This window comes from Allobosea sp. RCC_152_1 (assembly GCF_041360765.1).
GTDB classification, from domain to species: domain Bacteria; phylum Pseudomonadota; class Alphaproteobacteria; order Rhizobiales; family Beijerinckiaceae; genus Allobosea; species Allobosea spartocytisi.
Genome location: NZ_JBFUPU010000002.1, coordinates 449,128 through 563,091, shown reverse-complemented (window position 1 = coordinate 563,091; position 113,964 = coordinate 449,128). Strand labels below are relative to the sequence as shown.

At 64.4% G+C, this 113,964-nt stretch carries 104 protein-coding genes, 3 tRNA genes, 1 pseudogene and 1 riboswitch (1 of these 109 only partly in view); of the genes and pseudogenes, 54 read left to right on the top strand and 54 right to left on the bottom strand.

All coding sequences use genetic code 11. The features are described 5' to 3' along the window. The first annotated feature begins 40 nt into the window (after positions 1-40). The 6 genes and pseudogenes from AB6806_RS09050 (at position 41) to AB6806_RS09025 (ending at position 3,124) form a co-directional block, all read left to right on the top strand. Positions 41-190: a hypothetical protein gene (locus AB6806_RS09050; RefSeq protein ID WP_161783862.1), complete on the top strand. Its 150-nt coding sequence runs from the start codon at positions 41-43 to the stop codon at positions 188-190. Further along, complete coding sequence (locus tag AB6806_RS09045) at positions 187-528, top strand: hypothetical protein (RefSeq protein ID WP_370954478.1); 342 nt, start codon at positions 187-189, stop codon at positions 526-528. The genes AB6806_RS09050 and AB6806_RS09045 overlap by 4 nt, the downstream gene beginning before the upstream one ends. A 48-nt stretch (positions 529-576) precedes the next feature. Further along, positions 577-897: pseudogene (locus tag AB6806_RS09040) on the top strand (Rha family transcriptional regulator); the annotation flags it as partial. 600 nt (positions 898-1,497) lie between these two features. Then, positions 1,498-1,908 carry a hypothetical protein gene (locus AB6806_RS09035; protein ID WP_370954477.1) on the top strand — a complete coding sequence of 137 codons (411 nt, stop codon included), beginning with the start codon at positions 1,498-1,500 and terminating at the stop codon, positions 1,906-1,908. A 123-nt stretch (positions 1,909-2,031) separates the two neighbouring features. Further along, entirely contained in the window at positions 2,032-2,544 is a 513-nt protein-coding gene (gene rnhA, locus AB6806_RS09030) for a ribonuclease HI (RefSeq protein WP_370954476.1), read from the top strand. Between the two features lie 127 nt (positions 2,545-2,671). After that, positions 2,672-3,124 (top strand): hypothetical protein, encoded by a 453-nt coding sequence (locus AB6806_RS09025; protein WP_370954475.1) that lies wholly within the window; start codon positions 2,672-2,674, stop codon positions 3,122-3,124. Positions 3,125-3,558: 434 nt separating this feature from the next. Here the strand turns inward: AB6806_RS09025 and AB6806_RS09020 are convergent, their stop codons facing one another. Beyond that, positions 3,559-4,101, bottom strand: coding sequence for a hypothetical protein (locus AB6806_RS09020; protein WP_370954474.1), 543 nt, complete (start codon positions 4,099-4,101; stop codon positions 3,559-3,561). 53 nt (positions 4,102-4,154) lie between these two features. Between AB6806_RS09020 and AB6806_RS09015 the strand changes: the two genes are divergently transcribed. The 3 genes from AB6806_RS09015 (at position 4,155) to AB6806_RS09005 (ending at position 11,636) form a co-directional block, all read left to right on the top strand. Then, positions 4,155-6,533 (top strand): lysozyme family protein, encoded by a 2,379-nt coding sequence (locus AB6806_RS09015; protein ID WP_370954473.1) that lies wholly within the window; start codon positions 4,155-4,157, stop codon positions 6,531-6,533. Between the two features lie 3 nt (positions 6,534-6,536). Continuing rightward, positions 6,537-10,187, top strand: a complete 3,651-nt coding sequence (locus AB6806_RS09010; RefSeq protein WP_370954472.1) for a hypothetical protein — start codon at positions 6,537-6,539, stop codon at positions 10,185-10,187. A 180-nt stretch (positions 10,188-10,367) separates the two neighbouring features. Next, positions 10,368-11,636, top strand: coding sequence for an AAA family ATPase (locus tag AB6806_RS09005; RefSeq protein WP_370954471.1), 1,269 nt, complete (start codon positions 10,368-10,370; stop codon positions 11,634-11,636). Positions 11,637-11,734: 98 nt separating this feature from the next. On the opposite strand, the gene AB6806_RS09000 is transcribed toward AB6806_RS09005, so the two are convergent. Then, complete coding sequence (locus AB6806_RS09000; RefSeq protein WP_370954470.1) at positions 11,735-13,327, bottom strand: site-specific integrase; 1,593 nt, start codon at positions 13,325-13,327, stop codon at positions 11,735-11,737. A 78-nt stretch (positions 13,328-13,405) separates the two neighbouring features. Beyond that, positions 13,406-13,482: transfer RNA gene (locus tag AB6806_RS08995), tRNA-Pro, on the bottom strand. 160 nt (positions 13,483-13,642) lie between these two features. Between AB6806_RS08995 and AB6806_RS08990 the strand changes: the two genes are divergently transcribed. The 5 genes from AB6806_RS08990 to AB6806_RS08970 all read left to right on the top strand — a co-directional run bounded on the left by AB6806_RS08990 (position 13,643) and on the right by AB6806_RS08970 (position 15,789). After that, positions 13,643-13,717 (top strand) — tRNA-Gln (locus AB6806_RS08990). A 171-nt stretch (positions 13,718-13,888) separates the two neighbouring features. Further along, complete coding sequence (locus AB6806_RS08985) at positions 13,889-14,122, top strand: hypothetical protein (RefSeq protein ID WP_370954469.1); 234 nt, start codon at positions 13,889-13,891, stop codon at positions 14,120-14,122. A gap of 3 nt (positions 14,123-14,125) precedes the next feature. Beyond that, complete coding sequence (locus tag AB6806_RS08980) at positions 14,126-14,752, top strand: hypothetical protein (RefSeq protein WP_370954468.1); 627 nt, start codon at positions 14,126-14,128, stop codon at positions 14,750-14,752. Positions 14,753-14,787: 35 nt separating this feature from the next. Then, positions 14,788-15,273, top strand: a complete 486-nt coding sequence (locus AB6806_RS08975; RefSeq protein WP_370954467.1) for a hypothetical protein — start codon at positions 14,788-14,790, stop codon at positions 15,271-15,273. Between the two features lie 123 nt (positions 15,274-15,396). Further along, complete coding sequence (locus AB6806_RS08970; protein WP_370954466.1) at positions 15,397-15,789, top strand: hypothetical protein; 393 nt, start codon at positions 15,397-15,399, stop codon at positions 15,787-15,789. 58 nt (positions 15,790-15,847) lie between these two features. Here AB6806_RS08970 and AB6806_RS08965 read toward each other — a convergent pair whose 3' ends face one another. From AB6806_RS08965 to AB6806_RS08875, 19 genes are all read right to left on the bottom strand, one after another. Further along, complete coding sequence (locus tag AB6806_RS08965) at positions 15,848-16,537, bottom strand: DUF3102 domain-containing protein (RefSeq protein WP_370954465.1); 690 nt, start codon at positions 16,535-16,537, stop codon at positions 15,848-15,850. A gap of 290 nt (positions 16,538-16,827) precedes the next feature. Then, positions 16,828-18,333, bottom strand: coding sequence for a hypothetical protein (locus tag AB6806_RS08960; protein ID WP_370954464.1), 1,506 nt, complete (start codon positions 18,331-18,333; stop codon positions 16,828-16,830). 79 nt (positions 18,334-18,412) lie between these two features. Next, the gene (locus AB6806_RS08955; RefSeq protein ID WP_370954463.1) at positions 18,413-18,871 is read right to left on the bottom strand and encodes a hypothetical protein; all 459 of its coding nucleotides are present in this window, start codon (positions 18,869-18,871) and stop codon (positions 18,413-18,415) included. A gap of 52 nt (positions 18,872-18,923) precedes the next feature. Then, positions 18,924-21,188, bottom strand: coding sequence for a tape measure protein (locus AB6806_RS08950; RefSeq protein WP_370954655.1), 2,265 nt, complete (start codon positions 21,186-21,188; stop codon positions 18,924-18,926). A 2-nt stretch (positions 21,189-21,190) separates the two neighbouring features. Further along, entirely contained in the window at positions 21,191-22,864 is a 1,674-nt protein-coding gene (locus tag AB6806_RS08945; RefSeq protein WP_370954462.1) for a terminase large subunit, read from the bottom strand. Continuing rightward, positions 22,861-23,268, bottom strand: a complete 408-nt coding sequence (locus tag AB6806_RS08940; protein ID WP_370954461.1) for a phage terminase small subunit P27 family — start codon at positions 23,266-23,268, stop codon at positions 22,861-22,863. Before AB6806_RS08940 ends, AB6806_RS08945 begins: the two co-directional genes overlap by 4 nt. Continuing rightward, entirely contained in the window at positions 23,268-24,014 is a 747-nt protein-coding gene (locus tag AB6806_RS08935) for a tail assembly protein (protein WP_370954460.1), read from the bottom strand. Before AB6806_RS08935 ends, AB6806_RS08940 begins: the two co-directional genes overlap by 1 nt. Next, a complete protein-coding gene (locus AB6806_RS08930; protein ID WP_370954459.1) occupies positions 24,014-24,325 on the bottom strand; it encodes a phage head completion protein in 312 nt (103 codons plus the stop codon). The genes AB6806_RS08935 and AB6806_RS08930 overlap by 1 nt, the downstream gene beginning before the upstream one ends. After that, entirely contained in the window at positions 24,322-24,768 is a 447-nt protein-coding gene (locus tag AB6806_RS08925) for a DUF3168 domain-containing protein (protein WP_370954458.1), read from the bottom strand. Before AB6806_RS08925 ends, AB6806_RS08930 begins: the two co-directional genes overlap by 4 nt. After that, the gene (locus AB6806_RS08920) at positions 24,765-25,184 is read right to left on the bottom strand and encodes an HK97-gp10 family putative phage morphogenesis protein (RefSeq protein WP_370954457.1); all 420 of its coding nucleotides are present in this window, start codon (positions 25,182-25,184) and stop codon (positions 24,765-24,767) included. Before AB6806_RS08920 ends, AB6806_RS08925 begins: the two co-directional genes overlap by 4 nt. Then, entirely contained in the window at positions 25,181-25,471 is a 291-nt protein-coding gene (locus AB6806_RS08915; RefSeq protein ID WP_370954456.1) for a head-tail connector protein, read from the bottom strand. Before AB6806_RS08915 ends, AB6806_RS08920 begins: the two co-directional genes overlap by 4 nt. A gap of 88 nt (positions 25,472-25,559) precedes the next feature. After that, entirely contained in the window at positions 25,560-25,922 is a 363-nt protein-coding gene (locus tag AB6806_RS08910; RefSeq protein WP_370954455.1) for a hypothetical protein, read from the bottom strand. Further along, positions 25,919-26,062, bottom strand: coding sequence for an HNH endonuclease signature motif containing protein (locus tag AB6806_RS08905; protein WP_370954654.1), 144 nt, complete (start codon positions 26,060-26,062; stop codon positions 25,919-25,921). The genes AB6806_RS08910 and AB6806_RS08905 overlap by 4 nt, the downstream gene beginning before the upstream one ends. A gap of 197 nt (positions 26,063-26,259) precedes the next feature. Further along, on the bottom strand, positions 26,260-26,817 hold the full coding sequence (locus AB6806_RS08900) for a hypothetical protein (RefSeq protein WP_370954454.1): 558 nt from the start codon (positions 26,815-26,817) through the stop codon (positions 26,260-26,262). A gap of 6 nt (positions 26,818-26,823) precedes the next feature. Next, entirely contained in the window at positions 26,824-27,951 is a 1,128-nt protein-coding gene (locus AB6806_RS08895; RefSeq protein ID WP_370954453.1) for a phage major capsid protein, read from the bottom strand. A gap of 1 nt (position 27,952) precedes the next feature. Then, on the bottom strand, positions 27,953-28,456 hold the full coding sequence (locus AB6806_RS08890; RefSeq protein WP_370954452.1) for an HK97 family phage prohead protease: 504 nt from the start codon (positions 28,454-28,456) through the stop codon (positions 27,953-27,955). Next, the gene (locus AB6806_RS08885; RefSeq protein WP_370954451.1) at positions 28,449-28,799 is read right to left on the bottom strand and encodes a gene transfer agent family protein; all 351 of its coding nucleotides are present in this window, start codon (positions 28,797-28,799) and stop codon (positions 28,449-28,451) included. Before AB6806_RS08885 ends, AB6806_RS08890 begins: the two co-directional genes overlap by 8 nt. Continuing rightward, the gene (locus AB6806_RS08880; RefSeq protein ID WP_370954450.1) at positions 28,792-30,021 is read right to left on the bottom strand and encodes a phage portal protein; all 1,230 of its coding nucleotides are present in this window, start codon (positions 30,019-30,021) and stop codon (positions 28,792-28,794) included. The genes AB6806_RS08885 and AB6806_RS08880 overlap by 8 nt, the downstream gene beginning before the upstream one ends. Positions 30,022-30,097: 76 nt before the next feature. Beyond that, the gene (locus tag AB6806_RS08875) at positions 30,098-31,864 is read right to left on the bottom strand and encodes a DUF6538 domain-containing protein (RefSeq protein WP_370954449.1); all 1,767 of its coding nucleotides are present in this window, start codon (positions 31,862-31,864) and stop codon (positions 30,098-30,100) included. Positions 31,865-32,267: 403 nt separating this feature from the next. Between AB6806_RS08875 and AB6806_RS08870 the strand changes: the two genes are divergently transcribed. The 3 genes from AB6806_RS08870 (at position 32,268) to AB6806_RS08860 (ending at position 34,426) form a co-directional block, all read left to right on the top strand. Further along, positions 32,268-32,660 (top strand): c-type cytochrome, encoded by a 393-nt coding sequence (locus AB6806_RS08870; RefSeq protein WP_133562663.1) that lies wholly within the window; start codon positions 32,268-32,270, stop codon positions 32,658-32,660. A gap of 17 nt (positions 32,661-32,677) precedes the next feature. Beyond that, positions 32,678-33,955, top strand: coding sequence for an NAD(P)/FAD-dependent oxidoreductase (locus AB6806_RS08865; protein WP_142021581.1), 1,278 nt, complete (start codon positions 32,678-32,680; stop codon positions 33,953-33,955). Between the two features lie 75 nt (positions 33,956-34,030). Further along, entirely contained in the window at positions 34,031-34,426 is a 396-nt protein-coding gene (locus AB6806_RS08860) for a c-type cytochrome (protein WP_142021582.1), read from the top strand. A gap of 107 nt (positions 34,427-34,533) precedes the next feature. Here the strand turns inward: AB6806_RS08860 and soxA are convergent, their stop codons facing one another. The 9 genes from soxA to AB6806_RS08815 form a co-directional block, all read right to left on the bottom strand. Further along, entirely contained in the window at positions 34,534-35,292 is a 759-nt protein-coding gene (gene soxA / locus AB6806_RS08855; RefSeq protein WP_142021583.1) for a sulfur oxidation c-type cytochrome SoxA, read from the bottom strand. 8 nt (positions 35,293-35,300) lie between these two features. Continuing rightward, positions 35,301-35,621: a thiosulfate oxidation carrier complex protein SoxZ gene (locus AB6806_RS08850; protein WP_142021584.1), complete on the bottom strand. Its 321-nt coding sequence runs from the start codon at positions 35,619-35,621 to the stop codon at positions 35,301-35,303. Positions 35,622-35,624: 3 nt separating this feature from the next. Continuing rightward, positions 35,625-36,116 carry a thiosulfate oxidation carrier protein SoxY gene (locus AB6806_RS08845; protein ID WP_370954448.1) on the bottom strand — a complete coding sequence of 164 codons (492 nt, stop codon included), beginning with the start codon at positions 36,114-36,116 and terminating at the stop codon, positions 35,625-35,627. Then, the gene (soxX, locus tag AB6806_RS08840; RefSeq protein ID WP_142021586.1) at positions 36,079-36,543 is read right to left on the bottom strand and encodes a sulfur oxidation c-type cytochrome SoxX; all 465 of its coding nucleotides are present in this window, start codon (positions 36,541-36,543) and stop codon (positions 36,079-36,081) included. Before soxX ends, AB6806_RS08845 begins: the two co-directional genes overlap by 38 nt. Then, positions 36,521-38,704, bottom strand: a complete 2,184-nt coding sequence (locus tag AB6806_RS08835) for a xanthine dehydrogenase family protein molybdopterin-binding subunit (protein WP_142021587.1) — start codon at positions 38,702-38,704, stop codon at positions 36,521-36,523. Before AB6806_RS08835 ends, soxX begins: the two co-directional genes overlap by 23 nt. Positions 38,705-38,721: 17 nt before the next feature. Further along, positions 38,722-39,189 (bottom strand): (2Fe-2S)-binding protein, encoded by a 468-nt coding sequence (locus tag AB6806_RS08830; protein ID WP_113252690.1) that lies wholly within the window; start codon positions 39,187-39,189, stop codon positions 38,722-38,724. Between the two features lie 421 nt (positions 39,190-39,610). Then, a complete protein-coding gene (locus AB6806_RS08825; RefSeq protein WP_112762843.1) occupies positions 39,611-40,393 on the bottom strand; it encodes an ABC transporter ATP-binding protein in 783 nt (260 codons plus the stop codon). A 10-nt stretch (positions 40,394-40,403) separates the two neighbouring features. Continuing rightward, the gene (locus AB6806_RS08820; RefSeq protein ID WP_038359430.1) at positions 40,404-41,447 is read right to left on the bottom strand and encodes a FecCD family ABC transporter permease; all 1,044 of its coding nucleotides are present in this window, start codon (positions 41,445-41,447) and stop codon (positions 40,404-40,406) included. Then, the gene (locus AB6806_RS08815; RefSeq protein WP_370954447.1) at positions 41,444-42,481 is read right to left on the bottom strand and encodes an ABC transporter substrate-binding protein; all 1,038 of its coding nucleotides are present in this window, start codon (positions 42,479-42,481) and stop codon (positions 41,444-41,446) included. Before AB6806_RS08815 ends, AB6806_RS08820 begins: the two co-directional genes overlap by 4 nt. A 212-nt stretch (positions 42,482-42,693) precedes the next feature. Beyond that, positions 42,694-42,903, bottom strand: a riboswitch (cobalamin riboswitch). A 579-nt stretch (positions 42,904-43,482) separates the two neighbouring features. Between AB6806_RS08815 and AB6806_RS08810 the strand changes: the two genes are divergently transcribed. The 4 genes from AB6806_RS08810 to AB6806_RS08795 all read left to right on the top strand — a co-directional run bounded on the left by AB6806_RS08810 (position 43,483) and on the right by AB6806_RS08795 (position 47,911). Then, on the top strand, positions 43,483-44,199 hold the full coding sequence (locus AB6806_RS08810) for a DUF3102 domain-containing protein (RefSeq protein ID WP_370954446.1): 717 nt from the start codon (positions 43,483-43,485) through the stop codon (positions 44,197-44,199). A 129-nt stretch (positions 44,200-44,328) separates the two neighbouring features. Continuing rightward, positions 44,329-45,897 carry a Wzz/FepE/Etk N-terminal domain-containing protein gene (locus AB6806_RS08805; RefSeq protein WP_142021589.1) on the top strand — a complete coding sequence of 523 codons (1,569 nt, stop codon included), beginning with the start codon at positions 44,329-44,331 and terminating at the stop codon, positions 45,895-45,897. A gap of 17 nt (positions 45,898-45,914) precedes the next feature. Beyond that, positions 45,915-47,207, top strand: coding sequence for a polysaccharide biosynthesis/export family protein (locus AB6806_RS08800; RefSeq protein WP_038359423.1), 1,293 nt, complete (start codon positions 45,915-45,917; stop codon positions 47,205-47,207). A 161-nt stretch (positions 47,208-47,368) separates the two neighbouring features. Further along, positions 47,369-47,911 carry a sigma-70 family RNA polymerase sigma factor gene (locus AB6806_RS08795; RefSeq protein ID WP_370954445.1) on the top strand — a complete coding sequence of 181 codons (543 nt, stop codon included), beginning with the start codon at positions 47,369-47,371 and terminating at the stop codon, positions 47,909-47,911. Positions 47,912-48,131: 220 nt separating this feature from the next. Here the strand turns inward: AB6806_RS08795 and AB6806_RS08790 are convergent, their stop codons facing one another. The 7 genes from AB6806_RS08790 to AB6806_RS08760 form a co-directional block, all read right to left on the bottom strand. Next, complete coding sequence (locus AB6806_RS08790) at positions 48,132-50,066, bottom strand: HlyD family type I secretion periplasmic adaptor subunit (protein ID WP_370954444.1); 1,935 nt, start codon at positions 50,064-50,066, stop codon at positions 48,132-48,134. Positions 50,067-50,156: 90 nt separating this feature from the next. Next, positions 50,157-52,439: a type I secretion system permease/ATPase gene (locus AB6806_RS08785; RefSeq protein WP_081925178.1), complete on the bottom strand. Its 2,283-nt coding sequence runs from the start codon at positions 52,437-52,439 to the stop codon at positions 50,157-50,159. A 105-nt stretch (positions 52,440-52,544) separates the two neighbouring features. Continuing rightward, on the bottom strand, positions 52,545-55,274 hold the full coding sequence (locus tag AB6806_RS08780; RefSeq protein WP_370954443.1) for a hypothetical protein: 2,730 nt from the start codon (positions 55,272-55,274) through the stop codon (positions 52,545-52,547). Positions 55,275-55,884: 610 nt separating this feature from the next. Then, positions 55,885-56,859, bottom strand: a complete 975-nt coding sequence (locus AB6806_RS08775; protein WP_370954442.1) for a hypothetical protein — start codon at positions 56,857-56,859, stop codon at positions 55,885-55,887. Positions 56,860-56,896: 37 nt separating this feature from the next. After that, a complete protein-coding gene (locus AB6806_RS08770; RefSeq protein ID WP_133562697.1) occupies positions 56,897-58,078 on the bottom strand; it encodes a glycosyltransferase family 2 protein in 1,182 nt (393 codons plus the stop codon). Between the two features lie 5 nt (positions 58,079-58,083). Then, a complete protein-coding gene (gene wecB, locus AB6806_RS08765) occupies positions 58,084-59,409 on the bottom strand; it encodes a non-hydrolyzing UDP-N-acetylglucosamine 2-epimerase (protein WP_142021592.1) in 1,326 nt (441 codons plus the stop codon). 12 nt (positions 59,410-59,421) lie between these two features. Then, positions 59,422-60,195 carry a WecB/TagA/CpsF family glycosyltransferase gene (locus AB6806_RS08760; protein WP_185747920.1) on the bottom strand — a complete coding sequence of 258 codons (774 nt, stop codon included), beginning with the start codon at positions 60,193-60,195 and terminating at the stop codon, positions 59,422-59,424. A 534-nt stretch (positions 60,196-60,729) separates the two neighbouring features. Here AB6806_RS08760 and AB6806_RS08755 point away from each other — a divergent pair. The 21 genes from AB6806_RS08755 to AB6806_RS08655 all read left to right on the top strand — a co-directional run bounded on the left by AB6806_RS08755 (position 60,730) and on the right by AB6806_RS08655 (position 85,262). Continuing rightward, positions 60,730-62,097: an exopolysaccharide biosynthesis polyprenyl glycosylphosphotransferase gene (locus AB6806_RS08755; protein ID WP_370954441.1), complete on the top strand. Its 1,368-nt coding sequence runs from the start codon at positions 60,730-60,732 to the stop codon at positions 62,095-62,097. 18 nt (positions 62,098-62,115) lie between these two features. Then, a complete protein-coding gene (locus AB6806_RS08750) occupies positions 62,116-63,462 on the top strand; it encodes a glycosyltransferase family 4 protein (RefSeq protein ID WP_142021595.1) in 1,347 nt (448 codons plus the stop codon). Positions 63,463-63,503: 41 nt separating this feature from the next. After that, positions 63,504-64,517 (top strand): glycosyltransferase family 2 protein, encoded by a 1,014-nt coding sequence (locus tag AB6806_RS08745; RefSeq protein WP_142021596.1) that lies wholly within the window; start codon positions 63,504-63,506, stop codon positions 64,515-64,517. Next, positions 64,514-65,926 (top strand): O-antigen ligase family protein, encoded by a 1,413-nt coding sequence (locus AB6806_RS08740; RefSeq protein ID WP_142021597.1) that lies wholly within the window; start codon positions 64,514-64,516, stop codon positions 65,924-65,926. The genes AB6806_RS08745 and AB6806_RS08740 overlap by 4 nt, the downstream gene beginning before the upstream one ends. A gap of 38 nt (positions 65,927-65,964) precedes the next feature. Then, entirely contained in the window at positions 65,965-67,800 is a 1,836-nt protein-coding gene (locus AB6806_RS08735) for a Wzz/FepE/Etk N-terminal domain-containing protein (protein WP_370954440.1), read from the top strand. A 51-nt stretch (positions 67,801-67,851) separates the two neighbouring features. Next, entirely contained in the window at positions 67,852-68,706 is an 855-nt protein-coding gene (locus AB6806_RS08730; protein ID WP_051987551.1) for a glycosyltransferase family protein, read from the top strand. A gap of 2 nt (positions 68,707-68,708) precedes the next feature. Continuing rightward, the gene (locus AB6806_RS08725; protein WP_142021599.1) at positions 68,709-69,359 is read left to right on the top strand and encodes a PIG-L deacetylase family protein; all 651 of its coding nucleotides are present in this window, start codon (positions 68,709-68,711) and stop codon (positions 69,357-69,359) included. Between the two features lie 20 nt (positions 69,360-69,379). Further along, a complete protein-coding gene (locus AB6806_RS08720; protein ID WP_185747922.1) occupies positions 69,380-70,834 on the top strand; it encodes a lipopolysaccharide biosynthesis protein in 1,455 nt (484 codons plus the stop codon). A 188-nt stretch (positions 70,835-71,022) separates the two neighbouring features. Next, positions 71,023-71,592 (top strand): dTDP-4-dehydrorhamnose 3,5-epimerase, encoded by a 570-nt coding sequence (rfbC, locus tag AB6806_RS08715; RefSeq protein WP_142021601.1) that lies wholly within the window; start codon positions 71,023-71,025, stop codon positions 71,590-71,592. Between the two features lie 36 nt (positions 71,593-71,628). Further along, on the top strand, positions 71,629-72,957 hold the full coding sequence (locus tag AB6806_RS08710) for an NAD(P)H-dependent oxidoreductase (protein WP_142021602.1): 1,329 nt from the start codon (positions 71,629-71,631) through the stop codon (positions 72,955-72,957). Between the two features lie 93 nt (positions 72,958-73,050). Next, positions 73,051-74,205, top strand: a complete 1,155-nt coding sequence (gene rfbG / locus AB6806_RS08705; protein WP_142021603.1) for a CDP-glucose 4,6-dehydratase — start codon at positions 73,051-73,053, stop codon at positions 74,203-74,205. Then, positions 74,129-75,583, top strand: a complete 1,455-nt coding sequence (locus AB6806_RS08700) for a protoporphyrinogen/coproporphyrinogen oxidase (RefSeq protein WP_370954439.1) — start codon at positions 74,129-74,131, stop codon at positions 75,581-75,583. The genes rfbG and AB6806_RS08700 overlap by 77 nt, the downstream gene beginning before the upstream one ends. Continuing rightward, complete coding sequence (locus tag AB6806_RS08695) at positions 75,580-77,040, top strand: polysaccharide pyruvyl transferase family protein (protein ID WP_370954438.1); 1,461 nt, start codon at positions 75,580-75,582, stop codon at positions 77,038-77,040. The genes AB6806_RS08700 and AB6806_RS08695 overlap by 4 nt, the downstream gene beginning before the upstream one ends. Next, complete coding sequence (locus tag AB6806_RS08690; RefSeq protein WP_051987549.1) at positions 77,037-78,059, top strand: glycosyltransferase family 2 protein; 1,023 nt, start codon at positions 77,037-77,039, stop codon at positions 78,057-78,059. The genes AB6806_RS08695 and AB6806_RS08690 overlap by 4 nt, the downstream gene beginning before the upstream one ends. 595 nt (positions 78,060-78,654) lie before the next feature. Further along, positions 78,655-79,443 (top strand): LuxR C-terminal-related transcriptional regulator, encoded by a 789-nt coding sequence (locus AB6806_RS08685; protein WP_081925167.1) that lies wholly within the window; start codon positions 78,655-78,657, stop codon positions 79,441-79,443. 228 nt (positions 79,444-79,671) lie between these two features. Then, complete coding sequence (locus tag AB6806_RS08680) at positions 79,672-80,634, top strand: carbohydrate kinase family protein (protein WP_370954437.1); 963 nt, start codon at positions 79,672-79,674, stop codon at positions 80,632-80,634. Between the two features lie 135 nt (positions 80,635-80,769). Beyond that, positions 80,770-81,234: a MarR family winged helix-turn-helix transcriptional regulator gene (locus AB6806_RS08675; RefSeq protein ID WP_370954653.1), complete on the top strand. Its 465-nt coding sequence runs from the start codon at positions 80,770-80,772 to the stop codon at positions 81,232-81,234. Further along, complete coding sequence (locus AB6806_RS08670) at positions 81,227-82,480, top strand: HlyD family secretion protein (protein ID WP_370954436.1); 1,254 nt, start codon at positions 81,227-81,229, stop codon at positions 82,478-82,480. The genes AB6806_RS08675 and AB6806_RS08670 overlap by 8 nt, the downstream gene beginning before the upstream one ends. 57 nt (positions 82,481-82,537) lie before the next feature. After that, entirely contained in the window at positions 82,538-84,085 is a 1,548-nt protein-coding gene (locus AB6806_RS08665; protein WP_142021610.1) for a DHA2 family efflux MFS transporter permease subunit, read from the top strand. Positions 84,086-84,261: 176 nt separating this feature from the next. Then, on the top strand, positions 84,262-84,486 hold the full coding sequence (locus AB6806_RS08660) for a hypothetical protein (RefSeq protein WP_038359392.1): 225 nt from the start codon (positions 84,262-84,264) through the stop codon (positions 84,484-84,486). A gap of 200 nt (positions 84,487-84,686) precedes the next feature. Next, entirely contained in the window at positions 84,687-85,262 is a 576-nt protein-coding gene (locus AB6806_RS08655; protein ID WP_185747924.1) for a WecB/TagA/CpsF family glycosyltransferase, read from the top strand. A 73-nt stretch (positions 85,263-85,335) separates the two neighbouring features. On the opposite strand, the gene AB6806_RS08650 is transcribed toward AB6806_RS08655, so the two are convergent. Further along, positions 85,336-86,784, bottom strand: coding sequence for an undecaprenyl-phosphate glucose phosphotransferase (locus tag AB6806_RS08650; protein WP_051987547.1), 1,449 nt, complete (start codon positions 86,782-86,784; stop codon positions 85,336-85,338). Positions 86,785-86,992: 208 nt separating this feature from the next. Further along, the gene (locus tag AB6806_RS08645) at positions 86,993-87,367 is read right to left on the bottom strand and encodes a VanZ family protein (protein ID WP_113252669.1); all 375 of its coding nucleotides are present in this window, start codon (positions 87,365-87,367) and stop codon (positions 86,993-86,995) included. 211 nt (positions 87,368-87,578) lie between these two features. Between AB6806_RS08645 and AB6806_RS08640 the strand changes: the two genes are divergently transcribed. Continuing rightward, a complete protein-coding gene (locus tag AB6806_RS08640) occupies positions 87,579-88,328 on the top strand; it encodes an aspartate/glutamate racemase family protein (RefSeq protein WP_142021612.1) in 750 nt (249 codons plus the stop codon). Positions 88,329-88,425: 97 nt separating this feature from the next. Then, on the top strand, positions 88,426-89,820 hold the full coding sequence (locus AB6806_RS08635; protein WP_370954435.1) for a DUF2793 domain-containing protein: 1,395 nt from the start codon (positions 88,426-88,428) through the stop codon (positions 89,818-89,820). Between the two features lie 6 nt (positions 89,821-89,826). Here the strand turns inward: AB6806_RS08635 and AB6806_RS08630 are convergent, their stop codons facing one another. Both AB6806_RS08630 and AB6806_RS08625 read right to left on the bottom strand, forming a co-directional pair. Next, positions 89,827-90,744: a dihydrodipicolinate synthase family protein gene (locus AB6806_RS08630; protein WP_038359385.1), complete on the bottom strand. Its 918-nt coding sequence runs from the start codon at positions 90,742-90,744 to the stop codon at positions 89,827-89,829. Continuing rightward, positions 90,734-91,435, bottom strand: coding sequence for a GntR family transcriptional regulator (locus AB6806_RS08625; RefSeq protein WP_038359383.1), 702 nt, complete (start codon positions 91,433-91,435; stop codon positions 90,734-90,736). Before AB6806_RS08625 ends, AB6806_RS08630 begins: the two co-directional genes overlap by 11 nt. A 200-nt stretch (positions 91,436-91,635) precedes the next feature. Here AB6806_RS08625 and AB6806_RS08620 point away from each other — a divergent pair, with 200 nt between their 5' ends. Further along, a complete protein-coding gene (locus AB6806_RS08620; protein ID WP_370954434.1) occupies positions 91,636-92,607 on the top strand; it encodes a Bug family tripartite tricarboxylate transporter substrate binding protein in 972 nt (323 codons plus the stop codon). 22 nt (positions 92,608-92,629) lie between these two features. Here AB6806_RS08620 and AB6806_RS08615 read toward each other — a convergent pair whose 3' ends face one another. The 3 genes from AB6806_RS08615 to AB6806_RS08605 all read right to left on the bottom strand — a co-directional run bounded on the left by AB6806_RS08615 (position 92,630) and on the right by AB6806_RS08605 (position 97,389). Then, positions 92,630-94,057: a phosphomannomutase gene (locus AB6806_RS08615; RefSeq protein WP_370954652.1), complete on the bottom strand. Its 1,428-nt coding sequence runs from the start codon at positions 94,055-94,057 to the stop codon at positions 92,630-92,632. Between the two features lie 463 nt (positions 94,058-94,520). Beyond that, complete coding sequence (locus AB6806_RS08610) at positions 94,521-95,939, bottom strand: mannose-1-phosphate guanylyltransferase/mannose-6-phosphate isomerase (RefSeq protein WP_112762816.1); 1,419 nt, start codon at positions 95,937-95,939, stop codon at positions 94,521-94,523. Positions 95,940-96,042: 103 nt separating this feature from the next. Continuing rightward, the gene (locus AB6806_RS08605) at positions 96,043-97,389 is read right to left on the bottom strand and encodes a UDP-glucose dehydrogenase family protein (RefSeq protein ID WP_370954433.1); all 1,347 of its coding nucleotides are present in this window, start codon (positions 97,387-97,389) and stop codon (positions 96,043-96,045) included. Positions 97,390-97,533: 144 nt separating this feature from the next. On the opposite strand from AB6806_RS08605, the gene AB6806_RS08600 reads away from it, so the two are divergent. Beyond that, entirely contained in the window at positions 97,534-97,695 is a 162-nt protein-coding gene (locus AB6806_RS08600) for a hypothetical protein (protein ID WP_370954432.1), read from the top strand. Positions 97,696-97,848: 153 nt separating this feature from the next. Then, the gene (gene pgm / locus AB6806_RS08595; protein WP_370954431.1) at positions 97,849-99,498 is read left to right on the top strand and encodes a phosphoglucomutase (alpha-D-glucose-1,6-bisphosphate-dependent); all 1,650 of its coding nucleotides are present in this window, start codon (positions 97,849-97,851) and stop codon (positions 99,496-99,498) included. 110 nt (positions 99,499-99,608) lie between these two features. Here the strand turns inward: pgm and AB6806_RS08590 are convergent, their stop codons facing one another. The 3 genes from AB6806_RS08590 to AB6806_RS08580 all read right to left on the bottom strand — a co-directional run bounded on the left by AB6806_RS08590 (position 99,609) and on the right by AB6806_RS08580 (position 101,523). Beyond that, complete coding sequence (locus AB6806_RS08590; RefSeq protein WP_166652979.1) at positions 99,609-99,767, bottom strand: hypothetical protein; 159 nt, start codon at positions 99,765-99,767, stop codon at positions 99,609-99,611. 27 nt (positions 99,768-99,794) lie between these two features. Further along, entirely contained in the window at positions 99,795-100,049 is a 255-nt protein-coding gene (locus AB6806_RS08585) for a hypothetical protein (protein ID WP_038359372.1), read from the bottom strand. A 337-nt stretch (positions 100,050-100,386) separates the two neighbouring features. Beyond that, complete coding sequence (locus AB6806_RS08580) at positions 100,387-101,523, bottom strand: branched-chain amino acid ABC transporter substrate-binding protein (RefSeq protein WP_370954430.1); 1,137 nt, start codon at positions 101,521-101,523, stop codon at positions 100,387-100,389. A 292-nt stretch (positions 101,524-101,815) separates the two neighbouring features. On the opposite strand from AB6806_RS08580, the gene AB6806_RS08575 reads away from it, so the two are divergent. Genes AB6806_RS08575 through AB6806_RS08550 form a run of 6 tightly spaced genes read left to right on the top strand, consistent with a single transcriptional unit; the run spans position 101,816 to position 107,586 of the window. Continuing rightward, positions 101,816-102,733 (top strand): branched-chain amino acid ABC transporter permease, encoded by a 918-nt coding sequence (locus AB6806_RS08575; protein ID WP_370954429.1) that lies wholly within the window; start codon positions 101,816-101,818, stop codon positions 102,731-102,733. A gap of 4 nt (positions 102,734-102,737) precedes the next feature. Beyond that, positions 102,738-103,913, top strand: coding sequence for a branched-chain amino acid ABC transporter permease (locus AB6806_RS08570; protein ID WP_370954428.1), 1,176 nt, complete (start codon positions 102,738-102,740; stop codon positions 103,911-103,913). Between the two features lie 2 nt (positions 103,914-103,915). After that, a complete protein-coding gene (locus AB6806_RS08565) occupies positions 103,916-104,734 on the top strand; it encodes an ABC transporter ATP-binding protein (RefSeq protein WP_142021621.1) in 819 nt (272 codons plus the stop codon). Then, positions 104,721-105,419 carry an ABC transporter ATP-binding protein gene (locus AB6806_RS08560; RefSeq protein ID WP_038359365.1) on the top strand — a complete coding sequence of 233 codons (699 nt, stop codon included), beginning with the start codon at positions 104,721-104,723 and terminating at the stop codon, positions 105,417-105,419. The genes AB6806_RS08565 and AB6806_RS08560 overlap by 14 nt, the downstream gene beginning before the upstream one ends. A gap of 16 nt (positions 105,420-105,435) precedes the next feature. Next, complete coding sequence (gene argE, locus AB6806_RS08555) at positions 105,436-106,584, top strand: acetylornithine deacetylase (protein ID WP_142021622.1); 1,149 nt, start codon at positions 105,436-105,438, stop codon at positions 106,582-106,584. 48 nt (positions 106,585-106,632) lie between these two features. Continuing rightward, complete coding sequence (locus tag AB6806_RS08550) at positions 106,633-107,586, top strand: LysR family transcriptional regulator (RefSeq protein WP_038360209.1); 954 nt, start codon at positions 106,633-106,635, stop codon at positions 107,584-107,586. A gap of 33 nt (positions 107,587-107,619) precedes the next feature. Here AB6806_RS08550 and AB6806_RS08545 read toward each other — a convergent pair whose 3' ends face one another. From AB6806_RS08545 to mnmA, 6 genes are all read right to left on the bottom strand, one after another. Then, positions 107,620-108,294, bottom strand: a complete 675-nt coding sequence (locus AB6806_RS08545; protein ID WP_133562757.1) for a DUF1028 domain-containing protein — start codon at positions 108,292-108,294, stop codon at positions 107,620-107,622. Positions 108,295-108,298: 4 nt separating this feature from the next. Beyond that, positions 108,299-108,715: a RidA family protein gene (locus tag AB6806_RS08540; RefSeq protein WP_133562759.1), complete on the bottom strand. Its 417-nt coding sequence runs from the start codon at positions 108,713-108,715 to the stop codon at positions 108,299-108,301. 42 nt (positions 108,716-108,757) lie between these two features. Beyond that, positions 108,758-110,044: a flavin-containing monooxygenase gene (locus AB6806_RS08535; protein WP_370954427.1), complete on the bottom strand. Its 1,287-nt coding sequence runs from the start codon at positions 110,042-110,044 to the stop codon at positions 108,758-108,760. Between the two features lie 350 nt (positions 110,045-110,394). Beyond that, positions 110,395-110,471 (bottom strand) — tRNA-Met (locus AB6806_RS08530). Positions 110,472-110,576: 105 nt separating this feature from the next. Further along, positions 110,577-111,218 carry a class I SAM-dependent methyltransferase gene (locus AB6806_RS08525; RefSeq protein ID WP_370954426.1) on the bottom strand — a complete coding sequence of 214 codons (642 nt, stop codon included), beginning with the start codon at positions 111,216-111,218 and terminating at the stop codon, positions 110,577-110,579. 42 nt (positions 111,219-111,260) lie between these two features. Beyond that, positions 111,261-112,445 carry a tRNA 2-thiouridine(34) synthase MnmA gene (mnmA, locus tag AB6806_RS08520; protein ID WP_370954425.1) on the bottom strand — a complete coding sequence of 395 codons (1,185 nt, stop codon included), beginning with the start codon at positions 112,443-112,445 and terminating at the stop codon, positions 111,261-111,263. 234 nt (positions 112,446-112,679) lie between these two features. Between mnmA and AB6806_RS08515 the strand changes: the two genes are divergently transcribed. Further along, positions 112,680-113,964, top strand: partial view of a flagellar hook-length control protein FliK gene (locus tag AB6806_RS08515; RefSeq protein WP_370954424.1) — the 5' portion only. It continues 215 nt past the right edge of the window; the window shows 1,285 of its 1,500 coding nt (coding positions 1-1,285); it begins with the start codon at positions 112,680-112,682; its stop codon lies off the right edge, out of view.

Here is a 113,964-nt window from a genome sequence, read left to right as displayed (position 1 = left end):
GCGATCCACTCCGGCTTTCCTGTCTTCAGGAGAGGCTCCCATGCCCGCAATTACCTTCATCCTCGGGGTGCTCCTCGTGCTGGTCTATTCGCCGAGCCAGAAGGAAATCGTCCGCCACGCTCTGAGCTATTGCGGCGAGGACCATCCCGAGAACGGCCGCCCGAGCTACTGCCCGAAGAGCTGCCCATGACGACGCATTCCCCCAGGACGAAACCTGCCAGCGCCCTCCCGCCTCTTGCACGCCTGCTCCTAGTCCTCCAGCGGCTCAACCAAATCCACGACCGATGGGAGATGAGGTCGGCCGCTGCATTCCTGCTGGTGGCCTGCCGGGGAGAGATAGCGAAGCCCGATCTGGAGAAGGCGCTGACTATGGGAGCCGGCAGTGGCTATCGGAATATCGTGCTGATGGAGGACGCCTTGTTGGTCCGGACGCGGAAGGAGAAGGGGGTTCTTGTGGTCAGCCTGACGGAGTACGGCAGGGGCGTTGCAGTGGAGCTGGCGGCGATCATCGAAGGCTTGCGGGACTAGGGACCAACGCCCGCGCCCGTCGTCACCCTTAACTCCTCCGGCGTCCCCACGACGAACAGCCGCAACGTCGCCGAGTGGTTGGGCAAGCGGCACACCAACGTCCTCCAGTCCATCGACGGGCTGGAGTGCAGTGGCGAGTTCAATCGGCTGAACTTTCAGCCGGTCGATTACACGGACGGGCAGGGCCGCACCTACCGCTCCATCGACATGACCAAGGACGGCCTCGTGTTCCTCATCATGGGCTTCACAGGACGCAAGGCGGCGGCCTTCAAGGAAGCCTACATCGCCCGCTTCAATGAGATGGAGTCGGAGCTGCGGGCATTAGGGACCACCTTCAGTTATCCAGACCGCCAATGCCGGCCGCTATGAGCCGCTTCAGGTCGATTGGGTTGCACCTTTAGCTATTCAGGCCACGCCCTTCCCGGCCCGACAGCCGATTAGGGACCACCTACACCTACCCGAAACCGAAAACCTCGGATCGGCACCGCAGAACACGAGCCCCGGACCTCCGGAGCAGACTACCCGACACCACAGACAGGGGGGCTGTGAATGTCGTACCCCGCCAGCGATGGAAGGGGGGTAAGGGGGGAAGGTCCTGTAGGACTCCTGAAGGTTCCTGCGGGAGGGACTGAAGGTTGTTCCTGACTTCTTCCTCCTATCCTCTCTCTTGCAGTTTATCTTGCAGGTCTTCCTTCAGGTTCACCTATACCCCCCTTCAGCAGGGTCGATGAAAAGTGGAGTGACTCCACCTTTGTCTGGTCACCCCTGATCTCGATCTTCGTCTTCCTCCCTCGGATGGTCTTCCCCTTCAGGATGGTCGATGCCGAAGGGCGGAGCCCTGAGGCCCCAAAGCCCTCCCGCAGCCACCCTCAGACCCGTTCAGACAGGTCGGCCGCGCTTATTCGCGCGTGTCTCTGTTTGGATCAGTCGTCTCTCAATCTCACTGATAAGCATAGGAAACACGACCCCATGACATACGAGGCTCTCCGGCCTCCCGCGCCCACGACCGATGAACAGGACGGCTCGCCCCTCCTCCTCATCCCCCTTGCGAACTCCGACAGGTTCGCCCGCATCTCGCCTTCAGACTACCAGAAGGTCCTCTCGGCAGGCTTCTCGCCAAATTGGTATCTCAACCTCGGGTACGTCACGACCTACAGCGCCAGCTCCGGCTACGCGAAGGTCTCCCGCATCATCCTCGGGATCGCCGGCAAGGGCCACCGGGCCATCCGAGTCACCCACGACAACGGGGACCAGACGGACCTCCGCCGCAGAAACCTCGTCACGAATGAGGTGAAGGAAACCAAGCCCCGCTACGGTCGCGATGATCGCCGCCCGCAAGCACCGGCAGGAGCCGGGTGGCGAATGGGCCAGAGGCCCTAGTGAGATGACAGGCAGACCACGCACCCCACGTCAGACCATCGTTTCCCGCTACAGGTCTCCCGCGCACAGGCCCAACGCAGGGGGCTCGGCTACAGTGGTGGCCGGAACGAAGAGCGCCCGTCCATGACGGAGACGCTACAGGGCGGTGAAAGCCTGCCTCATCGGGAAATCACCACCCACTTCGACGGCAGTTGCCTCGGCAATCCCGGCCCCGGAGGCTTCGCCGCGATCCTCCTCAATGACCTGACAGGCTCCCGCAAGACTCTGAAAGGCCCCGTTCCGGACACGACGAACAATCGCGCCGAACTGACAGCCGCCATCAACGCCCTTGAGTTCATTCGACCCGGAGCCTTCGTCACGATGGTCGGGGACTCCCAATACGTCATCAAGGGCATCACCGAATGGCTGCCCGTCTGGCGTAAGCGAGGTTGGCGCGGGAAAGACAACAAGCCCGTCAGCAATCAGGACCTCTGGCTCCAACTCACCGGAGCGGCGGAGAGGGCCGCTAAGGTCGAATGGGTTTGGACCAAAGGCCACGCTGGAAACCCGTTGAACGAAGAGGCTGACCGGCTGGCGAGGGCGGAGGCAGAGAAGCTCAAGGCTCGACTGCGCCGCTCTCAGATCGTCATGCCGTAGCTCGATTACCCGCCACCATGAGGAGAGAGCCGCTCGCGGCCACCTCCCGCTTTTCCCGAAGCAGCCACCCACCCCCGCCCGGCAATCCCGCTCGGCGGGTTTTCTGCGTCCACGAAAGGACCACCTCATGATCGTTCTTGCCGCCCTAGCCAGACACCTCTCCCCGAGCGGGACAGTCCTGCCGCTCACCGACATCGAAACGACCTCGCCGGCCATGCTGTCGATGTACGCGATGATGGCCCTCCAGACAGTTCCCACGACCAACGAGACGGTAGCTCATTCGCGCGCGCTCCTCTCGCTGGTTCTCGACAAGCTGCGGCCGGAGCTGGACGGGGAGAAGTCGCCCCTAGCGTCGGACCTGAAGGGGCTTCACCTCCTGCTGGCCGAGTGTCGCAACGCCTTGGAGCCCCTGTCCGTCGCCTACAATGCCCAAAAGCCGGCGACCGATGACGCTACGCGCCTCCTCTATTGCCTCGACGCGATGACGGAACTGGCCCGGCGTAGGGCTGGCGAAGCAGCGTCGGCACTCGCTGCGTTGTTTCTGCCGTCTTCGTCAGCTTGCCCTCATCCCGAACTCTGAAGTCACTTCACTTTTCTCTCTGGCCCGCCCGGCTCCCCAGCTCACTAGGCTGCGGCGCAGCCGTTGGCGGGCTTTCTCATGCCCAGCTCACCCCCGAACGAATGACGTCCACCCCCAACATCCACCTCACATACCGCAAGACACCTTCCGCCCCCGGCAGGCCCTACAACACCCTCTTCACGGTCACCGACGCCAACGGCAGGGACCTTTGCTCCGCCCGCGCTCCCCTTTGCTCCGCCGCTCGGGTCCTCCTTCAGGAAGGCCATGCCTCCGCCTCGACCATCTTCATGACGCGCGAAGGGGAAACCTCATGGTCCCTGAAGGGAACCCTTGGCGTCGTCGCGAAGCTCACCGTCAGGGAGAATAACGCGGCCGGTCCCACGCTTGTGGCCTATGATGGGGCGAGATTAGAAAGCCTTCATGCTGCGAAGGCATCACTTCCCTAGTTTTGCCCAAACAGCCACGGTTATCTTGCAGTCTTCTGACAATCCAGCGAGCCGCAGATGGACCAGCATAGCCGCAAATGTCTTCCCTGTTGACGATGACTCATCAACGATTACGAGCGACTTAAACTCTGGCTCGTCACCAGCAGGGGTGTAAATAAACTCCTCTATCATATCATCTAGTGTAACATCCGGATCGCGTGCTTTGTATTTCCCAAGACGCTTAAACCGGGATGAGAGGTCCTTTGCCTCCGAAGCAGCCAATACCGCGTTGAGATAGGGACCCGTATCAGCCCTGCTACTCGGAGCCGACACTACGGCGTCGTAGCTAGGGGTTTCGGCCTTGAGTTGCCAGACGAGCTTTGATGGAAGAAATGGCAACATCCCTCGATAGTATTGACCATGAGAAGAGTCTTCCTTGACCCTCCCTGATCGTATTCCTTGAAGATATACTGCGCCAGGATCGCTCGCTATCTCACCAAATACTCTGCGAACGACCTCACCAGAGGTCATTGTAAAATCATCAACCGGCATGTCTCTCCCCATAGTGCATGCTCATACTGAAGCACAGGAACCCTCACGCCACCATGGCGGAACCACAGTTCACCCCAAGAGCACGCCCGGTCGATACCGTAGGCGTCCAAACGCGGCTCACCGCACTTCCTACTCCCGTTGCCCCCGTTCGGCCGCTGGCCCCCAACGCACCCGAGCTTCCGGCTCCCCCGACGAAAGGCAATGCAGACCAGCTCATCGCCTCGCTCGCCGGCTTCAGCAAATCCCTCACCGGCTTCGTGGAAACCCGTCAGGCTCAGCAGCGGAAGGACGAAGAGACCGAAGCGGAACTCACTGCCATCCGCGATAACGTGGCGACATGGTCCGATGCCGTCCGAAACGACCCGACGCTTGCCGACAAGTCCCCGTACTTCCGGCAGATGTACGAGGCGCGGGTCGCGAGGAACAAGGTCCAAGGCGCGGGCCTCAAGCTCCTCGCGGACTACCAGAAGTCAGCTATCGCCGGCAGCGAAGACCCGACCGCGATCACCAAGTTCCTGTCGGATGGACTGAAGCCGATCATCGACAGCGCCACGCACTCCGCCGAACGCGAGGCGATGCTTGACGAGGTCAACCGGGTCTCCCGGCAGTTCTATGGTTCACACGCCAAGAACGCCGTCCAGAACCTCTACTACAAGAACGCCGCCGCTTATGGTCAGGGCGTGGACGGGGCCTTCTCAGAGGCCGCCGTGAAGGGCGGGACAGCGGCGTACAAGACCGCCGATCCTGTCGCCAAGGACCTTCAGCCTCATGAAGCGGCCTTCCTCAACGCCACGGCAGGCGGGGAGAGCGCGGGCAAGTACAACATCCGCTACACCCCGGCAGGCGGCGCAACCTTCCAACTGACGGGCGCTCACCCCGGCATCTTCGAACCTGGCCCCCACGGCCCTTCATCCGCCGCAGGGCGCTATCAGTTCACGAAGACCACATGGGATAGCCTGCCTCCCGAGGCGAAGGGGGACGGCACATTCTCCCCCGAGAACCAAGACCGGGCCGCTCTCTGGCTTGGCCGCAAGGACTACCAGCGGGTCACCGGCAGGAACCTTGACGAGGACCTGAAGGCCGAGGGCATGAGCCCGCGCATCCTGAAGGCGCTCGCCCCGACATGGCAGGCGTTCAACGGGAACCAAGGCAAGCACGCCGCGACCTATCAGCAGACCCTCAACCGCTACCAGCAGGGCGGCGGCGGGGAGGCTTCAGGCGTCTTCACGGTCGCTCGCACCATCCACCGGCAGGAAGCTGAAGGTCTCGCACAGGGCATGTCTCAGTCCGACATCGACAGCCGCACGGTGGACTCTGCCATTTCGGCGGCGATGCGCTACCGGGACGCCTCCTATCTGGAGGTCCCCTTACAGAAGCGCCCGAACGGACTTGCGGGAGCGGGCGAAGTCCGCGGCATGCGGGACAAGCTCGACAAGGCCCGCAAGGACCTCCACGGGCTCCGGGTGAAAGAGGAGGATGAAGCCTATCGCCGGCAGGAGCGCGACGAGAAGCGCCGTTCCGAAAAGGCCACGCAGTTCATCTCAGAGACGCTGTTCACCGCCTTGGAGAAGGGCGAGACCATCAGCCTGTCCCCGCAGCTCCTCGGCAGGATCAACAAGGACTTCGGCAACGACACCGCCGACAAGGTCCTCAAAATCCAGAAGACCCTCTCGGATTATCAGGGGCAGGAAGACAACGGCGAGGTCATCCGCCTTGAGATGGAAGCCAATGAGAGCCGGCTTTCCGATGCCGAGCTTCATCGGGCCATTGCGACGGGGACGATCAAGAACCCCGAGACCGTCCGCAGGCTCCTGAAGACGCAACGGGAGAACCGCAGCGAGTCCTTGGTTGCCGACAGGACCGTGGTGGACATCCTTCAGGACACCGCAAAGCTCGTCGGGGACCGTGGCGAGTTCGGCGTATTCAAGAAGCCCGAGCTTGCTCAGCGGGCCGTGGACAGCCTCCGCAAGAACATCATCGCCTATGAAAAGGCGAACCCCGGCAAGCCCCGCTCGGAAGCCATCTCATGGCTGATGGAGGAGCAGCAGCGGGTTGTGAAATACTACCTCCCGAACAGCAAGTACAACACGACACCGCTTTACGACGGCTCGACGCCCGTCATGCCGACCCCGGCGAAAAGTGGAGTGACTCCAGCTCCGGCCGCCCCGTCCCCGGCAGCTCCCGCAAAGCCCACTTCCCCGTCACCCGCAACAGCCCCGCAGGCCACCCGCAGGGAACCGACAGAGGAAGTCGATTGGCGGACCACGCCTGTCTTCGAAAGCCTCGCAGCATTCGAGGCCGACAACACAAACCGTCGCAATCCGTCTTCGCACTTCGCCCGATGGGCCAAGCAGAAGGGCTTCAGCCCCGAGGACGCTGCGGCCTTCATCAGCATTCAGCGGTCGCTCCTTTCGAAGCGCCCCGGTCAGTAACCCATGGACAAGACAGCATCACTTTCGACCACAATAGAACCCGCTCCGGCTCCCGAGCGTGACGCCCAGCTTGAAGGGCTTTGGGACCAGCTCGACCAGATCGAGGCTGCCAAGCCCCAGCCGGCTACCGCAGAGCCCCCCAGCGGCCCCCTCGCGACGGCCGGCAAGTTCGCTAGGGACATCGGCGGGGGCATCCTCGAACTCCCCGGCCAAGTGAACCGGGGCGTCGCCACGGCGATCAATGAAACCTCCGGGGCCATGTACGGCCTCGTCACTCAGCCCGCCGTGAAGTGGGTGCACGAGAACCTCTTTGACATGTCGGGCATAGCGCCCGGCATTGTCAGCGGTGCAGCGAACCCGCTGGCCCTCCCGCTGGATACCGCAGTCACCCCGAAGGCCGAGACGGTCACGGGCGGGCTCGTGAAGGAGGTCTCTCAGTTTGCCTCCGGCTACTTCATGGCGGGCCGCTTCCTGAAGATCGCAGGCATGGCGGCTCCCGCCACGACCGGGGCAACCATCGCCCAGGGCGCGGGCAAGGGCGCACTCGCGGACATGTTCTCCTTCGACCCTCATGAGGAGCGCCTGTCCAACTTCATCGAGAAGAACACGGCCCTTCGCGATCCGGTCACGCAGTTCCTCGCTGCACGGCCGGAAGACAGCGAGGCCCTTGGCAGGCTGAAGAACGCCACGGAGGGGCTCGGCCTCGGCATGGTGGCAGAGGGTCTCATTCTCGGCCTGCGGTTCACCAAGGCCATCCGTGCGGGGAACCTTGAGGAAGCCCTGAAGGTCTCCGACGAGATGGAACGGGCGGGCTTCAAGCCGGAAGAGGTGGACCTATCCAAGGATCGCCTGCCGGAAGAGCCCGCCAAGCCTTCAGCCGAGAGCGTCAGACCCGCCAACGACAATCCCGTAGGGGATGGTGCGGCGAAGGTTGACGAGTCTGTACGCGCCCCGCTCGACTCCGCAGAGGTCAAGGCCAAGACAGCCGAACCCGACCCGGCCGTCTCGGCTCCCGTCAACGACAACGCCATTCCCCGCGACTTGCCCCTTAAGGTGGATGAGGCCAAGCTCCGCGAGAGCATTGAGCTGTCCATCACGGAGCAGGCTTACGGGCAGGGCCGGAACCTGTCGGGCATCCGCACGGACCTGATCGAGAACGGCGACGACCTCACCGCGATCATGTCGGCCACCCAACGCCTCTACAAGGAAGAGCTGACCAAGCTCAGGGGCGGCGATGCCCTCACCCATGCCGAAATCAGGCAGCAGGCGGATAGCCTCGCGGACATCGTCGGGACCGACTCCACGGCGTTCATGGAGCGGATCGCGACCACGGCGAAGAACATGGAGGACCTGCCCTCCACCATGCTCATGTACCGGGACGTTCTGGCGACCGCCTATCAGAAGCTCGTGGACGTGGCGAAGGTCTACCACGACCCGCTTGGCGGTGTCGGGCCTTACGCGAACCGGGCGGAGGTCACGGCTGCCTTCGTCAAGAACTACGAAATCGCCGCCAACATCCAAGGGCTCTATCGCGGTCAGCAGACGCAGATTGCGCGGGCTCTCGGGGCCATGCGGATCAACGCGAGGGCAGACCTCGGGGCGCTGAAGGACCTTGATGGCGACTTCCTGCGGACGCAAGGCGAAGACAGGCTCCGCAAGATGGCCGGGCAGATCATCACCGGGGCCGACAACGGGGCCGATGGGATCAACCTGAAGGGCGTTTCGCAGACGATCCGGGGCGGGTTCGGGCAGAACCTCGTCAACGCCCTCATCAACTTCCGCACCAACGCCATGCTCTCAGCCCCGAGCACACAGACGATCAACCTCGTCAGCTCGACCATGGCGGCGGCCCTTCGCCCTGCGGAGAAGTTCATCGCCGGGGCTCGGCTCTATCGCACGGAAGCCGGCCGGGCTCAGATGCAGGAAGCGGCCATCCAATACGGGACAATGATCGCCTCTGTTCGGGACGGCGTCTCGGCAGCGGCCAAGGCGTTCCGTCTCGGGGGGCCTGTCCTTGACGCTGGCCGGGCGCGGATCGAGGTCGCCCCTTCGCTGCCCTCGACCACGTTCAACATCAAGAACCCCGTCGTTGCCCGCGTGGCGGATGCACTCGGGACCGTGGTGAACCTGCCGGGTCGGACCATGATGTCCATGGACGAGTTCGTGAAGCAGGTCTCCTATCTCGGGGAGGTCAGGGCTTCGGCCTATCGCGAGGCATTCGAGGAAGGCTCGTGGAAGACCGGCGACTTCAGCAAGTTCGGCCAGCACGTCAGCAAGCGGGTTGACGAGAGCACCGACGAGTTGGGCCGGGCGCTCAATGCGATGGCACTTGAGAAGGCGCGCGAAAGCACCTTCACGAATGACCTGAAGGTCTCGACGTGGTTCGGCAATCCGTCGCTAGGCGAGAGCGTTCAGCGGTTCGCGGGCAACCACCCGTCCATCCGCGTCGTCATGCCCTTCATCAGGACCCCGACGAACCTCGTCAGGTTCGCTTGGGATCGCACGCCGGGGCTCAACATGGCCCGCAAGGAGTTCAATGCGGCGATCATGGGCGAGCGCGGGGCTCAGGCTCACGCCGATGCGGTCGGCAAGATGGCGATGGGCGGCTTGCTCTGGACCTCGGCTATCAGCCTCGGGATCGAAGGCAGGCTCACCGGCAGCGGCCCGGCCAACCCGCATCAGCGCAAGGCACTGGAGGCCACCGGCTGGCGTCCCTATTCCATCCGCAGCAAGAACCCAGACGGCTCGACTACCTACACCAGCTACCAGCGGCTCGACCCCTTCGCCATGTTCCTCGGCATGTCGGCGGACTACGCCGAGCTGTCGGGTCAGTGGTCAGACGAGACGGTCGCGGAGTTCGCGGGACAGGCCAGCATCGCCATCCTGAAGCAGCTCACCAGCAAGTCCTACCTGCAAGGGCTGACGGAGGCGCTGGACGCCCTGAAGGACCCGGAGAAGGACTTCGCGAAAGCCTTCCGGAACATGGCCGGGTCCTTCGTCCCGAACGCGCTGACCCGCGCCAACACCGATCCGTACATGCGGGAGGTCCGTTCCGTCCTCGACGGGCTGAAGCGGAAGACGCCCGGCTTCTCCGAAGAGCTGGACCCTGTCCGCAACATCCTCGGGGAACCCGTCACTCCTCCCCCGACGCTTGGACCGTCCTGGCTCTCACCCGTGGTCAGCGACACCCACCGGGGTAACGACCAGCCGACCACCGAAGCGTGGAAGGCAAGCCCTCGGGACGACCTGAAGGACGAGCTGGCGAGGCTCTCGCTCATCGGGGACAACGCCTTCGCGCCTCCCGGCAAGACCAAGGGCAATGTGGACCTGACGGAGTTCAAGAGCGTGGTCACCGGCAAGACGGCCTATGACCGCTATCGGGAGCTGACAGGGCTCGTGAAGCTGGAGGGCAAGACGCTTCAGGAGACCATGCAGGAGTTCATCAGGTCCCCGGAGTACCGGACGGAGCTGACGGATGGCGATGAGGAATACGGCGGGTCACGGATCAAGGTGCTGAAGAGCATCCTCGGGGCTTATCGACAGGCGGCGGAACAGCAACTTGGCGAGGAAAACCCCGAGGTCCGTGAGGCGATCATCAAGGATCGGATCAGGGCGCACCGGGCCATGGTGCCGGGCGGCGGCGACGAAGAGTGAAGTGACTTCATGTTTGGAGCCCCGGAGGGTGAATGCTCTCCGGGGTTTCGTTCAGCTCTCGAGGTCACCTGTCGCAAAGAATAGCGGGATCAATTTGCGCCCGCACTTGTGGTGGCCGACCAATCGATTAGCATTGTAGCGAGTCGTATTTCGGCGATGGTCGGGGCTTGCGGGATCTAGATGTCAGTTCGCGGATTTTCCAAAGAACGGTTTCAAGGAGTCCTCACCGATCACTTCACTCCTTCAAAGGAAATCCAAACACTTTCCCGCCTCTACGGGCGACAAAACGCTTTGCAGCGCATTGAGCGAGCCCTTGGTTCACAGGGCCGCCACATCTTCCTCTACGGTGATCGAGGCGTAGGAAAGACGAGTGTCGCAAGGACGGCAGCGGTGCTCCATAACAGCGGAGGCCATGCACCCATCTACGTCTCATGCGGCGCGGCAGGATACGCGGACGCGCTGCAAGCTATCGGCAATGCAGTCCTCGAAATCGAAAAGAGGTTTGAGCCCCCCGTATCCGGGCGCAGCGCCGGGCTAAACGCCTTTGGCTTTGGAGCAACTCTGAACTTAGGCAACGCGGGGACGCCGGGCATAGCCAAACCCGAAACGCTCAACCAAAGTCTCGACATCATCCGGTACGTCTGTAGCAAGCGGCCCGGCCGCCTTGTTATTGTTGTAGATGAAATGGAAAGACTGACAAGCAAGGACGATCGAAATAAGTTCGCCGAACTTATTAAAAACCTATCAACAATTGACGCTGACTTCCGTTTTATATTCTGCGGAATTGCGTCTGATGTTGATGAACTCCTCAATTCGCACGAGTCCGCAGGGCGCATTCTTGAAGCAATCAAGCTCGACAAGCTCCGTCACGATGAGCTTTGGAAAATCATTACATCTGCGGGGGAGGCTGTTGGGCTCCAGATAGACCGGGAAATGCTCATCCGGATTGGGCAGATCAGCGACGGATTTCCTCATTATGTTCACCTGATCGGCGAGGAATTGTTCTGGCAGTCGTTTGATGATCCCGATCCCGTTACCGCTGTTGTACGCTCTCATTATGTTGCTGCGATAAAAGGCGCTCTACTGAGAACGGAGGCCGCGCTTCGTAACGGCTACCAGAAAGCAACGCAGAAGTCGGCTAAGAACACAGTCGAATATGAGGAAGCCCTATGGGCAGTGGCCGATAGCACGGCCGACCGCCGTCAAGTACAAGACATTCACGCCAGCTCCTATCTACGCATTATGGAAGGTAGGGGCGACCGCCAATCTCTGAAGCGTGACCAATTCAATCATCGACTCCTCGCACTCTGCAAAGACAGCCATGGCCGCATCTTACTTCGCCACGGCTCGGGCTGGTTCAGCTTTCGCGAGAACATAATGAGGGGTTACGTCCGCCTGACGGCAGAAGAACAAGGTGTTGAATTAGGCAACCTCGCGGTCATTAGCTGATCGCACTCCTACACGAGGAGTTTGAGGCGGAGGACGGCCGATAGAAGGCATATTCCCGCTGCGGGTCGCCGTGTTTCAGACCTATTGGGCGCTTCAAGCTACCCTACAGGCTCCTGAAGCTCCCCGGCCGCTGGCGCAGGCTTGTCGTCTAGCCGGTATCTCGGGAACCGCTTCATTGCAGCCGCGAGCAAGCCGTTAGGATGCTCGTACTTTCTAGCGGTGCGCCCGATGGAGTGACCCGCGATGGCGTCTCTGATCCGCTCTTCAATCCCGACCCCGAGGGCTTCGGTTTTCCATGTGTGACGCCATGCGTGGTTGATCCGCACGTCCTTTGCGATCTCCGTCTCCTCGCGCAGCCACTCCGCCAGTCGGATGGACTCCAGCGCGGCGCGGCTCGTCAGGGCGTCCTTTTTCTCGCGGCGTGATGGATCGTAGAAGAGTGGCCCGCTCTCTACGGACCGCAGGAAGGTCAGGAAGCCTTCGGCTATCACATGCTCATGCACAGGAACGCGGCGATAGGTCCGGTTCTTCACGCTGCCGGCAGAAGGCGTGATGCGATAGAACCAAGTCCCGTCCTCCTCCGAAAAGTCCTCACGGCGGAGCTGCGTCGTCTCAGTGATCCGTGCTCCCGAGTACGCACATAGCCACGGACACCAGCGCCGCGCGTTCCTCCGAGCGTCGTGGATAGTAGTATCGTGGGCAGCTTTGCGGGCCGCCTTGAGTATCTTCCTGACTTCCTCAAGGGTGAAGAACGGCTCGCGATCACGGATGGGCTCGGGGGCCTTGAGGTCCACACCGGCCGCGATGTTTGTCGGGACAATCCGCCCGCCCAGCTTGGAAGAGGCCCAACCGAACAGGGAGCTAACGGCCGCAACATCGTTCTTCTGGATGATGTGCGGCTGGACCTTGTCGTTTTTCTCGCGATGGGCAGCCCACTCGTACACGTCATCGTCGGTCAGCGAACGGGCGTCTTTGTCACCCAGGAAATCCGAAAACGCTTGGAGCTTCTGCCGGTAGCCTCGCAGCGTCCTTGCTCCAAGGCGTTCCTGCTTGGCCTCCTCAAAGCGACCGAACAGGCCCATGACGGTCAACTTGGCGGCGTCTTCGGGAGCCTTCGGGGTCTCGACGATTTCCCCTGCCTGCCGGTCCGCGGACGCTTTTGCTGCTCGACGGTAGTCCTTCAGGAAGCGAAGTAAGAGCTTTCGGTACTCGGGTGAGGATTTGTCGGGGGCGAAGCCGTACGAAGCAATGAAATCGTCAATCTCGGCTTGTAGATGGGACGTGTCTCCGCGAGCGATCTGCTTCGCTGATGTGTCGTTGTCCCACTCGATGGTCTCGCCGTGACGCAGGAACTGGCGCTCACTGAGCCCATCACTGCGGAGGTCTTCGTCCTCCTGCAAGAGGTGCGCGTACCAAAGCTCGGCTAGGCGCTCAATCTCGAAATCGGAGAGAACGGACTTATCCGGCTTATTCGCCCGCTCGCGGATCGCGGAGATACGCCCTTCGACCGAAGCCAGCCATTTGCCGAAGCTCTCCCGAGCCTGTCCCTCTGTGAGATGCGCGGGCCAAGTTGGCTTGTCCTCCCGCTTGCCGAAATCCGTTCGACAATCGAGGGGGATCACTTTCCGCGCTCGCCAGTTCCCGGTCTTGGGGTCTTTCGACAGCTTCGCCATGCGCAATGCAGATGCCATGTGTACCGCCCTTTTGTACCTGAAGGGGCGGCCCAAGGCCGAAACTCGCGTAAAATCAACAATATTCGGGAAATCCAGTGGTCGGAGTGGCAGGATTTGAACCTGCGACCCCCTCGTCCCGAACGAGGTGCTCTACCAGGCTGAGCCACACTCCGATCAACTGGTGGCCGGCTTATAGCCAGCGCCGCGCCGCAGCGCAACAGCCTGTTTGCATGTTGTGTCGGAAAACCCACCGAAGCTTTTTTCGCATGATCCCGGAGAGTCCGCCAAGGCGGTTGCGCAGGGCGGCGGCGCGTTCTAGAAGGCGCGACACGTTGGGGCGTCGCCAAGTGGTAAGGCAGCGGTTTTTGGTACCGCCATTCGGAGGTTCGAATCCTCCCGCCCCAGCCAGACGCCTAAGTTGTTGAAAAACAACATCTTTCAAAATTCACCGTAACAGTCCTCCGTAGCAGTCTGTCGGAATGCGACGGCGAGTCGCGGCGCGGGTGCTCTAGGCATCTTGACTCATACCCGGTTTATGTTCCTATTTTGTTCTCATTCGTGGATGGAGGGTGAGCTGTGATGCAGAGGTCGAAGCGCTCGCTGAGCCCCGGCAAAATCGAAGAGATGCAGCGCGAGGTGAAAGATTTTGAATGGAAGGTGCGGCGATGGGCGGCTGAGGTGCCTATCGCCGGCGCGGTTTATATCGGTCTCGATCCGCTCAATCACGCGTTGGGGTTGATGACGCGTATCCTGAATGTCGAAAAGGATGGCCAGGGCTTTGAGCGGCGCTATGGTGAGGGCGGAATCGAATAGCGAATGAGCCGGACGGCCATGTCTGAATCGGTTACGCATAAGACGTTCGGCCTCAAGACGCCTCGCGACCTGCATAACAAGCTGCGATACGATATCGGGCGCCTTCGAGTTGCGACAGCATCGGATGACGTGAAGTACGCGGCATTCGATTGCGCCATCGATGCGGCTCATATGGTTGATTGGGTGCTCGCTGCGGTAAATGACGAGCGCCACCTGATTTTATCCGGGGAGAAGAGGCTCAGCTTGCAGGCGCCGAGCGGTTTTGCCGATCGGCAAGCCGACAAGCTGCCTGCCTTGAAGTTTTGCAGAGAAATCGCAAATGGTGCGAAGCATTTCACGTTGAAGCCACGCAAGAAACCGATCAACGTTACGACAAGCTCGACCGTATCAATTCGAATGACCATCGATAAAGGTACGGTAGTTGATGCCAGGCCATATGCTTACGTTGTTATAGATGGCGTGAAATACAATGTCCTGGAAATGTTCGAAGACATGTATGAGCAATGGCTCGACTTTCTGAAAGCTGAGAACCTACTTGATCAAAACGCTGCGAATGTCGTCGTGCGTAAGCGCTCGCCGGAAGAGCTAATGCACGATGACGATCGCGCAGCAGCCATCTCGACAAGCTGATTCCGCCTGTCCTAGCGTGAGGGCGTGCGTCGTCGATGGCGCTGGCCAGGGCTGGGACGATGGTGACTATAACGAGGTTGATTGCTGCCGCCTCTCTCGCGCTTATGGTGCGTAACGCAGCCGCACAGGAAGGCGCGGCGCCTTCGTCGAGCGATTATGCTCGCATGGCTGCAAAGTCATGGGCGGCGTTTGAATGTGCCGCGCTTGCCGGTGCCGCGAGTGAGAAAGCCGAGCGCTCCAGGCTGTTCAAGCTCGGATATGATCATGGCATGACGTTTCTGTATGGCCTGAGCAGCAACAAGATCACTGATAGCGACAAGGCCACATGGGTTCCATGGGGCTTTCTCAGCCGGATCGAAGCCGAGTCCCGACCAGATTTCACGCTCGGACGGGTTTGGGAAGCTGCTGCAACCGGCGCCCTGGAACCTGTCATGACAGAAGCAGGTAAGCCGACGCTACTGAGCGAATGGTCAGCTCGCGCGTCGAATTTCATGCGTCAGAAGAACTGCAAGATCCTGTAGGCGAACCATCAACTCATGGTGGCATAGCCGCCCGAGAAGCAATCATCTCGACAAGTTGATTCTGACCGTCCTAGCGTAAGGCCGTGCGCCGAGAACGGCGCTGGCTAGGGCTATGGGGCTATCATGATGAAGAGGGGATTTGTCGCTGCATCGGTGTTGTCGGTGCTCGCGGCTGGGTGCCTAACTGTACCTGAGCGGATAGCACAACAGCGACCGGCGACCGCAGGTGAAAAGGCCTCTATCGTCGCGGGTGCGCGGGACGTGATGAAAGATCCGTACTCAATCCGCGACGCCGAGATTTCGCACTTCATGCCGGCAACGTCAGGGCCGGATGGTAATATCTGCGTGCGCGCGAATGCCAAGAACGGGTTCGGCGCCTATACGGGGCGCACTAACTGGCTTATCGCGATCTCTGACGGCAAGGCCGTAAACGCCTGGGAAGGTCACGCGCATTGCGCTCTCCCGCAGATCAAGTGGCAACCATTCCCGGAGATCTATGCGCTTCAGAAGCTCTGAACGCGAAAGGTCCGCCGTTCTGGGCGGCGGACCTATTCCCAGGCCATGCGGATGTCTATCAGGCCGCCTTCAATTCTGAATCTAACTCGGCCTCCCATTTCGCGCGCTCTTTGCTCACTTCGCTCTCCATTTCGTCAAGTGTTGTCATATAATACCCAGAGAATGCTTCCTCAAACGCTCGTCTAGCGGCATCGAGTCCGATTTCCTTTAGTATTTTTATAATAGTTTGATTATCCAATAATTCACTCCTGACGCGAGTGAGCATCGCAGTCACGTCTTCTTCCAGTTTCAAGCGTACCGTTTCTTTAATATTCTCGCGCTCCTTACGCTTGAGAACCTCAACATCTTCGATTCTCGCGGGGCGCTTCGGCTTTTTTTCGCCTGCGATCCGGGCTTTGACCTCCGCGACAGTTGGCTTCTTTCCGGCATCCAGATCAGCCAGGACTTCCGACACTACTTTCTCAGGCGTACTAGGCGCGGCTAGGGTCATCGCAACAGACGGCTTCAAATCCGTAATTTTTACGGATTTCGCTGCAAGCTCCGCGAGCTTCATGAACTTGTGCGCCGACGACTCCGACCAGTTGAAGTTCTCCTTCAGCCATGGGCCAAACTCACCATGCTTCAGGATCGACTTCGCTTCGATGAGATCGTTACCGATCTTGATCCGATCAACTTTAATCCGTTCAATCCCGGCTTTGATCCGGTCACGGATGGCGTTGAGCGCCTTTTCTGAGTTGTCCTTAATCATTGTTGGGGTACTCCTTTCTCGATTGGAGCGATTCCAGCTACAGATTTTGAGATGGCTTTCACTAGGATTTTTGCAGGGCTATCGCGTCTCCGCACGAGGTGTGACCGCGATGCTTCAGTCATGAAATGCCATGGCATTTCATGACCTCGCCGATCCGGGCCGGTTGCCTGCTGGACGCGATCCGCGTACAAGACACTTATCTGAGGCTCCCTAGCGCTGGGGATGACCTTTTCCCGCCTTCGGGCGGGAGCCAAATGAAGAGCCGCCTCACAAGGGCGGCTTCTTCTTTTTCAGCGCATCTCTTCAGGCAGCTCCACGGGATGGCGCTCGACGTAGTCGCGAATGGCTGTCTCTAGGAGCTGCGTCATCGTCATGTGGCGAAGCGCGGCCTCAAGCTTCAGCCGGCGCCTGAAACTCTCAGGAACCCGGAAGCCGAGATCGACCGATCGTGCGGCGAATTTGGGTGGTGCGGGCATCAGGCGGCCTCCGAACTCGCGCGAGGTCGGTGGCGGCGAAGAATATCGAACACATCCTGCACTCGCAGGGTCAACTCGCCTGGGGCTCGCTCGTATCTGGCCGGGCCAAGCTCGGCGAAGGTGCCGCGCCCGGTCATTGCGCAAATCGGCGTGAACGCGACCCGCATCCCGGCCGGTGTTACGCCTGTGATTGTGTCGCCGAGGTATGCGACCTGAAGCAGATCGGGCCTGATCGCTGCGAAGTCGTCTAGTTCCATGATTCGCATCAGCATTCGTGTCCATTTGGTTAACGACGGCACTGTGATTGCTGATTTGCGATTCGGTGACAATAGCAATTTCGCGATGCTTCTGGGCTCTTAAATCAGTATTGATTGATAAAACGTCGCGCCTTTGCTGCCGAATTCTCCCGTACAACTCCTTTGCTCGACGCTTCAAATCCGGTGAAGCATACAAAATTGCCTTCCCCGTCGAGGCTTTCAACTCCTTTGCTTGCTTGATGCTGTAGCCAGCCCAACCGCACGTCAGAGGCTCGACCGACTGCGAAATTTTTTTTCCTTTCAACCGCGATTGGTTGGTCCGAAGGTGGATCTGATGCTGTGAGCCCCGCTTATGAGCCCATCTGCCGGCAGCATGCTTGAGAACGTCGTGCAGGGCTTGGAGATCACCGGGCCATGCGATGACGCCATGCAGGTGCTCTCGGCCGTCTCTGCTCACATCGAGGGCTAAGGTGTGGCTAGGAGCGCGTCCTACGGCTTTCTTGAGAGCTTCCGTGATTCGCTCGCGCAGATTGATGAAGACGCCGTCCTGATCCTTCCTGGCCTGCTCCAGCGCCTTGTTGCCGAAGTTGATCGTGACCGCGACGGCGTTGCCGGTGTCGAGGATGACCTGGGCGTAGGCTGCGGCTTTCTCGGCTTCGCGGGCTTTTTCCCAACTAGGCAACAGACGTTCGGCTTCCTTACGGGCTTTCTCTTCGTTGTTCGCCTGCCTGGACGCGAGCTGCTTCTGTCTGATCTCGTGGTTTGGGTAGGAGGCTCTAGCGTCTCTGATGCGGGATAGGATGAGAGAGGAGGAAAGGGGAGAGGGGGTGTTTGTAACTAAAGGAAGCGAGATCCGGTCGCGCGAGTCGATGCCCGGTAAGCGTTTGTCATGATTCAGCTTTTTGTGGATCGCGCCGCGCTTAGCGTCGGTCCAGAATTGCCGTTTCTGGAAACCAGAACAGACGCGCTCAGCCTGCCGACGACGCAGCAGGATTCTCCTTGCCCGTTCGAGTAATGTCAGTGTTTCTAATTGTATTGGTGAGTGTGATTTGCTAATATGCAAGCGCTTACTCCAATAAGCGACATCTTTGTATTCCAATGTTGATAACGACCCGGCAATCCTGCCGGGTCGTTTTTATTTTTCAGGCGTAAGATTTAATCTCGGCCGCAAGACGCTTGGCGTCGTGCACGCTCATTGTTTCACAGACACTCTCGCCTTGATCGTCGATGCCACTGATCACTACCGCAGCGCCACGTCGGCCAACACTGAGGCAACAGGGCAAATCCAAATCGAGATATCCACGCTCGCGCGGGTCGGGAGAGGCGAAAGCGAGGATGCGATCAACGACAGTCTGCGTTTCCTTTTTGGGGATGCGAACGTGTCGCTCGCCAGCGTCTTCGTCCTGAAGCGCAATGACGATCTCGGCACCGGCATGGGTCTCGACAAGTGCGACCTTCGAAATTGAGCCGCCGATCTTTTCGTATGCCTCGTTCACCAGATCGGCGAGCAAGGTGGCAAGTGGAACACGACGTTCGTCGGCAACGGCTCGCGCCCGAGCGACAACGTCGAGCTTAAGATTCACAGTCTGATAAGAAGCCATAGTAGCCTTTCATATGTTACTAACAACATAGTAACATATGAAAGTATGAAATTCAACGGCGTGCGGCTTCCCTGATGACCCCGTTGGGGCGCAGTGCTTTCGAAATCTGCTCGCCGACGAACGCTCCTAACTCCTGCTTCACGCGGCGGCCGATCAGGTCGGCATAGGCGCTGTCTTTCTTCGCATCACCCGTCGAGCCAGCCACAGACACGTTTACGGTCTGGCTGATCGAGGGAGCCGCTTGGACGGGGATATAGCGGGCATCGTCCGTCTTGTTCGCCATAGGGAGCGAAAAGTTCGGCGCCGCTCCGGAAGGCGTAACCAATCCACCGTCGGCAAAGGCCGGAACCTTGCCACTGTTGAGTGCTTCGAGCATGCCGCGATTTTTGGAGGTGGCATGGGCGTTGACGACGAATTCTCCGTTGCTGAGACGAGCCGGGATGCTGTCGCTGCGACTAGTGCCTGGGCCAGAGACGAATCCGCCGTTAGCCATGAACAGTCCGCCGATCAGACCGAAGATGCCGCCGATTCCGCCGCCTGATCCGCCCGAGCCCTTACCACCGAAAAGCGAGCCGAACGGACCAGAGCCGAGAAGTGCGCCCTGGATCGCAGCCTTGAGCAACGCCTTGCCGAGATTCTGAACGACTTCGGTCGCGTTCTTTCCTTCAACGACGACATCAACGAAGCTGTCGACGATCTCCTGCCCAACGAACTGCTGAGCCTGCTTCGCGCCTTCTAGGGCGGCTTTCAGCTCATCGACCTTTACACGGGCCGAAGCATAGCCATTCGCAGCCTGATCAATCTTGATCCGCATTTCGTCGGTGATGGCGATGCCTTCACGACGCGCAGCCTGCTCAAGCTGAAGAGCGATCCGGGAGCGCTCGACTTCCATGGTCGATTTGCCCATGGTCGCGGCTTCGTTCCGAAGCGCCTCGGTGCGGCGAGTGATCGTGTCCAGCTCACGATCAAGACGGCTCTGCTTTGCAGAACCTCCCCCGCCACCGCTACCGCCCCCGCCGCTGCCGCCCTTGTCGTCGCCCGGTACGGCGTAGTCCTTGAGGCTGACCGGCTTGATGCCTGCGCCCCCGATACCAGCCGGCCGCGCGGGCGGCATAGTCGTCGTGGTCAACCGGTTGCTGAAGTCGATTTCAGACTGGCGGAAGCCAGAGACGGCTTTGCGCGATGCTGCCTGGGCTGCTGCGTCGGCTGCGGCGCGATCCTGGGTGAGCTTGTCCCTGCCGCCTGCGTTGGCGAGCGCCATGTCATAGGCGGCGCTTTTTCGCTTCGCCAGCTCATCCTGATAGCTCAGCGCCTGTTGACGCTGCACGGCCGCATTCGCCGCAGCAAGCTCGCCGACCTTGGCGATAAGCTTCTGCACGCCGTTCACGGCGCCGGCTGCTGCGGTGCCGATGCCACCGATAGATCCCGCGAGGCTGTCGATCGCTCCAGCAAGCGCGGCGCTGGCGCCGGTCGCCTTATCGAACTCGCCGACTGCCCTCGTCAGCTCGTTGCTGAGCCGCTGCATGGCTTGCTCGCTCGTCGAGACAGAGCCGGCGAGCTGGCTTTCGAGAACGGGCGCACCTACCAGGATGGCGCGGAAGAACGCCTCGCTGGAAACCTCACCGTCTTTGACGAGCGCGGTCAGCTTGGCGACATCGCCGCCTGCTTCCTGCAAGCCCGATGCTGCGGCCTGGAGAAGTGGCCTCATGCCGTCGAGTAGCGAGTTGTATTCCTCGGCCTGGACCCTCCCGCCCGCCAATGCCTGAGCGAGCTGGAGCAGAGAACCGGACGCTTGAGAGGCAGAAGTTCCACCGGCACGCAGCGACTGCGCCACGATGTCCGTAACCTGCATGACTTCCTGCGAGGACGCCTTGAGCGTTCCCTGAGCCGCTGAGACGCGGCTATAGAGCTGCGCCAGCGCGTCGAGCGGGGCGGCGTTGCGCTGGGCGCTGGCGAAGAGCTGATCGAAGGTTGGCTGTAGATCGCCCGGTTTCACGCCCGCGACCTTCAAGCTGTTCATGATCGCCGTGTATTCGTCGGCTTTCTTCCGCAGCTCGTTGAGCGAGACGCCTGCTGCGATGGCTGCGAAGGCCGCGCCGACCTTGCCAGCGGCCAGCGAGCCCATCTTCTCCATGCTGGCAGCGACGGCGTTGCCCGAACTGGCGAAGGATCGCTCAAGGTTCTTCGCAGCGGTGCGCCCGCGACGCTCAATATTGCCGAAGTTATCGTTCGCGACACGGTTCGCGCGCTGCATGTTGCGCTCGAAATCGCGAATTCGAGCTTCGAGTGAGACAAGTAGTTGCGCGTCACCGGCCATGTTCAAGCGTATTTCTTGTAGATATCCAAAAGTTCATCGGGTTTAGAGAAGATAGATTCTATCATGTTATCGTTTACGGCGCAGCCAATAGCCATTGCGGTAGCGACCATTCCGTCGATTTTCTCTTTGGATCTCTTCTTTGAGATCTGAATAAAGCCCGTCTCCGTCGGGATGCGCTGGGCATTTTCAAAATTCCATCTCAACACTGGATGTCCACTGTGATGGAGCTTCTCACCTAGGATCGCGCGTTCCAGTTCCTGATATGGCGCGGCCATATTGAACGGTCGCTGCGGCTGAGCGACGGCCGGGAGGTCGTCAGCAAGCAGGCGCTGCATCATTCCCTGGGCAAGCGCGGGGTCAAAAGCGATCTGGCGAGCGCCATAGGTCGCGTGCAGCTCGCGAATCTTGCCCTCGACGATGTTGAGGTCGATCACGCTGCCGGGCGTGGCAGTGATCCACTTATTGTCCTTCGCCCAATGGCGATACGGGAAGCCCTTCGCGGTGCGCTTTTCGACGTTGTCTTGCGGGCAATAGAAGTGCGGTTGCACATAGTAGCGCCCGCCTTCGTCGCGCCAGATAGCCGAGATGACGGTCAGGTCGTCATTGTTCGATAGATCGACGCCAAGCCAGCACGGCAAGCCCTTCATCTTGTTGAGGTCAATCGGGGCATTGCCCTTGTCATAGACGCCCATATCGATGAACGGCGAGGTCGTTTTCGCGAGCCAAATGTTGAGACGAAGCTGCTTAAAGTCGTCCAGATCGAACGGCGAGCTTAACGCCTTCTCTTCCTCTTCTTTGAAAGTCGAGATAGGCGGATAGCCGTGCCGCATGCCGGGGTTCATCGCACGCCAAAGCTGAGGATTGCGCCAATCAGCTTCACCGTCCGCCATAAACAGAACGGGGAGAACGTTCGGCGCGACGATCTCACCTGCCGCGATTTTCTTATACCGCTCGACACGTCGATACGCGTAAGATTCGGATCCTCGCCCGGCCGTTGAAGCGATAACAAGCATTCGATCACTGGTCTTTCCTAGACCAGTTTCGAGCGCTTTCATTAGCTCATTGTCATCGGGTGGCCAGACATGGATTTCATCCGCCAGGACAAAATTCGGGGTCTTACCATGCTGCAAGCGACCGTCAGCGCTTACTGCTTGAAGTGTACTTCCTAGTTCGGAATAGATGATCTTTTTCGGGCTGTTCTGCGCGTCATAAACCCGGAATTTGCCGGCAAGGCGCTTCCCTGCCTCAATAATCCCGACGACTTCCGCAAAGCCGACGTTGGCTTGCTCTCTATCGCCTGCGGCGAAGATGCACTGCCTCTTCTTGTCGGCTTCTGGGCCGAACAAATGAAGGCAGGCGAGAGCTGCCGCGATCGTCGTCTTGCGCGCTCCTCGCGGCAGGATCAGCGGAAGCTCATTTACAATTCGCTCGCCGCGACGGTGAATGATTAGCCCGTCTTCGTCGAGAATATCTGCCTCATAACGCGGACCATAAGCCGCGAGAATAATGCGTTCGATCCACGGGTTTACCTCAAACGCGTAGCCGGGAAGGCGACTGCTCGGATGCTTCAGGCTGCGAACGAACTTGACCGCATTCGCGCCAAATCCGAACGGGTCGTCTATCGGGCTGTCGTCATAGATCCAATGCGGATACCAGGGTGGAAGATCGAGGCTCACAACCTGTTACGCGCCATCCCTAGCGGGCTGTCGTCGTCCTCTTCCTGATCCTCGCGAATGGACGGCCTGGAGCGGCTGACCGGGGTCAGACCTAGCTCAGCCGCACAAAGACGCGCGTCTGTGATGGCCGAATGCTGCACGCCATAAAGCGGATGCCTCTTGCCGTTGAGCATGAGCCCATCAACGGCGAGTTGACGCGCGCATTCACGAACTACGCCGACCGCAGCGCAATATGATTCGAGCGTTCCGAGATCGGCGTCGGTCAAGACCTTGCGCTCGACAAGGATCGGCGCGACACGCTTCCACTCGCTCTTAGCGTCCTTGCTGAGCCAGCCGGGCGCCTTCGGAACCTCGAGTACAGGGGACGATCCGGCGAGAATTGAATCGGGTTTCCGACCGCGCATCAGCTAACCGAATTGTAGACGCCGCTGAACACGGGCTGGAGTTGACCGTTGATGAGCGCCTGGTTGTGGCCAGGCACGCCCGAGCCGGAGCCTCCACGCCAGGTGCCGATGTCTTCGATGTCGATGCCGCTGCTGATCGGCTGGCCACCCGTAACCACGCGACCGTAGATCAGCGGGATCGGGTTGCCCTGCTCATTGACGTTGATCGGCCCTGAGAAGGAGAAGCTATCGTCGCGCTTGGTCTCTTCCTTCGGCTTCTCCTTCGGCGTGAGCATCGACGATGCGCCCATGAGCGCGACGGCAACGCCGACAGTCGCAAGATTGCCCCAGGTGATGGACATGGCGCCGATCTTGAACGCTTCGCCGCCCAGGGCTGCCAATCCGCCGCCTGCAAGACCGCCCGACATGAAGATGGCCACGCCGACGAGAGCGACGCCAAGGATAGCTTTGACGCCACCGCCGCCCTTGCCGCCTCGGCCGGCTGAGCCTTCTACAACAGGGATAATGTGAAGATCGGCGCGGCCGAGCTTGAAGGCGTTGATGTTGTTTTCGTCGAGCCCCATGCCGTTCTCAACATCGCCACGGACGATGTTGTAGGAGCCTTCTCTGAGGGCAGCCATGAACTTGTCGGGGAAGTTGGCATTGAGCGCCCGAATGGCTTCGCCGGCCGTCTCGACATTGAAGCGGAAGGACTTGCCGAACTCGTCGCCAAGCCGGCCATGCAGGATGACGTTTCGATCAGCCATCAGGCAGCCTCACATTGAATTTCGAGACCTTCGCGCCGGCCGAGTGTCTTCACGCTGACGATGTTGAAGATCTCGCTGCCGTGGCACAGGCGATCGGCTGGGGTGACGGCGAGGTAGCGAACGCGGAAGGTCACGCGACCGCTCTCCAGGACGCCGTCGCCACCAGTTTTCTCCAGCGCAAGCGGATCGAGCTGCTGAGCCCAAACCGTTGCGACTGCGGTCCATGTGGTCGTTACCTTGCCGGCCGCGCCTGTGATGTCATGCCTACGTTCGAAGGTGACGCGCTCCGAGAGGTTGCCAGCGGCGATCATGGGAACACCTCGCCGTAAGCAGCATCGGGGACGGCAGCGCGCTCCTGAAGCGTGGCGTCGACATAGAGGACGGCATGCCCATGCTTGCCGTCAGGATCGCGCATGAAGGCGCCCCGGCTGATGCTGATGCCGTGGCAGACATGCCCGCCTGTCGACCAGGGCGCATCGCGCAGAGCTTCGCGGACGGCACCAGCGATCAGCTTCACGTCGACGAGGCTGTCTTCCTCTGTCCAGACGTGAAGCTGCGTCGTCACCTGCTCGTGGAAGGTGCTGTGTCGATCGGAATAGAGAGCATGGCCCTCGCCGATGATGATGGACGGAAACCCGCGCGGCCGGTCGCTAACATCGCCGATGTTCTCAGCCGGAACGAGAGCGGTGACGGCCGGGCTCGTAGTCAGACGGTGATGGATAAGCGCCTGGACGGCGTATGCGGGGTCGATCATGAATTCCAGCCGTCCCTAACTGCCTTGCTGACGGATCGTTTGATGCGCTCCTGGGCGCGCCTTCGCATGAGGCGGAAGCCGGGCCAGAAGAACGGCTGTGCTGCGGCATGGGCCGCGCCATACTCGACGAGATGCGGATAGCGGACTTCGCTGTTTCCAGCCGTGATCGCGACCGAATGTTCAGGAACGGTGTGAGATCCACCGGGCTGGCTATATGGCGGGGTTTGTCCCGGTCCCATGGTGACGGCGATGGACTCGATGAGCGCGCCGCTGTCCCGGCTTCGCTCCGCAAGAGAGCGCTGAACGTCGGCGATCTCGTCGGCGGATCGCTTCAAAGCCGGGTCAACCGTGGATCGAACGTTCGCGATCACGGCATCGATACGCCGCTTTAGGTCCGCAAGGCCGTTGTCGCTCATGCGAACTTCCAGACCCGGAACGGTTCGATGAGATCGACGACGCCATACGCGATCGGGTTAGCTCTGCCGTCCGTCAGGGTCGCCTCACGGTGCGCGTAGTAGTGACCAGCGAGCAAACGCACTGCTTCCTTGATCGCGGCGGGAACCGGATCGAAGCTCGACAGTTCTTTGCCGATATACTGCTCAATATAGGACGATGCAGCGTCGATTTTGGCGCTTAGAACACCGTCTTCAAGATCATTTTCGATCCTGAGATGAGCTTTTAGGTCGTCTACAGTGATGATCATGCACAGATTATACACGATATAAAAGACGATTAAAAACTCTATTTAGATCAAAGAGCGTGCGCGACACCCGCCGCCGGTCCCCTTGAGACTACGCGGCAACTGAACTACCCCCGGTAGTCTTCTCATTTTCGACCTTGGTTCTGGCTCGATGATCTTTTCTATTCCGTTGTCGTCTTGCTCTCGGTGTGACCTTCATCGCCGCGATGTCGGGGTTGGCCGCATCGAATGCTGCTATCTTCTGATGAGCTAGGGCTTGCACGGCTTGAGGTTCGAAGCCGGCGAGATGACAAACACTGATGAAGTCGCTGCTCATACCGATCAGCCACGCTCGCGAGCGATCGCGTTCATGCAGCCATGGATTGATCGACGGTGCGTTGGTCGTTCTGAACTTCGGGCAAGCATCCGCCAGCGCCTGAGAAATGACGGCGCGCCAGAGTCCTAGCTCACTCATGATCGACGTTCCTGGGATTGTTTGGTTGAGTTGTGGCAGGGCGCGCAGAGCGGCTGCCAGTTGCTGCGGTCATCGCGGAGCAGCGCATTTCCCTTGTGCGGAATGATGTGGTCCACAACGTTGGCCGGCTTGCCGCACATTCGACAATATGGATGTAGCCGCAGGTACTCCGCACGCGCCTTGCGCCAGTCAGCGCCATATCCGCGTGCTGATGCTGATGGGCGCTGCTGGTCATGGTCGCGCTTACGTTCTTGCTGGCGGAGCGCCTGACAGCGGCAGAGCTGATCAGCCGGGACGGTGAAGCCGCAAGGACAGCGACGGGGCGGCTTGATCGGCATCAGCGCATGCGACCTTTGCCGCGCAGTTTATTGAGGCCGTTGCGGTCGAGCGTGTCGGCCACAGCCGGCGCGCCCGCTAGCTCCTCTTCGAGCGTGCCGCCGTAGCCGTTGAACGCCTCGATGATCTCTGCCGGCGTGCTGGCCCAAACCGTCGCTGGGGACCAGCGCATGATGCCCGTGCCGATCCGATAGAGGCGTTGATAATACTGGGCGAACGGGATCGGCTTGGCTTCAGTTTGCTCGCCGGCTGGGGCGGGCTTGCTGAAGGTAATGCCGGGCAGCAGCGCCATCGCTGCCAGGGCGAGCTTTGAGAGCTGATGATTGAGGGGCTGACCGCGAAGAGCGGCATGAACTGTCTCGGATCGGGTTAGATGAATGCTCGCTGCAACGATGACGCCGACCAGGGTTCCTAGATGTCCGGTCGTGATCCGCTGATAGAGCGCGGAGAAGTCGCCTTCTGCTAGACGCTCTAGGCGGACTGCGGCTCGCAAACTGGGCCGGAGCGTGAAGTGCTCTGGGCCGATCTGAACGCAGATATCATCATCCGCGAGCCGCATGGGTGCTTACGCGACCTTCAGCTTCACGAAGGCTTCCGGCAGGGTGACGCGGCCACCAACGCGACGACGAGCGCGGAGCTTCACAATGCCATTGTCCGCCCCAGTGAATTCATCTCGGGTCGAATCGAAGGCAACGCGCTCGGCGATGGTGTAGCCGGCGCTGAAGTCACCGAAGACGATCGGCGAGGCACCTGCGACCGGGTTCGCCATATCGACAGACTCGTAGACCGGGCGGCCGAGAATCTGCGGCGGCTGACCAGCGGTGATACCCGACTGCCAAAGATAGTTGCCCTGGCCGTCTTTGAGCTTGCGGACCAGTGCCATGGTAGCGCGGTTCATGAGCCAAGCGCCGTTTGCGGCATACCCGGACTTGATCGAATAGAAGAGGTCAATAAGGTTGTCGCCGGTGATGGCGCTTTCCTGCTCGGCAATATCCATTGCGACCATGACGCCCTCGGCCTGGGTCAGGCCGTTGCCGACGACAAACCAGCTCGATTCCTTCTGACCGAAGCGACGGGCGATATGGTTCAGCAACCAGCCTTCCATGTCGATCGTGGCGTCTTCGAGCATCACGCGCGTCACAGGGACGGTCACGGCCAACTCGAAGGGTTTCAGGTCGATCTGTTCAAAGCTCGGCTCACTCTCGGGGCGTGCACCAGTCTCAGAGACGGAACCGGGCTCAACCTCGTCAACAAGGCGCGGGAGCTGAAGCAGCGGGCCGCTCATGTTGATGACGTTGCCGGCGACGAGCTGGCGAACCGGCGAGAACTCGGCGATCTTTTCGAGAACCGACGCCGAAACCGACTGCGGCGCCAGAATGCCACCGGTAGAGGGAGCGCCGACAGCAAGTGCCTTGATCTCGGTCGCGTCGCCAGTGCGAACGAAGCTGGTGAACGCCTTCATTTCGGCGTCGGCGTTGTCGTTCGCGGACTTGGTCTCGATGCCGGTCGGACGGTTCAGACGAGTCTCGATGGCCGAGAGGCGATCGGCGAGCTTGGACGCGTCGGCGGACTTCGTTTCGAACGCCTTCAGGCGCTCGTCTACGCTGTTGGTGAGCTTAGACAGCGCCTCGGCGACGTCAGCCGGGACGTGATCGCCGTCTTCCTTGATTTCGAGGTCGTGAGCGAGATTCATATCAGTTTCCTTGCTTTCCGAGCGCCACGGCGGCGCGGTTGATTGCCTCGGCAATGGCAGCCGTGGCGTCCTTCGCGCCGGTAATCCGGGCGCGTGGATGGGCGGGATTTCTGACGACGCTGATCTCCTGAAGATGGAGCTTCGAGATCACTCGGTTCCGACCGGACTTCTGCGCCTGGGCGCCGCTGAAGCCGATCGACAGGCCGGAGATCAGGCCGTTCTTGACCATGGACCGGACGGCGCGGGCGCGCTGGCTCTCGTCAACGAAGAGCTTGCCCTTCACCTCAAGGCCGGCATCGGTTTCGCGAACCTCGCTCCAGAGGCCGACAGGCTGATTAGGATCATGACCAAGCAGCATCGGGAGATCGGGACCGATCGAGCCGAAGGCGCCTTTGACGATGATGTCGCCGACGCTATCGGGACTGTCGAACGGCCAAGCGTTGCCGGTGATCTCGCCCGCATCGTCCACGGTGATGCTGGCTTTGATTTCGAGACGGTCACTCATCGGCGTTATCCGCGTCTTGCTCAGGTTGGCGATCGCCGAACATCAGCTTTTGGAGCGTGCCGGTCGCGAGCGGGTAGATTTCGGAGATCGGGCGCCCATGCGCGTATGTGTCGACCATGCGCTGAGCTTCGGACGGGGCCATGCGGCCGCCGATGAGGCCGAGCCGGATGGTTTCGATGAGGTCCGCTTGATGAAAGAGCATCGCAGACACGCGGCTAGCGATGACGCCGATACCGACGCCCATCTTGTGCTCCAGCTCGACGACCAGGGGCGGCGTTAATTCGAAGACGTGCTCAGCGTCGCCGAAGTAGCCTTTGAACGCAGTCGGATTGAGATCAGACATCGGCCGGCTGCCCCCGGTCCTGCATGAGCGTGGCAGCGGCTGCGGATGTCGTATGGGGGTTTTCGAAGGCGTCGCCGCCCTCGTAAGGCGGGCGGTTCTCCATCGCGCGGGCCTCGTTCGGGCTGAGCGTGCGGCTAGCAATCTGGAGAGAGATCGCTTCGGAGCGGGTTTTGATGTCGCCGCGAAGCAGCTCGTCGACCAGGAACTCAGCGTAGTAGCTGTCTTTCTCGTCGTCCGCGATGAGCTTCAGGTGGATCTCATCTTCCCAACGCCTAATCCACGTCGAGAGGCAGTAATTCAGGAAGAGCCGGCCCATCTCCTCGGCGTTCGATTTGATGGCACGTTCGTAATCCTGAAGCATGATCGGCGGCAGGCCGAAGAGACGCGCAATTTCTAAGAGCTGGAACTTGCGGCTCTCGATATGCTGAGCGTCGATCGGGGATAGAGCGGGATTGATGTAGGTGCTGTCTTTCGGCAGCACGGCAGGCAAACCGCTGCCTTCACCACTGAACGCCAGCTTCCACGCAGCCAGGATCCCGTCGAGGGCAGATGCACCTGCATCGCTACCGGGAACGACTATGCCGCCCGGTCGTGCGTTGTTCTTGAAGAGCGTGGCTGCCTGCCGCTCTAATAGCAGCGATAGGCCGATCGCTTCGGCGCCCTGGGACACGGTGCTACCAGCAGGGTCGCGCAAGTGCAGCATCTCATAGGCGCGATAGGTGCGGCGCTGACCGGTCTTGAGAGAGACGCGATACAGCGGCTCGCCTGTCGCGTCGTCAGTATCGATCTGGACAGAGCCGGCAGGGACGTATTCGAGGCCGCGCGGAACATCCACGCCGTCGCGGATGACGATCGCGAAGCCGTGGCCACGCAGAAGTGCATCCTGCGTCATCAGCTCGCGCAGTTCGCCTGCGCTGCGCCAGCTCGACACTTGGCCATTGACCAGCTTGTAGAGCGGATGGCCGGGAGCGCGTTCGCGTCCGCCCCTCGCGTCGCGCTTGTAGACGTGAATAGGCAACGTGCCGATTGTCTGAGAGATGCGCCGAACAGCAGCAGCAACTGGAACGCACTTCATCGCAGTCTCGGGCGAGACTTGAACGCCTGATGCGATCGGCTGTCCGCCGAAGAGCGAGTAAAGGTCAGGATCAGAAGTCGTGATCCCGGCTGGCGCGGCTTTGATTTCGGAAGGCTTGGACCAGCCAAGCCTTTGAAAAATACCCATACACAACCCAACAAGTACGAAGCTTGTGGGTATTATAGTAGAAAATCTACATCGTTAAAAGCAAAAATCCGAATCTCTATGCGTCAAGATAGAGCTGTTTCAGGTCTAACTCTTCGAATTTCACAGTTTGAATGAGTTTCAATCGACGTTTCGCAGTGCCTTGAGGAAGTGAACCATAGTGACCAGTGATGCCCGCTTTCTTATCGCCGTGACCAAGGATGAAACCGAAGTCTCGGTCAAGATGGCCGGCGAGGCGGAGGCGATCTGCGAATAGGTGTCTGAAACTGTGAATGACGAGCTTCTTTTCTTTAAGTCCGATCCGATCGATGTACTTATTCAGCTCCTTAGACGGCACACCCCAATGTCCGCGAGCGTCAACTTTGATTTCAGGGAACATGCGCTTATGCCCTGCCTTCCGCTGCGCCTCACGCATCTTGAGGAGCCCTAGCTTCACGAGCTCGGGATGGATGGGGATCACGCGGCGAGCATTCTTAGTCTTAATCGACTTCTCGTCGTCGCCCTGGTCGGTCACATACGCGCACCAAATGCCATCAATCTGACGAACGTCATCAACGAGGAGCTGCGCTATCTCACCAAGGCGCGCACCGGAGAAGAGTGCGACTAGCGGCAACCAGTAACGCCAATCCCGTACTTCGACATTGCCGGGCTTGTGGATCTCATCTGCGGACTGGCAGCCCCGGAATAGCGGCGACGCGAACAAGGTCTTGAGCTGGTCGGACGTAAAGACCTTGTACTTTCGCGCCTCTGTATCGATGGCGTTGTAAAGGTCATCGGTGAGGATCGGGGCGCTGATATACCCGTTCGAACTGAGCCAACGCAGGAACGGATTTACCGCGCTTAGGTACTTGTTGACGGTCCGCTCGTCGAGCGTCTTCCGACCGATCTCTCGGTTCTTCGCTATGATCTCTTTGAACTTCATGCCCCGGAATTCGGCGACCTGCCGCGCCATCTTCGGAAAAATGATGAGCTGATCGCGGAACTCGGTGATGTGCCGCCGGGACAGTTCTGAGACTGGGAACGTCTCGCCAACGAACTCGGCGAAGAGCTGCACGATTTTCTTATTCTGATCGTTCGTATCGGCTTTCTTGGTCGCGCCCTTGTTCCGTTCGAACTGCCCATACAAGTCCATGATGCGCGAGCCGGCGACGGCATGCTTAGGCTTCTGCTCGCGCTTCAGCATTGGATCAGTCGGGACACCGCCCCAGTCCATACCGTCGCGTTCTGTCGCACGCTTCAGGAACTCGACATCAGCGCGAGCGACGGCGTTAGCGACTTTCCGATGGATGGACGATCCAGCCTCTACCTTGGCGTACCGTGCAGCCAGCTCGCGCTCGACGGACTTCGATACCGCTTGATGGACTTTGTTCGCGTCGCCGCTGGTCAGAGCCGCGTGTAGTGCCGCTCTCGTCTTCCGGTAACGCTCAGGTTCATCGCGGATATGCTGATAGATGCGCCAAGCCTCATGGTCCTCTTCGCCAACCTCTTTGATGATGAGGTTCCATAGCTGATCCAGCTCGTTCTCTGTCAGCTCGCGATCACGCAGGCGCTCGTCTTTCGCTACGAGCCTACTGTAGCGCTCCCACGCGATAGCGCCGATATCGTCTGCGAGGATTTCCCGACCACGGCGCCGGGCAGAGAACTCGTCCTGAAGCTCGGCGAGGATGGCAGGCGCCTGAGCCTTAGCCTCGGTCGGTGACGCCGTGCGGAGCGACTTCCAGATCTCGCGCTTGCCGTAAACCTCGATGAGGTCAGACGGTATTGTCACGCGCAAATAATAGCGCGCTGAGCCGTTGCGTTTGGTGATGTAGGTCGCGAGCGACATGAGGCGTTTTCCGGGCGTCCGTGGCACCTCTCCGTAACAGTTTTCCGTAACAGTTCAATCCAAAAAGCAGAATTATCATAGATATTTAGGACTTAGGCTCTGCCGGCTTCGAATCCTCCCGCCCCAGCCAAGCGCCTCCGATTTTCACAGACGCGGCCGACCTTCCTCATTCCTGCGACGATGTTGGAGGTCGGTGTAGCGCGCCGCGATTTTCTGGACATTCCACGCGATATTCCGAACAGCGGCGAAGCAAGCGATAGCGTCGGCTGATGGCGCTCTGCGCTCCGCCCCTCGGATCGGCCGGGCCATCGCATCCGGCTGACGTGATCGTGAAACGGGCGCCCTCAGAATTCCTCCAATCGCAGGCTAGTTCCAGCGGATGGCTTCTGGAAATCTATGGCCGATGCAGATGTGGATCATCCCGAGCTGCGAGGGCGCGCGCCGGTCGAGTGCGGCTGGCAGCGGCTTGCGCCGCGCGTGGCGCGGGCTGGGCTTCGCTGTGCTGGGCAGCGCGGCTGCGCTGCTCATTTGCGATCCGGCGTTGGCGGCGGAAGACCAGGCGCTGGGACGGTATCTCGCGCTCGAATGCTCCTCCTGCCACCAGCTCTCCGGGGCAAGCGCGGGTGGCATCCCCTCGATCGTCGGCTGGCCCGAGGCGCAGTTCGTCGCGGTGCTCGATGCGTATCGCCGCAAGGAGCGCGGGGGCCAGGTGATGCAGGCCGTCGCCGCAAGGCTCAGCCGCGCGGAGATGGTCGCGCTCGCCGCCTATTTCGGCGCCCTTTCACCGAAACCCTGAGATCGCGGAGGCAGGCTTTGAAACCGACACGGCGCGATCTGATCATCGGTGCGGGGACCATCGCCGCCTCCGGCGCGCTGGGAGTGCCGGCTGTTCTGGGCCAGGCCAAGGCGCGCGTCGTCGTGATCGGCGGCGGCGCGGGCGGCGCGACGGCGGCGAAATACATCGCCCGCGACGGCCATGGCGCGATCGCGGTGACGCTGGTCGAGGAGAACGAGACCTATCAGAGCTGCTTCCACTCGAACCTCTATATCGGCGGCTTCAAGAGCTATGATCAGATCGTCCATCGCTACGACGCCCTGACCGCGGCCTATGGCATCACGCTCGTTCGCCAGCGCGCCGCGCGGATCGACCGCGACAGAAAAGAGGTCGTGCTGGGCGACGGCAGCCGGCTGCCCTATGACCGCCTCGTCCTCTCCCCGGGCATCGACCTGAAATACGATTCTGTTCCCGGCTGGTCCCAGGCCGCCGAGGAGGTCATGCCGCATGGCTGGAAGCCGGGTCGCCAGACGAGATTGATCCGAGAGAAGCTCGACGCGGTGCCGGACGGCGGCACCATCGTCATGATCGCTCCGCCGAACCCCTATCGCTGCCCGCCCGGCCCCTATGAACGGGCCTCGATGTTCGCCCATATCCTCACATCGACGGGCCGGACCAAGGCCAGGGTCGTCATCCTCGATCCGAAGGACAGTTTCTCCAAGCAGGGCGTCTTCATGCCGGACTGGGAGAAGCGCTATGGCGCAATGATCGAATGGCTCGCCCCCCGGGTTCATGACGGCATCAAATCGGTCGATCCCGCGAGCGGCACCGTCGTCACCGGCTTCGAGACCTATGAGAACTGCGCCTTCGTCAATGTCATCCCCGCCCAGATGGCGGGCGCGATCGCGCGCGAGGCCGGCCTCGCACCGGCCGGCGGTTATTGCGCGATCGACCCCGCGACGATGAAATCGACCGCCGATCAGGCGATCTTCGTACTCGGCGATGCCTGCAATGCGGGCGACATGCCGAAATCGGCCTTCTCGGCCAATAACCAGGCGAAGGTCGTGGCCATGGTGGCCTGCGCGGAGCTGGCGGGCGGCCCGGGCTTTCCCGCGCGCTACTTCAACACCTGCTGGAGCCTCGTCGGCCCAGACGACGCGATCAAGGTCGGCGGCCGCTACGAGCCGAAGGACGGGCGCATCGCGTCGACCGAGACCTTCATCTCGCAGCCCGGCGAGAGCGACGAGGTTCGGCGGCAGACCCAGGCCGAGAACCTCGCCTGGTACGAGGCGATCTGCGCCGACATGTTCACCTGACGTTTGCCGTTTGCGGATGCCGCGCGAGCGCGTCCGTTCGAGAGATTTGAACGTTCGCATTGGAGACCGGAGTCGATGACGAAGACGATAGCCGCAACTGCCGCCATGATCGCCGCCACGATGTTGGGGGCTGCATCCGCCAGCGCGCAGGATGTCGCCGCGGGCGAGAAATCCTTCGCCAAATGTCGTGCCTGCCATCAAGTCGGCGAGACGGCGAAGAACACGATCGGACCCGTGCTCAACGGGTTGTTCGGCCGGCAATCGGGCGCGGTCGAGGGCTATGCCTATTCGCCCGCCAACAAGAACGCGGGCATCACCTGGGACGATGCCAGTTTCGCCGACTACATCAAGGATCCGCGCGCGAAGATGCCCGGCACCAAGATGGTTTTCGCCGGCATCAAGAACGACACGGAAATCGCCGATCTCACCGCCTATCTCAAGCAGTTCGCCGCCGACGGCAAGAAGCTGTAGGGAGTCTAGAGCATTGCCGCGTTTCTCCGAATCGCGGAAATGCTCCATCTCTTTGTCTCATCGCATTTTCTTCACGCGAACCGGTGTCCACTTCGCTCGAAAATGCTCTAGCGCCGCATGGCCGGTGTCTCGACGGGCAGCCCCTTGGCTCGCCCGGCGAGATAGAGCTCCAGAGCGAGATATTCGGACGAGCCATAGTCGAATTGCGTCGCCCTGACGCCGAGCGAGCAGGCTCGCAGCCGTCGATGCAGCGAGCCGACCGTGTTCCATTCCAGCCGATAGGCGGGATAGCCCGTGCCGACGCCATGGCTGATCGTATCGCCGCGCAGCTTCTGTCCGACGAGCCCGTCATGGCATTGCTTGCAGGAGAGATTGAGCTGCCCCTGCCGGCGTTCGTAGAAGGCCTTGCCTGCCTCGAAGAAGGGCTGCGCCGGCCCGTCCGTCCGCACGCTCATCGGCAGGCCGCGAGACAGCGAGGCGATATAGGCTGTCAATGAAAGCATCTCGGCCGTTTCATAGCCGAAGGCCGGCTGCTGTTGGCGTTCGACACGGCACTGCTCGATCCTGCCTTCGAGATTGAGCAGCTTGCCGCTGGATGGGTCCACTTGCGGATAATGCGTCGCCGCGCCCCGCAGACTCGTGGCGGGATCGGCGTGGCAGTCGAGGCAGGCCTGGCTGCCGCCGGAGGGCTTGGCGGCGAAGAGATCCCGGCCCTGATCGACCCAGAACCAGGCCGGGTTGCGGGTCGGATCGTCCTGCTGGCGGCGCAGCTCAGGAGACAGGAACGTGCTGCCGGATACGATTTCGTCGGCTTGCGCCGGCGCCAGGACCGTCAGCAGACCGATCAGCAGGAGCGAGAGGCGCAAGGCGCTTCTCAGGCCACGGTCAGGCGCGCCGTGCGCGTATAGGTCGCGCCGCCGTCCTCCCGCCACTCGAAGACGATGTCGCCGGTCTCGACTGCGCGCGTGCAGAACGCGACGAAGGGGTTGGCGGCGACGCCGGTGTTCATGTCGATGCGAAAGATCTCGGCGCCGGCATAGGTCGCGGTCATCCGGTTGAGGATCTTGCGCGGCACGGTGCCGCCCTTGCCGTCCGACTGGCCGCCGCGGTCCATGGGATGGCGGACCAGCACCTTGATCTCGACGGGCTCGCCCGCCTTCGCCTGGGCCGGCACGGTGATGCGGGCATTGAACATCGCTCAGCCTCCGTCGATGCAGGCGCTCAGCGTCACCACGACAGGCGCCCTGGCGATCGCGTAGCGCCCGTCGCTATGGGCAACCACCGCGGCGACGGTCTGCGATTGCGCGAGACGCAAGGTGATCGCCACCTCCGCCCGGCCCGCACGCGGCGAGAGATGGATCCGCGCCATGTCCGGAAAGGGGTTCTTGTCGGCAATCAGATGGATCCAGCGAACATGCGCGGCCTCGGTCATCGGGCTGTCGACGGCGATGCGCACATCCACCGAATTTCCATTCTCGACCAGCGCCGGGATCTCCAGCCTGACACCGCCCTCGGCCGGAACCGTGCCTTCCGTGACGCGCCGGACGAGATCGTCCAGCGTCTCGGTTTCAGCCGCGCTGGACATCTCGGGCCATGTCGCCAGTGCCAGGCCCGCCGCAGCGATGGCGACCGCCTCCCGGCGGCTCGGGGCCTCACTGCGCCCTGAGCGAGGCGAGATAGGAAACGACATCCTCGATCTCCTGTGCCGAGAGCGCGGGCTGGCCGCGATAGGCCGGCGCCACGTCTCGCATGTTTTCCGTACGGAAGTAGGGCGGCATCACCGTTTCGGGATCGAGCCGGGACATATCGACCAGCCGAAGCCGGATCTGCCCGGCGTCGAGCCTTGCGCCTACTCCCTTGAGCGGCGGCCCGATCGAACCCTGGAAGGGTTCGGCCGGATCGTCGCCATGATGGCAGATCAGGCAGTTGCCGCGCTCGCGGTCCCTGACGAGCGCCGCCCCGCGCGCCGCGTCGCCGACCTTCCCGCCCATCGGTTCCGGTATGGTGTCGGCGACGATGCGGTAAGGCTCCAGCGCCGCCACCTGCCCGGCGAGCAGGGCGAGGACGATGGCCCCCGCCCAGCCCGCCGCGCGGTTACGCCTTGCGCAGGTCGGCATTCTTCAACGGAAGCGAGCGGACGCGCTTGCCCGTGGCCGCGAAGATCGCGTTCAGGACGGCGGGCGCCGCGACGGCGATGGTCGGTTCGCCGACGCCGCCCCAGAAGCCGCCCGACGGCACGATCACCGTCTCGACCTTCGGCATCGCCTCGAGGCGCATCACCTCGTAGGTGTCGAAGTTCTCCTGCTCGACGCGGCCATCCTTGATGGTGATCTCGCCATAGAGCGCCGCCGAAAGGCCGTAGACGAAGGAGCCCTCGACCTGCCGCTCGATCTGCGCCGGATTGACGGCGTGGCCCGGATCGGTTGCCGCGACGATACGGTGAATGGTGAGCTTGCCATCGGCGCCGACGGAAACCTCCGCCACCGCCGCGACATAGGAGCCGAACCCCATGGTCTGGCAGATGCCGCGGAAGACACCGTCCGGCAAGGGCTTGCCCCATTCGGCGCGTTCCGCAGCAGCGTTGAGCACGGCAAGATGCTTGGGGTGGCTCTTCATCAACGAGCGCCGGAATTCGAGCGGGTCCTTGCCCGTTTCATGCGCGAGTTCGTCGATGAAGCTCTCCAGATAGATCGTGTTCTGGTTGAGGTTGACGCCGCGCCAGAAGCCCGGCGGCACATGTGGGTTGCGCATCGCATGGTCGATCAGGAGGTTGGGAAAGGAATATCCGATCGAGGCTTCGGGGCCGGGGGCGTTGAGCCCCTGGAAAACGACCGGGTCGCGCCCGTTCTGGATGTTCTGCGGGAAGAGGCCGGCGACGATCGATTGACCGGAGATGCGCATGTGGAGCGCGGTCACATTGCCGTCCTTGTCGAGTCCGGCCCTGAGCTTGCATTGCGTGATCGGGTGAAAACGCCCGTGCAGCATGTCCTCCTCGCGCGACCAGATCAGCTTCACCGGCGTGCCGGGGATCTGCTTGGCGATGGCGACGACCTGCCTGACCCAGTCATGCACCGCACCGCGCCGGCCGAAGCCGCCGCCGAGGTCGATCTTGTAGGCTTCGCATTTCGCCAGCGGCAGGCCCGAGGCCTCGGCGGTGGCGGCCAGCGCTGCCTCGCCGTTCTGCGTCGGCGTCCAGACCTCGCATTTCTCGGGGGTGTAGAGCGCGGTCGCGTTCATCACCTCCATGCAGGCGTGATTCTGGAAGGGATAGCTGTAGGTCGCTTCGACCACGCGGGCGGCTCCGGCCAACGCCCCCTTGGCGTCGCCATTCTGGTTGCCGACCACGGCGTCGGGCGCATCGAGCCCTTCCTTCAGCCAGGCCGCGATGCTTTCGCTCGTGACCTTGGCGTTGGGACCCTCGTCCCATTCGATCGGCAGCGCGTCGAGCGCGGTCTTGGCCTGCCACCAGGTCTCGGCAACGACGGTGACCGCGCTGTCCCCGACGGGCAGGACATGCTTCACGCCCGGCATGCCCCTGACCTTGGCCGCATCGAAGCTCTTCACCTTTCCGCCGAAGACCGGGCAATCCTTGATCGCGGCGTTGAGCATCCCCGGCAACTTGAAATCCATGCCGTAGATCTTCTTGCCGTTGGTCTTGTCGACCGTGTCGAGCCGCGGCAGCGCCTTGCCCGCGATCGTCCAATCCTTCGGGTCCTTGAGCGGCACCTCCTTCGGCGCTTCCAGCTTCGCGGCTGCGGCGGCCACCTGCCCGTAACGGAGCGAGCGGCCGGACGCCTTGTGCGTGATCACGCTCTTCTCGGCGCTGCATTCGGCCGCCGGCACCTTCCACTCGTTGGCGGCAGCCTGGATCAGCATCATCCGTGCCGCGGCGCCGCCCTTGCGGACATAGTCGTGCGACTCGCGGATGCCGCGGCTGCCGCCGGTCGAGAAATTGCCCCAGACGCGGTTGCGCGCGATGTTCTGGCCGGGCGTCGGATATTCGGTCGTCACCTTCGACCAATCGCAATTGAGCTCCTCGGCGACGAGCTGCGCGAGGCCGGTGAGCGTGCCCTGGCCCATTTCCGAACGGGCGATGCGGATCACCACCTTGTCGTCGGGATGGACGACGACCCAGGCATTGATCTCGGGGGTTCCCGCCTGCTGAGCGCCGGCAGGAATGGAAAAGCCGAAGGTGAAGGCGCCGGCAACCGCGGCCGAACCGGCGAGGATGTGGCGGCGGGATGGGCGGAAAGAACGGGGGGCGGATAAGACGGTCATGATCGCTCTCCTCTCCCTCAACCGCGGCCGAGCTGGCCGCCGGCGGCGACGTCGAGGATCGCGGCCTTGACGCGGACATAGGTGCCGCAGCGGCAGATATTGGTCATCTCGCTGGCGATGTCGGCTTCGCTCGGCTTCGGATTGGCCTGCAGCAGCGCAGCCGCGGTCATGATCATGCCGCTCTGGCAGAAGCCGCATTGCGGCACGTCGTGCTTGATCCAGGCCTGCTGGACCGGGTGGGTTCCGTCAGGGGAGAGCCCTTCGATCGTGACGATCTTCTGCTCCTCGGTCACGGCGCTGACCGGCAGCGCGCAGGAGCGCGTGGCGACGCCGTCGATATGGACCGTGCAGGCGCCGCACTGGGCAACGCCGCAGCCATATTTCGTGCCGGTCAGACCGATTTGTTCGCGGATCACCCAGAGCAGCGGCGTGTCGCCATCGACTGCGACGTCCAGAGTCCGGCCATTCACATTCAGCTTCGTCACCGTAAACCCTCCCGGTTCGGTTCAAGCAGGACGGCGAGAGAGCCAACGCGCCTCGCCGGAAGCCTCAGGATGCCGTGCGAGCATGCCGAGGATTTTTGAAGTGGAATGATTGAAACTCAGAAGTCCGGCGGCGCCAACGGCCAGCATCGGCCGATCACGTTTCGTGAGCGCTGCCAGAAGAGCGAATGCAGCGCCGTATCGTGCGAAAACGGCTTTTACTCCGCGCAATTCGGACGCTTCTGCCCGCATAGCGGGTGCTCAGCCACCGTTGCGTGTTTCACGCAGATGTGAACCTCGGGATTGCCTGAGGCTGCGTGACGTCGTCAGGCGGCCGCCCCGCAATATGGTCGATGTGTCGATCGCGTTCGATCCCGCGAACGACATGGCGTTGCGGCCTGCTCTCGCAGGGCGCCGGGAACGATTAAGACCGCTCTCTTCCCTCGGCCTCGATCAGGTATTCGATGTGACGCCGCCCGGACGCCCCGGGACGGATCGCGACCGCGACGCCGAAGATGCGTTGGATCGTTTCGCTCGTCAGGACCTCATCCGGCGAACCCGCCGCTTCCAGCCGCCCTTCATGCAGCAGTGCGATCTCGTCGCAGAACATCGCTGCGAGGTTGAGATCGTGCAGCGCCATGATGCAGGTGATGCCGAGGCGGCGGATGAGGTTGAGGATCGCGAGCTGGTGCTGGATGTCGAGATGGTTGGTCGGCTCGTCGAGGATCAGCTCGCTCGGTTCCTGCGCCAGCGCCCGGGCGATATGGGCCCGCTGGCGCTCGCCGCCCGACAGCGTATGCCAGGACTGGTCGTGCCGCTCCGCGAGCCCGACCCGCGCCAGCGCTTCGTTCACCGCTGCCTCGTCCGCCGTGCTCCAGGATGCCAGCGCGGCGCGATGCGGCGTGCGGCCGAGGCGGACGACGTCGCAGACGGAGAGCTGGATCTCGGTCGTCGCCTGCTGCTCCACGAAGGCGAGGCGGCGCGCGAGATCGCGCCGCGCCACGCCGGCGATGTCACGCCCATCGAGCATGACGACGCCGCTCGCGACATTGCGCAACCGGCAAAGCAGCCTGAGAAGGCTCGATTTGCCCGAGCCGTTCGGACCGATCAGGCCGAGCACCCGGCCGGGCGCCGCCTGCAGCGTCACCCCGTCGATGATCATCCGGCCGGCCGTGCCCCAGCGCACCTCCCGCATCGCGAGCGTCATGTCGGCCCCATCATTTGGGTTTCCTGGCGCGATAGAGGATCAAGGCGAAGACCGGCGCGCCGAACAGCGCGGTGACCACGCCGATCGGCAGGATCTGCTGCGGGATCAGCACGCGCGACAGGATGTCGGCGAGGATCATGAAGATCGCACCGATGACGAGGCAGGCGGGCAAAAGCCGGGCATGGCCGGAACCGACGAGGAAACGGGCGGCATGGGGAATGATCAGCCCAACGAAGCCCACCGTTCCGACGATCGAGACCATCACGGCGGTCATCACCGCGGTCGTGGCGAAGAGCACGATTTTCACCCGCGTGACCGCGACGCCGAGCGAGGCGGCCGCGTCGACGCCGAAAGCGAAGGCGTCGAGCGCCTTGGCGTGCAGCATGCAGATGCCGAAGCCGATGAAGGCGACCGGCGCCGCAATCCAGAGGTCCGGCCAGCGGACGCCGCCGAAATTCCCAAGGAGCCAGAACATCACGCCCCGCGCCTGCTCGGCGCTGGCGAGCGTCGTCACGATCGTGGCGGTCGCCGCGTTGAAGAGCTGCGAGGTGGCGACACCGGCGAGGATGACGCGATCGCTCGCCCCGCCCGCTCCGGTCGCCAGGAGCGCGACCACCGCGAGCGCGGCGCAGGAGCCGATGAAGGCGCCGGCCGAGACCGTCAGCGCCGTGCCGCCGATGCTGACGCCGAGGATCAGCACCGCGACGGCGCCGGTCGAGGCTCCCGCCGAGATGCCGAGAACGTAAGGCTCCGCCAGGGGATTGCGCAGCAGCGCCTGCAGGATTGCGCCTGAGAGAGCGAGCGCGCCGCCGCACAACCCCGCCATCAGCGCCCGGCTGAGGCGATAGTCGAAGATCACGCCCTGCTGGATCGCGCTGACAGGCCAATCGAGATCGAACAGCCCGTTGCCGAGCGCCTTCAACGCCGTCTCCAACGGGATGCGCATCTCGCCGATCGTCACCGCCAGCGCCACCGCGAAGGTGAGCGCCAGCAGCGAAACCAGCGCGACGGCGATCCGCGCCGGCCAGTTCGGGCCGTGGGCTGCGTGGCTCAAGGAGTCAGACCGAAGCCGGCGATCGCCTTGGCGAGCGTCTCGATGCCGTCCACCGTATCGAGCCCGGCGCGGGTCGCTCCGACATCCATGATGACGATGCGATTGTTCTTCACCGCGTCGAGCTTGCTGGCGACGGGGTCGGTTTTCAGGAAATCGAGCTTCTTCTCGATATCATCGGCCGGAAAGCGGCGGCGATCCATCTTCACCGTGACGATGACCGCGGGATTGGCGGCAGCGATGCTCTCCCAGCCGACCAACGGCCATTCCTCATTGGTCGTGATGATATTGCGCGCCCCGAGCTTCGACAGGATGTAGGCGGGCACGCCGTTCCTGCCGGCCATGAAGCCGTCGCCCTTGATGTCCTTGCTGGAGAACCAGACGACGACCGGCACGTCCTTGACCTTTGCATCCGCCACCGCCTGGACCGCCTTCTCCTCGCGCGCCTTGAGCTCGGCGACGAGCGTCTCGGCGCGGTCGGACACGTCGAAGATCTGCCCGAATTCGCGGATGTTGCGATAGACCAGCTCCATCGTGAACATCTGGGTGCGCACACCGTCGCCGCCGCCGGAATTGTCCTTGCCGACGCAATCGGTCGGCGAGACATAGGTGGGCACCTTGACCTTGGCGAACTGATCGCGCTTGCCGACGATGCCGTTGGGGCCGACATGCCATTCGAACATCGCGGTAACGAGGTCCGGCTCCTGCGCGAGAACCGCCTCGAAGCTCGGGTCGTTGTCGGCGAGGCGCTTCACCTTGGCATTGATCGCCTCATAGGGCTTGGCGATGGGCGAGAACCAGACGGCGGTGCCGACGACGCGGTCGCCGAGGCCGAGCGCATAGAGGATCTCGGTCTGCGTCTGGCCGATCGAGACGACGCGTTTGGGCGCGGCGTTGAAGGTGATCGTCTCGCGGCAGTTCTCCAGCGTCAGCGGATACTGGGTCGGCGCTGCGACGGCCGCGCCCGCGGCCAGGCTGCCGAGGAATGCCAGGACGGGCCATTGAAGCAGGCGGACGAGAGGGCGCGCAATCGGCACAGAGGAAGCCTTATATGAAACGTTGTTACATTTCTGATAGGGCGAGCGGCGCGCAGCCGTCAAGCTCCCCGCGACAGCGCGGCCGGCGGTCTTCATGAACATGGACTTCATCGCTCCCCGAGATGACGGATGCGGGAGCTGCGCAGGATGCGGACGGATGACGGCCGCATGGCCATCACCGACACACACCTCCGGAACACCCCGTCCGAAAGACGTCTTCGATGACCGGGGCAGGTCTCCTGGCTCGCGGGTCGACGCCGGTTCCGCCCGGCCTTCCCGGCGCGGCACGCGCCAGTGGACGATGGACGGAGAGCTCGCCGCTTACAGTTGCGGGGGCAGCCTCGGCTTTGGCGCAACGCGCCTCACCGAATTCCCTCTTAGCTCCAGGCTGAATCTGGAGAACCTCGATCACGTCCAACCTATAAGGTCGTGCCGCACCGTCAAGCTCGGTTCGGGACCATCATGATCGACGTCGATATGCCGCCGGCACTGTAGATCTGGGGCCCAGGCGCGGCGGCTTCGCAGACCGGTGTGATGTCCGGGCTTTCTCCGCTCGACGCAGCGTCACTGGCCATGTTGCTGCCCGGGTTTCTGGTTCGCCCTGCCAGGAGATCGGTTCACTGCGGGCGTGACCTTCCGGCAGCCAAGATCTCGCTTGCGGCGATTTCTGCCGCGCGGCATCCCGTCTTGATACTTACGTAAGGTAATGTTTCTGAAGGGAGGCCGAGCTGCCATCAGGCGGGAGCTTCCGAAAAGCGAGGCTCATTTCACTTCCCGTAGAGCGGAACGGGGGTAGCTCCAATTCTCCTTAAATATGGTAAGTAACTGATATAAATCAGATTTTTATTTGATCTCTGTCGCCGCGCCGGCGTCGTGAACGCATCGCGTGTCGCCTCAAGGAGCTACTCCCTTTGCGCCGACGGGAACCCCTTTGCTCGCTTCACGGTGCAGTGCACCAAGCGTAAGCTGAATAGTACTGTGGGTTGAGTGAGGGTATAGCCGTGTTGCCGAATGCACAGTTCTCCGCGACAGAATTGCAGGATGCCGCGCAAAGGATCAAGCTCCTGCGTCGGGCTGCGACCGAACATGCTGTGGAAATCGGCCGCGAGCTCCTTCGCGTCAAGGAGCGGCTGCCCCACGGGGTCTTCGTCAAATGGGTCGAAAAGGCGTGCGAGTTCAAGATCAGGACCGCGCAGGACCTGATGAAGCTGGCGCGCGGCGCCGATTCCGATGCGAATGCGAAGCTCGTCGCGCTGATGGTTCCATCGACGCTTCGTGTCTATCTCGCCAAGACGACCCCGCCGGCGGTTCGCACCACCATCCTGCAGCGACTCGAGAACGGTGAGCGTGTGTCCCGCAGCGAGCTGCATTCGCAGGTCGTGGATACGCGCAAGACCAGGATGGAGGCGGTGCAGCGTCCGGCGCAGGAAGGATTCTCCTCGTCGTTTCTTCCCGCGCGCGAGCTTAACGGGCCCGCCGAAGGGAGGCGAAACGACCCGGGCGCGGACCGGGCCCGCAGGGTGGCTGAGCTGATTTTGCGGCGGCTCAGCCCGGAGGATTACGGGCTCATCATGGAGGAGATGAGCTGGGAGGTCTGGAACAGAGCCTTTGTCTGGATGAGAGCGGCGCGTGTTGTGGACGCCGAGCATCTGGAATTGGCTTTGCCCAGTACAGCGACGAATCAATCGTGCGAATTCGTTCCCGCAAAGCTGCAGTGAAAAATATCGAAGTTTTATCGTGACTTACAGTCCGCGTATTCGCGTTGTGTGACTTGCGAACGCCGTCTTTGAGGGAACGGAGTTCCTGCAAAGACATCAAATGGTCGGTGGATACAGATCGGAAGCCCAATGTCGGTCTATATTGACGAGCGCCAGCCCTCCACAACATTCGGCCTTCTCAGCCTACGCCGCCGCTGGAAGCTCATTGCCGCATGTGTCGGTCTCGCGGCGATGCTTGGCCTGCTCTACACGGTGCTGAGGCCAGCGAGCTATACGGCGTCGACGCAGCTCCTGGTCTATGTGAAGGAAGTTCAGCCCGGCCCCGACCTCGTCATTTCCCTCGGGCGCGCCGATCTCACGCAGGTCGAGAACGAGAGCGAGGTCATCCGCTCGCGCGGTACCCTGGCCAAGGTCGTAGGGTCGCTGGACCTTACCGAGGATTCCGAGTTCGTTCCCGCGGCGACGGCGTTTCAGGGGCTCGCCCGGTGGCTTTCCGGCACGTCGCCAGCGACCTCCGACGAGAGCCGCGCGAAGCAGGAAGCCGCCATCGAGTCCCTCGCCAGGAGCATCGCGGTCAAGCGGGTCGGAACCAGTCACACGATCCTCGTCGACGTCACGACCTCCGATCCGGAGAAGTCCGCGCTCATCGCCAATGGCATCAGCCAGGTCATGCTCCAGGCGCGTCTCAACGCGGAGCAGGATGGCGAGCGCTCGCCATTGCTGCGCGAGCGGCTGCAGGGCTTGGGACCCAGCGTCTATGTGATGACGCCGGCGCTCGCTCCGGACAAGCCCAACGGACCGCGGAAGATCCTGATCATCATGGCTACGGTCATGGCCGGATTGGTGATCGGGGCGGCGCTGGCGCTGTTTCTCGACTTCCGGGACAAGACGATCCGCAGTGCCGCGCAGATTCAGCGTTTCGGCCTGGAGTGCATCGGCGCGATCCCCTTGTTCAAAAGCGGCAAGCCCGCGATTTCGAGCCAGGCTCGGCAGCGTGCCGGCCAGGATCGCCTGCCTGAAGCCTTGCTGGCGCAAACGCTTCTGCGGGCGACGGTCGCGATCGAGGCGGCCAAGGCACGCACCGTCGGCGTCGCCTCCTCGATCGCAGGAGATGGCGCGACGACCGTGGCGCGGCACCTCGCCCAGATGGCCGCGCGCAGCCAGAGGAAGGTTCTGCTCGTGGAGGCCGGCGGCAGCGAGACGTCGCGATCGTCCGCGAGGGAGATGTCCTCCGCGCCGGCATTCTCGGGGACGCAGCCGCAGCCGCTCGGCGGCAGCCTCTGGAACAATGGCGGCGACGGACCCGATCTTCTCATCACGCCTCCTCCCGGCACCGGCGAGGGCGTCGCCAACTGGTGGATGCATTGCGATCAGACATCGCTGGCAGCCTACGACCTGATCGTCGTCTGCCTGCCGGCCCTCGAACGCGGTCCCGAGTTTCGCATGGCCGCGCAGAACATCGACGGAATCCTGCTGGTGATGAAATGGGGCGGCGCCGAGATGGAGCGGATCGAGCGCGCCTTCACGGTCTCCGGCGCGGCGCCGTCGGATTTCATCGGAGCGGTTTTGAACATGGTCGATGACCGGATGATCGGCCGTTTCGGGGACAAGCTCTGGGAGGCGGAAGGGTTGATGGCCGCCGGACGAGGCCTGTTCGGGCCTGCGATGCCTATCGAGCCGGTTGCCGGATCGTCATGAAGCGGAGAGGTGCTACGATGAAGCGAAGCCGTTCATGGGTAAATGTCGTCGGGACAGTTTCACTGGTCCTGTTCACGCTCAACGGCAACACTGTGCGCGCGACGTCCGACTACGTCGTTCGGGCCGATGACAAGCTCAAGATCAAGATCTTTCAGTATCCTGAGCTGAGCGGTGAATACAAAGTCCGCGCGAATGGAACGATCTCCATCGCGCCGATCGGGGATATTCCCGTCAACGGCCTTTCGACCAAGGAAATCGCGGGCCAGATTGCCGAGCGCTTTGTGCGCTCCGGCATTTCCGACAAGCCCGGCGCCTCGGTCGAGGTCCTCGAGACCCGGCCGGTCTATGTGCTGGGCGACGTGCAGAAGCCCGGCGAGTATCAGTTCCGCCCGGGCATGACCGTTCTGCAAGTCGTCAGCCTGGCCGGCGGGTGGCTGCGGTTCAGTGACCCCGGCCTGATGCGGCTCGACCGCGACAGCATCAACATCACCGGCGATATGCGGAATCTCGTCAGGCGGTATTACGAGCTGACGGCGCGCCGGGCCCGCCTGAACTCCGAGCTGGTGATGAGGAGCGACATCCAGTTTCCGCCCGAGCTTCTCGCCCGGTCGCAGAGCGATGGCGGGGTGAGGCAACTGATCGACGAGGAGCGTTCGCTCCTGAACATCCATGTCGACTCCCTGAAGACCCAGATCGACAGCCTGGAGCAGAACCGGGCCCTGTATGAGCGCGAGATCGAGGCGATCAAGCGCCAGATCGAGGCCAACAAGGTCCAGGTCGCGAGCGTCGAGAAGGAGCTCAAGGAGGTTCGGGACCTGGTCAAGCGTGGCCTGACGACGATCAGCCGCCTGGCGAACCTCGAACGCATGCAGGCGCAGCTCGAAATGAACGAGCAGGGCTTCCAGACGCTGATCCTGCGGTCGCGCCAGAACATCACGCAGGCCGACCAGAGGATCTTCGACCTGAAGAGCGAGCGCAACGCGTCCCTGACCGCCGAGGTGCAGAAGGTCCGGATGGATCTCGACGAGGTCAGCGTGAAATTCGACACCAACCGGAGTCTTCTCGTGGAGGCCAAGGTGACCGTCCCGACGCTGATCGGAAACTCCGACGGCCCTGTCGAGACCCGCAGCCTGACGGTCGTCCGCATCCAGGACGGAAAGTCCGAGACGATCGACGCGCCGGAGAGCATGGAGCTCCTGCCCGGAGACGTGCTCAGGGTCCAGCGGAGCATCATCCCCGGAGGAGGGCTCGGCATCGCCGGTCCGCTCGAGCAGACCAACATGATGATGCCGGCCAAAGTGAAGCAGTAACGGTTCGGCTGCGCGGTCCGCGCTGCCGGGAACGCAGGCTCGTTTCGCCTGCGAGCGGTGGATGGTTTTGTCTCGTGGTTGTGAGTGGGAGATCGACGATGGCCTGCGGAGACAATAATTCCGGGAAATTGGAAGCCGGCTCTCTCTCCCTTCAGCAGCAAATGCTGACATTCGAGCCGCAATTGCGCGCCTATGCCATGTCCCTCAGCCGAAGCGCGGACAGGTCAGACGATCTCGTGCAGGAAACGCTGATGCGCGCGATCAGCAAGATCCACACCTTCCGGCCCGGCACCAATCTCGGTGCCTGGCTGACGACGATCCTGCGAAACTGCTACCTCTCCGATCTGCGCCGGCGGCGCCACGAGGTCGAGGACGCCGATGGCTGCTATTCCGAGTCGCTGCGCGCGGCGCCGGAGCAGGAGGGCCTGCTGGAATACAAGGAGTTCTGTGCGGCCCTGCGCGAAATTCCGTTCGATCAGCGCGAGGCGCTGATGCTGGTCGGCGCGGCGGGGCTTTCCTACGAGGATACGGCGACGCTTTGTCGAACCACCACCGGAACGATCAAGAGCAGGATCAACCGCGCCCGTTCGCGGCTGGCAGCCTTGCTCGGGATCGACAACATCAGCGAGATCGGTTTCGACAGCCGGGTCCGGGCGGTCATGGCGGTCCATCAGGCCGCCGGCGCGACACGGCGGCTTGCCTGAACGCACCGGGAACAGCGGCTTTCGGAGACGCCGAAAAGAGGGACGCCCACGGCATCGGGCCGAATGCGAAATCCGGCCCGACAGGAAGCTTTCGGTCCGGGTCCCCCCGAGCCGGCTCCTGGATCATTTCCGCGTTTCCCTGAATCGCGGAAATGATCCATCTCTTTGTTTTATCGCATTTTCTTTACGCGAACCGGTGTCCGTTTCGCTCGAAAATGCCTTAGCGTTCCCGCATGCTGTCGTGCTGGTAGCGGGAGAGCGGCGAGAGCAGATAGCTGATGATCCGCCGCCGGCCGGTCTTGACCTCCGCCGTCACGGCCATGCCGGGCGACAGGTTGACCTGCTTGTCCTCGATCGCGAGTTGCGTGCGGTCGAGCGAGATGCGCGCGGCGTAGAGGAGTTCCTGCCCGCGCGGTTCGCTGCTGTCGTTTCCCGCTCCCGAGGTTTTGTCACCGGCGGTGTCGGGAATCTTGTCGCGCGGGATGGCATCCTGCGAGATGCTGAGGATGGTGCCGCGCAGCAGGCCGTAGCGGGTGAAATTGAAGGTGTCGATCTTGACGGCGGCTTCCTGGCCGGCGCTGACGAAGCCGATGTCGCGGTTCGAGATCATCGCCTCGATTTCCAGCCGGCTGTCTGCCGGAACGATGTACATCAGCGTCTGCGCCGGCGTGACGACGCCGCCGATCGTATGAATCGCGAGCTGCTGCACGATGCCGTCGACCGGGGCCGTCAGCCTCTGCAGGTTCCTGCGCTGCTCGGCCTTGACGATGTCCCGCCTGAAGCCGGCCTCCTTCTGCTGGGCCTTGGTCAGGTCGTCGAACAGGGTTCGCTCGTACTCCGCCACGGTCTTCGCGCGCGTCTCGGTCAAGGCGGTGACCGCGGCATTGGTTTCGCTGCCGCGCTTCTCCTGAACGAGGATGTCCTGACGCTGGCCGACGAGATCCTGCAATTCGGTGAGATAGGTGACCTTGGAGCCGAGCTCCTTCTGGAAAAGCTGCTCGCGAATCTCGACGCGTTGCTGGAGCGGCACGAGCGTGTTCTTCAGCTTGTCGACGGAGGCCTGAATCGTGTCGCGCTCCGCCGCCTTCTGCGCCAGCTGTCCATCGATGCTCGCGAGCTTGGCCTTCTGCTCGCTGCTCTGGCTGAGGAGGAGGCCGCGATACATCTGCACCAGGTCAGCAGACGCGTCCTTGGGTGGAGTAAACGCCGAAAGGGGGTCTTCCTTGTTGGCGATCGCCGCCCGCAGCCTCGCGATATCGAGGCGAGCGGCCATCAGATCGCTCTGCAGATGACCGACCTCGGCATCGGCGGTCGTCGAGTCGAGATCGACCAACACGTCGCCTGCCTTGACGCTCTGGCCGTCGCGGACCTTGATCTCGCGCACGACACCGGTCTCGAAGGGCTGGACCATCTTGGTCCGGTCGCTGGGGATGATCTTTCCGGGCGCGACGGCGACGATGTCGACGGTGCCGATGCAGGCCCAGAGCAAGGCGGCGGCGAAGATGGAGACGATGCTCAGGCCGATGATGCGCCCGAGCGGGGAGGGCGGCGTCTCGACGATTTCGAGCGCGGCCGGCAGAAATGCGAGCTCCAGGGAGCGCAGGTTCTTCTCATCGGTCGATCGGGCGATGACGGCCTGCTGAAGGGCCTGTGAGCGCGTGGCGAGGCTCGTCACGGCGGCGCGGGTGTTGCGAGCGCCCCATTCCGCCGTTGACGTCAGAGCCTGACGCGCCCTGATCGCCACGGCCCTGTCGAGGCGCGGCATGTTCTCGGCAGCCGTCTTCGCCTGCTTCAGCAAGACCAGACGCCCGCCCCACTGGTCTTCGAATTCGGCCCGCGTCATCAAGGTCGGCTGCGTGATGTTCGACGCGACGACGACCGCGTTCTCGTGATTGACCTTTCCGAGCAGGAGGAAGCCGCCGTTGCGAAGCGCCGCAATGCAAGGCAGCGGAAGCTCGGCCAGCTTGTCCCATGTCGAGGAGAAGGAGCGGGCGACAAAGCCATAGGCCCGTGCGCCCTTCAGGATCTCGGTGACGCCGACGGCGCCGTCACCGAGATGGTTGCGAAGGTCTTCCTTCGTGGCGATGGCGCCGCGCAGGCGCAGCAGCATCTCCAGTGCGAAAAGTCCCGATTGATCATTCGTGAGCGCGTGCATGGCTTTTTTCTCGTCGCCGCTGCTTTCCCGAGGGAAATCAGCGCGGCGTAGAGGCTCCCGGGGTTGTGGAGGATGCGGTCATCCGACGTCTCAAAGATGCTTGTGGGTACGGGCGGTGGCCAGGTTGGACGGCTGATGCCCCGCGAGCGTTGTCAGTGGGGAGGGCCCCCACGCCCCGGATCGGGACGCGGCCTGACCCGCCGCGGCCTGCGTGTTTGCGGCCTCCGGCAATCCGGACTGAAGCCGATGCAAGGTGGCGTAGCGGCCGCCGGTGCGCATCAGTTGCTCGTGAGTGCCGTCCTCGATCAGGCGGCCGCCTTCGATGGTGACGATGCGATCGGCCATCCGTAGGGTGGAGAGACGGTGCGCGATGACGAGCACGGTCCGGGAACGCGCGATCTGCGTCATGTTCTGCTGGATGATGTGCTCGCTCTCGTAGTCGAGCGCACTCGTCGCCTCATCGAAGATCAGGACGCGGGGATCGGTCGCCAGGGCCCGGGCGATGGCGATACGCTGCCGCTGCCCGCCCGACAGGCTGCCGCCGCGCTCACCGACGATCGTGTCGTAGCCCTCCGGCAATTTGAGGATGAAGTCGTGCGCGCCCGCCAGTTTCGCGACTTCGATCACCTTATCCGCCGGAAGGGCGGGGTCGGCCAGGGCGATGTTGTCGCGCACCGAGCGGTTGAACAGGATATTGTCCTGCAGGACGACGCCGATCTGGCGACGCAGCCAGGACGGGTCGATCTGGGCGACGTCGATGCCGTCGACCAGAACCCGGCCGCTTTCCGGCACGTAGAGCCTCTGGGCGAGCTTGGCCAGCGTGCTCTTGCCGGAGCCTGAGGGTCCCACGATCCCGATCATCTGCCCGGCCGGAATGCTCAGGCTGACCTTGTGGAGGATCTCCGGGCCGTCGATCCGGTAGCGGAACGTCACATGCTCGAAGCTGATGTCGCCGCGGATGGCGGGAAGGGCCGTCCGGGAGGGATTATAGGCAGGCTCGGGGGTGGTGTTCAGAATATCGCCGAGGCGGGCGATCGAAAGCCGCGCCTGATGGAAGTCCTGCCAGATCTGGGCCAGTCGCAGGACGGGTCCGCTGACGCGGCCGGCGAGCAGGTTGAACGCGACGAGCTCGCCCACCGAAAGGTTGCCGGCGATGACCAGCTTGGCGCCGACATAGAGGATCGCCGCGGTCACCAGCTTGCTGATGAGCTGAACGGCCTGACTGGCGACGTTGCCCAGGCTCAGCACCCGGAAGCTCGCGGCGATATAGGCGGCGAGCTGCTCCTCCCAGCGCTGCTGCATCTGGGGCTCGATCGCCATGGCCTTGAGCGTTTCGACCGCCGTCACGCTCTCGACCAGGAAGGCCTGGTTCTCGGCGCCGCGGGCGAACTTGTCGTCGAGATAGCGGCGGAAGAGCGGGGTGACGCCTACGGATATCGCGATGTAGAGCGGCAGCGACGCCAGCACGATCCAGGTCAGCAGCGGCGAATAGAAGAACAGCGCGGCCACGAAGACGATCGTGAAGAACAGGTCGATGACGAGCGTCAGCCCCGAACTCGTGAGGAAGTTGCGGATGTTCTCGAGCTCACGCACGCGGGCGACGGAATCGCCGACGCGACGTGCCTGGAAATAGCCGATCGGCAGCGCCAGCAGATGGCGGAACAGGCGCGCGCCGAGCTCGACGTCGATCCGGTTGGTGGTGTGCGAGAACAGATAGGTCCTGAGCGCGCCGAGGACGACTTCGAATACGGCAATGGCGACCAGCCCGATGACCAGCACGTCCAGCGTGCTCATGCTGCGATGTACGAGCACCTTGTCGATGACGACCTGGAAGAACAGGGGCGAGATCAGGCCGAAGAACTGGAGGAAGAAGGACGCGATCAGGACTTCGCCGAGAAGCCAGCGATATTTGTGGATCGCGCCCATGAACCAGGTGATGTCGAAACGGCGGGCGAGGTCGGTCAGCGTCGCGCGCTTCGTCATCAGGACGAGCCGGCCGTCCCAGATCGCTTCGAGCTCGGCTCGCGACATCACGCTCGGCCGCGGGGCGTTCGGCGCCTGGACGAGGATCTGGTCCTCGCCGCAGCGGCCCAGGACCAGGAAGCTGCCGTCGCGCATCGCGGCGATCACCGGCAGCGGCGTGCGCGCCAGCCGCTCCCAGCTCGTCGTCACCGAGCGAGCCTTGAGGCCCAGGCCCTTGGCGCATCGGATCATTTCCGAGACCCCGATCGGCCGACCGGGAAATTGATGCTGGATCTGTTCCGGAAGGACGCTCACGCCCTGGCTGCGCAGGATGAAGATGAGCGCAGTCAGGCCGTCGTCAGATCGCGGATGGGTATCGTTATCGGGATTTTCCAAGTGGTGGCCCCGCATACATGCTGTTTGAGGCGTGCGCGCGAGGAAGGCCTCGCGCGCACGGGACATTTTTTCGAATTCGCGTCGGTGCGGAGGCGCCAGACCCGGCGCCTCCGCTTTAAGTCAGCCGCGTGGCTTCGCGAGCGTCTGGGTGGAGGAGTTCAACCAGGCCTGCGTCATCGCCCCGAAGGACGTCGGCGCGGGCGTGGCGAAACTCGACGCCGCGTACTGATTGAGCAAAGCGAGCTTCGACATCGCCGACCCCTGGGACGGATCGGCGCTCGCGCCTCCATCCTGGGAACCGGAGTAGCCGAGCGTCCTGCCGCTGCCGAAGGCGGCATCCGTCACGCTGCCGCCATGGCCGCCGAACCACTGCTGCGACGCCGTCTGCGCGGAGGTGCCGGACGTTACCGTCGCGGGGGCCGCGAGGTCGGACGCCGCGGAGGCGACAGTCTTGGCCAACGGATTGACCGACGCCGTACCCGCCGACGCATCGGCGGCGATGGTCAGCACGCCAGCCGGCTGATGCGGCGCGCCGGCAATGTTGACGCTCTTGCCCGCGCGGTCCGTCACGCCCTTCAGATCGTATCCCGAGACTTCGAGATCGGGCGCGCTTTCGCCGGCTCCCACCACATATTTGAACTGCAGGGTGTTGGTGCCGGAACCGCTGACGTATTTGGCGGTGCCGCCGCTGCTCAACGACAGGGACGGCGCGCCGTTGACGGTCATCGCGTCCTTGAAGTTGACGGACAGCCAGACGGTGTCGCCCGCCTTGACGGTGCCGCTGCCGTCGCTGATGCCGGAACCGCTCGCGGCGATCCATTGCACCTTGGGCGCCGTGGGGTCGCTCGCCGTCGTGGCGCCGACGGCCAGAACCCCGGCCGGCTGATGTGGCGCGCCGGCAATATCGACGGCATTGCCAGCCCGATCCTTGACGCCGCCCAGATTATAGCGGGCGACTTCGAGGTCGGAGGCCTTCTCGCCGGCCTGCACCTTGTAGTCGAACTGCAAGGTGCTGGTCCCCGCGCCGCCGACATATTTGGCGGTGCCGCCGCTGTTCAGCGACAGGGTCGGAGTCCCGCTGACGGTCATCACGTCATTGAAGTTGACCGAGAGCCGAACGGTGTTGCCGGCCTTGACGGTGCCGGTGCCGTTGCTGAGCTCGGTTCCGGTCGCGGCGATCCACTGGACTTTCGCCGCGGAGCCGCCGACGGCCAGCACTCCGGCCGGCTGAAGCGGCGCGCCGGCAGCATTGGCGGCATTGCCCGCCAGGTCCGTCACACCCTTCAGATTGTAGCCGGCGACCGCGAGGTCGGAGGCTTTCTCGCCGGCCTTCACCACATAGTCGAACTGCAGCGTGCTGGTGCCTGCGCCGCCGACATATTTGGCGGTGCCGCCGGTGTTCAGCGACAGGGTCGGCGTACCGTTGACGGTCACTCCCTCGTTGAAGTTGACCGACAGCCGGACGGTGTCGCCAGCCTTGACGGTGCCGGTGCCGTTGGTGATGCCGGCACCGGTCGCGGCGATCCATTGCACCGTCGGCGCCGTGGTATCCTTCGGCGTCGTGGTGCCGGTCGAGGTCGAAGTATCGACGACCAGTGTTCCCGCCGGCAGCGTCGGAGCGCCGTTGAGGTCGACAGCGTTGCCGGCCTTGTCCTTCACGCCGGAGAGGTCGTAGCCGCTGATCGCGAGATCGGCGGTGTTCTCGCCGGCGGCGACCTTGTAGTCGAACTGCAAGGTGTCGGTGCCGGTACCGCTCACATATTTCGCGGTGCCCTTGTCGTTCAGCGACAGGATCGCGGTGCCGCTGACATCGACCGCCTCGCTGAACTTCAGCGTCAGGCGCACGGTGTCGCCGGCCTTGACGGTACCGGTGCCGTTGACGACGCCGGGGCCGTTGGCCGCAACCCACTGCACGGTCGGCTTGGTGGTGTCGGTGGTCGGCTGGGTCGTGACCGGCGGCGGGTTGGTGATGACCGGCGGCGGATCGGTGACCGTGCCTCCCGTACCGCCCGTGCTTCCGGAGCCCGAGTTATTGGACACACCCTGCAGCAGGGGGGTGATGTTTCCCATGTCGTGCCACAACGCGGTCATCGTCGCGTCGTCGTAGGCGTTGGCCTGCGCGCGAATATTGGTCGTGCCGCCCGCCACATCGATGACATAGGCGCCATAGGTCTGCATGGCCTTGAAGACCTGCTGGCCCAGCGGAGAGAGGCCGGCAGGCATCGGGGTGCCCGGCGGAATCGCGAGGAGCTGCCCTTCCTGGACGATACCCGACGCGTTGCTGCCGTCGCTGGAGATGGCCTGGCCGACGGCGCCGGGCTTGGCGAGCGAGAAATCGACGGCGAGCTGCAGCGCGTGATCGATCACGCCGTCATCCGTTTCCGCCTTGACGAGCAGACCGCCGAGCTGACTGGCGCCGGCAGCCGTGATGCCCGCGCTGAGGAAGGGCGACTTGGTGCCCCAGCCATCGCCGGTGACGATGTTTTCGGACCCGAACGACGCAGCCGATGCTGTCGTGTTGCTGGTCCGGTTGAATTGCCAGAAGTTGTACGCGACGTCGCCATCGATGACGATCAGTTCGCCGTCAGTACCCGCGGCGCCGTTCGCCGCTGCCGGCATGTGAACACTGACGGTGCCGCCAGGATAACCCCACCCCGGGGGGTAAGTGACTTGAACCAGCGGGTCAGAGGCAGAAGCAACGTAAACCGAAGGAGAGTAACTATCCCATGCTACACTGTAGTTGTATCCCGTCGAGGCGGGCCATCCAAGTTTAGTGAAGGTTGCATTGCTTGATACTGGAGTATTCCAACTCGAAGACGCAGAAAATGGGCGAGTTTCGAGTGAGGTCATATGCCTATATTCCTTAGCTTATCCAGGAGGAACGGCGTGCGGGTATGGATAGGCCAGGCAGGTATTTAACGCCGTTCCGAGGAGACAACGCAGCGATTAGCCAGGCATGCTGCGAGATCGGCGGGTGGATGACGGGTCATCGCCATATCACAGGCGGCGAATCATATTCCCATCCACTAACGAACGTGGCCAGATATCGTGTTTGGAATATGATGCCAAAGAGAAAATGTCGCGACGTCGATTTTTGTGGATATCCCGCCGGTCTCTGTGGATGCGGATGTTGACATCATGTACAATATGGTTAACGCGTCGCGTATGCGTGCCATATACCGCCGCCTAGACCTGACGTATGGCAAACGCCATGCCCGATGCGCTGTGCAGGCGCGACCTGGTTCGAGTCAATAGGCTCGGTTGCCGCAAAGTTGCCACGATTGAGCCGATTTCGGCGCTTTTCGATCCGACGCAGGCAAAGGCGCCGAGCCTCGTCGAGATGAACGGATGAGCCTCACAGGGGCATTGTGGCTGATCCCGGTATCGCGGAGGCGGTCTTGCGTTGCCGGCGAGACAGGCGCTGTGATCGGGAGGTCCTCACGGCCGTGTTGTCGGCTGTTCAGTCGGCCGGCCGCCTCACACGCTGAAGCAGCGGCGATATCCGTGTCAGGTCCTGCTGAAGCGCCGTGATCGTTGCCTCGTCATAGGCATTCGCCTGGGCGCGCAGGTTCGTGATGCCCCCGGCCACGTCGATCACGAAGGCGCCGTAGGTCCGGTAGGCGCGAAAGACCTTCTGCCCGAGCGGCGATAGCCCCGGCGGCATCGGCATGGTGGCCGGGATGGCCAGACGTTCGCCTTCCTGGACGAGGCCCTCCGGATTTCTGCCGTCACCGTTGATCGCCTCACCGATGCGGCCCGGCCGCGCCAGGGCCGCATCGATCGCGATCTGCAAGGCGTGCGTTATTTCACCCCGATCGGTCTCGGCCTGAACCAGCAGGCCGGCAAGCTGGCTCGAGCCGGCCGCCACGATGCCCGCGCCGAGAAAGGGCGATGTGCGACCCCAACCGTCGCCGGTGACGATGTCCGCCGCAGCGTAGGACCGCGCGGTGGCCCTGTCGGCGCTCAACCGCTTGAACTGCCAGAGATTATGGACGGTGCCGCCATCGATGACCAGCAGTTCGCCGTCGGTCCCCTGGGCGCCATCGACCCCGACCGGGATGCGAATGCTGGCGACACCGGCGGGACGTCCCCAGCTTGCCGGGTGTTCGACGGATACGACGGGGTCCGAGGCCGAGCTGACGTGAATTGCGGGCGAGTAGCTGTCCCAGGCCACGCCGAAGAGGGCGCCGGGTGGCCAGGCGAGCTTTTCGAAGGTCGCATCCGGCGCGATCGGCCTGTTCCAGGAGGAGCTCGCCGCGAAGGGCCGCTGGCCGAGCGTGAATGTGCAGGGCTGCCTGCCGCCGCCGGCGCCGCACGCATTGTTCGCCAGAGCGGGTGAGCAGCACCCCATCGCGATCGCGAGGGAAATGGCGAGCCGGGCCAGCGCCCGGACCGGCGGGGCATGAAGGACAGGCGGTGCGCGGCGTGATCTCATCCGGCCGAGTTCCAGAGCGATCGATCCGCATCCGTCATCACCGCTCCGTCCGGATCCAATCGACCTGGCGATGAATGAAGAAGCGGATGAAGGAGGGGATCTTGAGCAGGCAATAGGCCGGGCCCGCCGCCAGCTCGCGCCCGGAAATGATCTCCTGGCCGAAACGCCGCCACGCGACGACGATCGCTCCGGCGAAGCCGGCCAGCACGACCGAGGAGGCGACGAGCGGGCTCGCCGCACCCGTCGCTGCGAACCAGGAGAGATTCAGGCCGCCTATCAGCATCAGGGACAGGGCCAGAAGCGTCAGGGGCGGAATGCACAGGTCGAGCGTGAATGCGAGGAGGTGCAGGCTCGGTTTCGAGACCACACGCCGGATCAATGGCAGGAAGAACTGCCCGATGACCGCCAGATGTCCATGCTCCCACCGCGTGCGCTGCTGGCGCTTGCCCGTTTCCCCCTGGGGAAGCTGGCTGACGACCTGCGCGTCCGGGCAGAAGAGCGGCGATGACCCGGCGAGCGCGAGCTCGGCACCGAATTTCTGATCTTCTGCGAGATGGCCGGTCGCGAGATCGAGCCGGGTGACGAGGGCGAAGGGCAGCGCCATGCCGGAGCCCATCAACTGGCAAGGCCAGCCGAGACGCGCGGAGCCCAGCGGCCGCACGAAGGTCTTGATCGTCCAGGCCAGCCGGGAAACCTTGTCGGCCGAGCTCGGCAAGGGAGGCGCCAGCATCGTATAGCGCGCCTGGACCGGGCGCCCCGTCGCGACGCAACGCTTCGCTAGAAACTCGAGCGTCCCGGGCGCGACCTCGCAATCGGCGTCGACGACGATGACGACTTGCGGCGGATCGGCCGCGAGGGCGCGGATGCCGTGATCCAGCGCGTAGCCCTTTCCGAGCCGTGTCGTGTCCTGGCGGATGACGACCTCCGCCCCGGCGCTCGAAGCGATGCGCGCGGTGTCGTCGGAGCAGTTGTCGGCCACCACGAGCAAGTGCCCCGCGGCGGGCAATTGAGCCATGATCGAGGCAATGCTGCGCGCGATGACGGCTTCTTCGTCATGGGCGGGCATGACCGCCACGAAACGCGGACAGGGCATGGAGATGACCGACACGGACCGCCTCGCGGGCAGGAGCGCCGCGCCGATCTGGACGACGAGGAAGGCGACCGGGATCGCCGTCAGGAGACCAAGAGCGAGCAGAGCATGGGTGACTGCGTCGACCATGGCGATCACGACGATCCCGGTCCCTGAAGTCCCGATGGCATCAGCGCGACCGTGTCGGCCGCGAGCGCCGTCTCACGGCGCGCGCGGCGCGGTTTGGCGGCGGTGGCGAAGCCTTGCGGCGTTGCGGATGGGCCGGCGTTGAGGACGGCTGCGACCGACGAACGGGCTGCATGCGGGAAGGTTTCGAGCGCCTTGGCGGGGTCGGTCCGCTCGCGGCGATCCGTGCTGCCGAGCGACCGGGCCAGGACGTCGAGGATCTGTTCGGAAGCATGGCCGTCGCCGAACGGATTCCTGGCCTGGGCCATGGCGCGATAGGCTTCGGGGTCCGTGAGCAGCTCCTTGCAGGCCGAGACGATCGAGTCGACTTCCGTTCCGACGAGGCGGGCGGTGCCGGCTTCGACGGCTTCCGGCCGTTCGGTCGTATCGCGCAGGACGAGAACCGGCTTGCCGAGCGCAGGCGCCTCTTCCTGGACGCCGCCGGAATCCGAAAGGATAATGTGGGCGCCATTCATCGCCAGCACGAATTGCTCGTAGCCGAGCGGCTCGATCAGCGACACGCGCGGATGCGAGCCCAGCATCGGGCCGACGACCTGGCGGACGCGCGGGCTGAGATGGACGGGGCAGACCACCCGCAGGTTCGGGAAACCCTGCAACAGGATCAGGATCGCCTCGCAGATGCGCTGCATCGGCTCGCCATGGTTCTCCCGGCGATGGGTGGTGAGAAGGAGTGTCTGTGCTGCCGCGCGGCGCACCGGCTCGGGGGCTGCCTTCGCCAGCGTGAGGAACAGCGCGTCGATCGCGGTGTTCCCGGTGACCCAGATCGTCTCCGCCGGCACATTCTCCTTGAGCAGGTTGTATCGCGACGTTTCGGTCGGCGCGAAATGATAGTCCGCGATGACGCTCGTCAGGCGGCGATAGACCTCCTCCGGAAAGGGCGCGCGCTTGTCATAGGTCCTCAGCCCGGCTTCGACATGGGCGACGGGGATGTTTTCGTAGAATGCCGCCAGCGCCCCGACGAAGCTCGTCGTGGTGTCGCCCTGCACGACGACGACATCGGGCCGGGCCTTGGCGATCACCCGCTGCAGGCCTCCCAGCGCCGCCATCGTGACATGGGCGAGGTTCTGGTCTTTGCGCATGATGTTGAGGTCGGCGAGGATCGGCAGGTCGAAATAGGTCACGACCTGGTCGAGCATTTCCCGGTGCTGGCTGGTGCGCACCGCCAGCACCTCGAAACGTTCGGGGTCGGCATTCGCCTTCAGGATGAGCGGCGCGAGCTTGATGGCCTCGGGCCGCGTGCCCATCACGACGAGAATTCGCTTGCGGGTTGCCATCTCAATCCTCGTTCAGGGTCGCGGGACGACGCGCCGGGGATGGGAGACCTGGGCGATGGCGCTCCAGGAAATCAGGCCGAGGAACTGGGAGTTCGTGATCAGGTAGCGCCTGAACAGCCGGCGCGGTTCCTGGATGAGACGGTAAGCCCATTCGAGCCCGGCGCGCTGGATGAAGGCGGGGGCCCGCTTGCGCCGTCCCGCGATGACATCGAAGCTGCCGCCGACGCCGATGACGACCCGCGCGCCGAGATTATCCCACTGCTCCTCGATGAAATATTCCTGCCGCGGCACGCCCATCGCGACGAAGAGGAGTTCGGCGCCGCTTTCCGCCACGGCCCGCGCGCGGGCTTCAGCCTGCTCGGGGCCGAAATAGCCATCGGCATAGCCGCGGACATCGAGCCCGCGATGCCGGTCCTGGAGCACATTGACGGCCTCGCGTACCGTGCTGCTCTCGGCGCCGAGAAAATAGACGCCGACCCCCTCCTGGACGGCGCGGGCGCAGAGCTGGTCGATCAGGTCGATGCCGGCGACACGCTCGGGCAGGGGCTGCTGCCGGAGATGCGAGGCCCAGACGAGCGGCTGTCCATCGGCCACGATCCATCGCGACGAATCGACGAAGCGTTGCAGGCGCGGGTTGGACCGCATCATCATCAGGATCGCGACGTTCACCGTCGAGAGGATGCCGCGCTCTCCGGCCCGGATGGTCCGCATGAGCTCCTCGACGGTCTGGTCGGCCGAGAGCTTGTCGAAGCGGCCGTTCAGGATCTGGACCTGAGCCGGTGGCATCGCTTCAGATGGGGGAAGCTCAGTGGCTTCGGATACGGAAAGCCGCGCAGTGTCTGATGGCATCGCAAATCCCTCAGGCCGGAGACCCCAAGCGAACACGGCAGATTGACTTAGGCCGCGCGGCGGAGATCGCCGCAGGCCGTGCTGCATGCCGTTTGGTAAGATAATGGTCGACGCGGTGGGTTTGTTCGCGCAAAACGCGGTTTCATCGTTCTCTTGATGTCTTAACTGAGCGATCTGCGCGTTAACGAGACAATGTAATCTACGCCGGAACGCTCGGTGCGAATGTCAAAAGCGCAACAGGTTGCGCTTTTGCTCTCCGGAGCCGGAGTATCTGCCGTAAGGAAATCTAATTTTGCCGGCGCGAAGAACTTGCGCCCTGTCGGCCGCATTAAGGCTCTGCGGATGTCGAGCGTTTGATGGGCGGCCGGAGCATTTGGCGAAGCAATGTCAACCAACGCGGTTTATCATCGGGTCCAGCATCTCTCCGCGACCGCGCTGACGCATAGAACACAGTTGTTCTGGACCGTCGTCGTGGCCGCCCTCGAGATGATCGTGATCGTCACCTGCGCCTATGGCGCGTTTGTCGCGTATTCGGCGGCTGCGTACGGGGTGATTTTCTTCCGGATCGACTATGCCCTGGCCTCCGTGTCGGTGGGGGCGCTCTATGTCGCCTTGTGCATCGCCGACAATCAATACGATCTGCTCGGCCCGGAATGGAACGAGCGCAGCCGGACCCGGGGCGGTGTCGCCATCGCCCTTTCATGCGTCATCCTGCTGACGATCGGTTACGTGACCAACAGTCTCGGCGGCTATTCCCGCGGCACGTTCCTGGTGCAATTCCTGGCCACGCTGCTGGGACAGGTCGCCATCAGATCCTGTCTCCGGCAAGTCATCGATCAGGTTCGCTGGCGCGGACATTGGCGTCGGGAAAGCATGGTCGTGCTGGTCATGCCCGGCGCGCGGGGCGTCAGACATGTTCGCGCGCGGCTGGCGGCGCGGCACGAACATATCGTGCGCTGGTATGATTTCCCGTCAGTGACCGATCTGGCCGATGGGGGGGCCTCGTTAGAGGTACAACTTTCGGCGATCCGGGGTGAATGCCGGGCCTTGCCCATCGACGCCGTGCTGATCCTGTTCGGCTCGGACAACATGGAGGTCGTCTCGAACGCGGTCGAGGAGCTGTCGGAACTTCCGGTCCGGATCCAGCTGCTGCCGGTCGAGCTGGCCGAGCTGATGCGGCGCAGTCGCGTCGGAACCTATGGCCATCTGCGGGTGCTCGAATTGTTCTGCGGGCCCTGCTCGCTGCGCGACCGGTTCCTGAAGCGCAGCTTCGATATCGTCGTCGCCTCGACGCTGCTGGTGATGTTGTGGCCGCTCTTCGCCGTCGTCGCTGCCTTGATCAAGCTTGAAACGCGCGGTCCCGTGCTCTTCCGGCAGACGCGCCACGGCTTCAACAACGAGCCGATCCAGGTCCTGAAATTCCGCAGCATGACGACGTTCGACGACGCGCATGACGAATTTCGGCAGGCGGTCCGGAACGATCCGCGCGTCACGCGCGTCGGGCGGGTGCTGCGGCGGACCAATATCGACGAGCTACCTCAGTTGATGAATGTGCTGAGGGGCGAGATGTCCCTGGTCGGGCCACGGCCGCATGCGGTTGCCCACAATCACATGTTCGCCGACCAGATCCGCCGGATGTTCAGGCGCCACAACGTCAAGCCGGGGATTACCGGCTGGGCCCAGGTCAACGGCCTGCGCGGCGAAACCGATACCTTCGAGAAAATGCAGAAGCGGATCGAGCACGATCTCTACTACGTCGACAACTGGTCGTTCTTCTTCGACCTGAAGATCATGATCATGACGGTCATATCGAAGCGCGCGCATATCGACGCCTATTGAGCGAGAGGGGAAGAGGCGATGCGTGTCTGCTACTTCGTGTCCGAATATCCCGCCGTTTCCCACACCTTCATGCGGCGGGAGATCGTCGAGCTCGAGCGGAACGGAATCTCGGTTCTCCGCGTCTCGCTCCGGGGCGGGGACCGCAAGCTGGTGGACCCGGCCGATATCGGCGAGAAAGCCCGCACCCGCTACATGCTGGACGGCGGCATGGCCAAGTTCGTGACGGCTCTCGCCAGCGCGCTCGTGCGAAGGCCCGCAGCCCTGATGCGCGCGACCGTCGCCGCCTTCGGGATGATGCGGTGCTCGAGCCGCCCGGCGCCGCTCCATCTCGCCTATCTCGCGGAAGCGCTTGTCCTCGCACGCTGGGTCAGCGAGCAGGACATCCGGCATATCCACGCGCATTTCGGGACGAATGGCGCTGAAGTCGCCATGCTCTGCCATATCCTGACCGGCGTGCCCTACAGCTTTACCGTGCACGGCCCGGATGAATTCGACAGGCCCGAATATCTCGGCTTCCCGGCCAAGGTGAAGCATGCCGCCTTCGTCTGCGTCATCAGCGAGTTCACCGGAAGCCAGCTCTGCCGCTGGATCCCCACGGAGGAGTGGGCGAAGATCAAGCTGGTACGTTGCGGGCTGGATGCCGATTTCCTGGCCACGCGGCCTCCCCGGACCGTCCCGAAGAACCAGCTCGTGACCGTCGGTCGGCTCAGCGAGCAGAAGGGGCACCTGATTCTGCTCCAGGCGCTCGCCGTCCTTGCGCGTGAGGGCATGCCGTTCAGGCTGACCGTGGTTGGAGACGGCCCGCTGCGGCCGCAGCTCGAGCGGAGCATCCGGGAGTTGGGGCTCGAGCAGCATGTCGAGATGGCGGGCTGGATGAGCAACGCGCAGGTGCGCGCCGCGATACGCGAGGCGCGGGCCCTGGTCCTGCCGAGCTTCGCCGAGGGGCTGCCGGTCGTCCTGATGGAGGCACTGGCGCTCGGCCGCCCGGTCGTGACGACCTATGTCGCGGGCATCCCGGAGCTGGTCACGGATCAGGTCTGCGGCTGGCTCGTTCCGGCGGGAAGCGTCGATCGGCTCGCCCGTGCCATCGGCGAGTGCCTGGACGCCCCGGACTCGCTCGTCCAGGCGATGGGGGAGGCCGGGCGCGAGCAGGTGCTGGAGCAGCACGACATCGTTCGGGAATGCCGGAAGCTGGCGGCGTTGTTCAAGGCAGGCGCGTTCGAGAGGACGATCCCCTTCGACAGCGCCGAACGGGTGGAGGATCTCCCAGACGCCTATGACCCGGCGTTCGCCGGCAGCCATGCGATGAGGCTGGGCGAAGCGGTGACGCTTCGGTCCGGGCATTCAGGCTGGGTGAAGCGATGATCCCGACCTGCTCCGCCATCGGCTGGATGAGGAGTGCCTGAATGATCGACGTCACCGTCATCGTTCCGACGCATAACCGCCGGCGCATCCTGCCTCAGGCGGTCCATTCCATTCTGCGCCAGCAGGGCGTCTCGATCGAGCTCATCGCGGTCGACGATGGCTCGACCGACGAAACGGGCGCCTGGCTGGATCGGCTCGCCGCCGGCGATGCCAGAGTGAGGGTCGTGCACCACGCGCAGCCGCGTTTCATCTCGGGCGCGCGCAACGCCGGCATCGCCCAGGCGGCCGGGCGCTGGGTCGCTTTCTGCGACGATGACGATCTCTGGGCGCCGGACAAGCTGGCGACGCAGCTTGCCGCCATGCGGGCCAGTTCGGCGCGATGGGCCTGCACCGGCATCGTCGCGGTGGACGAGGAGCTTGCGGTGATCGGGCATGGTCACGTCAAGGGCGGGGACGTTCTGGCGGGCCTGCTGGAAAGCAACGGAATCCCGACAGGGTCGACGGTGATCGCGGAACACGATCTCGTCCGGGATGTCGGTGGGTTCGATCCGGCGCTGCGCGGCTCCGAGGACTGGGATCTGTGGATCAGGCTGGCTCAGCACTCGCCGCTGGCCGCGGTCGATCGCCCCCTCGTCGCCTATCGCCTGAGCCGGCAATCGCTGTCGATGGATGTCGATCCCATGCGCGCTGGCCGCCTGGTCATCGCGGAGCGATACGCGGCGCTGGCGGCAAGGCATGGCGTCACGTCAGACGAAGCGGGACATGAACGCTACCTCGCCAAGCAACTCCTGCGGGCGGGGGCGCGGTGGCGGGCAGCGTCCATCTTCACCTCGCTCGCCGTCAGGCATGGGCGGTGGCGGGAGCTGCCGCGCGTGGCCGCCGCGCTGATGGCGCCGCGCGCGACGGACCGGATCGGACAGGCCCGGGCCGCCGCCGCGGTTCCGGCGTTGTGGCGCCAGGAGGTCGAGCTCTGGTTGCGGCCGATCCGCGAGGCAGGCCGGGCAGGCGAGCAACGCAACCCGATTTGGGCCAGAGCCAGGGAGATGGAGGCATGAAGCCGGTATCCAGCCCCGTCGATGCCATCCATGGCGGCGTGCTCCAGCACGATATCGAGCGCTCCTGGCCGACAATGTCGGTCCGCGAGGCCAATAACGAGGCGATCTGGCGGCTGCTGCGTGCCGTCGTGTTCGGCGTCCTGCTGGTCCGGGCCTCTTCCGACCCGATCTTCAACCTGCTGGGAGGCGATTCCGGCGCCGCCTCGATGGGGGTCGGAGCGCTCTTCAACGTGGTCGCGATCGCGGTCGCGGTCGTGCTTCTCGCGCAGACGCCGCTGCGGGCGCCGTTCCCCGTCCTCGCGATCTGGGGTCCGTTCCTGCTGATCGCCTTCGGCTCGACGCTCTACGCGCCGGATTTCAAGGCAGCGGTGCGGCTCGCCTCCGTCCTGCTGACCTATTGGGCGTTCTTCGCGATGCCGTTCTTCCTGTTGCGTTCGTCGCTGGACGTCACGCGGTTCGTTCTCGTGGTGATCGCCTCGTCGATACCGCCCTCGCTCTATGCCTTCGTGGATATCGCGCGCGGATTGTCCAATTTCAGCGAGTTTCGTTTGCAGAGCACGTTCTCGCATCCGAACATCTACGCGTTCTATCTCGTGCTGCAGGTGGGCCTTGCGCTCTATGTCCGGGCCTCCCGGATCCTGCGCGTGCCGCCGCTCATTCGCACGCTGGTGACGCTCTACATCCCGGCCCTGATCTTCTTTCTGCTGCTGACCAAGACGCGCAGCGCCTGGGGAGCGTGCGGGCTGATGTGCCTGGTGTACGCGGTCAAGATCGATCGCCGTTTTCTTCTGGCCCTGCTGCTGGTGCCGGTGCTGTTCGTCGGGAATCCGAGCCTCAGGGAAAGGCTGGCGGACGTCACCGCGGCGACGGAAGTCGACAACTTCTCGCAGCTGAATGATGACAACCGGCTGAATTCCTATGTCTGGCGGCAGGCGTTGTGGGAGTCCGCCATTCCGGTCGTGCTGGAACGACCGCTGCTGGGCCATGGGCTGGAGTCGTTCAAGCCGGCGACGCCGAGCTTCTTTTCGCTGATCGGCCCGCAAGGCATCGACGGCCATAACTTCTATCTGCAGGCCAGTTTCGAGATGGGGCTGCTCGGCCTGCTTGCGCTCATCTGGCTGCTCGGCTGCGTGGCTTATCGCCTCGTCAAGGGGCTGCGGCGCGATCCGCCCGGACTCCTGATCATCCTGTGCATCCTGGCGACCTATCTGCTCGAGTCGTATTCGGACAACATGCACTTCTACCTGTCGTTCAACTGGTACTTCTGGTTCGTCATGGGCACGATCTGTGCCTGGCTCTACAAGGACGAGGCTGTCGCGACGCCCGTCCGTCCCGGCCACGGGGGCGCCTGGCGGCCGGAAGGCCGGCATGGGACCGGCGCGACCGGACGAACCGACCACGTCGCCTAAGCATCTCGCCACGGCAGTGGATTCCGCTTCGCCCGCCTGTGAATGGCGGGCTCGCAGCCCCATCGCATTTCGCGGCCATCCATCCGGCGATTTTGCGTCCCGATCGAGTGCTTAGACGCAGGAACGGGGCGGGGTACCCGGCGTTTTCTCTGTGTAGGTCACTGCAGGCGCAGCGCGCCGGGTGGGGAGGGGACGGAAGGCCGGCGATCCGGCCCCGTGACGACGCGACCGCGCCGGCCAGAGGCCTCTCCTCATCCTCGTGTCTGCCATCCCGAACCGGGCGCCGGAAACGGGCCCCTTTTCGATTGAAAGACATGCTGGACACGATAAGCCATCCGCAGGTCGTCCATAGCACGGAGAGGCTCGAGAGCCGGATCAACGTGCGGCCACGACCGTCCTTCGGCCTGGGAAGCCTCCGGAGCCGCAAGCGGCTGCTGGGCATCGGCACGCTGGCCTGCCTGGCGCTCGCCGCGCTCTATGTCGGGGTGCGCCCGACGACCTACACGGCATCCAGCCAATTGCTGATCTATATCAAGCAGGTCCTGACCGGCCCCGACCAGGCGATCCTTCCGGGCCGGGCCGACCTGCCGATGGTCCAGAACCAGATCGAGCTGCTGCGCTCCGGAAACGTGCTGGCGAAGGTCGTCGAGACGCTGCAGCTGACGAAGGATCCCGAATTCCTCCGTAGCCTCCGCTCATCGCCCGAGGCGCAGAAGCGCGATCCGGCTGCCACGGATACCGACGCCGCCGCGTTCCGCGCGGCCTTGGTGGCACTGAACAGCAAGCTCAGCATCCGCCAGGTCGGCACGAGCCATCTGGTCACGGTGAGCTTCCAAGCCTCGACCCCCGAGAAGGCCGCGCGCATCGTCAACAGCGTGATCCGCATCTATCTGCAGGAGCGGGCACGGGCCTCGGACGCGGCCTCGTCCAAGGCGCCGACGCTGCGCGAGATCTATCAAAGCCTCGGACCGAGCGCTCAGGTGATTTCGGAGGCTGAGCCGCCGGTCAAGTCTGATGGGCCGCCGGCGGCATTGATCCTCGTCGCCGCCGCATTGCTCGGCCTGGGTACCACGGCCGCCGTCGCCCTCCTGCTCGATGCGCTCGATGATACGATCCACGACGCGCACCAGATGGAATATGTCCTCGGCCTGGAATGCCTGGGCGTCGTGCCCCGCTTCGCGAATGTCGACAACGGGAGCGAGGATGCCGCGGCGCGGCGTCTGCTCGCGGTGGAAGGGCCGGTGCTGCGACGCGCGGCTGCGACGGTGCAGGACGCTTCGACCGGCGAGCCCCGGACGATCGGCGTGACCTCGGTCCTGCCGGGCGAGGGCGCGACGACGGTCGCGATCGGGCTGGCCATGGCGTCGGCCGCGTCGGGAAAACGTGTCCTGCTGATCGACGCCGTGCTGGACAACCCCGCGATCTCGCGCTGGGTTGCGAGCCTCTCATGCGCTCCGCCCCGGCCGGGAGCCAATCCGGAGCCCGCGGTCATCGGCGACGTCGTCAAGGTGCAGGCCGGGCTGCATGTCCTGTCGCTCGCCGAAGGATACGGCGAGGCGTCCCGCCTGATGCCTCGCGGCCTGCTGGACGACATCCTGAACGCCGCGGAAGCGTCCTACGACATGGTGATCGTCGACATGCCCTCGCTCGCATCCGGACCGCAGGTGCGCGCCGCCGCTCAATCGCTGGATGGCTTCCTGCTCGTCGTGAAATGGGGCGCAACCAAATCCGAACTGGTCCGGCAGGCTTTCCGGTCCGCCGGTCAGGCCGAGCCCAAGTTTATCGGGACGATGCTCAACATGGCCGATGAAGCGACGATGAAACGTTATGGATACAAGCGTTCTGAAGAACTGAAAGTCGTGATCGCTTCCTGACTTAAACAAATGCCGGGGCTGGGCCGCGAGCATTTACTGAAGGAGAGTATCATGAAGGTCGTACTCTTTTGCGGTGGCATGGGCATGCGGCTGCGGGGCTATGTCGACGATGTCCCGAAGCCGATGGTGCAGATCGGGTCGCGCCCCATCCTCTGGCATCTGATGAAGTACTACGCCCATTTCGGGCATAAGGATTTCATCCTCTGCCTGGGCCACAAGGGCTACGCCATCAAGGACTATTTCCTGAAGTACGACGAGTCGATCTCGAACGACTTCGTCTGGTCCCGCGGCGGCCAGAAGATCGACTTCATCAACCGGGACAGCGACGACTGGACGATCACCTTCGTGGAAACCGGTCTGCATGCGACGATCGGCGAACGCCTGAAGGCGGTCCAGCCCTATCTGCGCGGCGAGGAGTACTTCCTGGCGAATTACGGCGACGGTCTCAGCGACCTGCACCTTCCGACGATGATCGGCGAGCTGCAGCGGAGCGATGCCGTGGCCTCGCTGCTGCTGGTGCAGCCGACGGCGAGCTTCGACATCGTCAGGACGACGCCCGAGGGCAAGATCGCCGAGGTGGCGGCATTGAGCAATTCCGACATCTGGATCAATGGCGGCTTCTTCGTCTTCCGCAACGAGATCTTCGACTACATCAACCCGGGCGACGAGCTGGTGCGGGAGCCGTTCGCGCGGCTGATCCAGCGCCAGGCCTTGCTGGCGCATAAATGCACCGGATTCTGGCAGTGCATGGACACCTTCAAGGACAAGCAGCGCCTCGAGGAGCTCAACGATACCAACCCGCCTTGGAAGGTGTGGAAGGACTGCGCCACCATCTCGTATCCCGCGATGGCGCCGGTGGCTCCTGCGATCACGCCGGTCGCTCCCACGATGACGCAGGTGGCGTGACCATGCTGCGCCTGAAGCCGGATGGCGGCGCTGCGTCGCCGCTGCAGATCCTGTGTCTGGGATGTCATTCCGACGACATCGAGATCGGCTGCGGCGGAACGGTGCTGCAGATCGCGGCGGAGCGCGAGGCGGTGTTCCATTGGGTCGTCTTCAGCGCCAACGGAACCCGCGCCTCGGAAGCGGAGAACGGGGCAAGGCAATTCGTCGACCCCGCCCGCATGAAGCGGGTCATCCTGAAGGATTTCCAGGACGGCTACATGCCGTTCGTCGGAGCCGACATCAAGAACGTCTTCGAGGAGCTGAAGCGAGAGGTCTCGCCGGACATCATCTTCACCCACAACCGTCACGATTCGCATCAGGACCACCGGCTGATCGCCGAGCTGACCTGGAACACGTTTCGCAGCCATCTGATCCTGGAATACGAGATTCCAAAATATGACGGGGATCTCGGACAGCCGATCGTCTTCAACGCTCTTTCAGATGAAATCTGCGAAAAGAAGGTCGATCTGATCCTCGATACGTTCAAGTCCCAAGGCAACAAGCACTGGTTCGACCGCTCGACCTTCATGGCCCTGATGCGGTTGCGCGGAATGGAATGCAACGCGCCGAGTGGATACGCCGAGGCTTTCTATGCCCGGAAGCTGATGCTCTGAACCGGCAATCGAGAAACGTCATGCATGATCTGAAGGGCAGGACTGTTCGCGCCGGGCTCATCAATGTGGGCTCGCGCGGGATCGGCTTCACGGTCCGCATCGCCTCGCTCATGATCCTGGGCCGGCTGCTGACGCCCGAGGATTATGGCCTCGTCACCATGGTGACGGCGTTCACCGGCGTGCTGAACATGTTCGGTTGCTTCGGCCTGTTCCAGGCCGCGATCCAGCGCGAGGAGCTGAGCGAGGTCGAGTCGTCGTCGCTGTTCTGGCTGAACCTGATCTTCGGCGCCTTGCTGACGCTGATCGCCATCGCCGCCGCGCCGCTGGTCAGCGCGTTCTACCACGAGCCGCGCCTGCTCGAGATCATGGACGTGATCGCCTTCACCTTCATCATCACCGCCGCCGGCGTCCAGCAGGGCGTGCTGCTTCAGCGTCGCATGGCATTCGGGACCTCGGCGAAGATCGAGATCAGCTCGCTGCTGATCGCGACTGTGGTGTCGATCGGGATGGCCATGGCCGGCTATGGCTATTGGTCGATCGTCTCGATGACGATCACGCTGCCGCTGGCCACCACCATCGGCCTGTGGCTGGCGACCGGCTGGATTCCGGGCCGGCCACGGATCGCTCCCGGTATCCGCTCCATGCTGCGCTTCGGCGTCGGAACGACAGCGACCGGCTTCCTGTCCTACGTCACGAACAACATCGACAAGCTTCTGCTCGGGCGTGTCTGGGGCACGGAAGCGACCGGTCTCTACAGCCGCAGCTTCTATCTGATCAATTTCCCGACCGAGAATCTGAATGTGACGATCGGAGAGGTCGCCTTCGCGGCGCTGTCGCGGACCAAGGGCGATCTCGATCGCTTCCGGCGCTACTTCCTGAAAGGCTATTCGCTGGTGGTGACGCTGACCTTGCCGTTGACCGTCGTGTGCGGGCTCTTCGCCGACGACCTGATCCTGGTGGTCCTGGGGCCGAAATGGATTGGTGCCGTCGAGATCTTCAGGATCCTCGCTCCGACGATCCTGGTGTTCGCGATCTCGAATCCGCTGGGCTGGCTGCTCAACGCGCTCGGGCTGGTCCGGCGTGGGGTGTATATCGGGTTGTTCTCTGCCCCGCTGATGATCGCGGGCGTGCTGATCGGGCTTCCTTACGGGCCGCACGGCGTCGCATTGGCCTATTCGACCGTCATGGTGCTCAAGGTCATCCCGATCACGATCTGGGCGCTGCGCGGGACCGGGATTCGATACCGCGAGTTCGTCGGGGCGCTGGCGAACCCTCTGGCCGCGAGCGTGGTCGCGGGCGGGTTCGCCTATGCGGTGCATGCGCTCACGGCGCCGGCGCTGTCGCCGGTGCTGCGCCTCATGCTGGATGTGGGCTCGTTCGGCGTGGCCTATGTTGCGGCGCTGCTCCTGATCGCGGGCGAGAAGGCTCTGTATCTCGACCTCTTCCGCGCATTGAGAACCGCGCCTTCCGCCTGACGCGCGCCCCGCGAAATCCACCCGCTCCCAATGCCGTGAAGCATAGAGCCCGCAGGCCGGCCTGATGCTGTTGCGGCATCTGTCTGATATTCAAAGCAATATTCTGGTTTGCCGCGATCTTGCGCCGGAACTCGGGCGCTCCGACGAGCATTGTTCAGGTATAGGGTCACGAATTTCAGAGGTGGGGGATGCACTTCTCCAAGACCAGCGTCGAGGGAGCCATGGTCATCGACCCCGCTCCACATGTCGATGCGCGGGGCCGCTTCATGCGGGCCTGGTGCCTACAGGAATTCGCCGAGCAGGGCATCGCGTTCGAGCCCGTTCAGGCCAATATGGGGATCAGCACGAAGCGCGGCACGATCCGCGGCATGCATTTCCAGGAAGCGCCCGACGGGGAGGCGAAGCTGGTGCGCTGCACGCGTGGAGCGATGTTCGACGTCGTCCTCGACATGCGGCGGGATTCACCGAGCTACGGGGCCTGGTGCGGCGTGAAGCTCAGCGGCGACAATGGCCGCATGCTCTATTTGCCCGAGGGCTGCGCGCATGGCTACCAGACGCTCGAGCCGGATACCGAGATGCACTACATGACCTCGGCCTTCTACACGCCCGGCGCCGCCAGGGGCGTTCGCTTCGACGACCCGGCCTTCGGCATCGTGTGGCCTTTGGCCGTGACCGAAATTTCCGAACAGGACCGTAACTGGCCGCCGGCGCTGATCGTGCCTGGCCATGTCGAGGCAGATGCGCGCCTGATGGCGTGATCGTCTTCGCAGGCGCTATCGGAGGGGAACCAAGCTATGGCTGTCGATACCGTATTGCGGGAGCGCGAGGCGGCGGGTCGTCCGATCCGCGTGGGAATGGTCGGAGCGGGTGCCACCGGGCGCGCGATCGCTCTCCAGCTCGGCACGCCGGTGCCTGGAATGCGGCTGGTCGCGATCGCCAACCGGACGCTCGAGAATGGCGAGCGGGCCTTTCGCGAGGCGAATATTCACGGCTGGACCCGCGTCTCGACGGTGCGGGAGGCCGACCGGGCCATCGAGGACGGCGTCCCCGTTCTGACGGACGACCCGGCCGTTCTGACCGCTTGCAGGGCCATCGACATCGTCCTGGAGGTGACCGGAACGGTCGAGGCGGGCGCCGCGGTGGTTCTCGATGCGATCGCACATCGCAAGCATGTGGTGATGGTCAATGCCGAGCTCGACTCGCTGATCGGGCCCATCCTGAACGAGCGGGCCCGCGAGGCCGGCGTCGTGCTGACCAATACCGACGGCGACGAGCCCGGCGTCGCCATGACGCTGCTGCGCTATCTGCGGACGCTGGGGCTCAAGCCCGTCGCCGCCGGCAACATCAAGGGCATGGTCGATTACTACCGCAATCCCGACACGCAGAGGGCATTCGCCGAGAAGAACGACCAGGACCCGCGCAAGGTCACGTCCTTCGCCGATGCCACGAAGCTGTCGATGGAAACGACGGTACTGGCCAATGCGACGGGCTTCCATGCGGGCCGTCGCGGCATGTACGGGCCGGCTTGCAAGGATGTTCGGGAGATCGCGGAGCGCCTGCCGGCGCAGGCGATGCTCGAAACGGGGCTGGTGGACTATGCCTTGGGCGCTGCGCCCCACACCGGAGCCTTCGTCATCATCCATGAGGAGGCGCCGCTGAAGCAGGCGCAGCTCGCCTATTACAAGCTCGGAGACGGGCCGTTCTACGTCTTCTACACGCCGTTCCACCTGCCGCATCTGCAGATCGCCTCGACCATCGGGCGCGCGGTCATCCAGCACGATCCGACCGTGGCGCCGCTGGCGGGGCCGGTCTGCGAGGTCGTCACGATGGCGAAGCGCGATCTCAAGGCCGGCGAGCGGCTCGACGGCATCGGCGGGTTCTGCGCCTACGGCCTGATCGAGAACGCGGCCGATGCGCGCGCCGCCGACGCCTTGCCGATCGGCCTGTCCGAGAACTGTGTCCTGCGACGCGACAAGAAGAAGGACGAGGTGGTTTCGTTCGGCGACGTTGTGCTGCCGGCGGGGCGGCGGGCGGACGTGCTCTGGCGCGAGCAGCAACTGCGGTGGCCGATGCGCGAAGCGGAAGCTTCGCCGCAGCGCGTCCTCGTCGAGGCGGTCTCGTGACATGCACAGCCGCGGTGGAAACAGGCTTTCACGTGCGGCCGGATGCAGTCCGGGACGGCCGGGTCATTTCATCGATATGGGGCTAGGTCGGCCATGCTGAACCGTTCCTTCTGGCAGAACCGCAAGGTCTTCGTCACCGGCCATACCGGCTTCAAGGGCAGCTGGCTGTCGCTGTGGCTGCACGCGCTCGGTGCCGATGTGACGGGCTATGCGCTCGAGCCGCCGTCGGAGCCGAGCCTCTTCGAGCAGGCGAGGGTCGGCGAGTGCGTCCGCTCGATCCGCGGCGACGTCCGGGACTTCGCGCATCTGGAGTCCGCGCTCGCTGCATGCAATCCCGACGTGGTCATCCACATGGCCGCCCAGTCCGTGGTCCGCTACGGCTATGACGAGCCGGTCGAGACCTATGCGACCAATGTGATGGGGACCGTCCATCTGTTCGAGGCGGTGCGCCAGCTCGGGCGCCCCTGCGTCGTGGTCAATGTCACCAGCGACAAATGCTACGAGAACCAGGAGTGGGTCTGGGGCTATCGCGAGAGCGACCCGATGGGCGGGCATGACCCGTATTCCAACTCCAAGGGTTGCGCGGAGCTGGTGACCGGCGCCTATCGCGACTCCTATTTTCCGCCGGCTGCGCTGTCCAAGCATGGCGTCGCGCTGGCGAGCGTGCGTGCGGGCAACGCCATCGGGGGCGGCGACTGGACCGCCAACCAGCTCATTCCGGATCTGGTCCGCGCCTTCCTGGGCCGCCGGCCCTGCCGCATCCGCAGCCCCGCCGCGATCAGGCCCTGGCAGTTCGTGCTGATGCCGCTGCACGGCTATCTGCTGCTGTGCGAGCGGCTCGCCGAGGACGGAGCCCGCTTCGCCTCGGGCTGGAATTTCGGGCCGGCGGAGACGGATGCCAGGCCGGTGTCGTGGATCGTCGACAAGCTCGTGTCGCTGTGGGGCGAAGGCGCATCCTGGACGCTGGATGGCGCAGCGCATCCGGTCGAGGCGCAATTGCTGCGCCTCGACACCTCGAAGGCGAGGGCGGGCCTCGACTGGCACCCGGTTCTGCAGCTCGACCAGAGCCTGGCTTGGATCGTCGAATGGTACCACGCCTTCCAGGCGGGGAACGATCTCCAGTCCCTCACGCGGCGACAGATCGAGCGCTACGAATATCTGCTGCAGGACCATGCGGAGCGGAACGCTTCAGGAGCGCGGCCGAAGGCGGCGGCTCCGGCGCCTCTGCTCCCGATGGCCGAAGGCTGATTCCGCAACGGTGCCACAGCTCAGGGAACGCGCATCCATGTCGAACGTCGTCGTACTTGGAACTGGAATGGCTGGCTTCGGTGCGGCGCACCGACTCCGGGAGGAGGGCATCACGCCCGTCATGTACGACAAGAATTCGTATTATGGCGGCCATACGATGTCGTTTCGTCACGAGCCGGGCTTCACCTTCGATATCGGGCCGCACATCTCCTTCACCAAGGACGAGCGCATCCAGGAGCTGTTCGCCGACAGCGTCGATCAGCTTTACGAAACCATCCAGATCAACCTGAACAACTACTGGCGGGGCTACTGGCCGCAGCATCCGGTCCAGCTTCACCTGCATGGCCTGCCGGAGGAGGTGATCGTGAAGGTGATCGCCGATTTCGTGGAGGAGCGGCAAAAACCGGAGGGGCCGATCAACAACTACAATGACTGGCTGGTCGCCAGCTTCGGCTCGACCTTCGCCGAGCTCTTCCCGAAGCAGTATACGCGCAAATACCATCTCACGACGGCCGAGAACATGAGCACCGACTGGTTGGGGCCGCGAATCTACCGGCCGACGCTGGAGGAAGTGCTGCGCGGGGCGATTTCCGCCTCATCGCCGAACATCCATTACATCACGCATTTCCGCTACCCGAAGCAGGGCGGCTTCGTGTCCTATCTGCGGGACTTCGTGCCGAAGGGAAACATCAAGCTCAATCACGAGCTGACATCGATCGATCCCTGGATCAACGAGATCGAATTCTCTAACGGCATCCGGACCCGCTACGACGCGCTGATATCGTCGGTGCCGCTCCCGGATCTCATCCGCATGATCAAGGGCGTGCCGGCCGACGTGCTGGAAGCCTCGCGCAAGCTCGCCTGCTCGTCCTGCGTGCTGGTCAATCTCGGGGTGGACCGCGCGGATATCTCCAGCGCGCATATGTCGTATTTCTACGACGAGGACATCTGCTTCACGCGCCTCGGCTTCCCGCACATGCTCTCCGAGGACAATGCCCCGAAGGGTATGGGAAGCATCCAGGCGGAAGTCTATTTCTCCGACAAGTACAAGCCCTTCACGGGCAAGCCCGAGGACTGGATCCAGCCGGTCATCGACGATTTGCGCCGCTGCGGGCTGCTGCACGACGGCGACCAGGTCGTGTTCAAGACGGCAATGTATCTGCCCTACGCCAATATCATCTTCGATCTCGATCGCGCCGCCGCCCTCAAGACGGTTCACGGCTATCTCGACGAGATCGGGATCGCCTACTGCGGCCGCTATGGCGACTGGGGCTACATGTGGACCGACGAGAGCTTCAAGAGCGGCGAGGCGGCGGCGGAGGCCGTCCTGTCGCGTTCCGCGGCGCTCGACGTCCGCCAGAGGGCGCGTATTGCATGAGCGGCAAGATCGACATCGATGTTCGCGCCGGCGAGCCCGTCGATCTGTCCGGGTCCGGGCTGCAGGAGTTTTGTGTCAGTTCGGTGGCCACCGGCTCCTCCAAGCCCAGCCGGGTCGGGCTCCTGGCCCATTGCGGCACGGGCAATCTGGGCGACGAGGCCTCCATCACGGCGGTGCTCGACAACATCACGCTCCGGTCGCCCGGCGTGTCGGTCGTCGGCCTGTCGATGGACCCCGAAGACACCACGCGCCGGCTCGGAATTCCCTGCTATGCGATGCGTCAGCGGGTTTTCCCGTTCCAGCGGGAATGGTCGTCGGCATCGCACCCCGTGGGTCCGGGCGGGTTCGCGGGGAGGCTGAAGGCGACCGTCAAGAAAACGGGGCCGCTGTTCCACATCGCCAATGCGCTGAGGCATGCGCTGGTCGTATGGCCCTCGCAGTTCTTCCGCGAAATCATGTTTCTGCTGCGTTCGCTGCTTCTGGTCTGGGAGCTCGACATGCTCATCATCGCCGGGGGCGGACAGCTTCTGGACTGGGGCGGCCCCTGGGCGTTTCCCTACACGCTGTTCAAATGGGTCCTTCTCGCCAAATGCGCCAACGTCAAATGCATCTTCGTGAACAACGGCGCGGGTCCGCTGGATTCCTCCCTGAGTCGCTGGTTCATCCGGCGCACGCTTGCCATGGCCGACTATGTGTCCCTGCGCGACGGCGCGTCGGGCGACTTGCTGCGGAAGATCGGCTTTCGCGGCAAGATGAAGGTCGTTGCCGACGCGGTGTGGGGCCTTCGGCTGCCGGAGCGGCCGGCGAAGGAGCCGGTCATGCCGAGCACTCAGCTCGTGATCGGCGTCGGGCCGATGGCCTATGGCGATTCAAAGCGGCACTGGGTCAATGACGATCAGGGCTATCGACGGCTGATCGACAACCTCGCTGCGTTCTGCGGCCAGATGCTGGCGCGCGGGCATCGGATCAGGCTCTTCAGCAGCGATATCTGGTTCGATTCCCAGGCGATCGCCGATCTCGACGCCGCCATCCGGCAGAGCTTTCCCGCGCTGGCGCCGGATCGTGTTACGCGGGAAACGGTCGAGAGCATCGCCGACATGCTGACGGCGCTCTCCCATGTGGATTTTTACGTCACCTGCCGCTTTCACGGTGTCGTGTTCGCGTCGTTGCAGACCGTGCCGACCATCGCGCTTGCACCCCATCCCAAGGTCACCACCCTGATGGAAAGCCTGGGCTTGTCGGATTACTGCGTCGATATTGCCCGCTGCGACGCGGAGGATCTGGTCGCCAGAGCCGATCGGCTGATTGCCGACAGGGACGGAATCAAGGCGCGCATCGGTGTGCGCGCCGCACAGTTCAAGTCGCAGCTCAATCTGCAGTTCAACGCCTTGTTCCTGGCGAATGAGAAAACTTGCGCCGAGGGAACGAGATATTCTCAAGAGGGGGCCCTGAGATGAACGCGCAAACCGGTCCGTTGGTCAGCGTCGTGACACCCGTCTACAATGGCGCGGAATTCCTCAGGGAATGCATCGAAAGCGTGCTGTCCCAAACCTATCGGAATTGGGAATACATCATCGTCAACAACGCCAGCACTGACGGCACTCTCGAAATCGCCGAGGAGTATTGCCGGCGGGACAGCCGCATCCGCGTCGTCAGCAACGAGACGCTGCTGCCGATCATCGCCAATCACAACAGGGCTTTCGGCCTCATCTCGAAGCAGAGCAAATATTGCAAGGTCGTTTCGGGCGACGACTGGATCTATCCGGAATGCCTCGAGAAGATGGTCGCTCTCGCCGAAGCCCATCCATCCGTCGGTATCGTCGGCGCATACCAGCTCAGCGGCGGCGCGGGCATCTGGTACGTTCGGAATGTCGGCCTGCCCTACGCGCAGACGGTCGTCCCAGGGCGAGAGGTCTGTCGGGCCCATTTGCTCGGTACGCTGAGGGTATTGGGAAACCCGTCATCGGTCATGTATCGATCCGATCTGATCCGAAATTCCGACGAATTCTTTCCGAATCCGACGCATGAGGCGGATATCAGCGCGTGCCTCAAGCATTTGCGCTATGAAGATTTCGGCTTCGTGCACCAGATCCTGGGCCATGAACGGATTCATCGCCAGACTGCGACGGCTGTTTCGCTCGAAAACAATGCCTATGTCTCGGCGGAAATCAGCGACTGCCAAGAATATGGCGGCTGGTATCTGACCAAGCAAGAGCTCGAAACACGGGTCGACGAGCTGCTCGACCAGTATTACGCCTATCTCTCCTCCAGCGCGTTCAAGTTCCGGGACAGGAAATTCTGGAATTACCACGCCGGACGGCTGCGGGACCTCGGGCACCGATTCGACGGGCGGAAGCTTTCGATGGGAATTGCCAGAAAGGCGATGGATCTGATCCTGAACCCAAAGGGAACGGTTCAGATTCTGAGCAAACGAATTCGCCTGCATTACATGTTCAAGGGAGTTCGTGCGCCGTAAATCGACAGGACTCAGCGATACTTTCTTCGTATTCGGTCGCGCTTTAAGTCCACCTCGTTCGCTGAGATCGAGCCGACGTCGCTGGCTGTCGCCAGCTGACGTTAAGGATGGCAGGCCGGAAACCGTTCTGGAATGGCTAACGGATCGTTAATTGACTTGCCGGCGAGACTTTTTTGGATAACAATCCCTTACGTAGATGCCGATGGATGGATCGCCTGTCGATCCGTTGCCTAGTCTGCCTTATGGCGCGCTGATGAGATGCCGCGCCTTATGCCTGCGCTAATCGCTATGTCTGACGATCTTTCATGCTCGTATCTGGCGTCTTATGTCTCCGTATCTCGCGGAGCTGTATCATTTTTTACTCTGAGTTCGATCGTATTAACTGGTATTAAAGGGTTTCTTTATTGGGGTTTCTGCGTGATATTTCTGCGTAAATGAATGCAGTGTGGTCGGCGATATGTGACGAGAGGAGGTTTCGAGACAAATTCCAAATGAGACTTCGGTCTCATCATCTTAACAAGAAACAAGAATGGTAAGCAGATTTACCGGGGGCGTCAGTTTGAGTTGTGTTTGCCCTTTCGGCGGGAGGTTTCAAATGAGGGAGAGCAAAGCCTTCGGGATCGTTCTCATAGGGAAATATTCTCTGATGCGAGAGGGGGTTCATCGCGTTCTTCAAGAAAACAACTTTCGTATCATCGACTCGATCTCCGGAATCGACCAGCTGAGCGGTAAGTCTCGTGTCCAGAACAGCCTTTTTCTTGTCGTCTACACCAACGACGCTTTCGATCTCATCATCGGAGAAATCGAGCTTGTGAGGGATCGGTATCCGGATGCGCATATCGCGGTCGTCGCCGATCGCTATGGACCGGCTGAGCTCGCGGCGGTCTTCAAAGCCGGCGCCAGCGGTTACCTCGTCAACACCAATTCCTGCGATGCCTTCGTCAAATCCATCGAACTGGTGATGCTGGGCGAAACGGTCTTCCCGCCGACATTCCCTTCCGCGGTTCCCGCCGCAAAAAAGCCCCGCCGCCCTAAGGCCGGTCCCGCCGCGGGCGAGGATGACAGGGCGTCTCCCAGCTCTCCCCCGGATGAAACGGTCGCATCGCTGCTGTCGCCACGGGAAATGGGGATCGTCAGCTGCCTGGTCGATGGGGATTCCAACAAATCCATCGCGCGCAAGATCGGCATCGCCGAAGCCACGGTGAAGGCCCATGTCAAAGCGATCCTGCGCAAGATCCGGGTCCAGAATCGAACCCAGGCCGCGATCTGGGGAATGAACAACGCGCTGCTGCTGCAACCGGCCAACAACAATGCCCGGGCGGCCTCCGCCAGCGCCGGCAAGAGACTTCCGGATTCCGCTGCCGGTGTCGGCGCCTATCAATAGCGAAAAGGCCGGACGGGGGCGATGTGACATCGGCCTTGCCCGGCTCGACATCGTCGCGCCCTTCGCATTGGTGCAAGGCGCTCGCCGTTCTCGCGCCATCTCCCGTAGTTTCGGCATCCCGTCGAAAATGCTCGAATGCCATGGCCAGCCGGCTGGCGGCATGGCATTCGATCGGTTTGCCCGGCGGCCGAAACCTTGCCGCCCCTGCAGGGAAAGCAGCGATTCGTCATGTTCCTGGTTTGCGGCGAAGCCCTGATCGATCTTTTCGTCGCTCCGGCGGACGGGAACGAGATGCCGGCGCGGGCCGTCGCGGGCGGTTCGCCCTTCAACCTTGCCGTCGGCCTCGCGCGGCTCGGCATGCCGGCGGCTTTCCTGGGCGGTCTTTCGCGTGACCGCTTCGGCGCATTTCTCGCGGCGCGGCTGACGAAGGAAGGCGTCGACGGGCGCTTTCTGACGGTCAGCGACGGGCCGACGACGATCTCCGCCATCGTCACCGCGCAGGATGGCCAGCCGGGCTATTCCTTCCACGGCGAGGGCGCTGCCGATCGCCTGCTCATGCCGGCCGATCTGCCGGCCGTGCTGCCGCCGGAGATCACGGCGCTGACCTTCGGCTCCTATACGATGGCGGTCGAGCCGGTCGCTTCGACGCTCGCGGCCCTGGCCGAGCGCGAGGCGGGCCGGCGGGTCATCAGCGTCGATCCCAATCTACGGCCGATGGTCGTCGGCGACATGGCCCGCTGGGCCGAGGCGGCCGAGCGCTTCTACCGCGTGGCGACGATCATCAAGGCAAGCGAAGAGGATATCCGCATCGCCTGGCATGGGCAGCTCTCGATCGGCGAGGCTGCATCCTACTGGCTCGAGCGTGGTGCCGGCCTGGTCGTCATCACAGAAGGGGAGCGGGGAGCGACCGCTTTCAACGCCGCCGGGCAGGTTTCGGTGCGGGGGCGCCCGGTGCGGGTCGTCGATACCGTCGCGGCCGGAGACAGCTTCCATGCGGCGCTGCTGGCGCAGCTCGCGAGGACAGGGCGGCTGAGCCCGGCCGCCATCGCGGCACTCGATCTGCCCGCGCTTGCCGAATTGCTCGATTATGCTACGGCGGCGGCCGCCGTGACGGTCACGCGACGCGGCGCCGACCTGCCGACCGATGCCGAGGTGCAGGCGGCTCGCGCGGAAGGTTCTGGTTGCCAATGAGGCGATGCGAGCCCGCGCGCGGCTTCGATTCTTAGCCGCGACATCGCGCCACAGCCTCCGCCCTCAGACTCGTTCGAACGTCGCTTGGCGAGACTAAGCGCCAATATTATATAGATGCTTATGACCAGCATGCCTATAAAACCGCCGCCGACTGTGGGTTTTCTGCTCCATGATGTCGCGCGCCTTTTGCGCAAGCGTTTCGAGCAGCATGCGCGCGATTCCGGGTTGACCCGTTCGCAATGGCAGGTGCTCGCCTATATCGATCAGAATGCCGGCATTCAGCAGGGTGCGCTGGCCGAGCTCATGGATGTCGAGCCCATCACGGTCGGGCGCATCGTCGACAAGCTCGAGGGCTGCGGGCTGGCGGAACGCCGGCCGCACGCGACCGATAGGCGCGTCTGGCAGCTCTATCTGACTGAGAAGGCCGGGCCGAAGCTGACGGAGCTGCGCGCGCTCGGCGAAATCACGCGGGCAGAGGCGTTCGGCGACATTCCGCAGCCCGAGCGCGAGCAGCTTCTCGCGACGCTGGGACAGATGCGAACCAATCTCACGGCCGCCTGCCAGATGCGGGTGGCCGAAAGGCAGGTCCAAAATGGATGACGCAGCCAGAAAGACCGAGGCGGCCGCCCAAGCCGTCCGTGATGAAGAGGCCGAGTCCGGCTCCCCAGGCAATGTGACCGAGATCAGGCGCCTCGAGCCCAAGGCGCCCGCTCAGCCACAGCCGGCGGCGAAGGCGCCGGAAACTACCACGCCGACCGCTCCTGCCCAGGCTGCGACAGCCCCCGCGTCGCCGGCCCGACGCAGCCGCACGCGACGCTTGCTCTTCGCGCTTCTGCCGATCGCGCTCGTCGCCGGTGGCTATTACTACGTCGTCGGCGGACAGGTGATGTCGACCGACAACGCCTATGTGCAGGCGGACATCCTCGGCATCTCGACCGATGTCGCCGGCATCGTCAGCGAGATCGACGTCCGGGACAACCAGACCGTGAAGGCGGGCGACGTGCTGTTCCGGCTCGACGACAAGCCGTTCCGCTTCGCGCTGGAGCGGGCCGATGCGCAGATCGGCGTGGTCCGCAACGATCTCGAAGCGCTGAAGGCCAGCTACAAGACCATGCAGAGCCAGATCGAGCAGGCTCGCACCGATATCGCCTTCTACGAGACCGCCTTCAAGCGCCAGCAGGACCTCGCCACCAAATCCGTCGCCTCCCAGGCGACCTACGACCAGGCCAAGCATGATCTCGATGGCGCAAGGCTCAAGCTGGCGCAGCTCGAAAGCCAGCTTGCCGGCATCGCCGCCAACCTCAATGGCACGCCCGATGCACCGGTCGAGGAACACCCGCGCTACAAGGACGCCGTCGCGGCCCGGGCCGAGGCGCAGCGCCAGTTCGAGCACACCACGGTTCGCGCGCCGATGAACGGCGTCGTCACCAATGTGCCTTCGCTGCAGAAGGGCCAGTATCTGGAGGCGGCGACCAGCGCGTTCAGCCTCGTCTCGACCGAGCATGTCTGGATCCAGGCCAATCCGAAGGAGACCGAGCTCACCTGGGTGAAGCCCGGACAATCGGCGGAAGTCTATGTCGACACCTATCCGGGCGCCGCCTGGAAAGGCACGGTCGACAGCATCAGCCCGGCCTCGGCCGCGAGCTTCTCGCTGCTGCCGGCGCAGAACACCAGCGGCAACTGGGTCAAGGTGGTGCAGCGCATCGCCATGCGTGTGAAGATCGACACCCCCGCCGACCAGCCCCAACTGCGTGCCGGCATGAGCGTGACGCTCGACGTCGACACAGGCCATGAGCGCGGTCTGCCGAGCTTCATCTCGGGCGCCTTCGGCAAGAGCGCCAAGTAGAGCGGCCGGGTAGAGCGCGCCAAGTAGAGCAAGACCAGCAAACAGAAGAGGCCTGTCATGGCCAGCTCAGCCGCCGCGACGACCCCGGTTGCCAATCGCGGCGCCATCACCGCCTGCGTGATCCTCGCGGTCATCATGCAGGCGCTGGACACCACCATCGCCAATGTCGCGCTGCCCTATATTCAGGGCAGCGTCTCGGCGAGCGCCGACCAGATCAACTGGGTCCTGACCTCCTATATCGTCGCGGCGGCGATCATGACGCCACCCTCGGGCTTCCTGGCCGCGCGTTTCGGCCGCAAGCGCGTGCTCTCCGTCGCGATCGTCGGCTTCGTCGTGGCCTCGATCCTGTGCGGCGCGGCCCAGTCGCTGACGCAGATCGTCGGATTCCGTTTGTTGCAGGGCTTTTTCGGCGCCGCGCTGGTGCCGCTCTCGCAGAGCATCCTGCTCGACATTTACACGCCGGAGGAGCGCGGCTCGGCGATGGCGCTGTTCGGCGTCTCGGTCATGGTCGGGCCGGTGCTCGGCCCCGTGCTCGGCGGCTGGCTGACCGAGAACATTTCCTGGCGCTGGGTCTTCTACATCAATCTGCCGCTCGGCATCCTGGCGCTGGCGGGCGTTTCGATCTTCGTCACCGAGACCAAGTCCAGCGCCCTTGCCAAGCTCGACTGGATCGGCTTCGGCTCGCTCAGCCTCGCGATCGCGGCGCTGCAGCTCTTCCTCGACCGCGGAGCGCAGCTCGACTGGTTCGACTCGCTGGAGATCATCGTGGAGGCGACGGTCTGCGTCGCGGCGGTCTACGTCCTGGCGGTGCACACCTTCACGGCGGAGAACTCCTTCATCAAGCCGCGCATGTTCCTCGACCGGAACTTCAATGTCGGGCTGATCTTCATCTTCCTCGTCGGCATCTGCTATCTGGCGTCGCTCGCGCTGCTCACGCCTTTCCTGCAGACGCTGCTGGGCTATCCGGTGGTGACGGCCGGCATCGTCATGGGGCCGCGGGGCCTTGGCACCATGGCCTGCATGTTCCTGGTCGGGCGATTGATCGGAAAGGTCGACATCCGCATCCTGCTCGGCGCCGGGCTCCTGGTCAGCGCCTGGGCGATGTACGACATGACCGGCTGGACGCCGGATGTCTCGCAGCAGACGATCATCGTCACGGGCTTCATCCAGGGCGCCGGGCTCGGCCTGCTCTTCGTGCCGTTGACGACGATCACCTTCGCGACGCTGCCGGCGGAGTATCGCGGGGACGGCACCGGGCTCTACAATCTCTCGCGCAATATCGGCTCCAGCGTCGGCATCTCGCTGGTCAGCTACCTCTTGACCCGCAACGTGCAGGTGAACCACGCCGAGATCGCCAACTATGTGACCCCGTTCAACCGCATCTTCGACATGCCGGCGATCAGGCATGCCTGGGACCCGACGACGCTGGCCGGCCGCGCGGCGCTGGACGAGGTGGTGACGCGGCAGGCGACGATCATCGCCTATGTCGACGACTTCAAGCTACTGATGATCCTGTGCCTGGCAGCTTTGCCGTTCCTGGCGCTGCTGCGCACGCCGCGCCAGCAGGCGGCCCCGTCCGACGATCACGCGATGGTGATGGAATAACGCTGCTGCCGAGCGGCCGATGGCCGTTTTATTCAGTGGGAGCCGCGGTACATCAGGCAATGTCGCGGACAAATTCACCTTAGGTCATTTCTCGGCTTGCACTTTGCCTGCGTCTCGCATTGGATCAGAGATGCGAGGAGCAGGTTTACGGTTCGTTAACGGTAAGAGATCGTTTTATGCGTTCGATGCGTGTCCGGCCACCCGTGACGGTGCCGATCCGGATGCCCTCCGTACGGGACATCCCGCCGCCTGCCAACGACAACCGCCCCGTCGAGCACGAGACGGTGGCGAGCCTTCTGATCGGCCGTTCGCTGCTGATTATCGGCGTTCTGGTCGCGGCCGGGCTCATGCTCGGCTGGGCCGGGTGGCTGGGGCGAGCCGTCTGGCGAACGCTGCATTGATGCCGGGGCGTCCTCCGGCCGCCTGAGGCCCGAGGACGCTGACCCAAAATCGGTCACCTTTGGTTGCGACACATTTGAACGGATATCTAAATTTTTAAGGAAGTAGCCGCTTCCTGTCTCTGACGGCAGCGGGCAAGCCCAGGCAGCAATGCAAGGCCATATCGCTGCCGGATGCCCGTCTCGAGCGAAATGGGGACAGCGTGACGTCGGACTCGATCGAACAGCAGATTGAACAGGCCGTGCGGGCCGATGCCGCCCGGCGCGAAACCGGCTTGGAAGACGCGCTGCGCCGCTGCGAGAGCGCGGGCGAGGCGGTGTTCCTGTTCGGTGGTGACAGCGCGACGATCCATGCGCTGCGCAGCCGCATCCGCTTGGCCTTTCCCGGCCTGCGCCTTGCGGGCATCTGCGACGCCGATTTCTCCGGCCCGGCCGGCCGCGCGATCCTCGACCATATTGCCGCCTGCGCGCCGGACGTGGTCATCGTCGACGTGGCTCCGAAGCGCCACCGGGCGCTGATCGCGGAATTCGCGGCCCATGGGCTGCATACGGGCCTCGTCAACCTGCCCGGCACCTTCGCGCGCCACGCGGCCGCGCAGCCGCAGACCGGCGCCGCGGCGGCAAGCCTCGCTGCCCGGCGGCCCTCCCGGATCGGCCAGCTCATGAGCGGTTTCGCCGCAGCCATGCGCTTTTCCGGCATCATCGCCCGCCAGCTCGTTCATGACGTCGCTCCGCGCCCGGTGTCGCAGGCCTATCACGCGCTCCGCCGCGACGGCTGAGCCGGCTTTTCTCCGCAACATCTGATTTTCCCGAGAAGCGGAATCCGCTTCTCGGCCGATGCTGCGATGACCGTCACACCGCGTTCCGGAACGCCTTGGAGCTGAACACCGTCCGGAACAGGATGGCGAGGTCGAGCGTGAACGACCAGTGGTCGATATACCAGAGGTCATGGGCGACGCGGGCCGCCATCTTCTCGTCGGTGTCGGTCTCGCCGCGCAAGCCGTTGACCTGCGCCCAGCCGGTGATGCCGGGCTTGACGTTGTGGCGGCGGGCGTAGAGCGCGATCTTGCGCTCGAACTCCCGGTCATGCGCCAGGGCATGGGGGCGCGGGCCGACCAGTGACATATGGCCGGCCATGACGTTCAGCAATTGCGGCAATTCGTCGAGATTATAGCGGCGCAGCACCCGGCCGATGCGGGTAATGCGGGGATCGTCGCGCCGCGCCTGCACGATCACGGCGCCGTCGTCGGTCGTCGTCATGGTGCGGAACTTGAAGATGCGGAACGCCGCCTGATTGAAGCCATGGCGGCGCTGGCGGAACAGCACCGGGCCGGGTGAATCGATCCGGATCGCCAGCGCGATCAGCAACAGCAGCGGCAGCAGCAACAGCCCGGCCAGCGCCGCGGCGGTGAGATCGAAAGCCCGCTTGCAGGCGATTTCGACCGGCGACAGCGGAGCACGCGTCAGGCGCAGGCTCGAAAGCGCGCCGGCGCTGACGAAATGCGGCTGCTCGAAGCGGCTCATGATCTTCTCGGGCGCGAGATGGATCGCGACCGGCATGTTCATGAATGCGTCGACGCAGGCCTCGATCGTCTCATGGTCCGACCAGGGCACGGCGATGAAGACCGCGTCGGGCCGCTTCGCCCGGCAACTGGCGGCGGCGGCCGCGAGATCGGCCGCAAGGGCTTCGCGCGGATCGCGGCGCGGCTGCTGCGGGTTGAGGAAGGCCACGTCGACGATGGCGCTGCCGGCATTCCATGGCTTGCAGCGGTCGACGAAGGACATGACTTCCTTCTCCCGGCCGATCAGGAAGACGCGCTCGGAGGTGATCCGGCCGGTGCGGCTTCCCGCCGAGATCAGGCGGACGATGGCCGAACGGGTCAGCACGATGGCGGGAATGCCGGCGAGATAGCTCGTCAGGAGGACGGCCCGCGAATAGTGATCGGCGATCTTGGCGAGGACAAGCAGCACCAGGAACGCGACAAACGCGATGTTCCAGGCCGAGAAGGCCGCCGCGACCTGGCCTTTCGTCGAGAGGTAATTGCCGATCTGGTAGCGTCCGCGCATCAGGTTGACGAAGACGAACAGCGCCGCCAGCGTGCCGGCGAGTTCCGGAGTCCGCTCGTCCACCTGGAAAGAGCCCTGCATCGCAAGATCGGTCGACCAGTCCATGGCGTAGACCAGGGCCACGACGAGGACGCCGTCGCACGCCGCCGTCAGCAGGCCGAGCCAGTGCCGCCAGCTTCTCGCAGGGCCTCGGGGCAGCGCCAACGGTGCCTGCCTGAGATGGTCGACGCTCATATTCGCCCAGTCCTTGCCGCTTTGTCTCCCGCTTTCGGCGCGAGGACCGAGATAGGCGGGAGCAGTCGGCGACGCAACCGCAAGCGCCATGCCGCGCGGCATTGCACCGGATCGGTGCGAATTTCAATCAGTGCGTGTGGTTGCCGGCGAAAACGACGCGAGATCACGCCGAAAAAGTGACGGCGTGTTCCGTTACGGCACAGCCTCTTCAGGCCAGGCTGCGCAGGCGCCGTGCCAGATAATCGAGGGAGACGGCAAGGCCGCCGCCGGTCAGGGTCCCCAGAATCTTGACCACGGCATCGTGGGGCCGGCCATGGCGAGTCGCCTCCCAGGTCTGGGCCCATTCGAGCCCGAGCGCGAGAAGCACGATGCCGCCCAGCACGAACCAGCGCTGGCGCGGATAGGCGAAGGCCAGCGCGCCGCCGGCCGCGAGATAGGCCATGAAGCGTTCGACATCCGCCCCCACATCCGGGAGATGGGGACGCAGCTCGATCGGCGACAGCGTCGAGACGAGGATGGCGGCCAGCGCGCACCAGCCGAGGAAGGTCGCGAGGCGGCGCAGATGGTCGAAGGGATCGGTCAAGGAATCAGAATCCAGAGGCGCGAATCGCGGCTACGCAAACAACGGGCCAGAAGCAGGTTACGCAACCGATTTTTTGGCGAGCGACGTGCTTTATGATCTTGCGAACACGGCAAAGCAATGGCGCAAGCGCGACTTCGCGGTCACCATCATGCTATCGCCGCCCTGTGGAACAATCGCCCGGCGCGGGCGCAACGATCGCAACGGAATGCCGATGACAGACGAAGCCCGTTCCGGACCCGCCTCCCGCATCGCTCGCGGCGGGAGGGCGATCTACGGAGTGCCGCTGGGCATCCTGATGCTGGAAGCGCGTTTCCCGCGAATTCCCGGCGACATGGGCAACGGCACGACCTGGCCCTTTCCGGTGCTCTACCATGTCGTCACGGGAGCGAGCCCGGAAAAGGTGGTCCTGAAGGGAGCCGCCGGGCTTTTGCCGGATTTCGTGGCGGCAGCGCGAGAGCTGGTCAGGCTCGGCGCGGAAGCGATCACCACCAATTGCGGCTTTCTATCCCTGTTCCAGCGCGAGCTCGCGGCCGCGGTGAATGTTCCGGTCGCGACATCGTCGCTGATGCAGGTGCCGTGGGTGCAGGGGACGCTGCCGCCCGGAAAGCGCGTTGGTCTCGTCACCGTCTCGGCCGCGACGCTGACGCCGGCCCATCTCGAAGCTGCCGGCGTGCCGCTCGACACACCGGTCGCCGGCACCGAAAATGGCCGCGAATTCTTCCGTGTGCTGATCAAGGCCGAGAAGGACGACATGGATGTCGAGCTTGCCCGGCAGGATGTGGTCGAGGCTGCGCTCGATCTCGTGGCGCGGCATCCCGATGTCGGCGCGATCGTGCTGGAATGCACCAACATGCCGCCTTATGCGGCGGCCGTGCAGCAGGCGACGGGGCTGCCGGTCTACGACATCTATTCGCTGATCACCTGGTTCCATGCCGGCTTGCGGCCCCGGAGCTTCGGTTAAGATCGGCGCCGGGCATCCGCCGACCCCCGGAACTTATCCCCGGCGCTTCGGGCACCTGCATCATCCAGCCTCGCATCGTCCGATCCCGCGAGGCCCCATGACCGTCACGCCCCGTCTCTCGCTGCCGCTGCTTGCCGCCGGCCAGGCGCAGAAACATGTCACGCACAACGACGCGCTGGTGCGCCTCGACGCCCTGATCCATCTGGTCGTCGACAGCCGCAGCCAGTCCGCGCCGCCAGGCAGCCCGAGCGAATTGTCGGCCTATATCGTGCCGGCCGGCGGCACCGGCATCTTTGCCGGGCGCGCGGGTCAGGTGGCGCTGTTCGAGGATGGCGGCTGGATCTTCCTCACGCCGCGGGTCGGCTGGCAGGCCTGGATCGCCGACGAGGCCGAGCACACTCTCTGGACGGGCACGGAATGGCGCAGGGCCAGCCCGCTCAGCGGCCTTGGCGCCGAGAAATGGGGCGTCAACGCCACGGCCGACGACAGCAACCGGCTGGTGGTGTCGTCGGAGGCGAGCCTGTTCAACCATGCCGGCGGCGACCATCGGCTCAAGCTCAACAAGGCGAATGCCGGGGCGACGGCGAGCGTGCTGTTTCAGTCCAACTGGTCGGGGAGGGCGGAGTTCGGTCTCGCGGGCGACGACGATTTCCGGGTCAAGGTCAGCCCCGATGGCGCGGCCTGGCACGATGCGCTCGCCATCGACCGGGCCGGCGGAGGGGTCGCGCTGCCGGGCTCGCCCTGGGCGGCAGGGCAGAACCTGCTGATCAATGGCGACATCCAGATCAATCAGCGCGGCTTTGCCGGCGGGGCGCTGGTGGCGGGCGCCTATGGCTTCGACCGCTGGAAGGCGGGTGCCAGCGGAGCGAACCTGTCGCTCAGCGGCTTCACGGTGAGTTTGAATACGGGCGCGATCCTGCAACCGGTCGAGCCGGCGGCGTGGGGGATTTCGTCCTTTGCGGGCATGACGCTCGCGGTTTCGGTGGAGGGGCTGAGCGGCGGCGATCTCAGCGTCAGGGTCGGCAGCCAGTCCGGTACGATCACCGCCGGGGCCGGGCGGCGCTTCGTCGCGCTGACGCCGGCGCCGGGGGATAGCGGCCCGCTCGCGGTGAGCTTGGCGCCAGTGGCCGGGGCGGTGAGCTTCGCGCGCGTCAAGCTGGAGATCGGCCGCATCGCGACCCATTGGTCGCCGCGTCCGATCGGCGCCGAACAGCAGCTCTGCCGGCGCTATCACTGGCGGCCGGGCGGGACGGTGCTGATCGACGCCTATCAGGCGGCCGGCGCCGCTGCGCGCCAGAGGCTGCCGCTGCCCGTGCCGATGCGGACGACGCCGACGGTGAGCTATGGCATCTCGCAGGACATCAACGTGCAGGGCTCCGACCGCGGCATCGTCGCTTCGTCGCCGGAATGGGCCCAGGCCTATGTCACGGCGCAGGCGCTGGGCCGGGTGCGGGCGGCCTTCGACACGATCGCCTTCGACGCGGAGCTGTGAGGCCGGCTACTCCGCCGCAGCTTTCGCAGCTCCCCAACCCGACACGATGGCGCGCAGTTCCGCCCGCTCGGCCGCGTTGAGTTCCGGCAGGCCGGGCAGGCGGACCGGGCCGACATCGATGCCGAGCAATCCCAGCGCTTCCTTCACCACGGTGACATTGGCGCCGTTGCCGTATTTGGTGCGCAGCTTCTCGAAGCCGGCGATGGCGTCGACCTCGCGGCGCGCGGCGTCGTAGTCGCCCGCTTCCAGCGCGCGCCAGACGGCGAGCGAGCGCGCGGGGACGACATTGACGAGCCCCGAGGTGAAGCCGCGCGCGCCCAGCGCATGGAAGGGCGCGGCCCAGCCCTCGGCGAGACCGCAGATCCAATTGGCGGAAGTGCCTTGCGTCTCGCGCACGCAATCGGCGAGCAGCATCATGTTGGTGGAGGCGAATTTCACGCCCGCGACATTGGGATGGGTCGCGACGCGGATCAGGTCGGTCACGCCGATGGCGTCGGAGCGGATATAGGCGACGAGCGGGATCGTCAGCGCCTCGGCGATGGCGAGGATGTAGTCGGCCTGGGATTGCGGCGCGGCGAAGGGGTCGAGCGGGTGATGCACCATCGCCGCGTCGCAGCCGGCCCTGGCCGCGAGCCTGCCGGTCGCGACAGCTTCGCGCAAAGACCGCCCGATGCCGGCCGTGACGAGCGCCCTGCCGGCGGCGGCTTCGGCCGCGACGGCGTGGGAGCGTTCCACCTCCGCCGTCGTCATCGGGTAGAATTCGCCGGTGTTGCCGGCCGAGACGATGTTGTGGATGCCGGCCTCGGCGATTCCGCGCACGATCCCGCCCGTCAGCGCCCAGTCGGCCTCGCCATCCGCCTTCCAGGCGGTGACATGGACGCCGGAAATGCCGCGCAGTGCGCGACGCACCTTGTCATTCGTCATAGTCCAGTCCCTCCGCATCCGCGCCGAAGACGAGCCGCACATGGGCTTTCCCCGAACGGACGATGTGTTGGCGCATCCTGCGTTCGGCGAGCGCGGGATCGCGCGCCAGCAGCGCCTCGCAGATGCCGCGATGCTCCGCGAAACCCCGGCGGCGCTCCGCCAGCTCCGAATGAAGCGCGATGCGCTGGGCATGGTCGTACATCCGCTGCCCGTCGAGGCGGCGCTCCAGATAGGTGCAGCCCGAGATGCGGTGGATCGCCTGATGATAGGCGCCGTTGAGCGCGACGAGATCCTCCAGCTCGCCATGCTCCGTCGCCTGCTCCATCTCCGCGATCAATCGGGAGAGCTCGCGTCCGCCGGCTTCGGTCAGGCGGTTGGCGGCGATATGGGCCATGACGCTTTCGAGTGCGGCGCGTCCGAGCGCCATCTCCAGCGCTTGCCGGGCAGAGAACTCGACGAAGACGCCGCGCCGCGCCTCGGTCCGCACCAGCCCCTCGCTCTCGAGCTTGCGGATCGCGTCCTTCACGGGGGTGGTGCTGACGCCGAGCATCTCGGCGAGATGGCGCTCATTCAGCCGCTCGCCATTGCGGAAACGCCCGGCGACGATGGCCCGGCGCAGGCGCTCATGGACATGCTCGCGCAGGGAACGCAGCAGGTCGGGCGCAACGGGTTCGACGGCGGGCTGCAACATTCACTCTTCCGGCGCGACGGAAATGGGGAGGCCGCTGCCGGATTCCCCATGGCGGCGTCGGTCACCAGACACCACAATCCGGTTGTCTCGGCAATCTGAAATTTCAGATTTCAAATCTCCAGCCCTGTGTTATCCCTTGGCGCAAGCGCCCGCTCACGAGGCGCAAGGCGGATTCTCCGCATCAGGGAGGAATGAAACCGATGAGCATCACCCGCAGAACCATCATCGCCGCGGCTTGCCTTGCCGCGGCCGGGCCCGCTTTCGCGCAGGGCGAGTATCCCGGCAGCAGGGTCGTCACCATCGTCGTGCCCTTTGCGGCCGGCGGCACCACCGACATGCTCGGGCGCATCCTTGCCGACCGGCTCGGCGCACGCCTCGGCGGCAGGTTCATCGTCGAGAACAGGGCCGGGGCGGGCGGCAATACCGGCGTCGCCGCCGTGGCGCGGGCTCCGGCGGACGGCTACACGCTGACGATGGGCACGGTCTCGACCCATGCGATCAATCCGGCTGTTTATTCCAGGCTGCCTTTCGACCATGTCAAGGATTTCGCGCCGATCTCGCAGGTCGCGAGCGTTCCCAACATCCTGATGGTCAATATCGACCTGCCGGCGAAGAGCGTGCCGGAGCTGATCGACCTGCTGAAAAAGAATCCGGGCAAGTACTCCTTCGGCTCCTCGGGCGCCGGCACCTCGACCCATATGGCGGCGGAGATGTTCAAGGTGGCGACCGGTACCGACATGGCCCATGTGCCCTATCGCTCGAGCGGGCAGGTGACGCAGGACCTGCTCTCCGGCCAGATCCAGGTCAGCTTCGACAACATCACCATCGCCTGGCCGCATGTGCAGGAGGGCAAGATCCGGGCCCTGGCGACGGCGACGCCGAAGCGACTCGAAGTGGCCAAGGATCTGCCGGCGCTGGCCGAGTTCATTCCGGGTTACGACGCCAGTTCCTGGCACGGTTTCTTCGCGCCCGCCGGCGTGCCGAAGGAGATCGTCGCGAAGCTCTCGGCGGAGACGCAGGCGATCATGAAGGAGCTGGCGGTGATCGAGCAGCTCAGGAAGCTCGGCGTCGATCCGGTCGGGTCGTCGCAGGACGCATTCGCCGCCCATATCGCCGCGGAGACGACGCGCTGGGCCGAGGTCGCGCAGAAGGCGAATGTGAAGATCGAGTGAGGCGGCGCCCGCCGCCTTGCTGTCAGCGGGTCTGTGCCGCCGCGAAGGCGAGGTTTTCGGCGAGGAGCGCCTCGGCGGCCTCCTGCGTCGGCGCCTCGACATAGACGCGCAGCTCGGGCGCGTTGCCGGAAGCGCGGAAATGAGCCGTGGCGCCATTGCCCAGCGTCAGGCGCAGGCCGTCGCGCCGGTCGCGCGCCGCGACACCGCCGCGGCTCGCGAAGGCCGCATCGCGGAAGGCGGGATCCTCCGCGTCGAGCCTTGCGATGAGCGCCGCGGTCCTGTCCTGCGGAATCTCCTGCAGGCGGTTCGACAGGGCGATGGCGAAGTGGGCCTCCGCCGCGATGGCGCTCAGGGCCTGACCGGATTGCCGGGCGAGCGCGAGCGTCGCCAGGATGGGCAGCATGGCGTCGCGCGTCGGCAGGGCGGGCAGGCGGCAACCGTCACGCTCGATATCCGAGCCGAGCAGCACGCCGCCATTGGCTTCGAAGCCGATGATCGTCGTGGCGCCCTCGGCCCTGGCCTGCTCCATGCCGGCGATGACATAGGGCGAGCCGACACGGGTGCGGACGACCTTGTCGAACAGGCCGGGACGGTCGAGCGCCGAGTTGGAGGTGACCGGCGTGACGATCGCATCGGCGCCGAGGAAGCGCGCGGTCAGGGCTCCGACGAGATCGCCGCGCAGGAAGCGGCCGTTCTCATCGGCGACGAGCGGCCGGTCCGCATCGCCGTCGGTCGAGACGATCGCATCGAGCGCCCGCTCGCCCGCCCATCGACGCGCGAGCTCCTCGTCCTCCGGCCGCAGCGCTTCGGTATCGACCGGGATGAAGTGCTCGCTGCGCCCGAGCGGAACGGGCGTGGCGCCGAGCCCCGCAAGCACGTCGCAGATGACGTCGCGGCCGACGGAAGAGTGCTGATAGACGCCGACGACCATGCCGCCCAGCGGTGAGGGCCCGAAGAAGTCGAGATAGCGCGCCTTGTAGGCCGCCAGAGCTTCATATGTGTCCGTCGCCACTGTTGCTTCGGGCACGGAGGAGAGGGCGAGGCGGGCCTGCCAGTCCAGGATGCGTCCCTCGTCGGCTTTGTCGATCTCACCGGCGGCGCGATAGAACTTCAGCCCGTTGCGGTCGTCCGGGATGTGGCTGCCCGTTACCATGATGGCGGGGGCGCGGCGCTGGATGGCGGCGAGCGCCAAGGCCGGGGTCGGCAGGGCGCCGCAATCGACCGGAACCAGGCCGGCGTCGGAAACGGCCTGCGCGCATTGGGCGGCGATGAGCGGGCTCGACGAGCGCAGATCCCGCCCGATCAGGACCTCGCCGGCCGGCCCCGCCGCATCGTCCTCGCGGATCATGGCGCAGAAGGCGCGGACATGGCTGTAGGCCGGCAAGCCGATGAGCTCGCTCACCAGGCCGCGTAGGCCGGAGGTTCCGAATTTCAGGCTGGTCATGGACAGGATACCAAGATCTCGCGGTTCGCGGCTGCAGGGTAGATCATCTTCGAGTGGGGAGGATACCGGTTCGGGTGAAGAAAATGCCACGGAACAAGGGCTAGAGCGGTTCCGGCCTTCAGGACATTCGCCGTACGCCTCGGCGCCGCAATGGCTGCTACAGGGCCTCGGAGAGGTCCGTTAAAATTGAAATATCGATTCACCCGGCTTTAGGGCCTGATCGTGCAGAACATCGTGGCGCGGCAGATATCGCGCCTGCTGCCAGGGAGACGGCATCGATGCTCACGATCGCGACGATTTGGTTGGGTTGCCTGGCGATCTTCCTGCAGCTCGCCGATTCCGCTCCGGAGCTGGGTTGGCACGACTGAGTCGTCGGTCGCTAGCGCATCGCGGCGACGGAAAGGCTTGCGTCGCACGCGCTTGAAGGCGGGCGACAACGTCGCGGTGGTGGCGCTCCGGCGCGTCTTGCTCAGGCGCGTGCGTAGATGTCCTCGATCCGGACGATGTCGTCCTCACCGGTGTAGGAGCCGACCTGAACCTCGATCAGTTCGAGCGGAATCTTGCCGGGGTTGGCCAGGCGGTGCGTGCAGCCGATCGGCAGGTAGATCGATTCGTTCTCGTGGATGTAGGAGACGGTGCCATCCAGCGTCACCTCGGCCGTCCCCGAGACGACGACCCAGTGCTCGGCCCGGTGGAAGTGCTTCTGCAGGCTCAGCAGGCCGCCGGGCTTGACGTTGATGCGCTTCACCTGGAAGCGGCCGCCGAGGTCGATACGCTGATACCAGCCCCAGGGCCGGTACATGCGCAGATGCTCGGTCGCCTCGCGGCGGCCCTCTTTTTTCAACCGCTCCACCAGCCCCTTGACCTCGGCGGCGCGCGCCTTGGTCGTGACCAGGACGGCGTCCCGCGTCGTGACGACCACGGCATCATCGAGGCCGATGACCGCCGTCAAGATCTCGTCGCTGCGGATCAGCGAGTTGCGGGTGCCGATGGCGACGACCGGACCCTCCAGCACATTGCCAGCCTCGTCCTGGGGGCGGATCGCCTGCAGCGAATCCCAGCTGCCGACATCGGACCAGCCGAAGCTCGCACGCAGCACGCCGGCATGGCGTGTCTTCTCCATCACGGCATAGTCGATCGAAACCTTGGTGGCCTCGGCGAAGCCTTTCGGGTCCAGCCGCAGGAAGTCGAGATCCTTGGTGGCCGCCGCCAATGCCCGGGTTGCGCCGGACAGCACCTCGGGCACGAAAGCCTCGAGCTCTGCGAGCATCCGCTCGGCCGAGAAGATGAAGTTGCCGCTGTTCCAGAGGAAGCCCTGCTCGACATAGCCCAGTGCAGTCTCGGCGTCGGGCTTCTCGACGAAGCGGGCGACGGTGTTGGCGCCCTCGCTCTTCAGCGGCTTGCCGGGCTCGATATAGCCATAGCCGGTGGCAGGCTCGGTCGGGACGATGCCGAAGGTCATGATCGGGCCGTCCGCGGCAAGGCTCGCGGCGCGCCCGCAGTCGCGGCGGAAGGCCTCGACATCGGGGATGACGTGATCGGCGGCGAGCGCAAGGCAAAGGCCCTTCTCGTCCTTCTGCGAGACCAGCAGCGCGCCGATGGCGATCGCAGGAGCGGAATCGCGACGTTCGGGCTCCAGCACGATGTCGCCGGCGACGCCGACGGCCCGCATCTGCTCGGCGACGACGAAGCGGAATTCGTTGTTGGTCACCACGATGGGATCGGCGAAACCGTCGCCTTTCACCCTGAGCAAGGTCGCCTGGAAGGTCGAAAGCCCATCATCGAGCAATGCGATGAACTGCTTGGGCATGGAGTCTCGCGACAGCGGCCACAGCCGCGTGCCAGCGCCGCCGGCCATGATCAAGGGGGTGATGAGGCGGGAGGTCATCAGAGTATCGGACTCCAAATCAGGTTTTAGCCGCGTCGGCCTCAGGGCAGGGCATGTTTCATGCCATATGCCGGCAAGGACCTACAGACTGTTCAGATTTCGATCAGGCTGCGTCGATGGCGTGGGAGGAGACCGGGTCGGAAATGCCGCGGCCGATATCGGCGTAGACGAAGCCCTTTTCCCGGACCTGCTCGCCACGATAGATGTTGCGCAGATCGATCAGGACCGGCGACCTCATGAGCGTCCTGACCCGATCGAGATCCAGCGCCCTGAAGATGTTCCATTCGGTGACGATCACGGCCGCATCGGCATCTTCGACGCATTCATAAGCATTGCCGCAATAGGTGACAGCGCCGGGCAGGACCGCCTTCGCCTGCTCCATGCCTTCGGGATCGAAGGCGCGGATCGTCGCGCCTGCGTCCTGCAGCGCGGTGATGACCGAGATCGAGGGGGAATCGCGCATGTCGTCGGTGTTCGGCTTGAAGGTGAGGCCGAGCACCGCGATGGTCTTGCCCCGAACCGAGCCGCCGCAGGCCGCCACGACCTTGCGGCCCATGGCGCGCTTGCGCTGTTCGTTCACCGCGGCGACCGTCTCGACGATGCGCGCAGGGGTGCCGTAATCCTGAGCCGTCTTGATCAGGGCCAGCGTATCCTTGGGGAAGCAGGACCCGCCATAGCCCGGCCCGGCATGCAGGAACTTGCCGCCGATGCGGTTGTCGAGGCCCATGCCCCGCGCCACGTCCTGGACGTTGGCGCCGACCTGCTCGCACAGATCCGCCATCTCGTTGATGAAGGTGATCTTCGTCGCCAGGAAGGCGTTGGCGGCGTATTTCGTCAGCTCGGCAGTGCGGCGGCTGGTGTTCAGAATGGGCGCGCTGTTGAGATAGAGCGGACGATAGACATCCGCCATCACCTGCCGGGCGCGGGCGTCCTCGGTCCCGATGACGATGCGGTCGGGGCGCTTGAAGTCCTCGATCGCGGCGCCCTCGCGCAGGAACTCCGGGTTCGAGACCACGGCGAACTCGGCGTCCGGCCGCAATTCGCGCACGATCCGCTCGACCTCGTCGCCGGTGCCGACCGGGACCGTCGACTTGGTGACGATCACCGTGTAGCGGCCCAGCGCCTGCGCGATCTCGCGGGAGGCGGCATAGACATAGGACAGATCCGCGAAACCGTCGCCGCGGCGGGAGGGTGTGCCGACCGCGATGAAGACCGCGTCCGCTGCGCTCACGGGGCCGGCCAGGTCGGTCGTGAAGGACAGCCGGCCAGAGGCGGCGTTGCTGCGCACCAGTTCCGTCAGGCCAGGTTCGAAGATCGGAATCTCGCCGCGCTTCAGCGCTGCGATCTTGCTTTCCTGCTTGTCGACGCAGACGACCTCATGGCCGAAATCCGCGAAGCAGGCGCCGGATACCAAGCCGACATAACCCGATCCGACCATCACGATCTTCATCGCCAACTCCAAAGAAACCTATTTCGCGCCTGCGACACATATATTGCCTTGGACGTCAGTACGAGGGCCAACCGTATCTCGTCGCGGGGCGCAGCCTGTCCTGCCGACCGCGGGAACCGGTCGGAATTCCCACACATCGCTCAAATGCGAGCGATTGCCTGCACCGAAGTGCAAATCCGGAGGGGCTACACCGAGATCAGTTTCTCGGGGTCTGGTCTCGTGCTCATCTATCTCGGCATCGTCTGGCTCGGCTGCGCCGCCATCTTTCTCGAACTCGCCGAACGCGCTCCGGTGATCGAAGGCTGACGCGGCCGATCGGCCTGGCGCGGGTTTCGCTCCCGGGCGCTTGGCAGAAGCGCGCTCCCGAGCTGCCGTGCTCCGGCCTTTTTCGCTCGCGACTTTGCGGACCGGCCGTCTATAACGGGCGGCGCATTGGCTGGCCTGCAACCGAGATACTCAATGACCGATACCGTGAGCCCCTACGCCGGAAAGCGGCTCGACCCCTCCATGCTCGTCGATGTCGCGGCACTGCAAAGGGCCTATTTCGACCAGCCTGATCCGTCGCAGCGTTCGCAGCAGGTGGCTTTCGGCACGTCGGGCCATCGCGGTTCGGCCTTCTCCGGATCGTTCAACGAGGCGCATATTCTCGCCATCGCCCAGGCGCTCTGCCTTTATCGCCGCGAACAGGGCACCGACGGGCCGCTTTTCGTCGGCATCGACACCCATGCGCTCTCGCGCAACGCCTTCGAGACGGTGCTGGAGGTCTTCGCCGCCAATGGCGTGACCACGATGATCGACGAGAAGCTCGGCTTCACGCCAACGCCCGTCATCTCCCATGCCATTTTGACCTATAACCGCGGCCGCTCCTCCGGGAAGGCGGACGGCGTCGTCATCTCGCCCTCGCATAATCCTCCCGCCGATGGCGGGCTGAAGTACAACCCCCCTCATGGCGGGCCGGCCGATACCGACGCCACCGGCTGGATCGAGAAGAAGGCCAACGCCTTTCTTGCGGAGAAGCTCGCCGGCATCGCCCGCATTCCCTATGACAAGGCGCTGAAGAGCGAGCATGTCCGGCGGTACGACTACATCAGCGGTTACGTCGCCGATCTCGCCGATGTCGTCGATATGGAGGCGATCGCGCGGGCGGGCGTCTCGATCGGGATCGACCCGCTCGGCGGTGCCGGGCTCGATTATTATCAGCCGATCATCGACCGCTACGGCCTGAAGGGGATCATCGTCAGCAAGGCGGTCGATCCGACCTTCGGCTTCATGACCGCCGATTGGGATGGCAAGATCCGGATGGACTGCTCCTCGCCCTATGCGATGGCGAGCCTGATCGGCATGCGCGACCGCTTCGACGTCGCCTTCGCCAACGACACGGACGCCGACCGGCACGGCATCGTCACCCGCAGCAGCGGGCTGATGAACCCGAACCACTATCTCGCCGCGGCGAGCGCCTATCTCTTCGCCAACCGCCCCGGCTGGCGTGCCGACGCGGCCATCGGCAAGACGGTGGTGTCGAGCGCGATCATCGACCGCGTCGCGGGCAAGCTCGGGCGCCGGCTGGTCGAGGTTCCGGTCGGGTTCAAATGGTTCGTGGAGGGGCTGATCTCGGGCGATTTCGGCTTCGCGGGCGAGGAAAGCGCCGGCGCCTCCTTCCTGCGCAAGGACGGCACCGTCTGGACCACCGACAAGGACGGGCTCATCCTCGGCCTGCTCGCCGCCGAGATCACCGCGAAGACGGGAAATGACCCGGGCGTGCTCTACGACAAGCTGACAGCCGAGCTCGGCAAGCCCTGCTATGCGCGCGTCGACGCTCCCGCGACATCGACCCAGAAGGCGGTGCTCAAGAACCTCTCGCCGAGCCAGATCACGACGAAGGAGCTGGCGGGCGAGCCGATCACGGCGATCCTGAGCGACGCTCCCGGCAATGGCGCCCCGATCGGGGGCCTCAAGGTGACGAGCGCCGATGGCTGGTTCGCCGCGCGCCCCTCCGGCACCGAGGAGGTCTACAAGATCTACGCCGAGAGCTTCCGCGACGAGGCGCATCTCGCCCGCATCCAGGAAGAGGCGCGGCAGATCGTCGGCGCGGCCTTCACGGCGGCTTGACCAGCCGCCGGGGTGTCTCCGGTTGCGCAATAACCTCAATGGTTGCGATTGACGGCCGTCCTTCGTCCGTCGTCGCGAAGGCTGGCTGAAATCGGGTGCGCGCCCGGGCCTCAGACGCTCGCGGCGAACAAGCGCCAGGCGATCCAGACGAGGAAAGCGATCCAGGCCGTCGTGGCGATGCCGACCAGAGCGAGATAGGCGGCCGAGACGACCTTGGTGGTGAGCGTCTCAGGCGAGGCGTTGACGGGAGGGGGCGTTCGGTCGGTCATGGTCCGCGATCGAGGGATTGGCCCTTCTCACCAGTCGATGGGGTCGGAGATCGTCGGGCGGCGGCCCGGCGTGGTCTCGCGTAGCATCAAGCCGATCTTGCGCTTGTATTCATCCCACGAAGAAAGGATGCGTCCGCATTTGGTGCAGGTCACGTCGCTGTTCTGCTCCAGCCGGCCGGGAACCGAAATGCTCGCCGATCCGCAGGTGTCGCACTGAAAGCCGTCCCGCCCCATCATTATCTCCTCAAACTCACCGAGCCCGGGCCGGCTCGTCGGCGCCATGAACCGGCATGGCAGATGACTGGCGCCTGAACGCTCCGATCCGTGGCGCGCCCTCCTCCTTGCGAGCACCGAGGCGGGGTGGGACCGAGGAGGCTGGTGCGATGGACGGGCGGGCTGCGGCGGCCATGTCGAATGCCGTGCTTCTGTGGGGACGGCTGGCGGCCGAGACGGCGCGCTCGATCACGGCAAGCAAGGCATCGCCGGATGGCAGGCTACGCCAATCGCCGGCGCCTCCGTGAGAGAAGGCCAGGAACGTCGCAAAGAAAAATGGGCCCGCGCTTTGCGCGAGCCCATTGCCTGGAGAAAGCGGCCGCCAAAGCGCGGCCGGACATCGGCGTCAGCGTGTCGTCCAGGCGCCGTTCTTGACCGTGCGAAGCTCGAGTTCGACCGGCAGCTTGGTTTGGCCGTTCTCGTCGAAGCTGGTATGGCCCATGGCGCCGTCGTACTGGGTCTCGCGGATCGCCTTGGCGATGGCGGCCTTGTCCTTGGTGCCGGCCTTCTTGATCGCCGCGACGATGATGTTGGCGGCGTCGAAGGCATTCTTGGTGTAGGTCGTCGCCGGTTCGGCGAAGTTCGCGGCCTGGTAATCCTTGGTCAGCTTCTCGAGCTGCGGATTGCCCTTTTCCTTGACGATGCCGGAGACGGTGCCTTCGGCAGCCGGGCCTGCGATCTTGATGAAGTCGGCGTCATGGAAGCCGTCGACGCCGATCATCGGCACGGTCATGCCGAGTTCGACCATCTGCTGGCGCACCAGGCCGGCCTCGGTGACGACGCCGCCGAAATAGATCGCATCCGGCGCGCCGGCCTTGATCTTGGTCAGCAGCGCGCGAAAGTCCGTGGTTCCGACCGGGGCGGCCTCGGCGGCCAGGATGGCGCCGCCGGCGGCCTTGTAGAACTTTTCGAAGTTCTGGGTGTTGGCGACGCCGTAATCGGAGGTGTCGGAGACGATGGCGATCTTCTTGCCGACGCTCTCGACCGCCCATTTGGCCAGGGGCTCGTTGGTGTTGACCAGCGTCGTCACGACGCGCGACACCATCGGGTTGTTGCGCTCGGTGATCTTGGGCGAGATCGCGCCCCAGACGACGAACGGCACGCCGGCGCGCTGGAAGACGGGGATCGTGGCCAGCGCGACGCCGCTGTTCCAGTGGCCTGTGGCGGCCAGCACCTGCGGATCGTTGGTGAGCTTCAGCGCCGCGGCGACACCGGTCTGCGGGTTGGCAGCGTCGTCGAGGACCACGGCCTCGAGCTTGAAGGGCAGGCCGGCCTTGTTCGCCAGGTCGATGGCGAGTTGGAAACCGTTGCGGGCCGAGAGGCCCTGCTGCGCATTGCCGCCGCTGAGCGGGCCGATGAAGCCGATCTTGACGGTCTCCTGGGCCGAGGCGGCCATGGCCCCGACCACGACCGCCGTGCTGACGACCGATACGCGCAGCAATGCCGAAAAAGAGCCGTTTCCGGCGCCGAACTTGAAATTCATGATCCCCTCCAGGACGGATTTTGGAGCTCCCGCGGTCAGCCGGGCAGGCGGGCCTAGGATGCCTCGGCGGACAATCCGTCCTTCCCGAAAGGGGAAGCAAATCGGATATTTGGAAGCCCCGGCCTAGCTTTGCCTAAGTAGCTGGCCGGACGGGGCGCGAGCAGGTCCGGTACCCTGCCTCAAGACAAGCAAAGCAGAGATTCCGAAATTACGACTCCTGTCCGCTTGCGGGCTGGTGCACAGCCCAGGAAGCGGCCACGACATGGCCGCCAAGACAAAGAGAGGGACCGGAATGACCGAGCAGCTCCTGCAACAGATCCTGAACTGGATCACGCTCGGCTCGATCTATGCCCTGATCGCGGTCGGCTTCAGCCTGCTCTTCGGGGTGCTGAACATCATTCATTTCTCCCATGGCGACGTGGCGCTGACGGCGCCCTTCCTGGCGCTGGCGCTGGTGCAGACCTTCGCGACCGCGATCGGGGCCGCGGCCTCGCCCGGCCTCATGCTGCTGGCGGTCGCCCTCGCAATCGCGCTCACCGGGCTGCTCGGCGTCCTGCTCGATTTGCTCGTCATCCAGCGTTTCCGCAATGCGCCTGCGATGATGGCGTTGGTCGCGACGGTTGCGCTCGGCATCGTGCTGCGCGAGCTGATCCGCCATCTTTTCCCCAACGGCTCCAACCCGCATGCGGTGCCGCGCCTCGTCCAGGGCAGCGTCGACCTGCTCGGGGTGACGGTCCCGGCCTTCAACCTCGTCGCGATCGCGGTCTCCGGGCTTTGCGTTTCCGGGCTTTTCTACCTGCTCGGCAGCACGCGGCTCGGCCTGCATATCAAGGCCGTCTCGCAGGACCGCGACGCCGCTCGCCTGCTCTCGATCGCGCCGGGTCGGATCTTCCGGATCACCTTCTTCATCGCTTCGGCGGTCGGCGCCATCGGCGGCCTGTTCTTCGCAGGCTATGCCGGCATCGTGCGGTTCGACTTCAGCGTGGATGTCGGCCTCATCGGCTTCTCGGCCGCGGTCGTCGGCGGGCTGGGCTCGATGCCCGGTGCCATCATCGGCAGCCTGGTGATCGCCGGGCTCGACACGCTGGTGCAGGCGGTGGTGCCGAACGGCGCGGCCTATCGCCTCGTCTTCGTCTTCCTGCTGGTGATCGGCGTGCTGGTGTTCCGGCCGGCCGGCCTCTTCGGCCGCACCGTCGTCGAGAAGGTCTGAGCCGATGACGGACGTGACAATTCCCGCCCGCGCGACGCTCGGCACCGCCGGCGGCCTCGCTTTGGTCGCTCTGACGGAGATCGCCGGCGCCGCCTTCCTGCGCCAATTCCTGCTGGTCGACGACTGGCGCGCGGTGGTCGCTCTGCTCGCCCTGTTCGCCGGCGCGCTGTTCGCGATGCAGCGCCTGCCGGTGATCGAGGCCAATATCGAACAGGCCTTCGGCGCCAACCGGCGTTTCGCGATGCTGTTCGGCACGGCGATCGTGCTCGCCTTTCCCTTCGTGCTGCAGAACAGCAGCTATGCGCTGCACCTCCTGATCATCGCCCAGCTCTACGCGGTGCTGGCGCTGGCGCTGAACTTCCAGCTCGGCAGCGCCAACATCCCGAACTTCGCCACTGGCGCCTCCTACGGCATCGGCGCCTATGCCTCGGCGCTGCTTGCCCTGAACTGGGACGTCAGCTTCTGGCTCGCCTTGCCGGCCTCGGCGGTGGTCGCGACCATCTTCGGCTTTCTGCTCGGCATCCCCTCGATGCGCACGCGCGACAGCTATCTGGCGCTGGTCACGATCGCCTTCGGCGTGGTCGTCCACCAGCTCCTCAACAATCTGGAATTCACCGGCGGTCCCAACGGGCTGGTCGGCATCCCGGCGCCGGAGCTCTTCGGCCACTCCTTTGCCTCGCCGCTGGTGATCTTCGGGCATTCGCTGCCGTCGCAGGCGAATTTCTACTATCTCTCGGCGCTGCTCGTCGGCGTCTCGATCCTGTTCGCCGGGCGCCTGCACCATTCGCGGATCGGCCTGGCCTGGAACGCGCTCAGGGCCGACGAACTTGCGGCCCGCTGCCAGGGCATCAACGCGACCTGGTACAAGGTGCTGGCCTTCGCGGTCGATGCGTTCCTCGCCGGCTTCGCGGGCACGATCTACGCCTTCTATGTCGGATTCATCTCACCCGACAACTTCACCTTCCTGGTCTCCGTGACGATCATGACGATGGTCATCGCCGGTGGGATGGACAACACGCTCGGCGTGATCGTCGGCGCGTTTCTGCTGACGTTGCTGCCCGAGAAGCTGCGCGCCTTCTCGGACTACCGCATCCTGTTCTTCGGCATCACCGTGATCGCCTTCCTGATGATCCGCCCGCAGGGAATCTTCCCGCAGCGCCTGCGCCGCTACGGAGGCTGACAATGAACGCGCCAGTCATTCCAGAAAGCCGGGCCCTGCTCGAGGGCAAGGATCTGACCATGCGCTTCGGCGGCCTGGTCGCCATGGCCGAGGTCGACTTCTCGCTGCGCAAGGGCGAGGTGCTGGGCATCATCGGCCCGAACGGGGCCGGCAAGTCGACCCTGCTCAACATCATCACCGGGCTGTACGTTCCGTCCTCAGGCGAGGTCAGGCTGGAGGGCGAGCTGCTCAACGGGCAGCCGGCCCATCGCATCGTCGCCAAGGGCATCGCGCGGACCTTCCAGTCGAGCCGGCTCTTCGCCGACCTCTCGGTGCTCGACAACGTCATCATCGGCCGCCACACCCATATGAAGACCGGGATCTTCGAGGCCATCTTCAACCGCCGAAAGGCCGAGGCCGAGCTCGACGCGGCGGCGGAACTGGCCGAGCGCCTGCTCAAGGCGGTCTCCCGCGAGCTCCACGCCCAGCGCCACCGGCCGGCTGGGGAACTGCCGCAGGCCGACCGCAGGCGTCTCGAGATCGCGCGCGCGTTGGCCAGCGAGCCCAAGGTGCTGCTGCTCGACGAGCCATCCTCGGGCATGGACGATTCCGACACCGACGCGCTGATGGACGATATCCGCTCGGTCTGCGCCGAGCGGCCGGAGCTCGCCCTCATGATCATCGAGCACGACATGCGCCTGATCGCGTCGCTGCCGCAGCGGGTGCTCGTCCTCGATTACGGGCAGAAGCTCGCCGAGGGCACCTATGAGGAGGTCCGCCTGATCCCGCGCGTGCAGGAAGCCTATCTCGGCCGGAAGGGAGCGCAGCATGCTCAGGCTTGAGAACGTCGACACCAATTACGGCGTCGTGGCGATGCTGCGGGACGTCTCGCTCAATGTCGAGCCGGGCGAGCTGGTCTGCATCCTCGGGCCCAACGGGGCGGGCAAGACCACGATCTTCCGGGCCATCTCGGCGCTGCTGCCGCTGGCGCGCGGGCGCATTGCGATCATGGGACAGGATCTCAAGGGCTCGCGCACGGAAGCGCTCAGCGCGCTCGGCGTCGGCTTCGTGCCGGAGGGGCGGCGCCTGTTCGGCGACATTTCCGTCCGTGACAACATCCGCCTCGGCTATGAGGCGCAGGGGCACCAGGCCGGCTTCGAGGAGCGGCTGGAGGAGATGCTGGAGTTGTTCCCGCGGGTGCGGGAGCGCATCCGGCAGCGCGCCGGCACGCTCTCGGGCGGCGAGCAGGCAATGGTGGCGCTGGCGCGCGCGCTCGTCGGCAAGCCGAAATTCGTGATCATGGACGAGCCCTCGCTGGGCTTGTCGCCGAAGCTGATCGACGAATATTTCGACACGGTCGCGGCGGTGAACCGCGGCGGCACGACCGTGCTGCTGATCGAGCAGAACGCCGAGATGGCGCTCTCCATCGCCCATCGCGGCATCCTGCTCACCAAGGGGCGGGTCGTGGCGGCGGGCAGCGCCGCCGAGCTGCTCGGCAGCGACGCCGTCCGGCATCTCTATCTTTGAACCGGACGGGGTGGTCATGGACACGCTGGCGATCCTCGACAGGCTGGTGGGTTTCGCCACGGTCAGTCGCGATCCGAACCGGCCGCTGATCGATTTCGTGCGCGGCTTCCTCGCCGGGCACGGCATCGAGAGCGAGATCGTCGAGGCCGAGGACGGGCGCAAGGCCAATCTCTTCGCCACCATCGGCCCGAAGGATCGGCCGGGCGTCATGCTGTCGGGCCACACCGACGTCGTGCCGGTCGACGGCCAGGGCTGGAGCCACGACCCGTTCCGGCTGCGGGTTGCGGACGGGTGCGCCTATGGGCGCGGCGCGGCCGACATGAAGGGCTTCGTCGCCTCGGCGCTGGCGCTCGCCGCGCGCGCTGCGACGCGGAAGCTCGAGACCCCGCTCCATCTCGCCTTCAGCCATGACGAGGAGATCGGCTGCGTCGGCGTGCGCTCGCTGATCGACCGGCTGGCGGCACGGCCGCTGCGGCCACGGCTCGCGATCATCGGCGAGCCCACTTCGATGGCGATCGCGACCGGGCATAAGGGCAAGCTCGCGGCACGGGCGACTTGCTGCGGCGTCACCGGGCACTCCGCCCTGGCGCCCAACGCCCTGAACGCGATCCATCTCGCCTGCGACTTCGTCGGCGCGCTGCGCGGGTTGCAAGGCGAGATCGAGCGGGACGGCCCGCGCGACCGAGATTACGACATCCCCTACACGACGCTGCATGCCGGGCGCATCGAGGGCGGGACCGCGCTCAACATCGTGCCGGAGCGCTGCACGGTCGATTTCGAGATCCGCAACGTCGCCGAGGACGATCCCGAGGCGATCCTGACCCGGCTGATGGACGAGGCGGCCACCCTCGTCGCTGCGCAGCGGGCGCGCTTTCCGCAGGCCGATATCGGCTTCGAGCGGCTGAACGACTATCCCGGGCTGGCGACGCCGGCATCCTCCGAGGCGGTCGCCTTCTTGCGCGGGATCCTGGACGAGAGCGTGCTGCGCAAGGTCGCTTTCGGTACGGAAGGGGGGCTGTTCTCGCAGCGTCTCGGTATTCCCGTGCTGGTCTGTGGGCCGGGTTCGATGGAGCAGGGGCACAAGGCCGACGAGTTCATCGCGCTCGATCAGCTCGCCGCCTGCGACCGGATGATGGACCGGCTGCTCGGGCGGATCGCGGCCTGAGGTGCTCCGCTTTGCGGGCCAGCTTCTCCCGTGCTTTATGCTGTCGCGATGCGGTTCTCCCTGCGCCAACTCGAATATTTCATCGCGGCCGGCGAGACGGGCAGCATCACCGTCGCCTCCGAGATGATCCATATCTCGCAGCCCTCGATCTCGACCGCGATCTCGCATCTGGAGCGGGAGCTGAACGCGCAGCTCTTCATCCGCCATCACGCCCAGGGCCTGTCGCTGACACCGGTCGGCCGCGCGCTGTTGAGCGAGGCGAAGCGGGTCGTGGCCCAGGCCGAGAGCCTCTACACCGTCGCCTCGGAAACGACCGGGACCGTGCGGGGCACGCTCTCTCTGGGCTGCATGGTGACGCTGGCGCCGATGCTGGTGCCGGAGCTGAGCAACAGTTTCGTCGCCGCCTTCCCCGAGACCACGATCCGCTATGTCGAGGGCAATCAGGAGGATCTGCTGAGGGGGTTGCGTCGCTCCGAGGTCGACGTGGCGCTGACCTATGATCTGCAATTGCCCGACGACATCGCGTTTGCGCCGCTGGTCAGCCTGCCGCCCCATATCATCGTGGCGGATACGCATCCGCTGGCGCGCCAGAGCGCTGTCACCCTCGCGGAGCTCGCGGACCAGCCGCTCGTGCTGCTCGACCTCCCGCTGAGCCGCGAATATTTCCTCGCCTTGTTCATGACGGCCGACGTGGTGCCGACGATCGTGGCGCGTTCGGCCCATCCCGATCTGGTGCGGGCCCTGGTCGCCAATGGCGTCGGCTATTCGCTGTTCAACGTCCGGCCGCGCTCGGATCAGTCGCTCGACGGGCGCAGGCTGGTCTCGGTCCGGCTCGCCGGCCAGCACCGCCCGATGACCATCGGCGTCGCGACGCTGGCGGCGCTCGCCAAGTCCAAGCTGATCGAGGCTTTCCAGGCGCATTGCGAAGCGTGCATCTCGCGCGCCTACATCCCCGGCATGATCGCGCCGGTGATGACCGACCGGCCGCGTATCGAGCCTTGACCTAACTGAAGCCAGCAGGCGATGGCTGGGCGCTCATTCGTCTCCGGGAACGCCGTAGGAGGGCGCCTGCCGCGGATCGAGCGCGCGCTGGATATAGGCGTCGAGTTGCGGTTTGTAGACCTCCCAGGCCGTCGCCACCGCCTCGATCGGGCAATCTTCCGTCCAGTCGCAGCGCAGATCGGCGACCGGCCAGCTGACCTTGTCGACGATCTTCATCCCCGCCGAATGGACCGGGCCGGCCTCGCCACCGGCGGCAAGGCCCGCCCGCATCGCGGCGATCAGCCTGTCGCCGAGATGGCCGGTGGAGGCGAGGAAACCGTCGACGATCGCCTGCGGCACGCCGTCATTGGCGAGAAGGTTGCCGCCGGAAGCGACGTCACGGGCCTGCGCCTGTGTCCAGATGCCCAGCGAGTTCGGGCCGGAGTGGATCGCCGTCTCGCCGTCGCGGTCGACCGCCAGCACCTGCCGGTACTCGATGAATTTCCCGCGCCTGCGGACTTCGGCGATGGCGTCCGTGGCGCGCATGCCGCCTTCCATCAGGTCGAGCGCCAGCGGGCCCAGCGTCGGGTCGGTGACGTTCTGCGAGGCCACGGCCCCGACACCGGCGCGCGCATAGGCGCAGCGCGCCGCGACCGCCGGCGAGGAGGAGGAGATCGCGACCCCGAACATGCCGGTGCGGGCGCAGCGGGCGACCAGCGAGAAGGTCATGCGATCACTCCGGGATCACGGCGGTGCCGTCGATCTCGACGAGCCATTCCGGCCGGGCGAGCGCCTGCACCACGAGCCCGGTCGAGACCGGATGCACGCCTTTGATGTACTCGCCCATGGTGCGGTAGACCGCCTCGCGATGGCGGACATCGGTGATGTAGACCACGACCTTGACCAGATGCTCCATCGAGCCGCCGGCCTCCTCGATCAGCTGCCTGATGTTCTGCATGACCTTATGGGTCTGTTCGACCGGGTCGTGGCTGTCGATGTTCTTGGCATCGTCGAGGTTCTGCGGGCACTGGCCGCGCAGCCAGACGATCTTGCCGCCCTGGGTGACGACCGCCTGGGCGAGGTCGTTGTCGAGCTTCTGCTCGGGATAGGTGTCCCTGGTGTTGAACTTGCGGATGCGGGTATGCGCCATGTCGGCCTCCGTCGGAACTCTGGGTTTCGTTGGTCGTAGCGGTCAGGCCGGTTCGAACGCGCGCTGGGCGGCCTCATGATAGGCCATGTATTGCCTCTGGATCACGATCTGGTCGGCGACGTATTTCGCATCGTGCCAGACCCCCCAGATGAAGCTGGAGCCGCGCCGCGACTGCCAGGGCAGGCCGAGGAAGTAGATGCCGGGCTCGGAGGAGACGCCGCGCTGGTGCCTGGGCTTGCCGCTCTCGTCGAACGCGTCGACCTGCATCCAGCCATAATCGGCGAGGAAGCCCGTCGCCCAGATGATCGTGCCGATGCCGGCGTCCGCGAGATCGAGCGACAGGATCGGCCGGGCGATGCAGTCGGCATCCGGAACCCTGACGCGCGCCTGCGGCTCCTCGGGAAGATCGAGGCCGTTGCGGGCGACATAGGCGTCTGCCTCGTCGAGCAGAGCGTCGTGGTTCTCGTCGCCCGCCCGCAGGTTCTCGACGAGATCGGGAGCGAAGCGGATGACGCCGTCCGCACAGGATTCCGTGCGTCCGACCAGGATCATGCCCTGCGCGGCGAGGCGGCGGAAGTCGATGGTGTGGCCGCCCTGCGCGCCGCTGACGGCGATGGTGACATGTTCCTTGCCGGGTTCGCGCGCCGCGGCGTCCCATTTGCCGAGCACGCCCAGCCACCAGCAGAAATCCCGGCCGCGATAGGCCCGCGGCGGCCGGTCATGCGGGCCGACCGAGAGATAGACGCGCCGCCCCGCCTGCATCAGCTCTTCGGCGATCTGCGCGCCGGAGGAGCCGGAGCCCACGACCAGAACGGCGCCTGCCGGCAACTGGGCGGGATTGCGATAGCCGGTGGAGTGCATCTGCAGGATGTCGGTCTCCGCCGGCACCACGGCAGGGATCACCGGCGTCTGGAAGGGGCCGGTCGCGGCGACGACGCGCTCGGCCTCGATCACGCCGTCCGACGTCTCGACGCGGAAGCCGGAACGGCCGGCATTGCGTTCGACCTTCAGAACCTCGACGCCGCAGCGGATCGGCGCCGCGATCTTCTTCGCATAGGCGACGAAATAATCGGCGACCGTTTCCTTGCCGGGGAAGTCGTCCGGGCCGACGCCGCCTTCGACATCGGCGAAGGTCATGCCCGGGAAGCGATCATGCCAGGCGGGTCCGTTGGCGACGAGGGAATCCCAACGCTCCGAACGCCAGCGCTCGGCGATACGCTGCCGCTCCAGGACGAGATGGGGCACGCCGCATTGGCCCAGATGCTCGCTCATGGCGAGCCCCGCCTGGCCGGCGCCGATGACGAGCGTATCGACCTTCTCAACTGACATTATCCGCCCTTGCCGATCTCGAAAGCTTCCGCGCGAGGAGGCGCGCTACGGCATTGGTCTAGAGGGCGGCCCGAGCCTGGAAAAATACGAAATCTTGCGGCAGTGCTTAGGAAGCGCTGAAACGGTCGGATCGCCAGGGCGCGGTGAAGCGCTCAGGGAAGAAGGATGGCTCGGCCTGCGCTCATGTGCGCTTCACGGAGAGGAGACGAAACCGCCCTGCGCGACCTGATCGCGACAGTGACGGTTCATTCGGCCGAGGCCGGGAAGGATCCAGAGATCTCGATTGAAAGGCCACCTGACGAAGCTCGTCGGCGGCGCCCACTTCCCGACAAAACGGTCGGGGGGGCCGATGGTAGCGGGAGAGGGACTTGAACCCCCGACACGCGGATTATGATTCCGCTGCTCTAACCAGCTGAGCTACCCCGCCACATGTTCCGGCCGTCGCCGTCGGCGACCCGTCACAGGGGCGCGGTATAGGGGGCGGGGGCGGCCCTCGTCAAGCCTCGTCCGGGATTATCCCGCGAGAGCCGGATCAGGCCGGGAGCGAGGCGCGCTTGCGCAGCCGCACGACCTTGAAATAGCCGCGGCCGATATGGACCGTGTCGTAGCGCCCGGTCCGCGCCGCCCAGTCCGTCAGGCGGCTGACCTTGAAGTCGCTGCTCCAGCCGATCGCCCGCGCCAGCGGCGCCACGGCCGCCCAGAAGGGCGCGAGCGCGCCGCCATCGTCGACGAGGCGGCTCGAGATGACGATCTCGCCACCCGGCTTCAGCACACGGTCCATCTCGGCCAGCGCCTGCTCGGGGTCAGGGACGAGCGTGATCACGAATTGCGCCGTCACCGCGTCGAAGCGCTCCGCCTCGAAGCCCAGCCGGCAGGCATCCATCACGGTCAGGCCGCGAACATGGGCAAGGCCGCCGGAAGCGACCTTGCGGTTCGCGACCTTCAGCATGTCGAGCGAGAGATCGGCCCCGACGACGCGGGATTCCGGCGTGAAATAGGGCAGGGTCAGCCCGGTGCCGACGCCGATCTCGAGAATCTCGGGCCCGCAGGCGCAAGCCGCCGCCACGGCCTCGCGCTGCGGCCGGGACAGCATGCGCTGATAGATCTTGTCGTAGAACTTGGCCCAGGTGGCATAGGCGCGCTTCTGGGTTTCGAGGTGATCTGTCACCGGCATCGACGATTCCGAACAGGCAAGGTGAGCGACGCGACCGCTGCGTCAGGACAAGGCGAGCGCCGCCGCGGAGGGCGAGGCGGGCATGGCGAGCGGCCGGCGCAGGATCGTGCCGCCGCCGAGCACCTGCGCTCCGGGGCCGGCATCGGTATAGATGACGCAGGCCTGGCCGGGCGAGACGCCTTCCTCATCGGTGGCGAGCTCGATGCGCAGCCCCTCGTCGTCGCGGAAGAGCCGCGCCTCGCGCGGCGCACGCGTCGAGCGGACGCGCACGGCAACGTCGAGCCCTTCCGGCGGAAGCGCGTCGAGCGCCATGCCGCCGAGCCAGTTGAGATCACGCAGGCGGACCTCGCGCACGCTCAGCGCCTCGCGCGGACCGACGATGACGCGGGCGCCATCGGCATCGAGCCGCAGAACGTAAAGCGGCTCGGCGGCGCTGAGCCGCAAGCCCTTGCGCTGGCCGACGGTGTAGTGGAGCACGCCGTCATGCTGGCCGAGCACGCGCCCGTCGAGATGGACGATCTCGCCGGGGCGGGCGGCGCCGGGCTTCAGCCGCTCGATCACATCGGCGTAGCGGCCGTTCGGGACGAAGCAGATGTCCTGGCTGTCGGGCTTGTCGGCGATGGCGAGCCCGAGCTCGGCGGCGAGCGCGCGGGTCTGCGCCTTGTCGATGCCGCCCAGCGGGAAGCGCAGCAGGTCAAGCTGCTCCTGCGTCGTGGCATAGAGGAAATAGCTCTGGTCGCGATTCATGTCGGCGGCGCGGAACAGGCCGCGATGGCCATCGCCGAGATCGCGGCTGACGACGTAATGGCCGGTCGCCAGCGCATCGGCGCCGAGTTCCTTCGCCAGATCGAGCAGGTCGCGGAACTTCACGGTCCGGTTGCACTCGACGCAGGGGATCGGCGTCTCGCCGGCGAGATAGCTCTCGGCGAAGCGCTCGATCACCGCGTCGCGGAAGCGGCTCTCGTAATCCAGCACATAGTGCGGGATGCCGATGGTCTCGGCGACGCGGCGGGCATCATGGATATCCTGGCCGGCGCAGCAGGCGCCCGCCCGATGGACGGCCGCGCCGTGATCGTAAAGCTGCAGCGTGACGCCGACCACGTCATAGCCCTCACGCTTCAGCAACGCGGCCACGACCGAGGAATCCACGCCGCCCGACATCGCCGCGACCACGCGCGTGGCCGAGGGCGGCTTGGCGATATCGAGGGAGTTGAGGGCCGTGGTCATTCGGGATCGAGGTTCAGGAGCGCGTTTCGCGCGGTTGCGGTTCTATATCGGCTTTGGCCGCCTGCGGCCAGCGCGATCGGCAAATCCTGCCGGCCCGATGAAGGGCAAAGGCGGATTCTGCCGCCGGAAACGCAGGACGTGACGGGCTAAGCCATTGAAATATAGGCGGCTGCCTCTGGCGCGCAACTTGCTGACCGCAAGCGGGTGCCCTTTGCCCGCGTTGCGGAACCGTTCATGCCTGTCGAAACCGTGTTCAACACCTCGCCCGCCAAGGAGACGCCGGCGCCGCGCCGCCGTCCTGCCGAGGCCGGCGCTGCCGGAAGCGGCGAGGGCTTCTCCCTGCCGGAGACAGCCGACGCTTCGTCGCGCTCGCCGGAGCCGAAGAAGGGTGCGGCTGTCGACGGCACGCGGGCTGCAACTCAACCGCAGGACGCGAAGGCCGCGGCGGAGGTGACGGCCGGCAAGCCCGGCAAGGCCCAGGAATCTGCCGACGCGGCGACACCGACGCGCTCTCCGCCCGTCCAGCCGGATTCCTTCATCGGCACGCTGGCCGAGCTCCTTGCCGCCGCGCAGGGGCAGGGCGCCTCGCCCGAGGGCGAGATCGAGGGCAAGGCCACCGGAACGGCGGAAGCCGGAGAAAAGGGCGGCAAGAAGGCCGGCGAGAACAAGGACGAGAAAGCCGAAGGCGCGGAGGCGGCATCTGCGGACAAGGACGCCAGCGACAAGGTTTCCGGCGAAGCGGCGACTGCGCTGGTGGATCAAAAGCCTGTCCCGCAGCCGGTCGCGGCAGTCCTGTCGCTGTCCTTGCCCGCAGCGACGGCTGGCGGCGAGAAGCCGGACGAGGCCGCGGCTGCGAAAGGCGGAGCCGTGCCGGTCGGAGCGGGGCCCGTCACGAAGGCCCAGCTCCAGGCCGAGCGCGCCCTTGCGGCTCAGGCCGGCAGTGCCGATGCGTCGGCGGGCAAGCCGGCTTTCGGCGCCGCGCTGACCGGAGCCACGCCTGCGACGCCCGGCGAAACTTCGCAGCATGCCGGGCAGGCCCACAAGCCCGCCGATGCGGCTGCTGGCGGTGCGAAGGCGGATGCCGCGCAAGGGCTTCCTGCCCAGGGCGCTGCCGTCGTCGCCGGCGAAGCCAAGCCGGCCGAAGCCGTGCAGCAGGCGCTGGCACCGATCGACCTTACCGCGCTGGTCCAGCAGGCGGTGGGGGGGACCGGGACGGTCCACTCCCTGTCGCCGCTCGACCAGGCTGCTGCCACGCCGAACCCCGCCCTGCCGTCCGGAGCAGGTCAGGCCGCGCTCCCGGCGACGCCCCTGCATGTCGTGCCGATCGAGATCGGCCTGCGCGCGCTTTCGGGCGCCCGGCAATTCGATATCCGGCTCGATCCCGACGAACTCGGGCGCGTCGACGTCAATCTCTCCATTTCCGACAAGGGCGAGGTCAGCGCCCGGCTCGTCGTCGACCGCGTCGAGACCCTGCATCTGCTGCAGCGCGATGCGCGCACGCTGGAGCGGGCCTTCGAGC

Excerpts from the sequence above, each read along its gene's own strand:
- AB6806_RS08935 (WP_370954460.1), bottom strand. The coding sequence starts at position 24,014 with ATGGCTGATCGAAACGTCATCCTGCATGGCCGGCTTGGCGACGAGTTC.
- AB6806_RS08670 (WP_370954436.1), top strand. The coding sequence starts at position 81,227 with ATGGATGACGCAGCCAGAAAGACCGAGGCGGCCGCCCAAGCCGTCCGT.
- AB6806_RS09025 (WP_370954475.1), top strand. The coding sequence starts at position 2,672 with ATGATCGTTCTTGCCGCCCTAGCCAGACACCTCTCCCCGAGCGGGACA.
- AB6806_RS08915 (WP_370954456.1), bottom strand. The coding sequence starts at position 25,471 with ATGATCATCACTGTAGACGACCTAAAAGCTCATCTCAGGATCGAAAAT.
- AB6806_RS08925 (WP_370954458.1), bottom strand. The coding sequence starts at position 24,768 with ATGATCGACCCCGCATACGCCGTCCAGGCGCTTATCCATCACCGTCTG.
- pgm (WP_370954431.1), top strand. The coding sequence starts at position 97,849 with ATGACCGATACCGTGAGCCCCTACGCCGGAAAGCGGCTCGACCCCTCC.
- AB6806_RS09010 (WP_370954472.1), top strand. The coding sequence starts at position 6,537 with ATGGACAAGACAGCATCACTTTCGACCACAATAGAACCCGCTCCGGCT.
- AB6806_RS08890 (WP_370954452.1), bottom strand. The coding sequence starts at position 28,456 with ATGAGTGACCGTCTCGAAATCAAAGCCAGCATCACCGTGGACGATGCG.
- AB6806_RS08790 (WP_370954444.1), bottom strand. The coding sequence starts at position 50,066 with ATGCACGCGCTCACGAATGATCAATCGGGACTTTTCGCACTGGAGATG.
- AB6806_RS08880 (WP_370954450.1), bottom strand. The coding sequence starts at position 30,021 with ATGGGTATTTTTCAAAGGCTTGGCTGGTCCAAGCCTTCCGAAATCAAA.
- AB6806_RS08695 (WP_370954438.1), top strand. The coding sequence starts at position 75,580 with ATGAGCGGCAAGATCGACATCGATGTTCGCGCCGGCGAGCCCGTCGAT.
- AB6806_RS08740 (WP_142021597.1), top strand. The coding sequence starts at position 64,514 with ATGAAGCCGGTATCCAGCCCCGTCGATGCCATCCATGGCGGCGTGCTC.
- wecB (WP_142021592.1), bottom strand. The coding sequence starts at position 59,409 with ATGGCAACCCGCAAGCGAATTCTCGTCGTGATGGGCACGCGGCCCGAG.
- AB6806_RS08640 (WP_142021612.1), top strand. The coding sequence starts at position 87,579 with ATGACAGACGAAGCCCGTTCCGGACCCGCCTCCCGCATCGCTCGCGGC.
- AB6806_RS08620 (WP_370954434.1), top strand. The coding sequence starts at position 91,636 with ATGAGCATCACCCGCAGAACCATCATCGCCGCGGCTTGCCTTGCCGCG.
- AB6806_RS08720 (WP_185747922.1), top strand. The coding sequence starts at position 69,380 with ATGCATGATCTGAAGGGCAGGACTGTTCGCGCCGGGCTCATCAATGTG.
- AB6806_RS08610 (WP_112762816.1), bottom strand. The coding sequence starts at position 95,939 with ATGACCTCCCGCCTCATCACCCCCTTGATCATGGCCGGCGGCGCTGGC.
- AB6806_RS08750 (WP_142021595.1), top strand. The coding sequence starts at position 62,116 with ATGCGTGTCTGCTACTTCGTGTCCGAATATCCCGCCGTTTCCCACACC.
- AB6806_RS08700 (WP_370954439.1), top strand. The coding sequence starts at position 74,129 with ATGCGGAGCGGAACGCTTCAGGAGCGCGGCCGAAGGCGGCGGCTCCGG.
- AB6806_RS09000 (WP_370954470.1), bottom strand. The coding sequence starts at position 13,327 with ATGGCATCTGCATTGCGCATGGCGAAGCTGTCGAAAGACCCCAAGACC.
- AB6806_RS08590 (WP_166652979.1), bottom strand. The coding sequence starts at position 99,767 with ATGACCGACCGAACGCCCCCTCCCGTCAACGCCTCGCCTGAGACGCTC.
- AB6806_RS08785 (WP_081925178.1), bottom strand. The coding sequence starts at position 52,439 with ATGCGGGGCCACCACTTGGAAAATCCCGATAACGATACCCATCCGCGA.
- AB6806_RS08565 (WP_142021621.1), top strand. The coding sequence starts at position 103,916 with ATGAACGCGCCAGTCATTCCAGAAAGCCGGGCCCTGCTCGAGGGCAAG.
- AB6806_RS08680 (WP_370954437.1), top strand. The coding sequence starts at position 79,672 with ATGTTCCTGGTTTGCGGCGAAGCCCTGATCGATCTTTTCGTCGCTCCG.
- AB6806_RS08980 (WP_370954468.1), top strand. The coding sequence starts at position 14,126 with ATGAGCCGGACGGCCATGTCTGAATCGGTTACGCATAAGACGTTCGGC.
- AB6806_RS08870 (WP_133562663.1), top strand. The coding sequence starts at position 32,268 with ATGCAGATGTGGATCATCCCGAGCTGCGAGGGCGCGCGCCGGTCGAGT.
- AB6806_RS08910 (WP_370954455.1), bottom strand. The coding sequence starts at position 25,922 with ATGAGTGAGCTAGGACTCTGGCGCGCCGTCATTTCTCAGGCGCTGGCG.
- AB6806_RS08625 (WP_038359383.1), bottom strand. The coding sequence starts at position 91,435 with ATGTTGCAGCCCGCCGTCGAACCCGTTGCGCCCGACCTGCTGCGTTCC.
- AB6806_RS09015 (WP_370954473.1), top strand. The coding sequence starts at position 4,155 with ATGGCGGAACCACAGTTCACCCCAAGAGCACGCCCGGTCGATACCGTA.
- AB6806_RS08525 (WP_370954426.1), bottom strand. The coding sequence starts at position 111,218 with ATGCCGGTGACAGATCACCTCGAAACCCAGAAGCGCGCCTATGCCACC.
- AB6806_RS08905 (WP_370954654.1), bottom strand. The coding sequence starts at position 26,062 with ATGTGCGGCAAGCCGGCCAACGTTGTGGACCACATCATTCCGCACAAG.
- AB6806_RS08930 (WP_370954459.1), bottom strand. The coding sequence starts at position 24,325 with ATGATCGCCGCTGGCAACCTCTCGGAGCGCGTCACCTTCGAACGTAGG.
- AB6806_RS08635 (WP_370954435.1), top strand. The coding sequence starts at position 88,426 with ATGACCGTCACGCCCCGTCTCTCGCTGCCGCTGCTTGCCGCCGGCCAG.
- AB6806_RS08570 (WP_370954428.1), top strand. The coding sequence starts at position 102,738 with ATGACGGACGTGACAATTCCCGCCCGCGCGACGCTCGGCACCGCCGGC.
- AB6806_RS09050 (WP_161783862.1), top strand. The coding sequence starts at position 41 with ATGCCCGCAATTACCTTCATCCTCGGGGTGCTCCTCGTGCTGGTCTAT.
- AB6806_RS08970 (WP_370954466.1), top strand. The coding sequence starts at position 15,397 with ATGATGAAGAGGGGATTTGTCGCTGCATCGGTGTTGTCGGTGCTCGCG.
- soxX (WP_142021586.1), bottom strand. The coding sequence starts at position 36,543 with ATGCCGACCTGCGCAAGGCGTAACCGCGCGGCGGGCTGGGCGGGGGCC.
- AB6806_RS08760 (WP_185747920.1), bottom strand. The coding sequence starts at position 60,195 with ATGCCACCGGCTCAGGTCCAGATCCTGAACGGCCGCTTCGACAAGCTC.
- argE (WP_142021622.1), top strand. The coding sequence starts at position 105,436 with ATGGACACGCTGGCGATCCTCGACAGGCTGGTGGGTTTCGCCACGGTC.
- AB6806_RS08795 (WP_370954445.1), top strand. The coding sequence starts at position 47,369 with ATGCTGACATTCGAGCCGCAATTGCGCGCCTATGCCATGTCCCTCAGC.
- AB6806_RS08580 (WP_370954430.1), bottom strand. The coding sequence starts at position 101,523 with ATGAATTTCAAGTTCGGCGCCGGAAACGGCTCTTTTTCGGCATTGCTG.
- AB6806_RS08950 (WP_370954655.1), bottom strand. The coding sequence starts at position 21,188 with ATGGCCGGTGACGCGCAACTACTTGTCTCACTCGAAGCTCGAATTCGC.
- AB6806_RS08800 (WP_038359423.1), top strand. The coding sequence starts at position 45,915 with ATGAAGCGAAGCCGTTCATGGGTAAATGTCGTCGGGACAGTTTCACTG.
- AB6806_RS09020 (WP_370954474.1), bottom strand. The coding sequence starts at position 4,101 with ATGCCGGTTGATGATTTTACAATGACCTCTGGTGAGGTCGTTCGCAGA.
- AB6806_RS08885 (WP_370954451.1), bottom strand. The coding sequence starts at position 28,799 with ATGTCTGATCTCAATCCGACTGCGTTCAAAGGCTACTTCGGCGACGCT.
- AB6806_RS08745 (WP_142021596.1), top strand. The coding sequence starts at position 63,504 with ATGATCGACGTCACCGTCATCGTTCCGACGCATAACCGCCGGCGCATC.
- AB6806_RS08875 (WP_370954449.1), bottom strand. The coding sequence starts at position 31,864 with ATGTCGCTCGCGACCTACATCACCAAACGCAACGGCTCAGCGCGCTAT.
- AB6806_RS08860 (WP_142021582.1), top strand. The coding sequence starts at position 34,031 with ATGACGAAGACGATAGCCGCAACTGCCGCCATGATCGCCGCCACGATG.
- AB6806_RS08585 (WP_038359372.1), bottom strand. The coding sequence starts at position 100,049 with ATGGCGCCGACGAGCCGGCCCGGGCTCGGTGAGTTTGAGGAGATAATG.
- AB6806_RS08940 (WP_370954461.1), bottom strand. The coding sequence starts at position 23,268 with ATGCGCGGTCGGAAACCCGATTCAATTCTCGCCGGATCGTCCCCTGTA.
- AB6806_RS08650 (WP_051987547.1), bottom strand. The coding sequence starts at position 86,784 with ATGAGCGTCGACCATCTCAGGCAGGCACCGTTGGCGCTGCCCCGAGGC.
- AB6806_RS08665 (WP_142021610.1), top strand. The coding sequence starts at position 82,538 with ATGGCCAGCTCAGCCGCCGCGACGACCCCGGTTGCCAATCGCGGCGCC.
- AB6806_RS08920 (WP_370954457.1), bottom strand. The coding sequence starts at position 25,184 with ATGAGCGACAACGGCCTTGCGGACCTAAAGCGGCGTATCGATGCCGTG.
- AB6806_RS08725 (WP_142021599.1), top strand. The coding sequence starts at position 68,709 with ATGCTGCGCCTGAAGCCGGATGGCGGCGCTGCGTCGCCGCTGCAGATC.
- AB6806_RS08845 (WP_370954448.1), bottom strand. The coding sequence starts at position 36,116 with ATGTCGTTTCCTATCTCGCCTCGCTCAGGGCGCAGTGAGGCCCCGAGC.
- AB6806_RS08900 (WP_370954454.1), bottom strand. The coding sequence starts at position 26,817 with ATGCGGCTCGCGGATGATGATATCTGCGTTCAGATCGGCCCAGAGCAC.
- AB6806_RS09035 (WP_370954477.1), top strand. The coding sequence starts at position 1,498 with ATGACATACGAGGCTCTCCGGCCTCCCGCGCCCACGACCGATGAACAG.
- AB6806_RS08730 (WP_051987551.1), top strand. The coding sequence starts at position 67,852 with ATGAAGGTCGTACTCTTTTGCGGTGGCATGGGCATGCGGCTGCGGGGC.
- AB6806_RS08850 (WP_142021584.1), bottom strand. The coding sequence starts at position 35,621 with ATGTTCAATGCCCGCATCACCGTGCCGGCCCAGGCGAAGGCGGGCGAG.
- AB6806_RS08560 (WP_038359365.1), top strand. The coding sequence starts at position 104,721 with ATGCTCAGGCTTGAGAACGTCGACACCAATTACGGCGTCGTGGCGATG.
- AB6806_RS08685 (WP_081925167.1), top strand. The coding sequence starts at position 78,655 with ATGAGGGAGAGCAAAGCCTTCGGGATCGTTCTCATAGGGAAATATTCT.
- AB6806_RS08660 (WP_038359392.1), top strand. The coding sequence starts at position 84,262 with ATGCGTTCGATGCGTGTCCGGCCACCCGTGACGGTGCCGATCCGGATG.
- AB6806_RS08630 (WP_038359385.1), bottom strand. The coding sequence starts at position 90,744 with ATGACGAATGACAAGGTGCGTCGCGCACTGCGCGGCATTTCCGGCGTC.
- AB6806_RS08805 (WP_142021589.1), top strand. The coding sequence starts at position 44,329 with ATGTCGGTCTATATTGACGAGCGCCAGCCCTCCACAACATTCGGCCTT.
- AB6806_RS09005 (WP_370954471.1), top strand. The coding sequence starts at position 10,368 with ATGTCAGTTCGCGGATTTTCCAAAGAACGGTTTCAAGGAGTCCTCACC.
- AB6806_RS08605 (WP_370954433.1), bottom strand. The coding sequence starts at position 97,389 with ATGAAGATCGTGATGGTCGGATCGGGTTATGTCGGCTTGGTATCCGGC.
- AB6806_RS08825 (WP_112762843.1), bottom strand. The coding sequence starts at position 40,393 with ATGACGCTCGCGATGCGGGAGGTGCGCTGGGGCACGGCCGGCCGGATG.
- AB6806_RS09045 (WP_370954478.1), top strand. The coding sequence starts at position 187 with ATGACGACGCATTCCCCCAGGACGAAACCTGCCAGCGCCCTCCCGCCT.
- rfbC (WP_142021601.1), top strand. The coding sequence starts at position 71,023 with ATGCACTTCTCCAAGACCAGCGTCGAGGGAGCCATGGTCATCGACCCC.
- AB6806_RS08975 (WP_370954467.1), top strand. The coding sequence starts at position 14,788 with ATGGCGCTGGCCAGGGCTGGGACGATGGTGACTATAACGAGGTTGATT.
- AB6806_RS08955 (WP_370954463.1), bottom strand. The coding sequence starts at position 18,871 with ATGGCTTCTTATCAGACTGTGAATCTTAAGCTCGACGTTGTCGCTCGG.
- AB6806_RS08780 (WP_370954443.1), bottom strand. The coding sequence starts at position 55,274 with ATGACCTCACTCGAAACTCGCCCATTTTCTGCGTCTTCGAGTTGGAAT.
- AB6806_RS08535 (WP_370954427.1), bottom strand. The coding sequence starts at position 110,044 with ATGTCAGTTGAGAAGGTCGATACGCTCGTCATCGGCGCCGGCCAGGCG.
- AB6806_RS08985 (WP_370954469.1), top strand. The coding sequence starts at position 13,889 with ATGCAGAGGTCGAAGCGCTCGCTGAGCCCCGGCAAAATCGAAGAGATG.
- AB6806_RS08600 (WP_370954432.1), top strand. The coding sequence starts at position 97,534 with ATGCGAGCGATTGCCTGCACCGAAGTGCAAATCCGGAGGGGCTACACC.
- AB6806_RS08545 (WP_133562757.1), bottom strand. The coding sequence starts at position 108,294 with ATGACCTTCTCGCTGGTCGCCCGCTGCGCCCGCACCGGCATGTTCGGG.
- AB6806_RS08965 (WP_370954465.1), bottom strand. The coding sequence starts at position 16,537 with ATGATTAAGGACAACTCAGAAAAGGCGCTCAACGCCATCCGTGACCGG.
- AB6806_RS08690 (WP_051987549.1), top strand. The coding sequence starts at position 77,037 with ATGAACGCGCAAACCGGTCCGTTGGTCAGCGTCGTGACACCCGTCTAC.
- rfbG (WP_142021603.1), top strand. The coding sequence starts at position 73,051 with ATGCTGAACCGTTCCTTCTGGCAGAACCGCAAGGTCTTCGTCACCGGC.
- AB6806_RS08540 (WP_133562759.1), bottom strand. The coding sequence starts at position 108,715 with ATGGCGCATACCCGCATCCGCAAGTTCAACACCAGGGACACCTATCCC.
- AB6806_RS08775 (WP_370954442.1), bottom strand. The coding sequence starts at position 56,859 with ATGAGATCACGCCGCGCACCGCCTGTCCTTCATGCCCCGCCGGTCCGG.
- AB6806_RS08770 (WP_133562697.1), bottom strand. The coding sequence starts at position 58,078 with ATGGTCGACGCAGTCACCCATGCTCTGCTCGCTCTTGGTCTCCTGACG.
- AB6806_RS08575 (WP_370954429.1), top strand. The coding sequence starts at position 101,816 with ATGACCGAGCAGCTCCTGCAACAGATCCTGAACTGGATCACGCTCGGC.
- rnhA (WP_370954476.1), top strand. The coding sequence starts at position 2,032 with ATGACGGAGACGCTACAGGGCGGTGAAAGCCTGCCTCATCGGGAAATC.
- AB6806_RS08710 (WP_142021602.1), top strand. The coding sequence starts at position 71,629 with ATGGCTGTCGATACCGTATTGCGGGAGCGCGAGGCGGCGGGTCGTCCG.
- AB6806_RS08895 (WP_370954453.1), bottom strand. The coding sequence starts at position 27,951 with ATGAATCTCGCTCACGACCTCGAAATCAAGGAAGACGGCGATCACGTC.
- mnmA (WP_370954425.1), bottom strand. The coding sequence starts at position 112,445 with ATGACCACGGCCCTCAACTCCCTCGATATCGCCAAGCCGCCCTCGGCC.
- AB6806_RS08835 (WP_142021587.1), bottom strand. The coding sequence starts at position 38,704 with ATGACCGTCTTATCCGCCCCCCGTTCTTTCCGCCCATCCCGCCGCCAC.
- AB6806_RS08550 (WP_038360209.1), top strand. The coding sequence starts at position 106,633 with ATGCGGTTCTCCCTGCGCCAACTCGAATATTTCATCGCGGCCGGCGAG.